Below are 115,343 nucleotides of genomic sequence, written 5' to 3'. Positions count from 1 at the left end.
GCCCGCCTCCTTCAACAATGCGGCGATCATGTCCCGGCCCACCGCGCGGCCCTGGGCGGCGAGCTCGGTGGTCAGATGCCGCAGCGACTTCGTGGTCCAGGTCAACGGCCCTATCGGGTCACTTTGCGTGCTGTCCTCGACCAACGCCAGCAGCGCAACTCGGAGTCCCGGGTCCTTCGCCGCCAGCGCGGGACGCCCCGCACCTCGCCGGCGTACCCGGCCATCGGGCTCGGCATCGTCCTCCAACTCGACAAGGCCCCGACTGACGCACCCCGTGGAGACCCCCGCGGCCCTGGCGACAGCCGCGATCCCACCATGTCCGAGCTGCCGCGCTTCCGCCGCATACAGCAGACGGCACTGCCGCTCGTTGAGATGCGGAGTCACCGCCTCAAACTTCGCACGCAACGGACTGATCAACTCATCGAAACGGCCCATACCAGATCAACGAACCCAAGTCCCGGAAGCAACCCGCAAATTCGCGACGCCTCCAGTGATGGAAGTGGTCGAAGTGATCAGCAGCGGACCGGAGTTGAGTCGATTAAGATCATGGTCATGTTCTCCAGTGATGTGCGCCCGCCCCTGTGCCGGCCCCAGGCCGGGACCGTTCGATGAGGGTCACCGTCGTCGGTGGCGGCATAGCCGGCCTGACCTGTGCCCTGAGCCTGCACGCCGCGGGCTTGCGGCCGCGGGTGTGCGAGGCGGCGCGTTCCATCGAGGCGGTCGGCGTGGGGATCAACCTGCTGCCGCACGCCGTGCGCGAACTCGCCGAGCTCGGCCTGGCCGACGACCTGGCCGCCATCGCACTACCCCCGCAGCGGCTGGGCTACCACGACCGGGCCGGCCGACCCGTGTGGGAGGAGCCGCTCGGCCTCGCGGCGGGCTACCACTGGCCGCAGTTCTCCGTGCACCGGGGCCGCCTGCACGTGCTGCTGCTGGCGGCAGTGCGTGAACGCCTGGGCCCGGACGCGGTCCGCACCGGCCTGCGGTTCCGGCGCTTCGAGCAGACGGCGCACGGCGTACGGGCCCACTTCCTGGACCGGTCCAGCGGTGCGCCGACGGCAGAGGACGCCGACGTACTGATCGGCTCCGACGGCATCGACTCCGCGGTCCGCGCCCAGCTCTACCCGAACGAGGGGCCATCCCACGGGAACGGCGTCCACATGTGGCGCGGGGTCGCACGGTATCCGCACATCCTCGACGGCCGCTCGATCGTGGTGGCCGGCGGCACGCCCGGCGCGAAGTTCGTCGCCTACCCGATCGAGGACCCGGCGACGCCGGACGGTAAAGCCCTGATGAACTGGGTGCTCGAGATACGTCACGGACGCTCCGCCGGTGCCACCCCGGACCGTTCCCACCGTCGCATCACCCCGGCGGAGGCCCGCGCCGGCGCGGCGGACTGGCGCCTCCCGTGGATCGATGTGCCGACCCTGGTCGAACACTCCTCCGCGGTCTTCGAGTACCCCATGCTCGACCGCGACCCCCTTCCCCGCTGGAGTTTCGGACGCGTCGCCCTGCTCGGCGACGCCGCCCACCCGATGTTCCCCATGGGTATGAACGGCGGATCGCAGTCCGTCGTCGACGCCCGGGTGCTGGCCTGGTGCCTGGCCGGGGAACCCGATCCGGTGGCCGCGCTGCGCCGGTACGACGAGACGCGCCGCCCGACGGTCAACGCGATCGTCATGGCCAACCGGGACCTGGGGCCGGAAGAGATCATCGCCCGAGCGGCGGAGCACGGCGGGCCGCTTCCCGGCGGCGAGGCCGAGAAGATCGCACGGCGCTACAGGCAGCTGACCCAGGCCACGGTGACACAGGTCAACACCCACGCGTCATGGACGGTCCCGCACGACAGGGCGGACGCTCCCCACTGAGCCCGGCGGGCCCGTCGATGAATTAGTGGTCCGTGTCGCGTCAACTTGTGGTTGATGCCGTGCTCATGACGTATCTGGCGAGTTCGCAGGGGTCGATGAGGTGGACGGGGAGCGGCTCGCTGTGGTGGCCATGTTGCTGGAGCAGGGGCCGGGTCTGCTGGATGAGGGCGCGCATCTGGTTCTCGCCGATGCGGAAGAGGCGGGCGGTCAACGAGGCGGGCAGGCCCCGCTGGTCCAGGACGGCGGCCCAGATGATGTTCTCGACGGCGAGCTTACGGTGGCGGGGGCGTTGTTCCGGCGGGAGTGTGTCGACCATCTCGCGGATCTCGGCGACGAGGTGGTCGAGGGCTTGGCGGGTGAGGCCAGTCAGCACCGGGTGAGTGGCCAGGGCTGCGTCGAAGGTGTGGGCCGTGCGGGGGTGGGAACGGCGTCCGGGCGGCTGCAGCGGCACCGGAGGGACGCCGGGCTGTGGCGGGATGGTGTAGTTCCACTCGCCGTGGAAGTCATCGGGGTTGATCTTCAGCGCGGCGGCGTGCTGCGCGTCGATCTCGATCCCGGTGGGGTAGCTGTTCTCGTCCAGTCGTGCGGTCACGTGCAGCCCGGTCGCGGTGGTGGTGGAGGCGATCAGGTTCAGGGCCACCTCGAAGCTGGTCAGCGGGCGGGCGCGCCAGTTCATGGAGATAAAGGAGAACAGGCGGTGTTCGACCTTGTTCCATTTCGATGTGCCGGGCGGTAGGTGGCATACGCTGATCTGAAGGCCGGTCTCGGTGGCGAGGACGGCGAGGTTGGCCTTCCACGCCTTGGTGCGGGAGCTGTTGGAGCCGCCACCGTCGGCGGTGATCAGCAGCCGACGGGCGTGCGGGTAGGCGGCGCTGCCTTCCTCCTTCCACCAGCGGCGTAGGGCGGTTACTGCGAATGCTGCGGTGTCGTGGTCGGTGCCCACCACGACGTAGCCGGCGTTGCGTCCGATGTCGTAGATGCCGTAGGGGATCGCGGTGCCGACCGCCTGGGTGGGGAAGTCGTGGTCGAGGACCTTCACCGGCGCGCGGGGAGGGGCCCACTCCCGTCCGGCCTGGGCGAACAGTCCGATCCGTTCTTTCTTCTTGGTGTCCACGCTGATCACGGGGTCGCCCGTGTCCAGGAACTCCCGCACTTTGTCGTTGAGGTGCCGGAACTGGGCGTCGCGGTCGGGATGGCCACTGCCTGCCAGGACCTTGGCGTTGCCGCGCAGGCTGAACCCAGCCTCCTTCAGCAGCGCGGCGACCGTGTCCCGGCCCACGACGCGGCCCTGGGCGGCGAGTTCGCGGGCCAAGTGCCGCAGCGACTTCGTCGTCCAGGTCAACGGCCCTATCGGATCGCAAAGTGTGCTGTCCTCGACCAGGGACAGCAGTGCTGGGCGTAGTCCTGGGTCCTTCTCGGTCAGTGCCGGGCGGCCCCCGCCCGGGCGGCGCACCCTGCCATCGGGCTCGGCTCCTTCCTCCAGCTCGGCAAGTCCCCGGCTGACGCACCCCTTGGAGACACCTGCGGCCTCGGTGACGGCGGCGATCCCGCCGTGTCCGAGCTGCCGCGCCTCCGCCGCGTACAGCAGTCGGCGCTGACGTTCCTCCAGATACGGCGCCACCGCCTCCAACTTCGCCCGCAATGGCCCGATCAACCCATCGAAGCGCCCTCTATCACATCAACGAGCTGAAATCCTGGAAGCAACCAGTAGTTCCTCGACGGGCCCCCCGGGTGATCTCGCAGTCCCGTATATGTCCCTTATTGTGGCCTTTTGTGTCGTGTCTCGGTGGATGGGATGGAGTTGGGGCCGTGACGTTCGCGGAGTCGGCCGGCGGTGGTGAGTCGATGCCCTCTCCCGAGCCGGCCCCGGAGTCCGAGCGACGGTCCTGGGCACCGCTGCTGGCGGTGTGTGCCGGGTATTTCATGGTGATCCTGGATGTGACGGCCATCAACGTCGCCGTGCCGGTGATCGGCCGCGAACTGTCGGCCTCGCTCACCGGCATCCAGTGGATCACCGATGGGTACACCCTGGTCTTCGCCGGGTTCCTGCTGACCGGTGGCGCACTCGGTGACCGGCTGGGCAACCGTCGGGTCTTCTGCACGGGCGTGGCGGTGTTCACTCTGTCCTCGGCCGCGTGCGCGCTCGCGCCGAGCGCCCCGTCCCTGGTTGCGGCCCGGCTGGTGGAGGGGCTCGGTGCGGCTCTGATCGTGCCCGGTTCCCTGGCCCTGCTTCAGCAGGCCTACCCGGCGCCGGCCGCACGCTCGCGGGCCTTCGGACTGTGGGGTTCGATGGCGGGCATCGCGGCCGCTGCTGGTCCGCTGCTGGGTGGGCTGCTCGTCTCCACGATGGGTTGGCGCTGGGTGTTCCTCATCAACCTGCCCGTCGGTGTGGCCTGCCTGGTGCTGACGCTGCGGCATGTGGCACGCTCGCCCCGGCGCGCTGCCCGGGCCCTGGACTGGCCGGCGCAGTGCGCGGTGGTGGCGGCGGTGGCGCTGCTGACCGCGGCGCTCAACGAGGCCGGGCGGCGGGGCTGGTCCGATCCGGCTGTTCTCGCCGGGGTGGGCCTGGCCGTGCTGGCCGCCGCGGCGTTCGCGGTGCGCGAGCGGCTGGCCCGCTCTCCTGTCCTTCCGCCGAGCCTGCTGTGCTCTCGTGCGATGAGCGGTGGAGCCGTCATCGGCCTGCTGTTCAACTTCGGCTTCTACGGCATGGTGTTCACCGCCAGTCTGGAATTCCAGCACCAGCGCGGCTTCAGCGCCCTCGGCACCGGGCTGGCGCTGTTCCCGGCGGTGGCGATGACCATGTTCGCCTCCGTCCTGTCCGGGCGGCTGGCCCGCCGCACCGGCGATCGTCCACTGGTGATCTCCGGCATGCTCCTGGCTGCCCTGGGGCTGGCCGGCTGGGCCGCGGCGGGAGCCGACCCCGCCTACCCGCTGCTGGTGGCCCCGATGATGGCCGCGGGATTCGGTACCTCCTTCGCCCTCACCGGTTCAACCGCCACCGTGATGGGTGCCGCGCCTTCGGCGGCGTACTCAGGCGCCGCCTCCGCCCTGTTCAACACCACCCGCCAGATCGGCAGCGCCACCGGCGTCGCGCTCGGCGGCAGCCTGCTCGCCACAGCCACCGACTACAACACCGGGCTGCGCACCAGCATGGCCATCGGCGCGCTCGCCTACCTGGCCGCCGCAGGCCTCGCGTGGCTGTGCGTGCCGGCGACACCGAAAATGACCTAGATGATCGATTCCAAGGGGTAGTTGCGGCTGCCGGTGACCGATGAGCCTCGCTGATTCCTGTGACCGGCGCCCATCGTGGCGACAGTCAGGTCCGGTTGACGGGCCTCGTATGGGGACAGCCGACAGGAGTAGATTCTGGCCCTGAATGCAGGCGCGGATGAGGAGCACGGCCAGTGACCAGCGACAATCGCATAGGACCGCCCAGTTTTGGAAGCGAACGCGACATGCTGCGGGCTTTTCTCGACTACCATCGCGCGACCCTCGCCATGAAGTGCGAAGGGCTTACCGACGAGGAATTGCGGCAGCAGTCGATGCCGCCGTCCACGCTTTCGCTGCTCGGTCTGGTGCGGCACATGGCGGAGGTGGAGCGTGCTTGGTTCCGTCGAGTGTTTGAGGACAACGACGCGCCCATGGTCTGGTCCGACAAGATCGACTTCCAGGCGGCCTACGACGCGAGCGCGTCGACCAGGGACGAGGCGTTCGTAGCCTGGGAGGCCGAGGTGGAGAACTCGCGCCGTATCGAGCGGGAGGCTGAGTCCCTGGACCAGGCCGGGTATCAGCCAAGATGGCGCGAGGAGGTATCGCTGCGGATGGTGATGGTGCACGTGCTCCTGGAGTACGGCCGCCACAACGGGCACGCGGACTTTCTGCGTGAGGGTGTCGACGGGACAGTGGGCGCCTGAGTCCGCAGGAGCCACCGGTCTCCCCTTGCTGATCCATTCCAGGGAATCGCTCGCGCGGCTGGAAGGAGCGGGTCCAACGTCAGTGTGTGAAGACCAGGCCCACGCTATCCTGGCCTGCGACTTCTTCACGCCACCACCCTCAACGGTGCGACGCTGTACGTCTTCGCCGTCATAGAGCACACAAACCGCCGCATTCGCATCCTCGGCGCGGCCGCCCACCCCACTGCAGACTGGGTTACCCGGAGCGCAGGGAACGTGGTCATGGACCTCCAGGATGCTGGCGCCACCGCCCGGTACCTGATCAGGGACCGCGACAGCAAGAGGCCGCCGAGTCCTGCTGAGGGCAGCCTGCGTACGCGTGATATTTCGAGCCTGGGAAGGTTGGCCCTCATCGCGGCGCGTGCCCCCTGACGGTGCGTCGGTGTGCCCGGATGTCATGGTTGGCGGGAGGGGTCGGCAGGAGTCAGGTACAGGGCCAGTTCTGGCTGTCTGTCACCTCGCGCGCGATGCGACGCCACTGCTTTTCCCCGCCGGGCAGGGGCCAGGCCCAGGTCGGCTGTTCCGCGGTGTTCAGGTCGTGAAGGAGGCGGACGAGTTGTGGGCCGGCGGTGGCAGTGCCGTCCGGGACGGCGGGGCCGTGGATGGCGCGGAGTTCGGCGAAGCGTGCCAGTTCGTCCTCGTAGAAGCCCACGGCTTCCTCGGTGCGCGTGGCCAGGTCATCGCGCGGGACCGTGCGGTGCAGTTGCAGTAGCGGAGGCTCGACGGATTCGGCGACCGCCGCGGCGAACCGCGCGTGACCGTCCAGGATCAGATGGCAGTCCAGCCCACTGACCCACCACAACAGGACGGGTGGGAGTGTCCCTTCACGGGCTTGCTTGCGGTACGCCTTGACCCGGCTGTCGTCGGCATCGGGCATCGGCCGCAGCGGCAGGACCTCCCACGAATGCGCATGGAGGAACCAGTCGATGTAGCCGTTTGGATGGCCGTCGACGAGCATCGAGCTCCAGTATTCGGCGTGCGAGGCGTCGGCGTGGCGCCAGCGCCGGAGCGGGCTCTCGCACGAGAGCAGCCACCGGCCCTCGTGCAACGGGCCGCCCGGCGAGTCGATGAGGTACTGCGCAAAGCGGTGGGCCCACCGTTCCGGGCTGCCCGCCAGGGCGCGGCCCGCATCGGCACGCAAGGGCGGGACGAAGGAGCGGTACCCGTCGGTGCGCCAGAAGTCCACGCCCTCGTGTTGCTCATCGACGACGGCGAGCAGCACAGGCTGCGACATCTGGGAGACCAGCAGTTGCGCACCGGCAGTGAACACGCTCAGCTCCGGCTGGTGGCGGTCCTGTACGTCCAGGGACAGGCCCACCCACGTACCGTCGTCCCGCGTGACATCGCTGCGCTGCATGCCGAGAGCGTAGACGGCCGCTGCGGGGACCCCGATGGCATTCTGTCCGTGCGATATGACCCGCGCACTCCACAAGCCGGTGATCCTGGCCGAAGACACGCGCGGTGCTCGTCGAAGCTCACTCCGTTGAGCACCGGACCGGCTGAGGCGGCGAGCGGCCCTGGCCGATTTCAGAGAGCCTCATCAGGGTCGGGAGCCCCGCACGTTGCGGCGTGCCGGATCAGCTCGGTGATGCGCCAGTCCGCGCGGAAGCTGTCGCCGTGCACCTGCTCGACCTCGGCGTACAGGTCGGCCAGCTGCGGCCGACGGCCAACCGAGAGCAGCACGTCGTGGCGGGAGGCGAAGACACACAGTGAGCAGGAGCACCGGGAGGTCCCGGACTATAGTCGCCGGCGCCGGGCACGGAGTCGTACGTCCAGATGTACGGCACCGGCGCGCACGCACCTAACGCGCCGGTGTGATGCGCCCTTACGTCAATGGCGCCCGCCTTCATGCGCAAAGAAGTCGATCAACGCCGAAGAGAGGCCGCGGCATCCCCATCTTCGGGAAATGCTCACAGATCAAGGAGCCATCACGGCAACCGTTCTCGGCCGCCTCACGCTCACTGGCGTCGTGGCAGGTCCGGGCGGTGTGCTGGATGCCGGCCCTGTGCCGACGTCGCCGTGAGCGCTGCGGACGTCATAACCGGGGCTTGTGCGCGAACACCCACCGGTTCCCCTCCAGCGCGTCGTTCGGCTCGGGGAGGGGGCCGCGTCCGTGCTGGTGGGTGAAGTCGAAGGGGGTGTGTACCGAGGTGGACCAGCCCTTGGCCGCCAGGTCGCCCGCGGAGTCGGGTCGTGGTCCCTTGTCGAAGAGGCGGAGCAGATCGATGCCGATCTGTTCTCGCGTCGCCGTGTAGATCGCGCTGTCGCGGTACTCCAGCAGGTTCTTCTCCAGCTTGACCTCGAAGGCCAGCGCGCTGCCTTCGGTGGTCAGCTGGTCCACCGTGTCGATGAGGTACGTCTCGGCGGGGCTCGGCAGGTAGAAGAGCAGTCCCTCTGCCAGCCAGACGCTCGGTGTGGCCGGGTCGAAGCCGGCGGTGGTCAGCGCGGTGACCCAGTCGGCGCGCAGGTCGACTGGTACGGGGACGCGCTTCACCTTCGGGGTGGCCGACAGGTCCGTGAGCACCTGGTGCTTGAACGCCAGCACGCCCGCCCTGTCGATCTCGAAGACCACGCAGTCGGACGGCCAGTCCAGCCGGAAGGCGCGGGTATCCAGCCCCGCGCCCAGCAGGATCACTTGACGGGCACTCGTACGGACCGACCGGAGGAGGAAGTTGTCGAGGACCCTGGTCCGCAGGCCGAAGTAGCGGGCGAACCGCCCCCACAGCGGGTTGCCGTCCCCGTCCGGGACCTGCTGGATGCGCACCGGCCAGTCCGCGCACGCCGGGGCGGCGCGCACGAAGTGCTCCGCGTAGACGTCCTTTGCCAGGCTGTCGTGGCGGTGGGTCTCGATCGCCCGTGCCGCGGCGACCAGGAGGGCGGTCAGGCCCACGCCTCCGTCCACGCCTTCCACGTCCGTGTGCTGCGGCGCCGTGCCGGCCATGTTTCCTCCGTTGGCGGGAGTGGGGACTGCGAGGTGCCTGATTGTCGGATGCGGTGGGTCTGCGGTGCCGCATGCCTCGCTCATCGGCTTCTTCCCTCCGGGAGCAGGACGGGTTTGACCACGCGGCCCGCGTCGCAGTCGCGTTCGGCCTCATTGATGTCGGCCAGCGGGTAGGTGCGGATCAGCTGGTCGAAGGGGAAGCGTCCGGCCTGCCACAGCCCGGTCAGCCGGGGTATCAGCAGTCCAGGTACGGCGTCCCCTTCGCAGATGTGGCGGATGCTGCGGCCTCGGTCCAGCGTGCCCGGTTCGAGCGGCAGCGCGGTGTGGAGCCGTGCCACCAGGCCGAGGCTGCCGGTGGGGCGCAGTGCCCGGAGCGCGTCGTTGATGAGCGGGGACGAGGCCGTGGTGTCCAGCGCGTACTGCGCGCCGCCGTCGGTCAGCCGCCGGATCTGCTCGGGCAGTCCGGCCGTTCCGGCGGACAGCGGGATCGCGCCGAACCGTTCGGCCAGGGCCAGCCGTTGGGGATGCCGGTCGACGGCCACAGCCAGCGCGCCGGCGGCGGTGGCCGCCATCACCGCGGCCAGGCCTACCGCTCCCGCGCCGAAGACCGCGAGGGTGTCGCCGGGGCCGGCGCCGAAGGAGTTGAAGACCGCTCCGGCGCCTGTGAGGAAGCCGCAGCCGAGCGGTCCGAGCAGTTCGACGGGCAGTGCGGGGTCTACCCGGACGGCGTTGCGGGCCGGGACGAGCGCGTACTCGGCGAACGAGGACTGGCCGAACCACCGGGGGGCCAGCGCTCCCCCGGTCGCGTCGGTGAGCCGCGGCGCGTCCTCCTTGCGTCCTCCGAAGAGGTTGAGGGAGGCGAAGGATTCGCAGTAGGCAGGGGCCGCGCCGCGGCAGTTCCGGCAGTGTCCGCAGGAGTCGAAGCTCAGCACGACGTGGTCGCCGACGCCGATCGCGGTGTCTGGGCCGCCGCCCGTCCACACCACGACCCCGGCCCCCTCGTGGCCGAGCACCGCCGGCAGCGGGCTGCAGCCGGCCGATCGCCGGACCGCGAGATCGGTCCGGCACATCCCGCAGCCCGCGATCTCGACCAGGATCTCGCCGACGGCGGGTTCCGTGCGCAGGGTCACCTCCTCGAGCGCGAACGGGTCCTCGTACGAGCGAAGTACGGCCGCCTGAAACCTCATCGTCATTCCTCCTGCGGGCGGTGGACGACGAACGGCCGGAGGTTGCCGTACAGCCCCCACGGTCCGCCCGCGACGCCGACACCGCTGTTCTTGACGCCTGCGAAGGGCTGGGCGAGGGACAGTTCGGCATGGTGGTTGATCCAGGCCGTGCCGCATTCGAGGCGGTCGGCCACCACCTCGGCCTGGTCGAGATCAGTGCCCCATACGGAGCCGCCCAGTCCGAAGCCGGTGCCGTTGGCAGCGTCGACGGCTTCGTCGAGGCTCCGGTACGGCAGCACCGGAAGGACCGGTCCGAACTGTTCCTCGGTCACCACCGGGCTGCCAGGCGGGACATCGGTGAGGATCGTGGGAGCGAAGAAGTAGCCCGGCCCGTCCAGCCGGTGGCCGCCGGCCGCCGCCCGGGCGCCGTCCGCCAGGGCCTGCTTCGCGACCTGTTCGATCCGGTCCAGCTGGGGGGCGTTGTTGACCGGGCCCAGCCGGGTGTCCGGGTCGAGGCCGGCCCCGACGGCGACGGTCTTCGCGCGCTGGGCGAGGGCTTCGACGACCTCGGCGTGGAGCCGGGCCGGGGCGTAGACGCGTTTGACCGCCATGCAGACCTGCCCGCAGTTGCGGAACGCGGCCCAGAACAGCCGGTCCGCGATCCGGTCCACCTCGACGTCGTGCAGCAGGACGGCGGCGTCGTTGCCGCCTAGTTCCAGGGTGATCTGGGCGAGCGAGGCCGCCGCAGCTTCGGCGACGGCCCGCCCGGTGGGCACCGAGCCGGTGAAGGTGACGTGGCGGATGCCCGGGTGGGAGGCGAGGCGGGCGCCGAGGGGTTCGCGGCCGGTGACGACGGTCAGTACGTCCTCGGGCAGGGCGGTGGCGAGGACGGAGCCGAGCAGTCGGGTGGCGAGGGGGGTGAACGGGGACGGTTTGAGGACCATGGTGTTGCCCGCCGCGAGCGCGGGCGCGAACTTCGCCGCCGCGAGCTGGAGAGGAAAGTTCCACGGCACGATCGCGGCGACGGGTCCGAGGGGCCGCCAGCGGATCTCGCTGTGCATGGGCCGGCCATCGGTGATCCGCCGGGTTCTGGGGGCCAGGTCTGCGAAGTAGCGCAGGCGGGCCGCCGTACGGGCGATCTCCGCGTACGACTCGGCCAGGGGCTTGCCCTGTTCCCGGGTGAGCAACCGGGCGAGGTCGTCGCCGGCCGTCTCCACGGCGTCGGCCGCCACGCGCAACGCGGTGGTGCGGGCGGCGGGGTCGGCGCGCCAGCCGTGCCAGGCCCGGTGGGCCCGGTCGACCACGGCGTCCAATTCGTCCGGCTGCTGGTCGGGGGCCTCGTCGAAGGTCTCCCCGGTGGCCGGGTCGACGACGGCGAAACGCGCGGTCCGGCGTCCGGGGACGCGGTCGGGCTCAGAGGTAGGCATGCCAGTGGTCAGTTCACGGCGGGGACGCCGGCCGCGTGCTCCCGGGCCTGCCAGTCCATCTCCGCCCGGAAGGCGGCCACCAGATGCGGCTGAATCCTTCCGGCATTGCGGTCGCCGCCCTCGCAGACCGCTCCGCGCACGCCCACGATGTCCGTGCCGATGCGGGTCAGCAGACCGACGTCGGTCTGTTTGACACTGCCCGCGAGGGCGGCGAGCAGACCGGACGCGTGGGCCAGCCGGACGAACTCGTCACAGACGTCCGGCGGAACGTGCTCGAACAGCCGCGTCCCGTCCTTGATGGCGGTGTCAAGCATGGCCGCGTCGGCGCCGGAGCGGGCGGCGATGTCGGGCACGGCGAGCGGGTTGACGCAGCCGATCCGGTGGGCGTCGGCGTAGCCCGAGGCGACGACGAGCGCTTCGGGGCGGTGGTCCTTCACCGCCCGGACGACCGCGCGCATGACCTCGATGCCCTGATCGGGCGTCGTGCATCCGTAGAGGCCGACCTTGATGTACGTGGCGCCGGAGACGACCGCGCCGAGCGCGGCCTGAGCCACCGTGCCGGGCTTGTACGGGACGTCTCCCACAGTGGCGGACACCGGTTTGTCCGCCGGGACCGCGTCGCGGATCTCCCTGATGACCCAGGGGAAGTTGGCGCCGAGCGAGCCCTCGTCGGGCTTCTTGACGTCGACGATGTCGAGGTGATCCGCCGCCTTCGCACAGTCGAGGGCCTCCTCGACGCTGTCCGGGGAGATGAGAAGCAACACCATGGGCTCCTTCCGCCGCATGTCCGCCTGGCCAAGGGACAGGGGTGCGGATCACCTGGTTCATGTGCGGTGTGGCTCATCATTTCCGCCGCCCGGGGGCACCGGTAGAGCGTGCGGAGTTCCCATGGACGCTCGTGGCCACGCATAGTGCGCCGCGCGCACCGGCGTGAACCGGGCCTTACTGATCATTCCGACATGAGTTCGGCTCAGGCCCTTGGCAGTTGGGGGCGGCACTCTTCTGTGAGTGTCGCCCCTTGCGCGCGAGCTGGACGAAGCGCACGCCGTGCTCGCGCAGCAGCGGCAGCATGAACTCCTCGGCCAGGAGCCGGGTTTCGGGCCACTCGCTGCCGGTGGCCGTGTAGAGGGCGGCGGTGCGCTCCAGGTCGATCCCGTGCGCGGCGGGTTCGGTGAGCGTGCGCGCGAGGTAGGCGGTGGAGTCGGCGCCGAGTCCCCAGTTGATGACGGTGTCCAGATCGTCGGTGGTGCTGAGGCCGGGCAGCGACGGCGTGTACGCGGTACGGGGCATGGCGGTCCGTCACTCCTTCTGGGGCTGGCCCGTGCCCGGCGGTGAACGGCCGGGCACGGGGCGGTTGGGGATGTCAGAGCAGGGCGAGGGCTCGCGCGGGGTCGAGGACCAGGACGGCGCGTTGCTCGGCGCGCAGCCGGGCGCTGCCTTCTGCGCGTAGGTCCTCGGTGGCGGGCGGGGCGAGCAGGGGCCGGTTGAGGTCGGCGGCGACCTCGGCGGTGTGCATCGCCGCCTCGGCGTGGTCCAGGGCCTCGATGAGGATCACCGCGCGCACGAGCGCGGCGAGCAGGATGGCGCTGGCCCTGAGCGTCGCGCCGCTGGCTTCGGTGCCGGGCCGGTAGAGGCTGACCACCGCGCCGCCGGTCGCGGGGACGGTGCTCAGCAGCTGGGCGTGGGTGTGCGGTGGGCGCGGTCCAGGCGGCGCGGCAGGACGGCGAGCGTCGCCCGTCCGGCCAGGGCGGCGGCCCGGTGGGCGGCCGAGTCGACGCCGTACGCGAGTGTCGCGGTGACCGTGTGACCGGCCTCCGCGACGGCCGTGGCGAAGCTGGGCGGTGCGGCCTTCGACCTGCCCGAGCAGGCCCTGCTTGCCGGACAGGTCGACGAAGCCGACGCCCGGATGCGCGGCGAGCGCGTCGACGCTCTCCTCGACGAGCTGTCCAACCTGCCCAGGGTGATCGGCGCGCCGATCACCGTTGCGTGGAACGCCAAGGACGACCTCCTGGACCTGCTTGCCACCGCCCGGACCCGCCCGGACCGGGAACAGGCCGCGATCTGCTGTACCGGTTCTTCCGCCGATGCGCCGACGCCGACCTTCCCGAACTGCGGCGCCCAGCCTCACCCGTCGAGACATGGTGGCCAGAGATCCTTGCGTTCCTGCACACTGGGACCACCAACGCTGGCTCCGATGGCACCAACCGGGTCATCAAGACCATCGCCGGCGACGCCTACGGCTTCCGCAACCCCGGCAACCAGCGCTTACGCACCCGCTGCGCGACCACCCGTCGAGCCCGTGGACACCTCGATGCCCGCTAATTTCGTTGAGCCCGCACCCTGCAATCGTGTTGGCTAGCGGCACCGAACTGTCAGTACCGCAGGTGTCCGCTTGGCTGTAGCAGGGAGTTAAACGTGCAGGACATTGTTGTCGACCCCGTTGCCCACAATCGGGCAGCCTGGGACAAGTGTGTCCAAGAGGGCAACGAGTGGACGAGGCCGGTGAGTGCTGAGGATGTCGAGCGCGCCCGCATGGGCGACTGGTCGATTGTTCTCATCGGGCGTGAGCCAGTCGACCGCTCCTGGCTGCCGACGGACCTGACCGGCAAGGACGTGTTGTGCCTGGCCTCCGGCGGTGGCCAGCAGGGTCCGATCCTCGCCGCCGCAGGGGCGCGGGTCACCGTATTCGACAACTCACCCCGCCAGCTCGGCCAGGACCAGATGGTGGCGGCGCGCGACGGACTCGAGCTGCGCACCGTCCTAGGCGACATGCGCGACCTCAGCGCCTTCGGCGACGCAACATTCGACGTCGTATTCCATCCGGTCTCCAACCTATTCGTACCAGATTTGGCACCGGTGTGGCGTGAGTGCTTCCGCATCCTGCGACCGGGCGGAACTCTGCTCGTGGGCTGCCTCAACCCTGATGTGTACTTGTTCGACCACGAGGCGCTCGACGAGCGCGGCGAGCTGATCGTCGTGCACAAGCTGCCCTACAGCGATGTCACGCAGTACTCCGCCGAGGAACGCGCCACGAAGTTCGGCGCGGATGCCCCTCTTGAATACAGCCACACCCTCACCGACCAGATCGGCGGGCAACTCGCCGCGGGGTTCGTCCTCACCGGCTTCGCGGAAGCGCCGCACCAATCCAACGCATCCGCTCAATACATGTCGCACTATTTTGCGACGCTGGCGGTCAAGCCGGGCTGATCCAGCCGTGGTGCCGGCCGAGACGGCCGTGTCTCCGAATGGCCAAGTGGAGCGCTGTGCCAGCCCGACCCCCACTAACTTCGCTGAGCCCGCATATCCTTCTTCCCGCCCGCCTTCGGAATCATCCGTTCGCGGACAGGGAGCGGGCGGAATCGCTGTGCCTTCACGTCCTCGCGAACCTCAGCGAGGAAAACTCCCACGCCTCGGCGCTGTTCAACGTAGACGGCACTCTCTCCGTCCACCCCGGGCGACCGGGCACCCTTGTTGGCCCGCACTCGCTCCCAGGCGATCAGGAGGAAGGCGGGATCACAGACGAGATTGAACAAATCATGAAACCGTCGACCTGGATCGTCGGTTGCCCGACGGTGCAGCTTGGCCTGGATCTCCCGTACCCTGCGCTCAGCGCCAAGCAACGTGAGCACCGGCTCGTCAGTATTCACCGGCGGCCTCCGGGCATTCCAGCATCCTTACTGCCGACTTGCTGGCCCCCTTCGCCATGCGCGGACCTCTCGTCCGCTCGGACTGCTACGAAGCCTCCGCCCCATCCCACGGTCATCAGCCGACGACGGACCTGCCCTTCGGTGTCCCGGATGGAGCCCCGCGAGGGCGATCGCGGATGGTTCCCACGTTCACCACCAACCGTTCGACGAGGGAGGTGCCCAGCTATACCCCGGCAGCCTCGCCACGAGTACGCCGCAGGCTTTCCTCGTCGCCTCCTCACCGGCCTATTCATTCCGGCTTCGGAGTCACCCGCCTCGTATCCACGACGGGTGCGCACTGCAAACCGGTCCATATCCACCAGATTTGACCCGGCTCGACGCTTACGGAGCTTCACGCACTGGTTCCTCTCGTACACCTTCTCGTCTCGCTTGCCGGACCCGCCCTGTCTGGCAGTTCCAGAACGTCCCGGCGTTGTCAGGACTGCTTTCCACCGTTCCCGGCATCTCCCGGGTCCGGCTGTCCTCAGCTTCACGGCCCTGCTGTGACAGGACCGTGGTGGCGGCCTTTCGCCGCCACTCGGTCAGAGGCGCCTCGTGGCGCACGTACAGGTCATCGAACCGACGGCCCGGATCCGCCAGCAGAATACGCAGCACCCACAACGACCACACCACGGCCATGAAGACCGCGAACGGGTAGACCTCCCCGTCGGTCCACCATCTCCGCAACTCCAGCAGGAGCACAAGCATGTGCGGGATTAAACAAGCCGAGACTGTAAGGGGAACCCGGCAATCAGGGATTCCGCATCGCGTAACGGGCACCGGTTACGGAACATGTGCATGGAAAGGCCGTGTGCGGGTCCTGAGTGTTTCTCGTATTCTCCGGAATCTGAGAAATACTCAACCGGAATTCATGCGGCGATGAGAACGTGCCGACAGCGGACGGTCCCGGCCGTGACGCGGGTCACAGGAACTGGCCGCGGGCGGCCGGACAGTTGAAGGTGTGGACATACATGAGCGCGCCCGGATCCGAGCCGGGGACCCCCTCGCGTTCGGGCGGCTGTTCGACCAGTACGCCCGGGCGGTCTACAATCACGCGTTCCGGCTGATGGGCGACTGGGCGACGGCCGAGGACGTGGTGGCCCTGACCTATCTGGACGCCTGGCGGCTGCGCGAGCGGGTCGACCTGGAGGGCGGCTCGCTGCGGCCCTGGCTGCTGGGCATCGCGACGAACGCCAGCCGCAACATCGCCCGTTCCGCCCGTCGGCACCAGGCGGCGCTGGCCCGGCTGCCGCGCGACGAGATCATGCCGGACTTCGCCGACGAACTGGTCGGCCGGATCGACGACACCGGGCGACTGGCCACCATCCGGGCCGCGTTGGCGACGCTGCGGCGTGCCGAGCGCGAGGTGTTCGCCCTCGTCGTGTGGTCCGGGCTGGACTATCACGGCGCCGCCGAGGCCCTCGGCGTTCCGGTGGGCACCGTGCGCTCCCGGCTCGCCCGGGCCCGCGGGAAGCTGCAGAAACTCACCGACGCCGCGCTTTCCGAGCGTTCCGAATCTTCTGAACATTCCGCAAGAAATCGGGAACCGTGGTCCGGCAGCGGACAGACAAAAGGCAGCCGCACTGCCGCGGTCCGGCCCGCCCAGGAGGAAACCCCATGAGCCGCCAGCCGTTTGAGCCCACCCCGGCCGAACGCGAGGAGATGGCCCGGCTGTTGCCGGTCCCGGCTGACCGGGACCTGCCGGGGAGCCGTCACCGACTCTTCAAGGACTACCTGATGACCCAGATCCAGCCGTCCCCGGCCGTCACCGCTGCCACCGCCCCTGCCGTTGTCCCGGCCCGCCCCCGGCGACGCAGCCTCGCGCTCGTCGGCGTCCCGCTGGCCGTCGCCGCAGCGGTCGGCGCCGTCGGCACCTTCCAGGGCACGGGACACAGCGGCACCGGGCAGCCGCTGAAGGTCACCGCCGCCGCGTACACCATCCAGAAGGGAACGGGCGGCGTGGTCAGGCTCGCGATCACCGACCCGGCGCGCAAGCTCGACCTGTCCGGACTCCAGCACGACCTCGCCCGCTTCGGCATCCGGGCCCGCGCCTATGGCGGAGAGCTGCTTTGCCCCTCGGGCGGGCCCTTCGAGAAGTCACCCGTGCCCCTCACCTCCGACACGGAGGACAAGATCTGGCAGGTCGTCCCGGAGAAGGGGGACAAGACCGCGCTCGACGTCCACCCCGACGGGATTCCCACCAGGGACACCCTGCTGATCAACTTTCCCCTCGCCCAGACCGACCCCGACCACGCCGGTGCCCTCATGCAGATCGGCCTCACCGACACCACCCCGCCCACCTGCGGCCCGGCCCTGCCGAAGGGCTTCGTCAAGTCCGGCTCCTGACCCAAGAGTTGAGGGGCCCGGCGCGTACGGCTGCGCCGGGCCCCAGGTCTGCCCCCGCGTCCCTTGTGGCTGCCCCCGCCCTGCCACACTTCTAAAGAGGTCTTGGGTCCTCTGCCGGAAGGTTCGCCGCTGTGTGGCTGTGTACGTGGGCGGCGGGTTCTGGCACAGATCCTGCGGAGTCGTCGCGGAGAGGGTCTTGTTCGATGGCAGGGACCGTCACGAGCCCGGGCCCGTCAACGTTCCCGCATTCTGGTCCACCACCAGCCGAAGATCGCCAACTCGATGTAGTTGGGCTCCGGCAAGGTACGGCGCTCGAGTGCGAAGCCGGTCAAGCCCGGCAGCTGGCTGGCATCGACGGCATCGATCCAGGCAGGGAGCGTGGCGCCGAGGCGACTGCTGAGTATCTCGCCGAAATCGCGGACGTGTCCGGCGGCCGTGTCCAGTTCGGGGCAGCGGGTCAGAACGTCTGCACGTCGTCCAGGCCGCGGTTCTTCAGCTCGGTGAACACGTGCAGCCAGTACTTGGCGCCCTCGCCGCCGTCGCCGGCCCAGATGCCGAGGGCCTACCCGAGGCCGTGGAGACCGTCTGGCCTCGCACCCAGCATCGCCTGCACCCTCATCTGCTGCCGCAGGCTCTGCGGGGCACGTTCAAGTGCCCCCCCACGGGCGTGGAACGCCTTCGCCGCCCCGCAGGTTGGCCGCCCACTTGTCGTCCTGTGTGCGCTTCACCGGCCGCTCCTCCTCGGTGGCAGGGGCTAGGGAGAACGGGGTACAGCCGGACGGGGGACGCAGGTGCCACGGTACGAGGGCGTGCGGGAGGTGGCCAATCATCGGCCCGGCCGTCGGGATGTGCCCGTCAGGCCCTTGACCGGGTGCCGCTTCGACGGAGGATGGGGGAAGAGAGCGGGTCTGCGTGGTGAAGTGTGGGCCTCTGATAACTCCGACAGCAGGGAGCGTTTCTTCCGATGACCGCACAGCCCGCACGCCCTGAGCGCAGCGGTCCCGAGACCGCCTCGGTCATGGATGTCTCGCCGTTCAAGCCTTCTCTCGTCAAAGCGGTGTTCAGGGACGTGACCCCGATGCACGTCTCTCGGTCGGCCGCGTGGGCCGCCGCGTCGGTGACGCGGACAGTGCTGACGGAGATCATCGACGGCGCGAGGAGAGCGGCGGCGGCGGAGGCCCGGAAGAAGCTGATTCCCGGGGACCTTCTCTCGGCGATCGATCGGAACCTCGAGCTCGAGGTGGGGGCCAAGTGGTACGACCACAGCCCGACGTTTCAAGGCCTGACCGGTGTCCTGTACGACGCCGAGGGTGTCATCGTGCCTTCTCGTAAGCGCAGCAGGTCGCGCAAACCGAGTGCTGTGGTCGGCGCCCACAGGTTCGAGGCCGGGGTCAAGAAGCTGCTGTGGAGCCAGGGGGCGACGGCCGTCCCGGCGATGGTCCGCGACCTGAACGGAATCGCGAGCGTGTTCCTGACGGACCTCGCCCGGGACGCGGCCATGGTCGTCCGCGAGGGCGAGGTCAAACGCTTCGGTACGGTCACCCTAGTGATGTCGGGCGAACCGGCCCCACCCCCGTTCCTCAAGGATTCCCTCCGGGCCCTGTCCGCCCGCAGGGGGGACGGGCGGACCATCGGCAGGGATGACATCCTGGCCGCCACCACGATTCAGTTGTTCGGCGGCAACCTCAGGCAGCGAGCCCTCACCGAGGCACGCGAGGCGACACAGAACACTTCGGCCGGCTGAGCGGGTGCGACCAACATCGCCGCCTGCACCCTCATCTGCTACCGCAGACTCGCCAAATGAGATGGCCTCTAATGCTGGATTCCTCAAAGGAAGTACAGATAGCGGCGGCGTAAGCGCCTGGTGGGTGGTGCGGGTCTGCCCCAGATCCGGGGTCGGGCGCGGGTGTTGAGCTGGGCTGTGGCCACTTCGGTGGCGTGGGTGTTGTGGTCGCGGTCGCCGAAGGAGCGTCCGGCCAGGGCGGTCTTGCGGAAGATGCGCCACCAGCCTTCTTGGAGGTTGAGCCGGCAGGCGCCGACCGGTATGAACACATGCTGGATGCGGGGATGTTCCTCGAGCCAGGTCCGGGTGGACACACTGTTGTGGGAGGACGGATTGTCGGTGATCACGTAGATGTCTCCGACGGGGTTGGCGTCCTCGACCAGCTGGAGGAACTGCTGGTGGAAGGCACTGTTACGGGAGGTGGCCGTCATCGTGACCTCGTGGCCGTCCCGGATGCGTAAGGCGCCGTAGACCCAGGTTTTCTCCGGTCCGCGGGAGTGGTCGAGCTCGTTTTTGATGCGGTGTCCGTCCGGCGACCAGCCCGGTGCCGGCGGGAAGGTGCGTTGGATCACCGGGCCGAGTTCGTCGGCGCAGACCACCGGCGCGCCGTCGGGCGGGCTGGTGCAGAGCTCGACGATCCGCGTCCTTTTCCCTCGAAGTCCACATCTCTCGAGCGGGTCCACGAGCGCGTGCGCCGCCGGCGCACCCCCTCGGCCAGCAGGATCCGACGTACCTGGGAGCGGCTGATCTCGATGCCCAGGTCCCGGGTCGCGGCGGCCAGCGCGTCCAAAGTCCACTCCGAGGGCCGTGGCTCGTCCGCGGGCCACATCTCGTTCGACGGCTGTACTTCCAGCCGACCCGGCGGCGTCAGTTTGACCAGGCCGTTGATCCTCGAGCGCTCGGCCTCGGTGATCCTTCGCTTGCGTCCCTGCCCGCCCAGATCCTCCGGTCCCTCCAGCCCCGAGCGGTTGAAGCGGTGCAGCCGGCGGCGCACCGTTTTCTGACCGCACCGCAGCTCGTCGGCTATCTGCGGGACCAGCCAGCCGCCCCAGCTCAGCTCCACCATCCGGCAGCGCTCCACCACAACCTTCGGCGCCTTTCTGGCCGACGCCAGGCGGTGGACCACCGCTTGCTCACCCTCGTCACGGCCCGGCCGTGCCCTCAGCACCACTACCCAGCACCCGCCCCCGAGCACCCGCAACTGCCCCGCTACCAGCAGCTATACCCACCGAAAGAGGAATCCAGCATTAGGCGTTGCTCCACCCGGTTGTGCTGGAATACGAGTCGAGCAGGTCCACCACGAAGACCAGGGTCGAGCCCGCCGGGATCAACGGCGAGTGCGACTGATTGCCGTAGCCGAGACGCGGGGGAACGATGATCTCGCGCCGACCGCCGACCTTCATCCCCCTCACCCCCCGGTCCCAGCCCTTGATGACCTTGCCACTGCCCAGGGCGAACTTGAACGGCTGGCCCCGGTCCCAGGAGGCATCGAACTCCTTCCCGGACTCGAAGGTCACCCCGACATAGTGGACCCTTACCACCATGCCCGGCTTCACCTCAGCCCCGTCCCCGACGACCAGGTCCCGGATGGTCAGCTCGGTAGGAGCGTCGCCCTCCGGAACGTCGACCTCGGGCTTCGTCAGTTCACTCATTGCAGCCTCATCACTCTCCGTCGGAAGCCGTCGCACGGACCAGCCGGACACATGGACACTCCATGCAGCAGATGGTCACGCTACCGAGAATGCCGGCCCCCGGAGCACACCAGATCCAGCGGCCACACGTGATGATCTTTCGCACAGCCGATGAACGCGACCGCCACGCACAGGTCACGCAGTAATCGCCAGAACGAGACGAGGTGCAGACGGCTGTCGGCACATTGCGAGACATGTCGACCGAACGTCGGACTTCGCAGGCACAACTCACGCCGGTTCCTTGGCCTGACTGGACGTGCGGTCGCCTCTCCTCCTCAGGATCACCGGGACTACGGCTTCCGTCCTGACAGCGACGATCGAGCAACGGGGCGGGAGCGCTCGGAACCCGCAGTGACCGTGAGCGGTGACCCGGACGACGAGGGTCGTTCCTCCCTGCGCGTTCCCAGGGGGCTCGGACACTCCCCGAATTCTCCCCACGGAGCGCCGTCGCCACTGACCGCAGCCCGGCGAGGCCCGAAGTGCTGCGGTCGGTTGTTCCGGCAGAAACAAACGCCAGTCCGTGCCAGGAACTGGTCATCACGGGCGAGGCCGACGTGCTGCACGAGGAGGGCGAGCAGCACGCAAACAAGCTGCGCGAGGCCGGTATCGACGTCACCTCGGTCCGCGTGGCCGGCACGGTTCACGGCTTCCGGCCTTGGGTCAGGGCCCCTCTACTGCCGGATTTAACGAACTACCGGTAACGAGACGGTCCGCCTTGGCGGGCGTGGGCGGACTTGCCGGTCGTGAGGGACGGGAGCCGTCCGCCCGGGCCCTGGCCAGGTGACGATACGACTCGAAGGCGGTACGGACGTCGATCTACGGCGCCGGGGGAATACGCGGGCCCGCCAGGCGGCCGGCCTCGGTGGCCGAGTCGGGGGCAAGCTCCGCCGTCGGGAGCGGGGGTTGGTTTTCCGCGACCACGACCACGACCACGATCACTCAGTCGCAGTCGCAGTCGCAGTCGCAGTCGCAGTCGCAGTCGCCGTCGCCGAGCTGGATCCGTTCGCGCTTGTCCGGGTTGATGTGGACGCCGTACGCCCGGCCCGTCGCCGCCCCGGAGGCCAGGCGGGACCCAATGGCGCAGTGGCGGCGACGGCGGGCCGATTCGACGACTGTGGCGAAGGTGGCCTCGCGCCCTGAACGGACGTAGTCGGTTGCGGGTTTGAGGTGGATCCCGTTGCCGTGGGCGGTGAAGAGGTCATCGAACAGCGTGGCCAGGTGCCGGTTTTCGGCGATCTGGGTCATGAGAAGGCTGGTCAGGCGGCCGCTGACGATGAAGTCGGCGCCGTCTCGCACCGGGGCGAGCAGACGGTTCCGGTCGTCGTGCATTTCGGTGACGAGGGACAGTTCACGTCCTGTGGCCTGTTCCAAGGCGCGCAGATGCAGGAGCGTGACCAGCGTCGGGTCGTCCGGGCCGGCGGCTTCCGTGGGGCCGGGGCCGGGGCCGTCGTAGCCGAGGACGATCACCGCGTCGTACGAGGGGATGTCGAGGTCGTGGAGGATCCGCGGCTCAGTGGTGTCGCTGTTGTGGAGGCTGATGTCGAGGTGGCGCGTCCGCGCACCGTAGTCCTGCACCGTCTGCACCATCTGCGCGGTCGACTCGGACTCTGGGGACACGATGTCGAGACGGGAGCCTTTTGACACGTGGGCGTCGAGCTGGGTGACGATCATGGAGGCCCGCCGGTTCCATCCCAGCATGAGCAGCCGGGCGGTGGACGGCTGCCGGGGGAGCGCGGTGGCGATGACGTTCTCGTCGACGGGCAGGGGGCCGTCGGCGCGGAACGCGGTGTCGTCGTCCTCGGTGATCAGGACGAGCCGGTCGTCGGCGGCGATCGGCGTCTCCATCGGAGGGTCGAGCTCGACGGTGTCGTCGGGGTGCAGGAGCCCGACGGCCGAACTCGTGGCGTACGCGAGCAGCGCCTCGCCGAAGGGGCGGTCGGCGAGGGCGGGTTCGGCATGTGGTCCCCGGTCGCGCTGTCCGACTGAGCTCGTGCTCGGCAGTGTCCACACTCACCGCGATGAAGCCGGGCGGGCGCGAGGAGATCAATCGAGGTTCAAAGATGGGTTCTCACACCCGCTCGGTGTATCGCAATCGAACACTGCGGCCACCCTCCGTGACTGCTCCCCAAGATCTGTGCCAGAACCCCGTTCTCGCGCACACAGCCACTTCCCGCGTGATCAGGCTGGGAGAGTAACCTGCCACGGGTACGCGTCGAGGTCGCCATTACACGGCTTGCGCGGCGTGAAGCCGCCCTCTCCGAGTAACACGGTGACGCCCCCCTCACACAGGACGTCGACGTGCCTGGCGACGCCCGAATGCGGCCCGGGCGTCGTTGAAGTGGGGAAGGACAACGATCGGCAGGCCCATACCGATGCCCTCGTTGATCAGGCCGAGCGCCAGGGTGTCGGAGACGGCGGCGGCCCACTTGGCGAGCGTGTCCCCATCCGCCCGACCTCTACAGGCCCGCGGCCGGTAAACTCTCCTCCCCACCCGTGACGGTATGGCCCGAACTTGCCGGTGGGTGACAGTGCGTGGTGAGGTCCGGTGGTGGGCGTGAGCGGTGAGGACCGCCCCGGATGGCGATGGAGCGGAAGAGCGTGGCACGGATCGTCGTACGAGAACCGGGCACGGGCACGATGAGCGCACCGCCGCCGGCCGCCCCCGAGGCTGCCACTTGGGCACGGGGGCTGCTCGACGGGGGCTGGGCGGCGGTGTTCCTGCCCGGAGAGCCGGCCCGTCTCGGGCGTGTGCTGCTCTGGCAGCCTGCCGGGGCGGTCGCCGAGGACAATGGCATGCGTCCGAGTGTGGAGACCGACTCGGTGGAACTGGTGCTGCCGCACGGCCGCTCGGTCAGACGGCGCAGGGTGGAGGGCTACGCGCTGCCCGTCACTGTCGCCGTGTCTGCCCTGGAGGGGGCGCGGCCGCCGCATCCGTCCGCCACCGCCTGGCAGGCCGCCGCCCGGTTCGCGCTGCGGCTGCTCGCGGACGGCCGCCTCCACCCGGCCCTCACCCCCGCCGGTTACGACACCTGGCAGGCGGGCCCCTTCACCGCCGCCCAGCGGCAGACGCTGGACTCCCTGGCCGCCGCGTTCCCGCCGCATGCCCACTGCCTGCCGGAACCGGGTCCGCCACCGCTGCGGATCGCCGAACCGGCGGCCCTGGTACGCCAGTTCTGCGACGCGGTCGCCGACGGCCTGGTCCGAACCCCGGCCGCGCCACTCGCCGTGGGAGCACGGCCGTACGCCTGGCGTGAGGTGCGTGCCGTGCCCGCCCTGCGCGAGTGGTCCGAAGAGACCACCGCTGCGCTCACCGCCGAGGTCGGTGTCTCGCTGCGCGTCGACCTGCCCGAGGGGCGGCGCCGGCAGTTCAGGGCCGTCCTGCAGTTGCACACCGCGGCGGATCCGGCGCTCCTCGTCCAGGCGGCACGGCTGTGGAGCGAGCCGGCCGAGGTCGAGCGGCTGCTCGGCCCGCGCGCCGAGACCGAAACGCTGCTCGCGCTGCGCCGCGCTGCCCGCGTCTGGCCCCCGCTGCAGCGGCTGCTGAAAGACGCCGCCCCCGACGAACTCCGGCTGACCGACGACGAAGCCTTCGACCTGCTGGGCGACGCCACCGACGCGCTGCGCGCGACCGGTATCGACGTGCACTGGCCGCGCGAGCTGGTCAAGGCACTCACCGCGACCGGGGAGATCGGGCAGCGCACCGCCCCCGGCTCCAGCGCCGGCGGTCTTCTCGACGCCGCCGCCCTCCTCGACTTCCGTTGGCAGATCTCGCTCGGCTGCGAGCCGCTCACCGACGCCGAGATGGACGCCCTCGCCGAGGCGCGCCGTCCCCTCGTCCGGCTGCGTGACCAGTGGGTGGTCGCCGACCCGAAGCTGGTGGCCCGCGCCAGGCGCCGCCGGATGCAACCGCTCACCCCCATGGAAGCGCTGAGCGCCGCGCTGACCGGCGAGGTGGAAAGGGAGGGCGAGCCGATCCCCTGCGCGGCGGTCGGCCAGTTCGGCGACCTCGTCGCTCGTATCCGCGATCCCGAATCCCGTACCTCCGCCGAGCAGCCGACCGCGCTCAAGGCCACGTTGCGCGACTACCAGAAGCGGGGCCTTGCCTGGCTGGCCGAGATGTGCGAGCTCGGCCTCGGCGGCTGCCTCGCCGACGACATGGGCCTGGGCAAGACCATCACCCTCCTCGCCCTGCATCTGCACCGCCAGACCGACCCCGCCACCGCGGGCCCCACCCTTGTCGTGTGCCCGGCCTCCCTGCTCGGCAACTGGCAGCGCGAGGCGGCCAGGTTCGCGCCGTCCACGCCCGTGCGCCGCTACCACGGCGGCAGCCGCCACCTCGACGACCTGGCCGGCGATGAAATCGTCCTGGTCACCTACGGGGTGCTGCGCCGCGACCGCGAAGCCCTCGCCGAGACGGCTTGGTCGCTTCTCGCCGCCGACGAGGCCCAGCACGTCAAGAACCCCTACGCCGTCACCGCCCGCGAGCTGCGCGCCCTGCCCGCCCTCGCCCGCGTCGCCCTCACCGGCACCCCGGTGGAGAACAACCTCTCCGAACTGTGGGCGCTGCTCGACTGGACCACCCCCGGACTCCTCGGCCCGCTCTCCACCTTCCGCGACCGGTACGCCCGCCCGGTCGAGACGGGCGAGGACCCCGAGGCCGCCGAGCGCCTGTCCCGTCTCGTCCGTCCCTTCCTGCTGCGCCGCAGGAAGTCCGACCCGGGGATTGCGCCCGAACTGCCGGCCAAGACCGAGACCGACCGCGTCGTGTCGCTGACGGCCGAGCAGACCAGCCTGTACGAGGCGGTGGTCCGCGAGACCATGGCGAAGATCGAGGAGTCCGAGGGCATCGCCCGGCGCGGCCTGGTGCTGAAGCTGCTCACCGCTCTGAAGCAGATCTGCAACCACCCGGCCCAGTACCTGCGCCAGTCCACGCCGCTGCGTGGCCGCAGCGGCAAACTGGACCTGCTCGACGAGCTGATCGACACGATCACCGCCGAGGGCGAGTCGGTCCTGGTCTTCACCCAGTACACGAAGATGGCGGCCCTCCTGGAGAAACACCTCGCCGAACGCGGCATCCCCACCCTCCTCCTGCACGGCGGCACCCCCGTCGCGCAACGCGAGGACATGGTGGACCGCTTCCAGCACGGTGAAGTACCGGTATTCCTGCTGTCGCTGAAAGCGGCAGGTACCGGCCTCAACCTCACCCGCGCCGCCCACGTCGTGCACTACGACCGCTGGTGGAACCCTGCCGTCGAGGACCAGGCCACCGACCGCGCCTACCGCATCGGCCAGGACAAACCCGTCCAGGTCCACAAGCTCCTCGCAGAGGGCACCGTGGAGGACAAGGTGGCCAAGCTGCTGGAATCCAAGCGCGCGCTCGCCGACGCCGTCGTCGGCTCCGGCGAGGCCGCCCTGACCGAACTGTCCGACGCCGACCTCGCCGAACTCGTCGCCCTGGGGAGGCAGTCATGAGCCCCTCACTGCCCGGCCAGCGCCGTGCGCCCACCCGCGGCAGGCACGCCTTCGCCGCAACCTGGTGGGGCCAGGCGTGGGTAACCGCCCTGGAGGACTCCACCCTCGACGCCGGGCGTCTGTCCCGCGGACGCACCTACGCCCGCAAGGGCATGGTCGGCCCGACCACCGTCACCCCCGGCCATATCAAGGCCTCTGTCCAAGGCAGCCAGCCGCGCCCCTACCGATCCTCGGTCCACCTGCCCGTCCTCACCGACGCCCAGTGGGACACACTGCTGGATGCCGTCGCGGCCCGTGCCGGGCATCTCGCCGCGCTCCTCGACGGCGAGATGCCCGCCCAACTCGTCGACGACGCCAGCCAGGCAGGTGTCCCCCTGCTGCCGCAGCCCACCGAACTCGACCCGGACTGCTCCTGCCCCGACTGGGGATATCCCTGCAAGCACGCCGCCGCGCTCTGCTACGCCATCGCCGCCACCATCGACACCGACCCGTTCGTGCTCTTCGCGTTGCGCGGTCGCAGCCGCGAGGAGGTCCTCGCCCAACTGCGCGCACGCCGCACCGCGAGCCCGGCGGCGGACACCCCGCCGGCTCCGGCCGGGATCCCCGCCGCCAGCGCCTACGCCGCCTGGGCCGAACACACCCCCGGGCTGCCCGACCTCCCCGCACCATCCCCCCACGCCGCCGCACTGCCGGTCCCCCCACCGTCCGACAGCGGCCTGTCCCTCACGGACCTGGAACGGCTCATGGCCGACGCGGCGGCGCGCGCAACGCAGTTGTTGTCCGGCGACACCACTTGCCTGCATCTGACCCAGCACCAGGACGCCGTACGGATCGCCGCGAGCAGCCCCGGGCCCGAGTGGTTCCATAACCTGATCCAGAACACCGGCACCAAACCGACCGCGTTCGCCCGCCTCGTCCGCGCCTGGCGCCACGGCGGTCCCACCGGCCTCACCGTCGCCGAACAGCCCCACACCCCCGACCCAGCGGTGATGGCAGCCGCCCGCACCGCCCTGACCATGACCCTCGCCGAGATGGCCACCGGCCCCGCCCCCCTCAGGGCCTGGCGCAACCGCCTCACCCTCCCCGGCCAGGGCATCCAGCTGCGTCTGGGCCCCGACGCCCGCTGGTACCCCTACGTCCAGGACGACGACGGCGAATGGTGGCCCGCGGCACCAGCCGACACCGACCCCGCCACAGCGCTCACCTCCGTCTGGCAACAGCGCTCACCCACCTGAACAACACCTGGCCAACGCCGCGGACCCCCGGGCGAAGCATCCGGACCAGGAAGCCGGGAGGCACAAGGTCACGGCAGTCAAGCCTTGTCGGGTCTTCGAGCTTGAGCGGGGTCTGGCGTCGATCGACCTGCCCTGCCGCCACTGGTGGTGAGTGTGGGGCGAATTGGGCCCTGGATGCAGGGAGCCCGTGATCGCGGGTGATCATGGCTATTCTCCACGCAGCTTGATCACTTGGACGCACGGGCTTGGACCACAATACGACGTTGCTGCTCGACCTGGACGGCCTGGCCGTCACGAAGGTCGAGCAGCTCGCGAACGGCACCCGGCGGGTCTACCTGATGACCAATGACCATGGACGTGACCGCGCAGACCTGCCCCAGTTGCGAGGTATCCGCCTTACGCACCAAGGGAGTTGTGCCCTCAGGCGCTCTGGGCGGCCTTGTGCCGGCTGGGACGTACGGCCAGCACGGTGACGATGAACGCCAACAGTGCGAATGCGGCGGTGGTCAGGAATGCCGCGTGTGCGCCGGGTACGAACGCGCCAGGTACGGCGCCTGCGGCGTAGACCGAGACGACCACGGCGAGTCCGATGGCGCCGCCGAGCTGCTGGGTGGTCTGGAGCAGACCGGAGGCGGATCCGGCGTGCTCGGGCTTGACGCCGCCGACGACCAGGGAGGCCGCGGGCATGAAGGTCAGTCCGGCGGCGATGCCGTTGAGCAGCAGGGAGCCGAAGACGGCCGGGAAGTAGCTGCTGGATGTGCCGACGTTGCTGAGCCAGGCGAAGCTGCCGGTCAGGCCCAGGGTGCCGAGCATGAGGAGCGGTGTCTGTCCGAAGCGTCCTACCAGGCGGGGGGTGACACGGGAGAGGGCGAAGATGCCGACGGTCATCGGCAGGAACGCGAGGCCGGCTTCCAGGGGGCTGAAGTGGAGTACCTGCTGGACGTACTGGACGACAAGGAAGAACGTCGAGATCTGTGAGCCGAAGACCAGGGTGACGATGGTCAGTCCGCCGAGCCTGCGCCGGCAGCGGAGCAGGTTCGGCCGGAGGAGTGGGTGGGTGACGCGGCGTTCGGTCACGGCCAGCACGGCGCCGAGCACGGCACCTACCCCGAGACCGCCGATGGTCTGCAGGGATGTCCAGCCCTTGTCGGGAGCTCCGATCAGTGACCAGACCACCGCTACCGCCGCTCCGGTCGCGGCGATGGCCCCGACGAAGTCGAAGCGGCCGGGATTGCGCGGGGTTTCGGTGACGAACCGCCGGGCCAGGGCGAGGACGCCGATACCGATCGGCACGTTGATGAACATGGTCCAGCGCCAGGATCCGAACTCGGTGACCAGGCCGCCGAGTACGAGACCGAGGGTGCCGCCGCCGACACCGACGGCCGAGAAGAGAGCCAGGGCCCGGTTTTTCCCCGCATCGTCGCGGGCGCTGGTGGTGACCAGGGCAAGCACGCCTGGCGCTGCCAGGGCTGCGCCGATTCCCTGGGCCGCCCGCGCCATGACCAGCGTCGCCGGGGACTGGGCGAGACCACCGAAGAGGGAGGAGACGGTGAAGACGGCGAGACCGATTTCGAAGACCCGCAGGCGGCCGAAGGTATCTCCGAGCCGTCCGCCGAGGAGAAGCAGTCCGCCGAAGGCCAGGGTGTAGGCGTTGAGTACCCACGACAGTGATGACGGACTGAATCCGAGGTCGGCGCCGATCCTGGGGAGGGCGACGTTCACGATGGTGCTGTCGAGGGTGAGCATCAGCTGCGCGACGAGCACGATGGCGATGCCGATGGCCGCCCGGCTGGCGTTGACGGGCCGCAGGGCTGGGCTCTTGTGGCGCGCGGCCGGCGGCCCGGTGCGTGTAGGAGAAGGGGAAAATGGCATGAGGGTGGTCCTGTTCCGGCCCGGGGGCCGATGAAGGGATACCGGAGTCTGGTGAGGGTGGCGGCGCCGGTGCACTGCTGGCGGGGCCGCCGGTGGGTGATGGCTTCGCCGGCATCGGTGGGAACCGTGCCTCTTGTCGTTTTGAGAGGGGGCCGGCGAAGCTCGCCTCGACACGGGCCTGTGCTGGTGTCGGACCAGGGGACTTGGGCGGTGCCGGCAGGGAACAGGCACGGCGCCGGGCCGGTGTTGTGGTTACCAGGTATCCGGTTCAGACGCGGGATTTCGTGTCGCCGTACGTTTGTGGGTTCTTCTGCGTGCTGCGAGCGGAGATTCTGGTGGCCCGCGTGGTGGGGCTCACCTGGCTGAACCACCGGGTGAGGCCCCCGGCCGGCCGAGATCCGTGGTCCCGGCCGGCCGGGGGCGGGCGGCTCAGACCTGGGCCATACCGCCGTCGGCGAAGAGCTCGACGCCGGTGACGAAGCTGGAGGCGTCGCTGGACAGGAACGCCGCAGCCTTGCCCATCTCACGGGGTTCCGCGATACGGCCGGTCGGGTTGCCCTCACCCATGGCCTTGACCGCGGCGTCGACCTTGTCTGCGCCCTGCGCCATCGCGAGCGCGCGCCGCAGGGACTCGGTGTCGACGGCTCCGGGGCTCAGGACGTTGATCCTTATGCCGGAGCCCTTGACGTCCTGGATCCAGACGCGGACGCAGTTGCGCACAGCGGCCTTGGCGCCGGCGTAAAGACTCATCCCGCGCGGGGGCTGAATCGAGGCAGTCGATCCGATGACGACAATGGTGCCGCCGCTGGGCAGCAGCGGGATGGCCGGCTGCACGGTGAACAGGACGCCCTTGACGTTGATATTGAAGGTGCGGTCGAACTCATCTTCCGTGATCGCTTCGAGGGGGGCGTGGGCGCCAATGCCGGCGTTGGCCACGACCGCGTCGAGCCGTCCGTGCAGCGCGATGACCTCGGAGTACACGGCCTTCATGTCCGCAAGCTTCGAGACATCGGCGACGACCCCCGATGCCTTCGGCCCGATCACGGCGACCGCCGCGTCGATCTGGTCCTGCTGGAGGTCCGTGATGACGACGGTGGCGCCCTGGTCCACGAACTCCTGAGCGATGCCCAGGCCGACCCCGGACGCGCCACCGGTGACGACGGCGACCTTACCTTCGAGTGCGAGAGTCATTCTCTTCTTCTCCTGCCGAAATTCATGTCTTAGGCCGCGGTCCTTCGCGGCAGACTGCTGAATGGATACAGAGGGTCGACATATCGAAACCCTGAGTCTGTGACGGACCCCTGGGGCTGGATGCCTCGCGGTAAATGTCTGCTCGCCTGAGGTGAAGGGGTCGCTTCCTCTCCGGGAAGCGGGTGGAGCGGCCTATGCCCTACAGTAGGAACCGGGGGCGCCTCCACTTAGTGGACTGTAACTGGGTGCGCCTCCACTTAGCAAGTCGGAACGACAGGAGATCTATCCATGAGTACGGGTACAGGGCGCCCGCTGAGGGCTGACGCCCAGCGGAACCGGGACAAGATCCTGTCCACCGCGACGCGCGTCTTCGCAGAACAGGGACTTGATGCGCACCTTGAGCACATTGCCAAGGAGGCAGGCGTGGGTACCGCCACCCTTTACCGGAACTTCCCGACCAGGGAGATCCTGATCGAGGCCGCCTACCGCAACGAGCTGGCCCGACTGTGCGATGCGGCCCCGGGACTGCTGGCGGCCCTGCCCCCACGTGAAGCCCTACGCGACTGGATGGGGCGCTTCATCGACTACGCGACCGCCAAGCTGGGCATGGCCGAGGCACTGCGGGCCGTCGTCGAGTCCGGAGTCAACCCGTACGCGCACAGCCGGGAAATGATGCTGGAAGCACTCACCTCGCTCATGGACGCCAGCGTCACCGCCGGAACGATCCGCTCCGACATCAGCGCGACCGACATGTTCGCAGCCCTGACCGGCATCGCCCTCGCCTCCGGAAAACCCGACCAACGCGCCCAGGCCGAACGCCTCCTCGACCTCACGCTGGACGGCCTGAGTACCAACCGAAAGTGACACCACTACGCGACGCGTCATATCCCAGCACTGCGGGTGTCGATAATTCATCCGCCCAGGTGAAGCGCTTGATCCCGGATCTCCGGCCGCGCCTCCCTTCACCCTGTTGTCTCCATCTGCGCAGGGCATCGACGGCATCATGATCTTCGTGCTGCTGCGTCTTGGGTGTCTCGCCGTGACCCACGCCTTCGCGTTCCTGTGCCTGTTGCCGATGAGCGTTAGAGAGAAGGACAGCTGCGGCACCTCCTGTTGCTGGTCCGCCCGGACACGCTCCTGCGCCGGCATCGCGGCCTGCTCAAGCGGCGCCACGCTGCGGCCTGCGTGCCGAAGCGCCGCGGGCGCCCGCCGACCATCCGGTCGGTCCGGGCCCTGGTCGTGCGTCGGGGGGCGAGAATGACTCGTGGGGCTACCGGCGGATCCACGGCGAGCTCGTGGCGCTCGGCATCAAGGTCGCCGCCTCCACCGTCTGGGAGATCCTCCGCGAGCACGGCATCCCACCCGCGCCCGAACGGCAGAGCACCACCTGGGCCGACTTCCTGCGCAGCCAGGCAGAAGCGCTGCTCGCCTGCGATCTGTTCGAGGTCCGCACCCTGACCGGGGCGCGCCTGTACGTCTTCGCGGTGATCGAGCACGCCACGCGGCGGGTGCGGATCCTGGGCGCCGGCGCACACCCGACGGCGGAGTGGATCGTGCAGCTCGGGCGCAATCTCCTCATGGACCTCGAGGACGCAAGCAGCAGGGCCAGGTTCTTGATCCGCGACCGCGAGTCGAAGTTCACGGCCGCTTTTGACGACCTGCTGACCGACGCCGGGCTGAACGTTGTCACCACCGGCATTCGGATACCGCGGATGAACTCCCCCATGGAGCGCTGGATACAGACGTGCCGACGTGAGTTGCCGGACCGCACCTTGACTGGGAACCAGAGCCACCTTCTGCACTCGCTCCGCGAGTTCGAGACCTTCTACAACTGCCATCGACCGCACCGAGCCCTGGGACAAGCCGCGCCGCTGCGCCCACTGCCTGCACCGATCAACGTGCCAGAGCAGATCGGGCATCTTGAGGTCCGCCGACGAGACCGGCTCGGCGGAACCCTGCACGAGTACCAACATGCCGCCTGAGCAGGCCGGATGACGTATCGGCACCCGCAGAGCTCGCCAGGGCGGCCCTCGCCCTGGTCTGCTTTGGCCTGGCGGTACCAGCCGCGCAGGGACTCGGAGCTGATGCCGAGCTCCCGGGCGATGGCGGTGACCGTCTTGCCCGAGGAGTCGACGAGCGCGATGGCGTCCCGCTTGAATTCCTCTGTGTACCGCTTCGTGTACTTGCTTCCCACCTGGTGCTACTTCCTCTGGAACCTTAGGTCCCAGTCTCCAGGTGTCCGCGATCAAGGGGAAGCTTCAACTCGGCCCATGACCGGGACCATGTACACCTACTCCAGCGTCTTCCCCTTCGTTTCGGGCGACACGAGAGTAACGACGGCCGCCAACAGCATCAGAGCGATCGTGTAGCCGAGGAAGAGGTGCTCGCGGCCGCTGCTGGCCAGCCACGTTTGAAGGTACGGTGCGGTGCCTCCGCAGAGTGCCACGGCGATGGAGTACGGTACGCCGATCCCTGAGGCTCGCACGTGCGTGGGGAAGAGCTCCGCGAGGTAGGCCGGCAGAATCGACGTCCCAAGCGCGATCAGAATGCCCGCGATTGACATGGACAGCGTGAGCTGCCAGACCTTGTCATGAATCAAGCGGTTCAGGGGGTAGGTCACTGCTGCGCCTCCGAGCGTGAACATCAGGAGGGACGGCCGTCGCCCTATGCGGTCCGACAGCGCTCCGGCGAGCGGCAGCGTCGCGACCAGGACTGTGAGGGCGATAACGGCAGACCACAGCACGGCGGAGGACGGGAGGTGTTTCACCCCGATCGCGTAGGCCGGAGCGGCGGTCACCCAGGTGTAGAAGAAGACGGTGCCACCTGAGGCGAGCCCGATGACACACAGTGCCGCGGCACGGTTCTTCCAGAGGCCCCGTAGGAGGGAAGTACTGGACCTGTCCTGTTCCTCCGCGGCCTGCGCGTGTTCGTACGAGGGCGTCTCGCTCATCGTGCGACGCAGGAAGAGGGTGACGATGCCGAGCACCCCGCCGACGAGGAAGGGCACCCGCCAGCCCCAGCTGCCCATCTGCTGGTCGGTGAGCACGGTGGTCAGGGTGGCGCCGAGGAGGGTGGCAATGATGACGGCCGAGACACCTGAGACGTAGATGGTGCTGGACCACAGACCTCGGCGGCGTGGGGGAGCCATCTCTGAGATGTAGGTGTGCGAGGCGGCGATCTCACCACCGTAGGCAAAGCCCTGAAGCAAGCGGGCGAGCAGGAGCAGCACCGATGCGCTCACGCCAACGCTTGAGTACGAAGGGGCAACACCGATCAGAAGGCTTCCGGCGGAGGCCAGGGCGACCGACAGCAACAGGGATGCCCGTCGGCCATGGCGGTCGGCGAACCAGCCGAAGAGGATGCCACCGATCGGTCGCATCCCGAACCCGACAGCGAAGACCACAAGTGTGGAGAGCAGCGCGGAGAACGAGTCCGTCGGTTTGAAGAACTCTGCAGCGAGGAACGGCGCGAAGACCGCGTAGACGTTCCAGTCGTACCACTCGAGCGCATTGCCCACACCTGTGCCGACGATTGTGCGCAGCCTCTGTCTGCGACTGGGTGGCCGTCCTTCGTCGACGTGATCCGCGACTGCCTCATCGGTGCGGTCCGTCTGCATCGGCTCCTCCGGTGTGATTGCTCCGGCCGGCAGACAACCTCTGACGTGGCGCCCGGGATGGCTGTGCTCTGTTGGGGGAACCACGGTGGACGAGATCGCTCCTACTCAGGTCAGCACGCGGGATCGGGTCATACCCAGTACTACAGCCGGTGATTTTACGGTGTGTGAGTGCGGGCGGTCGGGGTGCGGTAGGGGCTGGCGCGGGCTCGGGTCTGGTGGCGGGAGCGCCAGCGGTGCCCGTGCATGGCGAGCCAGGTCCGGGCGGTGCGGGCGGGGCGAGGACGATCCGGTCGTACAGGCGGCGGATCTCGTTCAGGCTCGGGGGACGGATGACGTCGACTGGGCGGATATGTGACGGCTCCCGACGGGGGCGAGGCTCAGGGCACCGGAGTTGGGCCGCCGACTCGGCCGCGACCCGGCGACCAACTCGCGGGAGCTGTGACGCAACGCGGCCACTCGAGGCGGGAAGCTCGAGTACCGGGCCTCGGTAGCGCAGAGGAAGGCTGAGCTTACGACGCGACGCCCCAAGGCCGCGAAGCTTGCCGTCAACGAACGGCTCCGCGAGTACGTCCAAGAGCGGCTCTCCGGCAAGGTCCGCCGACCCAACGGGACACCGGTACCGGGACCTGAGACCGCACCCTGGAAGGGCCGCGACAAGCCGCCCCTTCATGAGCACCAACATGCCGCTTGACCAGGCCGGATGTTCTGCCGGCACCCGCAGAGTCGTTGACCACCCCGGCGTATGGCCGTGTCCTGCTCGCCAGCGACGAGTTGACGGAGGCAGGCGGCGAGGCGAAGGTGCCCCGCGGACACGACGGTGTGGTGGACGACCGCGTGATCATCGCTCCTTGAATTCTTCGCTTCGTCGAACCGGTGACGACGAGGAACGGGACCTCTGGTGGATTACTTGTGCCGAGCAAGGTGATCGAGAACCAGGGGTCCCGGCGCGGGAGAATCCGTCATCACGCGGACGATCACGGTGTGTACGCGCCCGGGCTGTCGGTCATCTGGCAGGCGACGGCGAGCCAAGTGCGGCGGTCGAGGCGGAGGATCTTCCATGCGTCGCAGGCAGGAGGCCTCGAGCGGTTCGCTTGTACCCCAAGCCGAGGAATCGTCGGCTGACAGGTAACATCCGAGTCGCAAATACTGTGACCGGAGGAAAGTTTTCATGCTGACCCCGATGCCTGCTGCACCGACGCGTGAACCTTCGGCCACGCTCGAGCGTTCTGTGACCGCGCCGGTCAACGGTGGCGGGAGCGGCGCCGGCGGCCACCGTCGCACGGCAGCGGGGACTGTCTTCTCGCCGCGGGCTTTGGCCCGCACGTCCACGGCCGCGGTGTCGGGCATTCGCGTGGGGACGGGGGGGCCGGAAGCCCCGCTGAGGCCGGCATCCGCAGGCGTGCGATGATCGGTCGGGACGAGGAGTTGCGGACTCTGCACGGGCTGCTGACGGACGCGGCGGCCGGGCACGGCGGCGCGCTGCTGCTCCACGGCACCGCTGGCGTCGGTAAGTCGGCCCTGCTGCGCAAGCTCGGTGCCGATGCCGCCGAAAGCGGTTTCAGAGTGCTGCGGACCTCCGGGGTGGAGACCGAGCAGTGGCTGCCGTTCGCCGCACTGCAACTGCTGCTGCAACCGGTCGCCCGTGACATCCAGAACCTGCCCGCCGCACACCGGTCGGCGCTGAACGGCGCGTTCGGCGCCACGGAGACCGAGCCCCAGATATACCGGGTCGGACTGGCCGCGCTCGAACTTCTCGCCGACGCGGCCGACCGGCAGCCGCTCCTGCTGCTCGTCGATGACCTGCAGTGGATCGATTCGTCCAGCCGGGATGTGCTCAGATTCGTCGCCCGGCGCACCGGCGACCTCGCCATAGCGCAAATCGCCGGCGCCCGTACCCAGTCGGCCGACGCGTACATGTACCCGGACCTCCATCTGGAGCCGCTCGGCCGGACGGCCGCCGCCGAGCTGCTCGACGCCGGCGCTCCCGAGCTGCCGGAGCCGGTACGGGCGCTCATTCTGGAGCGCGCCGCGGGTAACGCGCTGGCCCTGGTCGAGCTGCCCAAGGCGGCTCAGGGCATGTCCGGGCAGATGGACGACCTGCCGCTGACCCAGCGGCTGGAGAACGTCTTCGCCGCACGCACCGACTCGGTGAGCCGGCAATGCAGCGCGTTCCTGCTGGCCCTGGCCGCCGAGCCGGCCGCCCCGCTGAACCGGCTGCTGCAGGTAGCCAGTCGCCTCTGCGGTTCGGAGGTCTCCGTGGACACGCTGCAGGAGGCGGTCGACGCGGGCCTGGTCACCCTGGTCGGCCGTACCCCCGAGTTCGGGCATCCGCTGATGCGCTCGGCCATCTACACCCGCGCCGCGCTGACCGATCGGCTGGCCACCCACCGCGCCCTCGCGGTGGTGATGGACGACATTCCCGGGTGTCAGCTCGTCCACCAGGCCGCGGCCGCGATCGGCCCGGACGAGGAACTAGCCGACCGTCTGGAACGTTTCGCCGACGCCTCGCACGCCCGGGGCAAGGTGGCGGCGGCCGTCCCCGCCCTGCGTCAGGCGGCCGACCTCGTCCTCGACCCGCAGCGCCGGACCGGCATCCTGGTCCGGGCGGCCGAGCTGGCCAGCGAGGTCAACGACCGTGTCAACACGCAGATGCTGCTGGACCGCGCCGACATGAGCGCGCTCGGCCCGGTGGAGCGGGCCCGCCTCATGATCGTGTCCGACAAGTCCGCTTTCGAACCGGACAAGCCGCACCGGCGCATCCAGGACATGGTCACCGCGGCGGCCGAAGCGTTCGACGCGGGAGCCGGCGACGTCGCCGAGGACCTGTTGTGGCGTGCCGGGATACGCTGCTTCTTCCAGGACGGCGACGCGCAGGTGCGCGCTCAGATCGCGGCGGAACTGGACCGGTGGAACCCCGATCCGGACGCCCCCCATGTGCTTGCGGTGCGGGGGTATGCCCAGCCGTACCGGTACGGGGCCGACGTGATCGCGCGGCTCGACAGTCTCGAGCCGGACAGCGAGGACGCCCGGATCCTGCACTTCTTCGGCACCAGCGCCATGTCTATCGGCGACTTCGACCGCGCCAGCCGCTACCTGGCGCTGGCGGCCACGGCGTGGCGGTCGCAGGGCAGGCTCGGGCTGCTCGCCCGCTCTCTGTCCGGCAATTATCCGCGGGTGTTCCTCGGTCAGCTCAACCGGGCTCGCGAGGAGTCCGCCGAGGGGCTCGCCCTGGCCGAGGAGACCGGGGAGTGGATGCAATGGCTGGGGCTGAAGGCGACGGCCGGCCTGGTGGCAGCGCTGCGCGGTGAGGTCGAAGAAGCAGCGCGGTCGGTTCGCGAGCTGCGCGCGCACAGCCTGTTCGCCGGTATGCGGTACGTCACGGTAGTAGCGCAACAGGTCGACGGTCTGCTTGCTCTCTTCGATGGCCGCGCAACGGAGGCCTACGACATTCTCGCGTGTGCGTTCGATCCGACTGACCTCCATTACCACTCGATGCGTCGCTGGCTGCTGGCGCTGGACCTGGCGGACGCCGCGGTGGCCGCCGGTACCGTGGAGCAGGCCCGGGAACTGCTGGCCGACCTGCCCGAGCTGGCCGACCGACTGCCCTCGGAAGCGATGGTGGTCGCGCACGCCTACACCGACGCGGTACTGGCTGCGGACGACACAGCCGAGGAGCGCTACGCCGCGGCCCTCACCACGCTCCCGGCCAGCTGGACACTGGCGCGTGCCCGGCTGCACCTGCACCACGGCCGCTGGCTACGACGGCAACGCCGCAACGTGGACGCCCGCACCCCGCTGCGACTGGCCCGCGACGAGTTCGACCGGATCGGCGCGCAGCCCTGGGCCGAGATGGTCCGCGAACAGCTGCGCGCCACCGGCGAGTCGAGCGGCCGACGGCACGCCAACACCAGCGAGCAACTGTCGCCCCAGGAAACGCAGATAGCCGTACTGGCATCACAGGGGCTGACCAACCGGGAGATCGGCCAGCGCCTGTTCATCTCCCATCGCACTGTCGGAGCCCACCTGTACCGGATCTACCCACGCCTGGGCATCACCAGCCGGGGCAAGCTCCCCGCCGCACTTGCGGCCCTCCACGAAGAACAGCCCGAGGCCACCTTGTCCGGCGGCCCGAAGTGATCTGTCGGTGTCCGACCCCGGGCGGACGGCCCGTCGCACCGGGGGCGCCGACTCCCGTGCCAGGTTTCCGCCGACCGGCTCGGGCAGCTTCACGGCTCCGGCCACGGCGGGGCCGGTGTTCACCGGGGCGGCGAACTTTAGCCCGGAGACTGCGGGCCCTGCTGCTCAGAGACCCGGGCGGGGCAACCCCCGGGTCTCTGAGCCCTCGATCGAGCCGGACAATGAGCGCACGTTCGCTGAGTACATCCCGCTACCCAAGGGCCTTCGCGTGCAGGCGGCGGACAGTGGCTGCGAGGAGGCGTCGAAGCTTGTCCCTGTTGGCACCGTAGGTCTTGAGCGCGTGGCAGTTCGGGCGCAGGGCAATCATGTTCGAAGGGAGCTCCGCCCCGCCCTTGGCTAGGTCCTGTACGGGGTCGACCTGCAAGATCGGCTCTCCCGGCAGTGGTGCGTTCCTTGGGGTAGTCGGCGTATTGGGGGCTTTCGCAGTTACCGCTGCTACGGTGAATGACTGCTGCTCTCGCGCTCTGGGGAGGGTGCTGGGGCCAGAATCCAGAGGAACTCACGACGCCACTCGCCGTCGGCTCCTACGCCCCAGCGCATCCGACGCTGAACGATGACTGCCCAGGTTTCGAAGCTGAACTGCATCTGGAATGGCTTGTGCCAGTAGCGCAAGGGACGACCAGCGGACTGATACTCCGCCATGAGTTCGTTGCCATTCGTGATCCGCTGATCCGCTGATCCCCGAGAGACCGTCACCGACGTAGGCAATCCAGCCCGCGTCCGGCAACCGACCGTCGGCATAGGGGCCCTTGCCGTCCGAAAAGCCGCTCAGAATGCTGTCAGCTAGGCACCCAATGCCTGCCATCGCGGCGTGACCGAGCCTTCGACGGAGCCATTGGTCGTGTGGAACAGGAGCCCGCGCTGGCGTGCGGGGTCGGTAAGCAGCCCGTGCAGACACCGTCGCCCATAGTGCAACCGGGATTTTGCGGTGCTGGGTGGGATGCTCAGGATCTCCGCGATCTCCATGCGGGAGAAGTCTTCAACGTCGGCCAGGTATACAACGATGGCGAGCTTCCGCGGGAGTCGCTGCAGCGCGTTCTTCACCGCATGCTCCGACAGCCGGCCCACAGCCTGCGCCTCGGCGGTCTGGGGAACATGCAACGTCGGGCGTTCTGTGTCCGGCAACCGGCCGATGGAGCGTCGCATCGGAGAGCTCGAGCGCACCGTGCGCTGTCGCTCGCCACGGGCATCGAGCGCGGTCTCGGCCAGGAACCGGAACATCCACATCCTGGCATCTGTCTGCCAGGTCAATGACCCGAAGGAGTCGAAAGCCCTGAGGTAGGTCTCCTCAATCAGGGCCTCGGCGTCGCGGCGATCGTGGGTCATCTGTACCGCGGCCGCGTACAACCGGTCGATGAACGGCATGGTCACATGGTGGAAGAGCGCGAAGAGTTCGGCTGGATCCGCCGCGGCGGCGGCAGGGCCGTCCAAGGTGTCGGTGTTCGGCGGAGCGGCCATCTCGTAGTCCGTGCTATCAGCGACAGGGAAGCGTTGTTCCTGATGCGGCAAGACGTCTCGTGGTGTGCGACGACTGCTCGCGCGGGTCTCTTTCTCGTGCGGTGTCGGGAGGGAAGTCAGGCCCGGGACGGTGCTCGGTCGTTTCCGGTCAGGACGCGGCGTGCTGCGGCGCGCCGCGTCTTGGGCGCTGGACGGGTCGCAGGTGATGCTGCCGGCGCCATCGCGAGCCCTCACGACAGGGCCGCGCTCCGCCAGAGTGCGGACGATGGCTCCACCGATGGCCCCGGTTCCGCCTGTGACGACGGCGACCCTGGGTCCGGTGGATTGAGGTGAGGTGTCGGGCATGGGGAGCTCCAGTATCAGTGAGGAGGGTATGTGAGTCGGGCTTGTCGGTGCGCTCGTTCGCCACAGCCCTGCCACGGCTGACTACTTAGGGGTAGGTGCCGCGGCCGGGCAGGCCGCCATCCTCGAAACCTGCGGCCGCGGACCAGTGGACCGGCTGCACAGGAGCATCTTTGGCCTGCAAGCCGGAACGTGTTGCAAGTCTGGCCGGAAGGCCATCACCGGTGCCTCAGTCACACGACTAGACAATCGGAGCTGAGGCATAAGTCATGGCGTCCATTGCCGTAGGTATGTGCCCTTCCGCGGCGGCGTCACCTCGCAGCAGTCCGACCGTGGCCGGGGCCGTGCCAGCGCGTCGCGGAGCAGTAGAGCCGGTGGCCACGGTCCGCGGCCTGGCGAGCAAGGCCGGCCAGCGCCCCGAGATGACCGATGGCTTCGTCCTCACTGATGTCGTCGCCGTTCGTCAGGCGCAGCCGCGCCACTTCCGGGCCACCTCGTCCAGCTTCGTTCTGTCCGCCGTCACCAGCGAGCTGAACGGTCAGCGCCAGCCCTCGGCCGTCCGGGCTCGGCATCCATTACACACCCCCGCTTGTCGTTGTTGTACGCGCCCGAGCCCGCCGCTTTAACTGGTGAGTTACTTGTCACCTGGTTCGCCGCTCGTTACCGGCACCCCGCGTTCGCGCCGACGCCTTCCCGAACACACGCTCGCGCGCTGCCTGGCATACACCTCGCGGTGTCCCCGGGGGCATCCTTACGCTGTCGGGAACGGTGAGCCGGAGCACTGCAACGGCACCTCGCGGAAGGCAAGACCAAACGCGAGATCAACCGCTGCCTCAGACGGTACGTCGCACGAGAGATCTACCGTGAGATGACGAAGCCCCGCCGGTTTGCTCCGTCGGGGCTTCTGCGCGCTGGGGGTGCAGCGTCAGGTGGGCACGTCGTTGTATTGGTCTGGGGTGATAGGGGGCGTGAAGTTTGCCCGTGATCTCGGACACTCGATGGTTATGCCGCGAGGGTGTGTTGATGCCGTTGCCTGGTCTCGGCTGGGGTGAGGTAGCCGAAGGTCTTGTGCTTGCGCAGGCGGCGGCGGTTGTAGAAGGTCTCGATGAAGTTGAAGACCTCGGCGCGGGCGGTGGCCCGGTCGGGCCAGATTCGGGTGCCGATTTCCTCTTTGAGTAGGGCCCAGAAACTCTCCGCGGCGGCGTTGTCGAAGCATGATCCGGTGCGTCCGCTGCTCTGCTGCAGCCCCAACTCAGCGACCGGCGCCGGCGACGGTGGGCGCCCTGGATGCCGTGCTCACGCATCAGGCGGGCGACGCGCTTGTGGTTCACAGACTGTCCCAGACGCCGCAGTTCGGCATGGACGCGCGGGACGCCGTAGGTTCCACGGGAGGCTAGTGCCGCGGCAGGCAACGTTTGCCCGTCAAGGAGCGGCGTCCGGTGCGTGCTCTCGGCGTGCCGGCCGGAAGTCCTCGTACTGGACGTACTTGGGCTTTCGGCCGGTGCGGCGAGAGGGCGTGCCGGGCGTCGCGACGGGGCGAACGTTGCCTGTCGCGGCACTAGGTGGATGACGGTGATCTCGTGGGTCAAGGCCGCGTCGGCGGCCTGGCGGGCGGCGCGGGTCTTCTGCGCGGCGAGCCAGGCGTAGAAAGAGGAGCGGGCCACCTTCAGCAGCCTGCAGAGGAAAGCGACGCCGTGGGTGGTCTTCTCCGCCTCGATGAACGCGTACGTATCGTTCACCGATCGCTCTTTTTCGCGAAGAAGACCGCGGCTTTTCGCAGGACCTCGATCGTCTTTGCCTGCTCGGCGTTCTGCCTGCGCAGCCGCCTGAGCTCCTCGCGCTCCTGCGTGGTGAGCTCGCCAGGGCGGCCCTCGCCCTGGTCTGCCTTGGCTTGGCGGTACCAGCCGCGCAGGGACTCGGAGCTGATGCCGAGCTCCCGGGCGATGGCGGTGACCGTCTTGCCCGAGGAGTCGACGAGCGCGATGGCGTCCCGCTTGAACTCCTCTGTGTACCGCTTCGTGTACTTGCTTCCCACCTGGTGCTACTTCCTCTGGAACCTTAGGTCCCAGTCTCCAGGTGTCCACGATCAAGGGGAAGCTTCAGTGTGTTCCTTGGTCGGAGCACATGTTCAGCCGAAGGCCGCTTCCGCGTATGCCGGTTACCGAACCGAGTGATCAAGTTCGACGCACCATTCGACGCCGGATGTTAAAGACCAAGCGTACGTCCAGCAGTCCGGACGTCTTCCCAGTTCAGAAGGGATGTGAACGATGTAACCGGACGACAAGCTCAGGATAGCCAGCCGGTGGAAGTCCGGTCCGGGGAGACGCCAGGGTCCCCGGTAGCTGACTCCCGGCGTCGCCCGAAATGGTGACGTCGAAGTGGAGTGACAAGCGCCCCTCGGGGGCGTGCGACCGACCAGTCCGCAACATGAAGTGAAGCCTGCAGCGTCGTCATTTAACCCCCGCCCGCGGGCGGGCCAAGGAGGAGCCGAGCCTGTGCTTGTTTGGCGAAGGCCACGGAAGACGATCTCGGACCTGGAGCGGTCGTCGAAGAACCTCCCGGCGTAAGGGGCGTGGAATGGTCGGAAGGTTGTCCTGGGAACTGGAGAGAGCCTCCTCGGCCCCGGGTATTGCGGCCCGGGAAGCGTGGCCTTCCTATAACCGGCAGAACCGGGAAATGGCGGGTTGTCGAGAGGCAGTCGGAGGGGGTCGTAGTAGTGACGATCGGCGGGACAACACAACCCGCTGGGAGCGAAGGGCCCCTGCTTCATCGACGCGATTCGAAATCAGGGAGGGACCCGGATGAGTGCCGTTTCGGCTAGTTCCATCCGCCGGGAGGAAGACGCCGCAGGGCCGGGTGGCCGTCCTCTGGACAAGGTCCGAGCTCTGCAACGGACGCTTTACCGCTGTGCCAAGCAAGAACCCGAACGCCGGTTTCACGCCCTGTATGGCCATGTCCACCGCATGGACGTTCTGAGGCGGGCGTGGGCCGGTGTGTGCGCAAACCGAGGTGCCCCCGGCGTGGACGGCATGACCGTCGACGCGGTGGAGACCTCGGGAGTGGATGCATTCCTCCAGGACCTTTCGCAGAGACTGCGGACGCATACGTATCGTCCGGCAGTGTTGCGGCGGGTCCAGATTCCCAAACCGGGGCGGCCGGGGGAGTTCCGGCCGCTTTCGATCCCCACGGTGGCGGACCGAGTGGTGATGACGGCTGCGAAACTGGTCCTCGAACCAGTACTCGAGGCCCAGTTCACCGAGGCGAGCTATGGATTCCGGCCGAAGCGGTCCGCGATCGACGCATGCGAAGCAGTGCGTGTCGCCGCGAACCAGCGGCGGGAGTGGGTGCTCGAGGCCGATATCCGCGACTGCTTCGGCACGATCGACCATGAGGCGCTGATGGCCCAAGTGGCACGGCGTGTGGTGGACCGGCCGATGCTGAAGCTGATCCGGGCCTGGCTGCGGATGGGAGTCTTGGAGGGCGGGGCGACCTTGCCTACCGGGGCAGGAACCCCGCAGGGCTCACCGATTTCCCCATTGCTGGCAAATGTCGCGCTGCACGTTCTCGACGAGGAGTGGCAGAACGAAGGTCGCCGGCTGGGGACGCTGGTGAGGTACTGCGATGATTTCGTAGTCCTGTCGCCGACGGAGCAACGGGCCGAACAGGCCCGTGAATTGGCGGCACGAGTGCTGGAGCGGCTCGGGATGCGATTGCATCCCGAGAAGACCGGCATCGTCCGCCTCACCCGAGGTGGGCAGGGCTTCGACTTTCTCGGTTTCCACCACCGGAAGATGGAATCGTGGAAATGGCGGGGCAGGTACTACTTGCAGCGCTGGCCCTCGGCCAGGGCGATGCGGGTACTGCGGGACAAAGTCCGTGCGGCGACCGCTCGTTCGAAGACTGAGCGGCCGGTATCCGCCGTGGTCGCCGATCTCAACCCGGTCCTGCGGGGCTGGGCGGCGTACTTCCGTAACGGGAACTCCGGACGGAAGTTCAACGTGGTCGACGGCTATGTCCACGAACGGCTGGCGATCTTCGCCAGCGCGAAACACAGACTTGCGGGCAGGAACTGGACTACCCGATTTACTTATGGGTGGATCACCCGGCTCGGTGTCTACCGTCTTACCGGAAACGTGCACAGGGCAATGGCGCATGCCAGCTGGTGAACGATGTCGGAAAGCCGTGTGCGGGAGAACTGCATGCACGGTTTGAAGCGGCGGGGACTGGAAACGGGGCGTCAGCCACCGCGCCAGTCCCCGACCCTACTAGTAGGACTCCGTTAGGTTGCTCCATACGACAGCGTCGGCCTTCAAGACCACAGCCGGGTCTTGAAGGCCGACGTCACGCAAGGCCCCGAATTAGCCATCAGCATCGGAGCGAAGGAGAGGGGAGCGGGCCCGACCGCCTGCGTCAGGTGTTGGCGCAGGTGTTGCCGAACGCAGGATTGAGCACGCCGACGATGTCGATCGTGTTCCCGCACAGGTTGACGGGGGCGTGGATCGGGGTCCGGACGGCGTTGCCTGTGAGGATGCCCGGGGAGCCGGTCGCGCCGCCCGGGACGCCGACGGCGGTGTGGACCGAGGAGGTGTTGTTGCCTGGGTTGGGATCGGGGTCGTTGCCGAAGACGGTGGCGGTGTTGGTCATCGTGGTGTCGCCGGAGCCGGCGGTGCCGGTGACGGTGATGGTGTGGCTGGCGCCGACGGCCAGCCTTCCGCCGGTGCAGGAGAGCTTGTCACCGCTGATGGTGCAGCCCGGGGTGGGGCTGCTGGGGTTGAGCAGGCCCGCGGGGAGGTCGTCGTTGACGGTCCAGCCCGAGGAGTCGGAGGGGCCGTGGTTGGTGACCGTGATCTGGTAAGTGACCCGGTCGCCGGCCTTGACCGAGGCGGGCCCGGTCTTGGTCACCGACAGGTCCGCGCGTGCCATGAAGCACGAGGTCGCGTCGACGTTGCCGCCGGGTCGCGTGCTCTGCCTGGACAGGAGATGGAAGTCGGGCTTGGCGCTGTCCGGTTGCGCGACGTTGACGCGGGCCAGGAATCCGCTGTTGTTGAAGAAGCCCAGGTCACCGTTGCCGTAGGTGAAGGCGCCGCCGTAGCCGGGCTTGACGGCCGGCAGGGGCGAGGTGAACTTGTCGACGGCTCCCGTTCCAAGGTCGATGCGCTGGATGCCTCCGTCGTTCGTCGCCATCCAGAAGTACCCCGCCGAGTACGTGATGTCGGCTCCCTGCAGGCGGGACTTCAGGTGGACGACGCCGGTCACGCTCCGCGTGCTCACGTCGATCTTGTACAGGACGGAAGGGTCAGGGCCGGACACGTAGTAGTTTCCCGCGGCGTCGAATCCTCCGATGAAGTATCCCGCGCCCGGGAGGCCGGCGATCGCCCCGGCATCGGTGGTCTGGCCCGCCTTGTCGATCCGCAGGAGGTGAGCGTCGCGGACGCGCAGGGCGAAAACGTAGTGGGTGGCCGGATCCACGCCCATCGCGTTGTAGGCCGGCACGGCCGGGCCGAGGGGGGAGAAGGAGACGGTACCCGGTCCGGCGACACCGAGCTGGAGTTCGTTTGTAGCGGTGCTCGTGGCCACGTAGAAGATCTGGCCATCGCACGAGAAGCCGTCCGGAGCGGCTGCCACTGCGCTTTGGGGGGCGCCGAGCACCCCGAGCGCGGCGGCTGCCGCGCCACCGACCATGAGCATGGTTGCGGGTGAACGATGAGAGAGACGATGCTTCGTGGTCGGGGTGACGGCGAGTAATGCGGCACCGGCCCAACGTCCGCGTACGGTCATATCAGCTCCTTGAACAAGGGGACAGAGCGGTACATTCCGCTCCCCATACGGGCCGGTTAACGATGCAGAGGGTCAGCGGTTACAGCTGCGACCCGCCGCGTCTGGATCGGCACCGAGACCGCCCGCGGCACCCAGTGGTTCACCCCCGAGCAGTGCTCCCTGGGCCCCGCCGGCCTGGTGACCCCCGCGCTGGATGACCTTCCGAACCGGCCCATCGCCCGGCCGCCGGCGCACCCCCAGGCCGAAACGCACGATCAGTCGGCCCGGATATCGCCGGAGGTCCGCCGCCTTCTGCTGCGCCTGGCCACCGCGCGCCTGGGCCGCGACATCGCCAACACCCGAAAGCTGATAAAGGAGTGCGACGGCCTGCTGAGCCGCAGGACCCGTGTGCCGGCCCTGCTGAAGGAGGCGCCCGCGACTCGGCCGAGCAGTGGCTGTTGGAGCGCACCAAGGAGATCGTCACATGGCGGCACAAGGGCGAGCGGGTGGTCTTGACCGGCGACGCGGCGAAGCAGGAGACGGAGAAGCGTGCACGTCAGGCGCAGCAGGCGACAGACAAGCGGAAGGCGTACCTGGCGGAACTGAAGCTCGCACTGGAGCATGAGCGGTTCGATGATGTCCGGGGTCTGCTGAGGGCGATCTCCCAGCTGCCGGATAGTGACGTTCCGCTGACCCGGGCGCAGATTGATCTGCTGCAGGGTGCCAGGGCCCGCGTGTACGGCGGGGGCTCGGCAAACTGCAGGACCAGGTCGCGCGCAAGAAGTGGGTGCAGCGGAAGTGCCCGACGTGCAACGCCCGTCCGGGGCAGGAGTGTTTCGATGCCGTCCCGGATGGTCAGCCGCTGCGACGCATGGGCGGTCACGACGAACGGCTCCAGCTGGTCATCGCCTCCCGGGAAAAGGCCGCCGCGGACAAACGGGTGCAACGCGGCGGGACCAACGCGTCGCGCAGCAGCGGGACCACGACCGAGGACCTGGCCTGGAGCGTGTCACACGTATCGTGTCCCACTTGCAAGGCTCCGGCGGGGAAGCCCTGCAGCGTGCCGGGCATGTTCGAAGTCTACTGGCGAGAGGTAGTCGAGAGCGCTGTGGCGCGTGCGGGCGTTGTAGTAGGTGAGCCATTGGAAGATCTCCAGCCTCGCCCGATGCATCCCTGATGCATCGTGGAGAACAGCCTCTGGTGCATCGTCTTCCTCTTGAGCCCCTGCCAGAACGACTCGGCGAGGGCGCTGTCGTAGCTCGAGCCGATGCGGCCCATGCTCCTGCGGATCCCGAAACCATTGCAGACCTGCGCGAACGCGGCCGATGTGTACTGAGCCCCTGTCCGCATGGAAGATCACCCCGTCCACGTGGCCGTCGCGGGTCGCCACGGCCATCTCCAGGGCGTCGATGACCAGTTCCGTGCGCATGTGGGAGGCCATCGACCAGCCGTGCACCCGGCGTGAACAGATGTCGATGACGCAGGCGAGATACAGCCACGTCCCACCGACCTGCACGTATGTGATGTCACCGCACCACTTCTCGTTCAACTGCCTGGCGGAGAAGTTGCGTTGGACCAGATCTGGAGCCAGCGGCGCAAGCCGGTCAGAGACCGTGGTGCGCTTGCGGCGCCGTACGTGCCGGCCCTCGATACCGTGCCGGCGCATCAGGCGCTCAACGCGCTTGCGGTTGATGGTGTGCCCGAAGCCCCGCAGCTCGGCGTGGACGCTGCGGACCCCGTACGTTCCCTTGTGCGCGGTGTGGACCTCGCGGATCTCCGCGACAAGCGCGTCCTCTGCGGCCTGCCGGGCGGCGCGGGCCTTCGCGCCGGCCAGCCACCGGTAGTAGCCGGAGCGCGAGACCTGCAGGACCCGGCATATCCGCTGAACACCAAAGGCCTTGGCGCGGGCGGAGACGAAGTCCCAGCGGCGGGTCTTCACTTCATCTCCTTCGCGAAACAGGCCGCCGCCCGGCGCAAGATCTCCCGCTCGAGCTCCCACTCCTTCTCGGCCATGCGCAGCCGGCTGTTCTCCGCTCGGAGCCGGGCCAATTCCTCGTCCCCGCTCTCCACGTCCTGCTCGCCGCAGCTGTGATCGCGGCCAGCATGTTCGTCGGCCTGCACCCAGCTGCGCAGCGTCTCGCCGGTCACCCCGACGTCCGCCGCGACCGCCGCATACGTGCGCTTCCCACCCGCCGCGCGATACAACGCCACCGCGTCGTTCCTGAACTCCGCCGGATACGGAGACCTACGTCCCACCAGGACACCCTTCCTCGGATCCACAAGATCCATTGTCAGAGTGTCCACACCGCCAGGGGCCCTCAGCGGAAAGAGAGTTCCGGAGTAGTGGTCATCATGACCGGTTAACCCGCTGGTGTCGTCGTTCGGCCAGCTCCTCCGCGCTGACCACGGTCAGAACCGGGGTACCCGGCTGCGCGAACATGGTCATCACCAGCTGCGACTGCGCGTCCGGAAGGTTGTTGGCGCCCTGGTAGCGGATTACGTCGCCTCCGGGTTCGAATACGGCGTCACCGGCCTTGAGCACCCGGGGCAGTTGCCCCTCCAGCTCGAAGAGGATCTCGCCCTGGGTCACGTAGCCGAACAGCGGACCGGGGTGCCGGTGCGGCGGTGCGCCGAGGTCACCGGGCGGCAGGGTGATCCGGATGGTCCTGGCCTCGGCGCCGGCCGGGATCCGGGACGCCGCCGCCGGCAGGGTCGTGATCACGTCAAGGCCTGGGGGCAGGTGTGCGTGCTCAGCGCTCATGTATTCCTCCAAGCAGGGACTGTTCATGGTGAGGACAAGACGGCCTCCCCGTTTGTGACAGCCCTGCGCGGCGCACCTGCCCCAGGGCCGCGCCGGAGATCCGGTTGCCCGAGCGGATTTGGGCGCTCAGCTCACCCGTCCGGTCTCAGGACGAACCTCCAGCCTGCCCGGGCGGTAGCCACGGAAGCACTGTTGAACCCATGGTCGATAAAAACGCCACACAAGCACTGCAAGCTTCACAACAACCTCTATACCCTCAGTGTATGGTCCGGAGCATGCCAGGCGGCGCTCTGGGTCGTCGGCTGCTCCATGCCTCGATGCGCACAAGGTGAGCTGCTGTACAGCCTGACCTGTGGGCCAGAAGCCTCAGGTATCGGTCTTTCACACTGTCCTGGCGGGCACACCTTGGGTGGCTTGTCACCCCATGGCCCAGGGGCTTGGCCGTCGGCGCTCCGCGCCCAGCACGAGAGGATGCCAGTGAACCCACGTCGGCAGAATGCACGACAGACCGCCCCCCCGTCAGCCCCAAGTCGCCGACGGCGATTCGGAAGTCTTCGTGCTCTCAGTTTCGGAGCACGGCTCGCCGTGACCGGCGGCCGGGACGGATTGGTGCGCACCGTCCTGATGGCCGCAGGCATCGGACTGGGGGTCGCCCTGCTGCTGGTGGCCTCGTGCGTGCCCACCGTCAGGTACCACCGTGACGAACGGATTCACCACCGGATCGACACCAATCTCGACGACCGGGTCGTCACGCCCTCGCGCAGGACAGTGTTGGTCAGTGATATCGACACTGTGTTCCGAGGCAGGGAAATCCGGGGAAGGATGCTGGAACCCGAGGGGCCTGCGGCGCTGCTGCCTCCCGGAGTCACCCGTTTTCCGCGTGCTGGGGAGATGGTCGTGTCGCCGGCGCTCCGGAAGCTGTTGGCCGCGCCCGGGAGTGACTTGCTGCGCGAGCGCCTCGACCATCCCATCACGGGCGAAGTCGCAGATGGGGGCCTGCTCGGACCCGGCGAGTACGTCTTCTACTTGGGCGGCGAGCACATGGCGGACGGTGTCGCAGGAGCTCGTCGGCTGGACCACTTCGGCAAGGTCTACTCGGAGAAGCCACTCGCCCCCGAGCTCGTGCTGCTGAGCGTGGTCGGCATAGTCGTACTGCTCGCACCGGTCGCGGTGTTCATCGCCGCAGCCGTCCGGTTCGGCGGCGAACACCGCGACCGGCGGCTGGCCGCGCTACGGTTGGTAGGCGCGGACCGTCGGATGACAGCCCGTATCGCCGCAGGTGAGACGCTGGCCAGCGCGCTGATCGGCGTCGTTCTGGGCGCAGTCCTGTTCATGATCGGCCGCCAGTTCATCGAGCTGGTGGACCTGCAGGGGCTCAGTGTGTTCACTGTGGATCTCACCCCGGAACCTGTCCTGGCGGCGCTCACGGTGGCCGGCGTAGTTGGGTTGTCTCTCGCCGTCACGAGGCTGGCGATGAACGGGGTGGCTGTCGAACCCCTCGGGGTGGTTCGTCATTCCGGTGGTGCCACGAGACGGCTGTGGTGGCGCATCGCCGTGCCCGTACTCGGCCTGCTTCTGCTCCGAACATCCGTGGGGGACGGATCTGACATACCCGACGCCACCAGCATCGTCCTGGTCGTTGTCGGAATGCTGGCGTTGCTCATCGGCGTGACCGCCGTTCTCCCCTGGATCCTGGATCAGCTCACCAGGGTGTCCGGCGGATTCGGTCCCCTCTCCTGGCAACTGGCCGTCCGTCGGCTGCAGCTGAGTGGCGAAGCCTCCACCCGCTCCGTCAACGGGATCGTGGTCGCTGTGGCCGGTGCCATAGCACTGCAGACCCTCTTCACCGGCATCGCACACGGCCAGAACGGCGGCAGCCGGGCAGCTGGCAACAGTCCTACGTCGAGCACGCACATCGGCGTCGCCCGTCTTGACGACGGCAAGGGGCACGCAGAGCGGTATGCCTCGGTGTTCTCCTCAACGCCTGGCGTTCAACAAGCCATCGGCTACGCTGAGTTGTCGGTGAGCGAACCCGACGACGGTTTCCCGGAGACGGTCCGCGTCGCCGGATGCGCCCAACTGAGGCTGCTTGCCTCGCTCCCCACATGCACGGATGGGGACGCCTTCGCCGTCACCCCCCACGGCACGGACGGTGCTGCCGACACGACCGTATGGACGTCGGGCAGGACGATGCGCATAGACCTGAACGGCCCCCTGTGGAAGGTGCCGCACATCACCACCTCCGCCGAGGCGAAGAGCAGCAGTCTGCACGGCGAGTTCCCCGAGAAGATGCTGCTCGCCACTCCCCAGGCGGCCGGCTCCACGGCGATGACACACGCTGTCAGCACCATCAGCATCAGGTACTCGGCGTTCAGCGAAGACATCCAAGACCGGCTTCGCACGACAGCCGCCCGGCTGGACCCTTCCTTCACCATCGATTTCCCCACACAGGCGAAGAGCGACACGGCCCTCGACGGGATCAGGCGGGCCCTGTTGGCCGGCGTGACCGCCGTTCTGCTGCTGATCGCGGCAAGCATGCTGCTCGGGGCCCTCGAACAGCTCCGGGACCGCAAGCGCGTCCTGGCTGTACTCGTCGCCTTCGGCACCCCGCGGCGCACCCTCAGCTGCTCGATCCTCTGGCAGACCGCATTGCCAGTCGCGATGGGACTACTCGTCGCAGGGCTGGTGGGAACCACCCTCGGTAGCGCACTGCTCAGTCTCATCGGCAAGACAGCGGTGTACGACTGGAGCAGTATGCTGGTGATAGCTGGCATCGGCGCTGTCGCCAGCGTGGCGGTGACCATGCTGACACTCCCCACACTCTGGCGGTCCTCGTACCCACAGAACCTCCGCTACGAGTGAGCGATCTCCATCCCCGGCAGGGGGATCCATGGCGGCCCGGCACAGCGAATCGTCCGGCAGGCTCGGTAAGCCGCGCCACCAGTACCAAAGCTCTGCCACCTCTCGAATGATCAGCAGCAGGCCGGGTAGACGGCAGGTCTCCTCGCTTCGGAAGGCAGGCCATCCGATCCCCCGCAGATCCGTCACTTCACCGACTTGTCTGCCACGAAGACCATGCCGGGCCCGCATACAGGGAGTTGAACTTGCCTCAACTCAAGAAAGACGGTCCCCGCTGCCGGTGGTCGCAACTGTGATGACCAACGGTGGGTTCGAGAGCGGAACCACACTGTTCACACTGTCGACAACGACCTCCGGCGTCCGCTCCGACAATGGCGGGGGTGAGATCGCTTGCTCCGGCCCGCACTTCAGCGGCTGGACGGGTACGGCTTCTCGCACATCGGCAATGCCACCAAGTCGGGCACCGTCCTTGCGGCTTGCAAGGCGTCGCTCAGCCCTGTGGCTGCATATCGGCGTCGCCTAGAGTCGTAGTCGTAGCACCGCCTTCGCCACGATGGCCACCAAGGCAGTTGATCGGACCACCACGGCCACAACCTACAACGGCATTCCCTAGTAGGACTCCGTTACGTCTTCCTCTCGGTCCTGTTTGGGGGTATGGACGCATATGAAGTGAACCGTGCCCGGGCGAAGTTGGCGCTACTGACTTCGGCTCGTTAGGGTGATCTTTCCTGAAGTCTCTGATGGGCCTGGGATGTTGGTTGTATTCCGTGGTGTGTGAGGTATGCGGATGGGGGCGGGCTGACCGCTGTGGGGCGTCGGCGCCGTGAGTCGGTACGGGTGCAGGCAGCCGGGCTGTTCGAGCAGAAAGTCAAGCCGCCGGAAGTCGCACGGCGGCTGCGGGTGAGCTTGAAGTCGGCCTACCAGTGGCAGCAGATGTGGCGGGATGGCGGTGTACAGGCTCTGGCCTTGCGCGGCCCGAGTGGATCGCGATGCCGTCTGTCTCCGCGCTGTCTGGAGAAACTGGCCGGGTATCTGGAGCAGGGGCCGGCAGCGCACGGCTGGGTGGAGGACCAGGTGTGGACCGCCGCCCGGGTGGCCACGCTGATCGGCAGGAAGTTCCACGTCTCCTAATCCGGGTGCCACGAGGCTCATGCACCGGCTCGGCTTCAGTCCGCAGGTGCCCCTGCGGCGGGTGGCCGAGCGTGACGAGCAGGCCGTGACCGCCCGGAAGGAGGCGACCTGGGCCGAGGTAAAAGAGCCCGGGCGGCCTGCGGGGGCTACATCTGCTTCGAGGACGAGGCAGGCTTCACCCGACGGCCGCCCAAAGTGCGTACCTGGGGCCGGCGCGGCCACACACCGCAGGTGACGGTGAGCGGGCGGCGTTCGGGACGGCTGTCGGTGGCCGGGCTGATCGCGATGCGGCCAGGATCCCGCACCAGCCTGTGCCACCGCCTGCGCGCCCACCCCGCAGGCAAGGGCACACGACGCGGCATGAGCGAGCGCGACTACATCGCCCTCCTGGACGGCGTCCACCAGCTGGTCAAGGCACCCATCGTGCTGGTGTGGGACCGGCTCAACGCCCACGTCTCCAAGACGATGCAGCAGCTGATCGCCGCACGCGAGTGGCTGACGGTTTTCCTGCTGCCCGCCTGCTCGCCGCAGCTCAATCCGGTCGAGGGGGCTTGGGCACACATCAGACGCAGCCTCGCCAACCTCGCTGTCGTCGCCCTCGACCGCCTCGAGACGCTCGTGCGCAATCGGCTCAAACGCCTCCAGTACCGACCCGGCGTCCTCGACGGGTTCATAGCCGGAACCGGCCTGCCCCTGGACACCCCAACATCACCCTAACGAGCCGAGATCAATACGCTCATGACTTGTCCCGACGCTTGAGCCGCCCCAAGACACCCCGCCAGATGATCTACTCCGCAGACTCCCGCCCACGACCAGCGCGAGCACCACGACAGACGAGCACACCAGCCCTTTGACCTGCGACGTCAAGGAACTTCGCGGCCTCCAGATGGAAGGGCCGGATCCCCTCGGCGTACCCGAACGACGACGACGCGACCCTCTACCTCTACAGCCTGTACGTGAAGAGGTTCGGCTGGATCCGGCAGGCCAAGACGGCACGCGACACCGAGTTCCTGCACGGCTCGGACTTGGCCGGAAACCGGATGGCTGCCGGGCAGAAGGCCATCGGTCTCGGCGGCTGGGTCACGCCCGATGCCTGGAACGACCCCGCCGCCAAGACCGTCGGCATGCTCCCTGACTCCGACGACCCGTTCGTGGCCTGGGGCCGGCGCGAGGCGATCCTCAAGGACGCCGAACACCCTGCTGCCGCCAAGCTCTTCCTGAACTGGCAGCCGTCCAAGGAGTGCCAGACCGGTGACGCATGGTCAGTCCGCACCGACATCGCCCCGCCCGCCGGACTGAAGAAGGTCTGGCAGTACAAGAACACCGGCATCGACGGCTTCCCCACGTTCATGAAGAACCGGGCCGCGGCCGAGCGGCTCCGCCAGCAGATGACCGTGTACATCAGCGAGGTCCACGGCGAACCGACCCCCGGCCGCCTGGGTACTCATCCCGGCGCCTTCGTCCCGGCGGGCTAAGTACGAACCGTCGAGCGCCATACCCAGCTGAACCGGTCCGAGGCTGTCCTCGGGCCGGTTCAGTGCTTCAACCAGGGTTGTGACGCGGTGACTTGAGTCCCCGCGTCACCCCTTTACGTCTCTGTCATGGCCCTGTAATTTCCACGGGTGCAAGGAATTGCAGCAACTTGCAGATGCGGCTTGCAAGTTGATCCGGCACCCGCGCTGGGAGAGACATGAGACGACACTCTTCGACGACGACCGCGCGCCATGAACCACCCCATCTGCTACGACGCGCGCTGCTGACAGGTATGACCTCGGTCGGACTGGTCGCCGCAGTCGCGGGTTTCCCGCAAACCCAGGTTCCCCTGAAGACGTCCGCCGAGTCGTCGAACACGGCGACCGTTTTTTACTACACCAAGACCAAGAACTGGCCCTCCACCTACCTGCACTACGCCCCGGAAGGCGGCTCATGGACCACCGTCCCCGGCGTGCAGATGGAGACCGCCTGCGCGGACTGGGTGAAGAAGACCGTCGACCTCGGCTCGGCCACCGGACTGCAGGCCACGTTCAACAACGGCAGCGGCACCTGGGACAACAACGGCGGCAACAACTACGCGCTGGGCACCGGCACCATCACCGTCAAGGACGGGGTGATCGCTCACAGCGACCCGTGCACCGACACAGGAGGCGGGACCGGCAACCAGGCCACCGTCTACTACTCGACCGCCATCTCCGGCTGGACCACCGCCAACATCCACTACGCGCCCGCCGGCGGTTCCTGGACGACGGTCCCCGGCGTCGGCATGGAAGCGGCGTGCACGGGCTGGTGGAAGAAGACCCTCGACATCGGCACGGCAACCTCGCTGAAGGCCGCCTTCAACAACGGCAACGGTGTCTGGGACAACAACAACAGCGCCGACTACACCCTCCCCACCGGCACCACGACCGTGAAGGACAGGACGGTCACCGCCGTCGCCAAGGACCCCTGCGCGGCCGAGCAGCCCGACACCGAGGCCCCGACCGCGCCCGTCAGGGTCACCGCGACTGCCACCAACACCTCGATCGTGGTGAGCTGGGAAGCTGCCACCGACAACAAGGGGGTGACGAAGTACCAGGTCACCCGCACCGGCGGCACCAAGGGCACGGTCGTTACGGACGTCGGCTCAACGGTCTACTCCGACACGGGACTTGAGGAGAAGTCGGCATACACATATACCGTGAAGGCCGTCGACGCGGCAGGCAACACCTCACCCGCCTCCGCCGAGGCCACCGCCACGACCGGCGAGAAAGCCCCGGAACCGCCCGCCGGCACCCCGCTCGGCACCGATCCGCGCAAGGACCCCATCTACTTCGTCCTCACCGCCCGTTTCTACGACGGCGACACCTCCAACGACCGCGGCGGCAGCCAGCACGTGAAGTCCGGCAACGCGGCGAACAACGACCCCATGTTCCGCGGTGACTTCAAGGGCCTGGTCGAGAAGCTCGACTACATCAAGGCCCTCGGCTTCTCGGCGGTCTGGATCACCCCGGTCGTCATCAACCGCTCGGACTACGACTACCACGGCTACCACGGCTACGACTTCTACAAGGTCGACCCTCGCCTGGAGTCGGCCGGCGCCTCCTACCAGGACCTGATCAACGCGGCGCACGCCAAGGGCATGAAAATTTACCAGGACGTCGTCTACAACCACAGCTCCCGCTGGGGTGCCAAAGGGCTGTTCACGCCGACCGTGTACGGCGTCCGCGACTCCCAGTGGAGCTGGTACTACGACGAGAAGAACGAGGGCTTCGAGTACGACGGCCTGACCGTCGAGCCCAAGTCCGGGAAGTCGTACTACAACGGCGACCTGTGGTCGACCGCCGAGCCGTCCGGTAACACCTGCCTCAACTGGGGCAAGCCCACCGACGGCAAGAGCGCCGAGGGCTACACCCTCTACAACTGCCAGTGGCCCAGCCCCACTTCGGGCATGTTGCCGAAGCAGTACTACCACCAGTGCTGGATCGGCAACTGGGAAGGCGAGGACTCGCGCTCCTGCTGGCTGCACGAGGACCTCGCCGACTTCAACACCGAGTCGACGCCCGTGCAGAACTACCTGATCGGCGCCTACGACAAGTACATCGACATGGGCGTCGACGGCTTCCGCATCGACACGGCCGTCCACATTCCGCGCGTCACCTGGAACCGCCGCTTCCTGCCCGCGATCTACGACCGGGTCACCCAGAAGTTCGGCACGGACGCCTCGAAGAACTTCCTCGTCTTCGGTGAGGTCGGCGCCTTCGTCAACGACAAGTGGAACCGCGGGTCGGTCAACCACTCGGCGCAGTTCTACACCTGGAAGGAACGCAAGGAGTACAGCGCCGACGACGCGACGGCGGCGATCGAACAGTACAACTACGAGGAGCAACTCGGCACCGGCAACCAGCCGACCTCGACCAACGCCTTCCTGAACGGCAACATCTACCACACGCCAGACCGCAGCCAGTTCTCCGGCATGAACATCATCGACATGCGCATGCACATGAACTTCGGTGACGCGCAGAACGCCTACAACAACGGCAAGGACTCCGACGACAGCGTCAACGACGCCACCTACAACGTCGTCTACGTCGACAGCCACGACTACGGCCCCAACAAGTCGAGCACCCGCTACAGCGGCGGCACCGACGCCTGGGCCGAGAACATGTCCCTGATGTGGACCTTCCGCGGCATCCCGACGCTGTACTACGGCTCGGAGATCGAGTTCCAGAAGGGCAAGCAGATCGACTGCGGCCCGACCTGCCCGCTGGCGTCCACCGGACGCGCGTACTACGGCGACCATCTCGCCGGATCCGTCACCGCAACGGACTTCGGCAAGGCCGACTCCGCGAGCGGCGAAGTGGCCACGACCCTCGCCCAGCCCCTGGTCAAGCACCTCCAGCGGCTCAACCAGATCCGCCGGGCCATCCCGGCCCTGCAGATGGGCCAGTACTCGACCGCTGGCATCACCGGCCAGATGGCCTTCAAACGTCGCTACACCAGCGGCAGCACGGACAGCTTCGCGCTCGTCACCGTCACCGGCGACGCCACCTTCACCGGCATCCCCAACGGCGCCTACACGGACGCCGTCACCGGAACCGTGAGGACGGTCTCCAACGGCTCGCTGTCCGTCTCCGCACCCGGCAAGGGCAATCTGCGGATCTACGTGCTCAACGGTCCCGGCAAGATCGGCAACGACGGCCCCTACCTGAAGTAGCGTGCCACAGGCCACAACGGTATGGGCTGCGCACCCCCGCCGCTTGAGGGGGTGCGCGGTCGCGTCGGGGTCGTGCTCGGCCCAGTGCGCCCCCGCTTTCGACCTGGTGGCCGAGACAATTCAAGCCTGTTCCGACGTGCGGACGTTGACCCATCGCCGGTGGACGAACCGAGTTCTCCCGCGAGTCTTTCGCCCGTACCTGACAGGTGATGACCAATGGCATTCGCGGCTGGATCGTTATGTCCCCGGCGATTGACGGTGCGAGAACACCTCACAGCGACAGGCAGTGCCCGTCAGGGCGCTGTCACCTTGGCTGACCGGGTGGGATGATCTTCGGATTGATCTGCCAGAGGGGGTTATCGGTGGGGAGTGTGTCGCCGTCTACAGGGGGCACCTCATGTACCCGCGTCATCCCCAGCGCGGTCATCTCGGCGCGGGCCTGCTCGGAACTATGCCCGTCACGCATGTGGATGATGCCGACCTTCACGGAGATGCCGCGTCGTACGGCCTCGACGATGTTGGCGCGGGTGGAGTCGTGTGAGCCGTTCCGGCTGGTGATCTGGTCGTGTTCCTCGGCGTCGTCGGAGTAGTACGAGGTGCCCAGCGATACGGACGGGTGAGTGAACAGTTTCCAGTGCTCCGCGCGCACCCGGAAGAGATTGCTGAACACCTGGACCCGCAGGCCGGCGTCCAGAGAGTGCCCGACCAGCTCGGTGAACTCAGGATGCAGGGTGGGCTCGCCACCGATGAACTGCACGGTTTCCACGCCCAGGACGGCGGCCTCATCGATGACACGGCGCCAGTCGTCGCCGGTCATGCTGCCGTGGCCCTTCGTCGGGCCCGCCTCCGCGTAGCAGTGCGACGAGCACGTGAGCTGACACCGACCGGTGATCTCCGGCTCAAGGAACGTCAGTGGTCCCGGGGTTGCGGGCGCCTCGGGGGCGATCGTCATGGTGTGTCTCCTTCGTGATGGGTGTTCCAGGGACGGTGGGGCGATGGCTACCTGGTGCTGGCCGGTCCCTCCTTTGCGTTCGGAAAGGGTCTGTGCGGGCTGTTTGCGTGGATGGAGCTGTGGAGTCCCGGCGCGGAGGGCTGCCATGCCGCCCGAGGTGAATCGGGGGTCGCCTGGCCCTCCGCGCCGAGGGGCCCGCCCGGTGCCGACGGCCCCTCACGCAGCGGGCACCGGGCGGGAGTCATGCGGTGAGGGGAGCGAAGTCGATGTCGTCGTACACAGCGAGTTGCCCCCACGGGTTCACGCTGGAGTTGAAGCGCGCGGCTTGCTGGGTCAGGTCGAACAGCAGGGACAACAGGGTGGCCGTGATGCGGTTCATACCTGCTGAGTGTTGTCTCGCACTGAAACGTCCGAGATCTCGCTCATCTGAATGTCGTTCAGAAAGATCTGTGAGCTGGTGTGTTGGTTCCGCAGCGTGTCATTGTGCGAAAGATGATCGTGACCCGCCTCTGCCCTGCAGCCAGGCCGGCACCGGCAACAACGGCCGCACCGCCGCCCACTCCGCGTCCGTCATGTCCGACGGATACCGGCGCACCCGATCGGGATGATCGGCCGCGTTGCCGTACACGTGCGCGAGGCAATCACACGATCGGGCGGGCGAGTTGAAGCGGGCGGGCTCGGGCGCGTACAACAACGACAACAGGGCCTCCGGGAACCGCTCGGAATGGGGTCGCACCCCCGAGCTACCAGGAGGCCCTGCCTTCATGCGCGTACCGCCGGAAGATCACCCGACCAGGAACTCCGTTCGACTTGCACATTCAAGATCGGTTGAGATACGGCTTCTCAGTCGATCTGGTCCCCGTCTCAGGTGATCTGGTCTGATTCGCTCGTCGTCTCAGATGATCTGGTCCCGACAGGTCTACTCGTAGATGCGCGCGACCGAGAGTTGCAGGGCTACGGATCTCCACGTGACCGGGTCGAGTTGCGCGTGGAGAGGCGAGTTGGCGCCTACCCAAGCCGCCCAGGAGGCGAGCCAGTCATAGAGGGTGCTGTGTGCCCAGCTGCCTCCGTCGCCGGCCCATTCGCCGCGGGTGGTTTTCGCCTGGCGTTCGCGTTGGTCTCGGGCGAAGTCGGTGGCAAGCGTCGCGGCATACCAGCGCAGGTCGCGGGCGGTGTCGACTTCCTCGGGCTTGGTCCCGGAGTCGGAGAGCACGCAGTTGAACCCGGGCGGGGTCGTGCGGACGGTGTCGAGTTGGTAGGCCAATCCCCGCCAGCCGGGCTGGTCGGGGGCTTCTTCGTGCAGCAGGTCGGTGCTGCCGATGCGGCTGCCCAGCAGACGGACCCAGCCCCACAAGAAGCCGTTGATGCTCTGGTGGGTCCAGTGCAGGGCCGCGGGTGCCTCCGTGTCCTGATCGCCACAGGCGCGCTCGCAGTCGAAGGCCAGGAAGCGGAGGTAGGCGGCGAAGTCCGCTCGGGAGTCCACCTGCTGCCAGGAGTCGATGTTTCGGGATGCGGGCACATCGAGAGGCTACGAGCCCCGCTGGCCTGCGTCGACCACATTGTTTGAGACGGGTTGTCACTCTTTCGGGTGGCGTCTCCGGGTGAGGTGCCCCCCGGAGTGTGGACACAGGGGTTCATGCCGCGAGTGTGAGTCTACGTTCTGTTTGGTGCTGCTGTTCGAACTCGACGGGTGAGAGGTAGCCGAGCGAGCTGTGGCGCCTTCGCCCGTTGTAGTACGTCAGCCACTGGAAGAGTTCCAGCCTGGCCTGGCTGATCGTCGTGAAGAGCCTCTGGTGCATCGTCTCTCTCTTCAGCCCCTGCCAGAAGCTCTCGGCGAGGGCGTTGGTGTGTCCAGAAGGTGATTGTGAGGTTCTGACGTAGAAGACGGGAGCGAACAGTCGCCATGCTGTTGTGAAGATGAAGGTAGGTCCTTCGGCATCGGTATGTAGGTGCAGGTGTCAAACCACCATGAGCTGCTGCGGTGAATGAGTCGTGGTGGTGAGCGTCATGGAAAAGCCGTACTGAATGCGGCAGGTGGGGGCTGAGAAGGCGAACGCAAGTGAACCGCTGACGACGTGTCGTAAAGCTGAGACGACACCAAAACCAGGGCCTCAATGCTGTCCTGGGATAAGCCAGACGGGTGCCTGCTTACTGGTCTGGTGGTGTCCGGCATGAAGGTGGCGCGAGCTCAGTCCGGGCTTCACAACGGAACTGGAGAACTCCTTGACGCGAAACAGCGATCCACGGGTTTGACGTGGCTCGCAAGAGGGAGCGGCACAAGTGGCGAAGAGCCATGAGAGCCGGAGTACCGGTCGCGCGTCGGGAGGGCGGAACGTCCCGTAGTAGTGATGAACCCTCCGTAATAGAGGCGGAGCGAAGGGGACGTGTTGTTGGGTGTCGATCGGCGATCACCCAGAGATGGGAGGAATCGGATGGTCGAGACAAGATCAGCAGGCAAGCCGTTTGATATTCCGAAACGGCTGATCTGGAACGCATACCTGAAGGTCAAGGCCAACAGGGGAGCGGCTGGGGTGGACGGGCAGTCGTTAGCGGAGTTTGAGCAGGATGAGAAGAACAACCTGTACAAACTGTGGAACCGGCTGTCCTCGGGAAACTACTTCCCCCCACCCGTGAGAGCGGTTGACATTCCCAAAGCCGGCGGTGGGGCTCGGAGCCTTGGGGTTCCGACCGTGGCCGACAGGATCGCCCAGACGGTAGTGGCCATGACATTGGAGCCAGATGTGGAGCAGATCTTCCATCAGGACTCGTATGGCTATCGCCCGAGGCGCTCCGCGCTGGATGCGGTGGAGACGTGCAAGCAGCGGTGCTGGAGGCACCCTTGGGTGATCGACCTTTCCAGGGATTCTTCGACAACGTGCCGCACGCCCCCATCATCGCGGCAGTGGAAAGGCATACCAATCTCCCGTGGGTTCTGCTGTATGTGAAGCGATGGCTTGTCGCCCCTGTGCAGCAGCCCGACGGAACGCTTGTCAGGCGGGAAAAGGGGACTCCTCAAGGATCTTCTATTTCACCGTTGTTGTCGAATCTGTTCATGCACTACGCGTTCGACGCGTGGTTGGCTCGGGAGTACCCGGCGATCAGGTTCGAGCGGTACGGCGACGACGCTGTGGTGCACTGCGCCAGTGAGAAGCAGGCGAACTTCGTCCGCACCATCATCGAGCGCAGGCTGCTGCAGTTCGGATTACGTCTCCATCCGGAGAAAACCAGGGTGGTGTACTGCAAACAGGAAGGTCGTGAACGGGATTTCCCGGTCACGGAGTTCACGTTCCTGGGGTATACCTTCCGTCCTCGGGCGGCCCGCTTGCGGGATGGGAGGCTGAAGACCGGCTTCCTTCCCGCAGTGAGCAAAACAGCCATGAAGTCCATGACGAGGACTATCCAGAGTTGGCGACTGGGGCGCTGTACCGAGCTGAGCTTTCAGGAGATCGCCGCGGTGATCAACCCCATCGTGGCGGGATGGGTCAACTACTATGGGCGCTTCTACAAGTCCAGATTGATCAGGTTTCTGGAACAGCAGATCAACCCGTTCCTTGTGAAATGGGCCCAGAGGAAGTACAAACGGTATCGCCGTGCCTCAAGGAAGGCCCGGAGGAGGTTGGCTGAGATCGCCTCAGCATTCCCGGGCATGTTTGCTCACTGGAAGCACGGCGCGTTGCCTACTGGTTCAACAATGGGAGCCGTGTGAGTCGCGAGGTTCACGCACGGTTCTGAGAGCGGCGGTGGGTGAGATTCCCGCCGCCGACTCACCTCGTAACTCGACCCGACGCGGCCCATGCTCCTGCGGATCCCGAAACGGTCGCAGACCTGGGCGAACGCGCCCGAGGTGTACTGACCAGGCCTGGGCTCGGGCCGCGATCGACTGCTGATCCTGCCCGCGCGCGGCTTCCTCGGCTTTGACCTCCTCAAGACACCGCCGGATGCGCTCGTTCCGATCCTGTCGACACCGGAGTTGCCGCGGCGTTTCGGCGCTTCGGTTCGCCGTTCCGAGGGCGGCGTCCTCCGTCTCATCCACGGCAGCTGCCTCCGCGGTGATGGCGTCGACCTGCTCCTGCAGCCATGCGCGCCGGCAGGAAGCGGCCCGGGACGCGTTCGCCCCTACCTTCGTGCCGTCGATCGCAATCGTGCCCAGCCTGCCGAGCCCGGCCTTCGCGCAGATCAACAAGACCTGAGTGAACAGCTCTCGCACCGAGCCCTGATGCATCTGTCGGAATCGCGCGATCGCCGTGTGGTCCGGTACCTGCAGCGCACAGATCACACGTATCGCCACATCGGTCCGGCACAGCCGCTCGATCTGCCGCGAGGAACGTATCCCGTCTGCGTATGCGTAGATCAACAGCGCCAGCATCATCCGCGGGTCATAGGCCCGACGTCCCACCCCACCCCGCCCAGCGAATACCGTTTCTCCAGGCCGCTCAGGTCCAGGTGATCGACGACCTCGAGCAGTACCCACACCACGTGATCGTCGGGCAGCCACTCTCGCATGTCCACCGGGAGCAGGAACTGCTGGTCACGGTCCACCGGCCGGAAACCCTTTGCCATACCGCCATCCAACATGGCCGCAACCAGCCCACAGCAACCGGGTCAGCCCGTCAAAACGCAACAGCCTCGGTGGGCGGAGATGAAGTCCCAGCGGCCGGTCATGCCCTCATCTCCTTGGCGAAATACTGGGCCGCCCGGCGCAGGATCTCCCGCTCGAGTTCCCACTCCTTCTCGGCCTTGCGCAACCGGCCGAGTTCGGCCCGGAGCCTCGCCAGTTCCTCGTCCCGATCCTCTGCCGCCTCGTCACCACGGACCTGCCCACGGCCGGCAACCTCGTCGGCCTGCCGGACCCAACTGCGCAGCGTCTCGCCGGTCACCCCGACGTCCGCGGCGACCGCGGCATACGTCCGCTTCCCGCCCCCCGCGCGGTACAACGCCACCGCGTCGTTCCTGAACTCCACCGGATATGGAGACTTCCGTCCCACCAGACACCCTTCCTCGGACCTACAAGATCCATTGTCAGAGTGTCCACACCACGGGAGTCACCTCACACGCCGCCGACCCCGCCAGCGTGGACCTTGCCGACAGCCTCGACCTCGCCACCGCGGTCGCCTCACTGCGCCAGCAAGCCGAAGACGACGCGGTCAAAACACAAACCCTGCCCACCAGCCGTTCCATGGACTGAGCCGAAAAATATGGCGCGCACCGTACGGGGCCGACCGCCACCACGGGCCCATGCATGACGCACCAGCAGGCGACTCGGACTCATTCCGCGGCGGATGACGCGGAAGCCTTCGGGTATGACCCCCGACGACCCGACGGGCCTGCCTCCACGGAAAGCTCGCTGGCACATTGCCGTCGTCACGCCACCACTCTCCTGCGGGCCCTGCTTGTCCTGGCCAACAGCGATGTGCAGAGGTGACGGACGATCACCCACTGGTAATCAGGACCTGACCAGCACGAGCTCCCTGCCACACGCGCACCATCCATGCGACCTGCGGTTTCAGGATGAAAATCCTCAGTGCGGTACGTCCTTCTGCTTCGGCAGCTTCCGCAGCAGTAACCGGTAATGGTGGTCGTTGTGGTCGAAGGGCATGGGGGGAACCCTGGCACAGGGCCGTCCTGGCGGCGCCGGAAGCATGCGCCTGTGACCGCGTACAACCAATGTGCGCGCCCGGCGGTCTCGTGCGGTGACCATGTCACCGTAATGGGAAGGTGTCCTGATGTTTTCCGCACGTTCGTACGTCCGTTGGGCAGGACCGCTCGCAGTGGGCCTGATCGCTCTGGGAGTCGGACCGCTAGGCGCGACGGGCGTCGCGGCGGCCGCGCCCGCTGCGCCTGTAGGCGACGACTTCAATGGCGACGGCTACCAGGACCTTGCCGTCGCCGCGAGCCACGCCACTGTCGACGGGAAGAGCGGGGCCGGCTATGTGGCGGTGATGTACGGCGGTTCGCACGGCCTGTCCGCGAGCGGACGGACCGTCATCAGCCGTGCCACCAAGGGCATCCCGGGCAGCCCGGCCAAGAACGAGAACTTCGGAACGCCGTCGGCCAAGGGTGACCTCGACGGCGACGGCTACGCGGATCTGGTCGTCGGCCCGGTCATCGTCTGGGGCGGGCCCCATGGCCTGTCCGGGGGCACGTCGCTGCCCGGCGGGAGCGGCCGGACTGTCGCGTCCGGCGACTTCGACGGCGACGGCAGGCTCGACCTGGCGCTTTTCAGGATCACCGGAGCCGGCGGCGGTGACGACCCGGGCGACTCCACCGGCGCCGTCTGGCACGGCCCGTTCAGCCGCTCGGGCACCCCGGTCCGCACGACCACGCTCGACCCCGAGAAGCTGCGCGGCATCGAGGTGTCGAGCGGCGCGAGCGGGGACGTCAACGGCGACGGCCGCGACGACCTCGTCGTCGACGGATACGGCGGCGACGGCAACTTCGGATCGAAGTTCTTCCTCGGCTCGCCCGAGGGCCTGGTGTACAGCGGCACCGCCGCTCCGGGCGGCGGGCGCGCCGTCGCGCTGGGCGACGTCAACGGCGACGGGTACGACGACATCGTCGCCGGACGCGAGGCGATGGACGAGATCGAGGTCGCCTACGGCTCGGCCTCCGGAATCGGCCACTCGGAGACCTGGAAGACGTTCACGCAGGACACGCCCGGCGTTCCCGGCGCCTACGAGGAGAACGACGCCTTCGGGGCCTCGGTGGCCGTCGGGGACATCACCGGCGACGGCATCGACGACGTCGCCATCGGCGCGCCCGGCGAGAGCCTCGGCGAGACCGGTCGGCAGGAGGCCGGTGTCGTCACCGTCCTGCGCGGCAGCCGCTCCGGCCTGACGGGCACCGGCGCCCAGGCCATCACCGAGGACAGCCCCGGCATCCCCGGCGCCGCCGAGGCCGGAGACCGCTTCGGCAGCTCCGTCCGGCTGCTCGACATCAACGGCAATGGCTACGCCGACCTGTCCTCCGCCGCGTGGAACGAGGACAAGAGCAACGGCGCGGTCTGGGAACTCCGCGGCCGCCCGACCGGGATCGTCCCGGACGCGGCGTTCGTCTTCGGCGGGAAGAAGCTCGGCGCGCCCTACGCGAAGGCGGAGTTCGGAGCCCGTATCAAGTAGCCGATGCTCGGTGGGGGCGCGGTCGGGGCGGAGCGCGTTCGGCGTGCCGGGACTTGAGCTTCGGGGGTCGGGGTGTCGGCGGTACTCCCGAACACGAGGCCTACCGGGACGCCCCGGCAGACCACCGCTGGGACGCCGCATGGCTCGCTCCGGCCATGCGCACCTGCTCACCCTTGAAGGCAGACTGCGTTGAAGCCAAGGCCACCCTGAGGGCGGACAGTCAGCCCGTCAGCATCTTGTCGCGCACCGGGATCCAGTCCAGGGCGGACCGGATGCCGTCCTCCAGGGACAGCCTCGGCGTCCACCCCAGCAGCTCGGCCGCCCGGTCGCTCTTGGTGTAGCCGCCGGCCACGTCACCGGGCCGTGGATCGGTGTCAATGGTCGCCAGGGGAGTGCTCACAACGTTGTTGAACGCGTCGCACAGCTCCCGGACGGTGGTGCCGGAGCCGGTGCCCAAGTTGATCGCGATCGAGCGCTTCGACTCCATGAGGATGGAGTCGAAGCGCTCGAGCGCCGCGATGTGGGCCGCGGCAAGGTCCCAGACGTGCACGTAGTCCCGGATGCCCGTGCCGTCGCGGGTCGGGTAGTTCGTGCCGGTGATGGGGAACGGGCGGCCGTCCTGGTGCGCCTGGATGAGCATGCCCAGGGCGTGGCTGGGCCGCTTGATCTGGAGACCGGTACGCAGCTCGGGGTCGGCTCCGACCGGGTTGAAGTACCGCAGCGACAGCACGCGCGGCCCGGCCACGGCGATGTCGGCGAACATCTCCTCGCACACGGCCTTGGTCCGGGCGTAGGGGCCCTGCGGCGCCAGGGGCGAGTCCTCGTTGACGGAAGGCCCCGCCCTCACCAAACGCAGTCACTGCAGTCAGCGATGAACTTCAACAGGCCGCTGCGGACAATGCGGTGCACGGTGCACACTACCGATCAGTGGTCACGTGACGGACGCACACGGGGATAGGCCGTCGCCGCGGAAGCCGCGGCGACGGGGCGTCATCCGTACAGCGCGGTGCGCACGATGCGCTGGGCGGCCATGGCGTCGTGGTTCGCCTGAGCGGCGCGCAGTTCGTCCAGCAGGATGCCGGCGGCACGGTCATCGAGGGCACGGATCGCGGCGACCGACTCGCGGACGGCCTCGCGCGGATCCTCACGATAGGGGAACAGGTCCAGCTTGAGCGGGTGCTCCCAGCCGATCTGGCGGGTAACGTGCAGGAATTCGAGCGTCTCGACAACGTGCAGGGCGCCCGCGGTCAAGTCGTCGTCCCACTCACGGTAGTTGTCGCAGAGTTCGATGTCGACGAGGCGGCCCATGGAGTAGGCGAGGGACAGGGCCTCGGCGGGGTTCTCCTTGGCGAACAGGGAGTGGCCGAAGTCGATGACGAGGCCGATGTTGTCGGCGCCCATCTGCTCCAGGGCCAGCAGGGTCACGGCGGCGGTGGACCAGAACAGCCGGGTGCGCGGCTCCTTCAGCTTGTACTCGATGCCGAAGGTCATGTCCGGGTGGGCCCTGACCACTTCGCCGATTCCCTCGATCGCATGCTTGCGCAAGGTCGCGTAGTCGACCTGGAAAGGGTAGTCGTAGCCGTCCTGGCCCGGCCAGAACTTCACGTACCGGGCGCCGAGTTCCCGGGCGACCGCCACGGATTCGTGGCCGAGATCGACGGCCGCCCGGCGCAGCTCGGGGTCGGCGCTGGTGAAGGAGCCGGAGCGGTAGCCGCGGTCGTAGATGACGGGGGTGATGTTGGTGACCGCGAGGTCGTGCTTGGCCAGCGTGGCCTTCACGTCGGCGATGCTCACGCCGTCGCCGAAGGGGTAGTTGAGGTCGAGCGCGGTCAGCTCGCCGGACTGGGCGGCGAGGTCGATGGCTTCCAGGGCGCCGACCTCGGGCCCGTAGCCGTTGGTGGCGTAGCGGTCAATGATGCGGCCGAAGCTCCACATGCCGCCTGCGAAACGGAGCGAGGACATGGGGCTCTCCTTTGGGAATCGGGTGGGTGCGGGTGCGGGTGCTGCATGTTTCGTCGTTGCCCGAGGCGGTGGTCTTCAGGGTGCGGTGGCACGGGCCCTGGTGATAGCCCGGCGCCAGTCGGCCATCCGTGCTGAGCGCCAGGCCAGGTCCTTTGTGGGCGCGAAGCGCGTTCCAGGCGGGGTGGCGGTCTCCAGGTCGGCCTCGCTCCAGATGCCTAGCGCCACGCCCGCGAGCTGGGCCACGCCGAGCGCGGACAGCTCCGGCAGGCCGGCGCGCAGCACGGGGCGGCCTGCGAGGTCGGCCTGGAAGGACATCAGCCGTTCGTTGGCGGTGGGGCCGCCGTCGGCGCACAGTTGTGACACTGGGCCGAGCGCGTCCTCGAAGCGGGTGAGGGTGTCGGCGACCTGGTAGGCAAGGGACTCCACGGCGGCCCGTGCCAGTTCGGCGGGCCCGGTGTCCTGCTGGATGCCGCAGAGCACCGCCCGCGCGTCGCGGTCCCAGTACGGTGCGCCGAGGCCGTCGAAGGCGGGCACGAGGTGCAGCTCGCTGTCCCGCCCGGTGGCGGCCAGTTCGGCAAGTCCTGCCGCGTCCATCCCCAGCAGCCGGGCGGCCCAGCGCACGGCCGTACCGGCCGAGGCGATGTTGGCCTCCAGCGCGCAGGCGGGGTCCTCGCCCGCGATCCGCCAGGCAATGGTCCGCGCGATGCCGTCCGGCGGCTTCACGTCCTTTGGGCAGAGCGCCATCAGTGAGGAGCCGCTGCCGTACGTTGCCTTCACCACGCCCTGCCGTCCGTGGCTCTGTGCGAACAGCGCCGCGTGCGAGTCGCCGAGGACGGCCGCTACCGGCAGCCCGTCCGGTACACCGGGCACCCCGCGCAACCTGCCGAAGTCCCCGGTGGAAGCGGTGACCTCGGGCAGGGTTTCCAGCGGAACGTCGAAGACCTCGGCGAGCTCCGGGTCCCACTCCGCTGTCGCCAGGTTCAGGAGCTGGGTGCGCGAGGCGGAGCCTGTCTCGATGGCGTCGGTGGCCCCGCCGGTCAGCCGGTGCAGCAGCCAGGCGTCGACCGTGCCCACTCGAAGGAGCCCCGCACATGCCGGGCCGCGGCCTGGGTCGATGTCGTCGAGCAGCCACGCCGCCTTGGTCGCGGAGAACATCGGGTCGACCGGCAGCCCCGTGCGCCCTGTGATCAGGCCCGCGTGAGGTCCTTCGGCCAGTTCGGCGCACCGCTCGGTGGTGCGCCGGTCCTGCCAGCTCACGAGTCGGGACAGCGGCCGGCCGGTGGCTCTCTCCCAGGCGAGGACCGCCTCGCGCTGCACGCTCAGCCCGAGCCCTACGGGACGGACGCCCTCGTGGGCGGCCAGTTCGCGCAGGACCTCCACGACCGTCGTCCATACCGCCTCGGGCTCCTGCTCGACGCGGCCGGGCTGCGGGTACTGCTGCCCGAGCGCGCGGTGGGCGGTGGCGAGCACCATGCCGTCCTCGGCGACGAGCATGCCTTTGGTCCCGCTCGTTCCCTGGTCGAGGGCGAGAACGGCGTCGCGCGCCGGGGAGGCCGGGCTCACGACGCGTCCGCCCCGGCGCGCAGTAGTTCGCCGGCGGCGCGCACGACGGCGTCGGCAGTGATTCCGAAGTAGTCGGCGAGGAAGGCCGCGCTGCCGGTCGGCGTGAACTCGTCTCCCACGCCCAAGAGGCGCATGGGCACGGGGGCGTGAGTGACCACGGTCTCGGCGATCGCGCTGCCGAGGCCGCCGTGCACGTTGGCTTCCTCGACGGTGACGATGCGGCCGGTGTCGCGGGCCGCCGCGAGCACGGCTTCCTCGTCGAGCGGCTTGACGGTCGAGAAGTTCAGCACGCGGGCGTGTACACCGTCGGCGGCCAGCCGGGCGGCGGCCTCCAGGGCTGCGGGCACGGTGGTACCGGCGCAGATCAGCGTGATGTCGTCACCGTCACGCAGGCGCGCGGCTCGTCCGGCCCGGAACGGAACGTGCGGGGTCACGTCCGGCACCTTCGTACGCCCGATGCGCAGGTAGACGGGGCCGTCGTAGGAATGCGCCCAGCGCAGTGCCTCACGCGTCTCCTCGGGGTCGGCGGGTGTCAGGATCGTCAGCTCCGGCAGCGTACGCAGCCAGGCGAAGTCCTCCACCCCGTGATGGGTCGGACCGAGCTGGCCGTACGCGAATCCGGGACTCATGGCGCACAGCTTCACATTCGCTCGTGAATACGCCACATCGGCCTTGATCTGCTCAAGTGCCCGACCTGTGAGAAAGGGGGCGGCTGCGCACACGTAGGGAACACGGCCCCCACCGGCGAGCCCGGCTCCGACGCCGACCATGTTCTGCTCGGCGATGCCGACATTGATCAGTCGGTCCGGGAAGCGCCGCTGGAAGTTCTTGAGGTTGCTGGAGCCGATTGAGTCGTTGCAGACGGCGACCGTGCGCGGATCGGACTCGGCCAGCTCGGCAAGGGTCTCGGCAAAGGCCTGGCGGCAGTCGTGCAGCTCGTGGGCGGCGATGGCGAGGGTCATCGGGAGAGTTCCTCCAGGGCGGCGGCGGTCTGTTCGGCGGAGGGAACCTTGTGGTGCCATTCCACCCGGTCCTCGATGAAGGACACGCCCTTGCCCTTCACCGTGTCCGCGATCAGGCAGACGGGGCGGTCGTCACCCGGCTCGGCACTCAGCGCCTGGAACAGGGCCTCGTGGTCGTGTCCGTCGATGTGCCGGGTACGGAAGCCGAACGCGGTCCATTTGTCCGCGAGGGGCTCCAGCGCGTTGGTGCCCTCCGTGGGCGCGCCCTGCTGGAAGCGGTTGCGGTCGACGATCACGGTGAGCCGGTTCAGCTTGTAGTGGGCGGCGGACATCGCGGCCTCCCAGTTGCTGCCCTCCTGGAGTTCGCCGTCGCCGGTCAGGACATAGGTACGGCGCGTGGCCCCGTCGAGGCGGGCGGCGAGCGCCGCTCCGACGGCGACCGGCAGGCCGTGGCCGAGCGGACCGGTGTTGGTCTCCACACCCGGGATCTTGCGGCGGTTGGGGTGCCCGTTGAGGGCCGACAGCGGCTCCATGTACGTGTCCAACGCGGCATCGGGGAAGAATCCGGCGTACGCGAGGGTCGAGTACAGCGCTCCCGACGCGTGTCCCTTGCTCTGGATGTAGCGGTCGCGCTCGGGCCAGTCGGGGTGCTCCGGGTCGAGGTCCAGGACGGCCAGGTAGAGCACCGCCAGGATGTCGGCCGCCGAGAAGTCGCCGCCGATGTGTCCCTGACCCGCGCGCTCGATCATCCGCAGGTCACGGCGGCGGATCTCGCGCGCGGCGTCGCGCAGACGGCCGGCCCGTTCGGCGGGAGCAGTCGCGCGCAGCCCACTGCGGAGGTCACGGAGCCGGGAGGTGGCCCCCGGTACAGCTGAGAGCATCTGAATATCCATTCAGCATCGAATTGCTATGCGGCGACAGTTAAGACCGCACCACCGACCGCCGTCAAGAGTCACGGGGCTGGGAGAACGCTGGCCGCACGGCACGGCCGCGGTGGATGCCGGGGCGGCACGCCCGAGCACCTCGTCCCGTACGGTGACGGAGAACGAGGTGCGTCCACACCGGTGGACGGAGGGGAAAGGAAGACCGATGTCGGCGCGCGAAGAGCTGCGAATCATGACGCACGTGGCCCGGATGTACTACTCCGAGGGCGTCCGGCAGCCCGAGATCGCGGCACAGCTCGACCTCTCGCAGGCCAAGGTCTCCCGGCTGCTGAAGAAGGCCCAGCAGCAGGGCATCGTACGCATCACCGTGCACGCCGCGCCCGGCACCTACCCGGAACTGGAGCAGCGCCTCCAGGAGGTGTACGGCCTCAAGCTCGCCCTGGTCGTGGAGACAGACCCCGACGATGAGAGGAGCCTCATGGCCGATCTCGGCGCCGCCGCCGCGTACTACCTGCAGACGACACTGCGCTCGGGCGATGTCATCGGCATCTCTCCATGGAGTGCCTCGCTCCTGGCCACGGTCGAGGCCATGGAACCAGTCTCGAGCCTCAAGGACGTAACGATCGTGCAGGCCGTCGGCGGAGTCGGTGACCCCGCCGCGGCCGCGCACGCCTCACGGCTGGCCGGACAACTCGCCCAGCTCGTTGGCGGACAGGCGGTCTACCTGCCCGCTCCGGGGCTCGCCGGCTCGGCCGAAAGCGCCCGTGTCCTGCGCGAAGACCCCTTCGTGGCGGCTGCGTTGACCCACATGGACCAGATCACTGTGGGCCTCGTCGGCATCGGCGAGGTCAACCCGTCCAGCACCCTTGCTCGAAGCGGAAACGCATACTCCGCCGAGGAGTTGGCCTCGCTGGAGAAGCTCGGCGCGGTCGGCGACGTATGTCTGCATTTCTTCGACGCCGAGGGCCGGGCCGTGCCGTCCGAGCTGGACGGGCGGGTGGTCGGCATCAGCGCGCGGCAACTGCGTTCGGTGCGCCGGACCGTGGCCGTCGCCGGGGGGCTGCGCAAGCACGAGGCGATCCGCGGGGCCGTGCGCGGCGGGCTGGTGCACACGCTGGTGACCGACCGGGCGACGGCCGAGGCCCTACTCAGCCAGAGCCCGGCTGCCGCGGGCCGGCTCAGCCCTTGATCACGGCTGCGGTCAGCCCGCCCACGGTCCACCGCCGCAAAGCACGCGTGGATCAACAGCATCGGTGCGATCGTGATGAGCGCTCCCGCCGACGGTCCCGTGAGGTCAATGCTGAACTCCCCCTGGGAGTTGAGGAGTCCGAGCGGCACGGTCCGGCGTCTGCTCGGCGAAGACTGAGCTCGGCGCGGCCTCGTTGCCGCGCTGCCCTTCCTCGAACCACGTGGCTGTCGCCGTGGCTGTGGCTATGGACGAAGATCTCAAAGCCAGTCTTCGCCGGCCTGACTTCGACGTGTCGGATGCCGGATCGCTCGAGTGAACCGATCGGACCAGCTCGTCCAGCCGCTCGGCGATGGACCGCCGCCACTTGTGGACAGTGTCCGCGGCCACCCTGTTCGCTTGCCCTCGTATGTCGTCACGTCGTCCGGTCGGACGTACTCGCCGAACAGAGCACCTTTTTCCGACCGAGTCCGACGACAGGACCGTCCTCGTGATCCCGAGGCCCGCTCCCCGCTGACCCGACACTCTTCTGAGAAGAACAAGCGGTTCGCTCGAACTTCCGGATGCCCTGCCTGCCATCCCCTGCGGTGGAGCACCAGCACCAGCACCGCCCGCCGGACGGCGGCGACGGTACGCACTGCCGCGAGACGGTAGGACGCACGGCCCGGCTTTCCTGGAGCGGGGGTCCGGAGTCCTCCGACACTCCTCACCCCCACTGTTACGATTCAGTGACGGCTCGCCGTTCAGTTGGGCACGCTGTACCGGCTTGTCCACGATCTTCCACGGGAGGCTCCGATGGCACGCAGGACCGGCCGCGTGACAGCGAACGACGTCGCCAAGGAGGCGGGAGTCTCACAGACCACGGTCAGTTATGTGCTCAATGACGTGTCGCACCAGAAGATCTCCGAGCAGACCCGGCGCAAAGTGCTGGATGCGGTGGCGAAACTGGGCTACGAACCGTCGGCCGCCGCACGCGCGCTGCGCCTGGGCCGCAGTGATCTGGTGCTGATGTTCCTTCCGGATGTTCCTGTCGGCGGCACTCTGACAGCCCTGGTCGAGTTGCTCGGCGACGAACTGGAGCGCCACGGCCTGAACCTCGTCACACGGCGCGAGCGGCACTCCCCGCTCAAGTCGCTGTGGCGGGAACTCATGCCGGCGGCCGTGATGACGGTCTTCGATGTCTCCGCCGAGGACATGGCCAGCATGCGGGCGGCCGGGATCCACGTGGTCAGCACCGGGATGGGCCCTGCGGGCGCGCCGGGCGCGCTGGTCATTCCCCAGACCCTTATCGGCACGATGCAGGTCGAGCGGCTGGTGGCGACGGGGCACGTGCGCATCGGCTACGCCGCTCCCGGGGATCCCCGGCTCCGGGATTTCCTGGCCCTGCGGCTCGAAGGCGCCCGCGCCGCCTGCGCGGAACACGGTCTCGAGCCGCCCGTCGTGCTGGAGGTGCCCCTTGACATCTCGGCGGCCGCCGCGGCGGCCGAGCAGTGGCACTCGTCCGTCCCCGCCGTCACGGGAGTGTGCGCCTACAACGACGAGACCGCTTTCGCCCTTCTCGCTGGTATGCGCAGGGTGGGTCTCGCCGCCCCCGACGACCTGGCCGTGATCGGCGTCGACAACGACAAACTGGCGCCTTTCGCCGTACCGCCGTTGACGACGATCGACAACAACCTCGATGTCGCCGTGGGCCGCGCGGCCCGGATGATCATCAATGGCGTGACCGGCCAATCTCCGCCGCCACCGCCCCAGATGACTCCGCTGACACTGGTCGTGCGCGAGTCGGCCTGACGCGAGTCGGCCTGACCAGGACGTTTCCTCCGGGCGGATTCCGGGGAAGGCCATTTCCCGGCGTGCCATGACGCCGCTCCTCCGGGTTCCGGATCTCCGGAAAATGCTGATGCAAGGGTCTTGTGGCCCGCCAAGCGCGGGGCTACGTTACGCATACGTTTCACTTGTACGTATCAGTGGCTGGTTCTAGCCCATCGAAAACGGTGGAGACCAACCTCCTTCCGCCAGGAACGGCTGACCGCCAAGAACGGTCCAGGCCGCGTCAGGACCTGGTTTCCCACTACCTCCGAGGCCCTTGAGGGCGGCTCGATGCCCGACGCCGCCCGGTCATCCACTCACCAGCGGAGTACCCATGCGAAGAATCGCGCTGACAGCCATATCGGCTGCCCTGATGTTGTCCGTGGCCGCGTGCGGCTCGGGCTCGGGTTCCGGTTCGGGCAAGGCGGCCACCGGCGGCACCCTCACCCTGGCTCCCGTGGTCGCGGCACAGCCGTGGGACCTGGCCGACGCCGGACTCGGCAACAACGCGCAGTACTACCAGCCCGTATACGATTCGTTGCTCCGGTTGTCCCCGACGGCCGAGGTCAAGCCCAACCTGGCGACCAAGTGGTCGTACGACGCGGCCCGCACGGTACTCACGCTGACCTTGCGCACCGGCGTCAAGTTCACCGACGGCGCCCCCCTGGACGCGGCGGCGGTCAAGGCCAATCTGCTGCACACCAAGGAAGGCAGCAACGAGGCGGCGGGCCAGCTCAAGGGCATCAGCGGCGTCGACGTGGTCAACGCCACCACGGTCGCGATCAAACTCTCGGCCCCCGACCCCTCGCTGGTGCCGAACCTCGGCAATGTGGCCGGCATGATGGCCAGTCCCAAGGCCATCACTGCCGGGACGCTCAAGACCGCCCCGGTGGGTTCCGGTCCCTACACCCTGGACAAGTCCGCCACCACGGCGGGCAGTACGTACACCTTCGTACGCAATCAGGGCTACTGGAACAAGGCTGCCTTCCCCTTCGACAAGATCGTCCTCAAGCCGCTGACCGACCCGACCGCCGTGCTCAACGCGCTGCGCTCGGGACAGATCAACGGTGCGCTGCTGGCCAGTGCCAAGAACGTCGCACCGGCCAGGAGCAGCGGGCTCGACGTCACCAAGTACACCTCCGGCGACGTCGAGGGTGTGTACATCTGGGACCGCGAAGGAAAGATCGTCAAGGCGCTCGGCGACGTCCGGGTCCGCCAGGCCCTGAACTATGCCTTCGACCGTTCCACGATCGTCAAGACGGCGAAGCAGGGACTGGGTCAGGCGACGACCCAGATCTTCAACCCGGCGGGCTCGGCCTTCGACAGTTCGCTGAACTCCACGTACTCCTACGACCCGGCGAAGGCCAAGCAACTGCTGGCCCAGGCGGGATATCCGCACGGCTTCTCGGTCACCGTCCCGGATGTCTCGGCGGTCTTCCCGGACCAGCAGGCGGCCATGGTCCAGCAGTTGGAGGACATCGGGATCAAGGTCAAGGTCGACAAGATCCCGGTCGCCCAGCTCATCAACGCCCTCATCGCGGGCAAGTACCCGCTGTCCTACATGACCCTCGCCTCCTTCCGCCCCTGGGACACCATCCAGATCGAGGTGGGCAAGAGCGCTTTGTGGAATCCGCTGCACACCGAGGACCCCAAGGTCACCGACCTCATCGCCAAGGCCCGGTCGGCAACCGGCGCCGCTCAGGACGCACTGTTCAAGGAGCTCAACACCTACCTCGTCGACCAGGCGTGGAACGCGCCCTGGGACTCCGTGGAGAACACCTACGCGACGACCAAGGGCGTCACTTTCACACCGCAGGCGTTCGCCGTCGTTCCGCCGATCTACAACTTCAAGCCCGTCGGCTGACCTGGGCGGCGAGCCGGACGGGAGTGGCGGCAGCGCTCCCGCCCGGCCGCCGATGAACATCGGTCGGTAAGAGGCAAGGTGGGGAGACTAATGATCGTTTTCTTGGTCCGGCGCATCGCCGCCGGGCTGGTCCTGGTCCTGGTGATCGCGACCACGACCTTCGCGCTGATGGGCCTCACCGGCTCCGATCCGGTGCGCCAGATCGTGGGGGAGACGGCCACCCGGCAGCAGGCGGCCGCCAAGTCCGCCGAACTCGGACTCGACCAGCCCCTGGTGGTCCGCTACGGGCACTGGCTCGCGCACGCGGTGCACGGCGACCTCGGCAGCTCGTGGTTCAGCAGTGAGTCCGTGACGAGCTCACTCGCCAACAGGCTGCCGGTCACCCTGTCGATCGTGCTGGGAGCGCTGCTGGTGTCAGCGGTACTGAGCACGGTGCTGGGGGTGGCCGCCGCGGTCCGCCGGGGTCCCCTGGACCAACTGGTGCAGCTGCTCGCGGTCCTCGGCTTCGCCGTGCCCAGCTTTCTGGTTGCCCTGGTGTTCGCCGTGGTGATCGGCGTCGACCTGGGCTGGCTGCCCGCGACCGGCTACGTTCCACTGGCGGACTCGGCGGGTGGCTGGCTCCGGTCGATCACCCTCCCGGCGTTGTCGCTCTCCGTCGGAGCGATCGCCGCCACTGCCCAGCAGGTGCGTGGCTCCATGGTCGACGTACTGCGCGCGGATTACATACGGACCCTCCGCAGCCGTGGCATCAGCGAGCGGAGCCTGCTGTTCCGGCATGCCCTGCGCAATGCGGCCCCGGCCGCTCTGACCGTGCTGGCCCTGCAGTTCATCGGTCTGGTCGGCGGTGCGGTGGTCGTCGAGAAGGTCTTCGGCCTCAACGGGATCGGAAGCCAGGCGACAACCGCCGGATCCCAGGGCGACACCCCGGTGGTCATGGGCGTCGTCGTGGTCATGGTCGCCATCGTCGTCGTGGTCAACATCCTGATGGACATCGCGTACGGATGGCTCAACCCGAAGGTGCGTGTCGGATGACGCTCCCCCAGTCCGAAGAAGTGGCGCACACGGTTGCCCCCAAGGTCGCCCCGCCGGGGCGCGCGGGACTCCCGCGCCGACTGCTGCGCAACCCGGTGGCCGTGACCTGTCTGGTGCTCCTCGCACTCATCTCACTGGCCAGCCTGTTCGCACCGCTGCTGACCAGCCAGGACCCGGCCCACTCCTCACTGACCGACAGCCTGGCTCCGACGAGCGCGAAGCATCCCCTGGGCGGTGACGGCGTCGGCCGTGACGTCCTGGCCCGGCTGCTCTACGGCGGGCGGACCAGTCTGCTGGGCGCCCTGCTCGCGGTGGCCGTCGCCCTGCTGATCGGTGTTCCCGCCGGTCTGGTGGCCGGCTACTACCGCAAGTGGTTCGACGCCGTCAGCAGTTGGCTGGCCAACCTGCTGATGGCCGTACCTGCGATCATCGTGCTGCTGGTCGTGATGTCCGCGGTGGGGCAGAACACGTACGTCGCCATGGCGGTCTTCGGCGTACTGATGTCACCAGGCGTCTTCCGGCTGATCCGCGCCTCGGTGATCTCCGTACGCGAAGAGCTGTACGTGGACGCGGCGCGGGTGTCCGGCCTGGCAGATCCCCGGATCATCCGCCGGCACATCCTGCCCGTCGTACAGGCGCCGACCATCATCCAGGCCGCGCAGATGCTCGGTCTCGGCATCGTCATCCAGTCCGGCCTTGAGTTCCTCGGCCTGGGCTCGGCGACCCAGGCGAGCTGGGGCGCCATGCTCAACGACGCCTTCGGCAACATCTACACCAGGCCGGTCCTGATGGTCTGGCCCGGAGTGGCGCTCGCGGTGACCGTCGCCGCATTCGGTCTGCTGGGCAACGCCCTGCGGGACGCGCTGGACGGGAGTGCGGCCGGCGGGCGGAGGCCGCGCGACACCGCGGCCCGCAAACAGGTCGCGGAGAAGAAGACGCAGCCCGTCACCTCCGCACCCTCCGACATGAGCGGCACGTCCGAGGCGGCACAGGCGGATGACGCCCTGCTCGTCCTCGAAGACCTGACGGTCTCCTATCCGACGGTCGAGGGAGAGAAGACCGTCGTCGACGGCGTCTGTCTGACGGTGCGGCGGGGTGAAGTCCTCGGGCTCGTGGGAGAGTCGGGCTCGGGCAAGAGCCAGACCGCCTTCGCCGTCCTCGGTCTGCTGCCCAGGGAGGCCCGGGTCTCCACCGGCCGGCTGGTGTTCGACGGCAGGGAACTGGGACGGCTCGGCCGCGCGGAGATGAACCGGTACCGCGGCCGCCGGATCGCCTACGTGCCGCAGGAACCCATGTCCAACCTCGATCCCTCTTTCCGTATCGGCGCCCAGCTGGTCGAGCCGGTGCGCCGGCACCTCGGACTGTCGGCGGCCGAGGCGAGGGCGAAGACGCTCGGCCTGCTGGAGCGGGTCGGTATCGCCGACCCGGAACGGGTCTTCGACTGCTATCCGCACCAGATCTCCGGCGGTATGGCGCAGCGCGTCCTCATCGCCGGCGCGGTGTCCTGCGAACCGGACCTGCTGATCGCCGACGAACCGACCACGGCCCTAGACGTGACCGTGCAGGCCGAGGTGCTCGACCTGATGCGGTCCCTTCAGCGTGAACGGAACATGGGTGTGATCCTGGTGACCCACGACTTCGGTGTGGTGGCCGACATCTGCGACCGCGTGACGGTGATGCAGACCGGCGCCGTGGTGGAGTCCGCACCCGTACGGCAGTTGTTCGCCGATCCGCGGCACCCGTACACCCGCATGCTCCTGTCGTCCACGTTGGAGGACGCCGAGCCGCGGTCCGCGCTCAGCCGCACCGCGTCGGCGAGCGTCGCGGGGACCACGGACGGCGCGGGAACCACGGACATCGCAGGGATCATGAGCACCGCACGTCAGGAGGGTCCGGCATGACCGGAACACTGGACAAGGATCTCCCGGCGGAACCCCTGCTGGTCGCCGACGACGTGGTCGTGGAGTACCCGTCGAAAGGCTGGCGCAAGCCGCCCTTCCGGGTACTGAAGGGGGTGTCCATCACCATCGGCGCGGGCGAGACGCTCGGGCTGGTCGGCGAGTCGGGATCGGGCAAGACCACCCTGGGCCGGGCCGTCCTTGGACTGGCCCCGGTCACCTCCGGCGCTGTCCGCTACGGTGGCAAGATCATCTCGGGCCTGGGCCGAAAGGAACGCCGGGCGCTCAGCAACGACATCCAGGTGGTGTTCCAGGACCCGTACACCTCGCTCAATCCGGCGATGACGGTGACCGACATCCTCAGCGAGCCGCTGAGAGTCGCGGGAACCTCTCGGACGGAGGCCGAGAAGCGGGTGAAGGACCTGCTCGACCAGGTCCGGCTGCCCGCCGACGCCGGGGAGCGGCTGCCACGGGAGTTCTCCGGCGGCCAACGCCAGCGCATCGCCATCGCCCGGGCGCTGTCCCGGGACCCGCGGGTCATCGTCTGCGACGAGCCGGTCAGCGCACTGGACCTGTCGACCCAGGCCCGGGTACTGGACCTGTTCGTCGAGATCCAGGAGCGCACCGGCGTCGCCTATCTCTTCGTCACGCACGATCTGTCCGTGGTCCGGCACATCAGCCACCGGGTGGCGGTCATGCGCCAGGGAGAAATCGTCGAGACCGGAGACGTGGCGACCGTCACCACAACACCCGAACACCCCTACACCCGGCGACTGCTGCTCGCCGCACCCGTGCCGGACCCGGGGCGGCAGGCGGAGCGCCGGGCCGAGCGGCGGCGGCTGGCAGCGGCCACGGCAGCCGACGCCTCCACAGATGTTTCCGCGACCACCTCAGCGACTGCTTCCGCGCATGCCTCCACGACCGCTTCCACGACCGCCTCCACGTCGGGAGACCGAGCATGACCCTGCCCAACCCCACCGTCCCCGGCTTCCACCCGGATCCCAGCGTCACCCGCGTCGGCGACGACTACTACCTCGCCTGTTCGAGCTTCGAGTACTTCCCCGGCCTGCCGCTGTTCCACAGCCGCGACCTGGTGCACTGGGAGCAGATCGGCAACGTGGTGACCCGCCCGGGGCAGCTCGCTCTGGAGAAGGTCCCCACGCTCGGCGGTGCCTGGGCGCCCACCATCCGGTTCCACGACGGCCGCTTCTGGCTGGTCGTCACCGACGCGATGGGGCGCGGCAGTCTGATCTTCACTGCCGACCGGGCCGAGGGCCCCTGGTCCGACGGCATCGTCATGCAGGGGGTGTCCGGTATCGACCCGGACATTGCCTGGGACGCCGACGGCACCTGTTTCGTCACCTACTCGGGTCTGCAGCTCGACGGAGACCGCGCCGGCGAGCATCTGGGCATCCAGCAGGTCCGTATGGACCTCGAGACCGGCCGGGCCCTCGAAGAACCCCGGTCGCTGTGGTCGGGTACCGGACTGATGTTCCCCGAGGCCCCGCACCTGTACGAGATCGACGGCACCTGGTACCTCCTGATCGCCGAAGGCGGCACCGAGCGCGGGCATGCTGTGAGCATCGCCCGTGCCGCCCGTCCGGACGGCCCCTTCGAGGGCTGCCCGGCCAATCCGGTGCTCAGCGCCCGCAGCACCGACCGACCGGTCCAGAACACCGGTCACGCCGACCTGGTGCGCACCCCCGACGGCGGCTGGGCGCTGTTCCTGCTGGGTATGCGGCCCCGCGGTCTGACCAGGGCTTTCTCCCCCATGGGCCGGGAGACGTTCAGCACCGTGCTGGACTGGGTCGACGGCTGGCCGGTGGTACGGCCGGTCGAGCTGACACCGCCCACCGGGCCGGTTGAGCACCACGACGACTTCACCGACGCCGAACTCGGCCTGGAATGGCTCTCGGTACGGACACCGGCCACCGAGTGGTCCTCGCTCACCGAGCGCCCGGGCCACCTCGTGGTGCATGCCGACGGCTCCACCATGGACGACCCGCGTCCACGCTTCGTCGGCCGCCGTCAGCAGCACCAGTCAGCCGTCTTCTCGGTCCAGGTGCACAGCACCGGTGGAGTCGGCGGGCTGAGCCTGCGGATCGACGAACGCCACCACTACGACATCGAGGTGGGCGCCGGCATCGCCCGTGCCCGCGCCCGGGTGGGCGGGCTCTGCCAGACCTGGGAGCAGCCTCTTCCCCCGGGGCCGGTGACCGTGCGGATCGAGACCGAGCCGGTCGGCGGCCCGGGCCTCGACGCCCTCGGCCCGGACCTGGTCCGGCTGTCCGCCGACTTCGGCACCGGGCCGGTCGAGCTCGCGGTGCTCGACGGCCGCTATGTCTGCGCCGAGACCGCGGCGTCCTTCACGGGCCGTGTCATCGGCATGTACGCCGCTGAAGGAACCGTCGCCTTCGACCGGTTCAGCTACCGGGGCGAGGACTAGGGCGTGTTCTGAGTTGGCCCGTCCGAGACATACGACCGGTGCCGCCGCATTCCGGCGCGCCGAACTGACAGGAAGTCACCAGTACCGCATGGGCACATTCTTCCCACGCATGCTCTTCGGAGCGGCTTACTACACCGAGTACCAGCCCTATGAGCGGCTCGCGCAGGACCTCGATCTGATGGCCGCGGCCGGGTTCGGCGTCATCCGGGTCGGCGAGTCGGTCTGGTCGACCTGGGAACCCCGCGAGGGCCGGTTCGACCTCGACTGGCTGCAACCGGTGCTCGACGCCGCCCACGACCGCGGCATCAAGGCGATCGTGGGCACCCCGACCTACGCCGTCCCGCCGTGGCTGCGCCGCAAGTACCCAGAGACGGCGGCCCGTTCCCGTACCGGGGAGCCCGTCCCGTACGGCATGCGGCAGGACGCGGACTACTCGCACCCCGCCTTCCGGCATCTCGCCGAGCGGCTGGTCCGCAGGATCGTGGGGCGCTACGCCGGCCACCCGGCGGTCATCGGCTGGCAGGTCGACAACGAGCCTGGCCTGCGGCTCTTCCACAACGACTCGGTGTTCCAGGGCTTCCTCGACCACCTGCGCGAACGCTACGGCGACGTCGAGACGCTCAACCGCCGCTGGGGGCTCACCTACTGGTCCCACCGTCTGCAGGACTGGGCGGACCTGTGGACCCCCGACGGCAACTCCACCCCGTCGTACGACCTCGCCTGGCGCCGCTACCAGTCCCGGCTGACCCAGGAGTACATCACCTGGCACGCCGAGCTGGTCCGCGGCCTCGTACCGGAGCACCACTTCGTCACCACCTGCGTGGCCCTCGGCCAGCAGGGCCTGGACATCTCGGCCATCGGCCGGCCCCTCGACATCGCCGGGGCGAACATCTACTACGCCACCCAGGAAGGGCTGGCCCTGCCGGGTCCCGACGAGCCGGTCGGCGGACTGCATCCGTTCTTCGTCCCCTGGTCCGGCCCCGCCTGGCTCTACCTCCAGAATGACATGGCGCGCGGCATCCGCCAGGAACCCTTCCTCGTCATGGAGACCAACGCCACCTCGATCGGCGGATCCGCGGACAACTTCCCCCTCTACCGGGGCCAGGCCCGCCAGGCCGTGTGGAGCATGGTCGCGCGCGGCGCCAGGATGATCGAGTACTGGCACTGGCACTCCCTGCACTACGGCGCCGAGACCTACTGGGGCGGCATCCTCGGCCACAGCCTGGAGCCCGGCCGGACGTACCAGGAGCTCTCAGTGATCGCCGAGGAGCTCCAGCAGGCCGGTACGTTGATCGACGGTCTGCGCCCCCGCAGCGACGTCGCGATGCTGCTGTCCGCCGACAGCCGCTGGGCCATGGAGTTCATGGCGCCACTCAGAGGCGTCACCCCTGCCTGGTTCGGCGATCCACAGTCCTACGAGCGCATCGTCGCCGCGTTCTACCGGGGGCTGTTCGACGCCGGGCTGTCCGTCGACGTCGTCTCCCCGGAGCAACTTCTCTCCAGCCCGAAGGAATTGGCCGACCGCTGGCCGGTGCTGATCGTCCCGGCGCTGTACATCGCGGACGACGCGACACTCGATCTGCTGCGCCGGTACGCCGAAGCCGGCGGCCATCTCGTCCTCACCCCCCGCACCGGCTACGCCGACGAGGAGGCCGTCGCCCGGCACACGGTCATGCCCGGAGTGCTGCGCCCCGCCGCGGGCGCGTACTACCAGGAGTTCACCAATGTGCTGACCCCGGTCACGATCGCCCCGACGGACCCGACGTCAGACAGTGCGGTGCCCGGCCCCGCCCTGCACGGGCACGCGACGGCATGGGCCGACGGGCTGATCCCGGAAGGCGCCACCGTCCTGGCCGGATACGAGCATCCGCACCTGAGCCAGTTCGCCGCCGTCACCACCCGTGAGTACGGCGACGGCCGGGTGACGTACGTCGGCACCGTGCCGGACCGTGAACTCTCGCACAGCCTCGCGGACTGGGTCGCCGCGGTCTCGCTCCCGTCCGACGCCTGGCGCGAGGACCGGCCGGCGTCCGTCACCTGCACGTCGGCCGCCACCGCCGACGGCGCCGTCCTGCGCTTCGTCCACAACTGGGCCTGGGATCCGGTCGACCACCGCCTGCCGGGGGACGTCCGTGACCTGTTCACCGGTGAGCCCCTCGCCGCCGGAAGCACGCTCGGCCTCGGGCCCTGGGACGTCCGGGTGCTCATCGAGCACACAGGCGACGCCCCCCTGGGCGCGACGACCCCGGCTCCCACCGACCCCACTTCACCGAGGAGGACGCCGTGACCCGGCAGCCCACCACCGACACCCCGCCCACGGCTGAAGAAGCCGAGTTCGCCAGGCGCCTCGGCGCGCTCACCCTGGAGCAGAAAGTGAGGCTGCTGACCGGCGCGGACTTCTGGTCCGTCCATCCCGAGCCCGCCGTCGGCCTGCGCCGGCTGGTCGTCTCGGACGGACCCGCCGGAGTCCGCGGCGAGCTGTGGGACGAACGCAGCCCCTCCGCCAACGTGCCCTCGCCCACGGCGCTGGCCGCCACCTGGGACGAGCCGCTGATCGAGCGGCTGGGCGGGCTGCTCGCCCACGAGGCGCGCGACAAGGGCGTGGACGTCCTCCTCGCCCCCACCGTGAACCTGCACCGCACCCCCTACGGCGGACGGCACTTCGAGTGCTTCAGCGAGGACCCGCTGCTCACCGCGCGGATCGGGGTCGCCTATGTCCGAGGTGTCCAGGGCGGCGGCGTGGCGGCCACCGTGAAACACTTCGTCGGCAACGACTCGGAGACCCAGCGGATGACGCTCGACGCGCGGATCGGCGAGCGCGCCCTGCGGGAGCTGTACCTGGCGCCCTTCGAGCGCATCGTCGGCGAAGGCCGCGCCTGGGCTGTCATGGCCGCCTACAACGGGGTCAACGGGCACTCGATGACCGAGAGCCCACTGCTGCGCGAGGTCCTGCACGACGACTGGGGTTTCGACGGGCTGGTGATGTCGGACTGGTTCGCCGTTCGCACCACGGAGCCGTCCGCACGCGCCGCGCTCGACCTGGTGATGCCCGGCCCGATCGGCCCGTGGGGCGATGCGCTGGTCGCCGCCGTACGCGAGGGCAAGGTCGACGAGGCGCTCGTGGACGACAAGGTGCTGCGGCTGCTGCGCCTCGCCGCCCGGGTCGGCGCGCTGAGCGATGTGCCCACCACCGCCCGGCCGCCGAAGTACGACGCCGCGTCGGTGGCGGCCCGGCTGCGCGAGACCGCCGCCGCCGGGTTCGTGCTGGCCCGCAACGAGGGCGCCGTGCTGCCGCTGAGCCGCGCGGCCCTGAGCCGGGTCGCCGTCCTGGGCCCCAACGCCGCCGTGGCCCGGACCCTCGGCGGAGGCAGCGCCACCGTCTTCCCGCCGTACACCGTCTCACCGCTCGACGGCATCCGCGCCGCCCTGGGGGACGACGTCGAGGTCACCCACGGAGTCGGCGTCACCCCGCAGACCCGCACACCCGCGGCAGACCTGTCCTACCTCCGCCACCCCGACGGCTCCGGCGAGGGCGTGGAGGTGCGCTTCCTCTCCGCGGACGCAACCCTGCTCGGCTCCGAGCGCCGCACCGGGGGCGCCTACACCTGGATGGGGTCCTACGGCCCCGGTGTGCCCACCGGTCAGGTCGCCCGGGTGGAGGTGCACACCGTGGTCCGCGCGACCGGCCCCGGCCCGTACGCGATCGGCGGCTCGGGTATCGGCCGCTTCCGGATGTCCGTCGCGGGGACCGAGGCGTTCGACGTACACCTTCAACTCCCGCCGGGCGCGGACCTGGTGGAGGCTCTGATGACTCCGCCGCAACGGCTGCACACCATCGATCTGGCGGAAAACGAAGAGACCGAGGTCGTTCTCACCCACGACATCGTCTCCGCCGACGACTCCCTCGGTGAGGCGGTCACCATGTTCCAGCTCAACCTCCAGCCGCCGCACGGCAGCGACGACGAGGAGATCGAGCAGGCCGTGGCCCTCGCCCGCGCGGCCGATGTCGCCGTGGTCGTGGTCGGCACCACCGAGGAGGTCGAGAGCGAGGGCTTCGACCGTGACAGCCTGGCCCTGCCCGGCCGGCAGGACGAACTCGTCCGCCGGGTCGCCGAGGCCAATCCCCGTACCGTCGTGGTGGTCAACTCCGGTTCCCCGGTACTGCTCCCCTGGGCCGAGGAGGTGGCGGCGGTACTGCTCACCTGGTTCCCCGGGCAGGAGTTCGGCAACGCGCTCGCCGATGTCCTGCTGGGCGTGACAGAGCCGGGCGGGCGGCTGCCGACCCTCTGGCCCGCCTCCGAGCAGGGGCTGCCCGCCACCGAGCCCGTCGACGGCGTCCTCACCTACGACGAGGGGCTGTTCATCGGCTACCGGGGCGACGGCCGCGGCGGACAGCAGCCGTCCCGGTACGGCTTCGGCCACGGACTCGGGTACACCACGTGGGACTACGTCTCGATCGACGTCCCCGGTGAGACGCAACCCGGCGCCGGCCTCACGGCGGAGGTACGGATACGCAACAGCGGCACACGGCACGGCAAGGAGGTCGTGCAGGTGTATGCCAGTCGTCCGGGCGGTGCCGTTGAGCGCCCGGTCCGCTGGCTCGCCGGGTTCGCCGTGATCGAGGCGGCGGCCGGCGAGGAGGCAGTCGCGACGGTCACCGTGGACGCGCGGACGTTTGAGCACTGGGACACCGAGGCGGGCGGCTGGGCGGTCGAACCGGGGACCTACACCCTGGAAGCGGGCCCGTCGTCGACGAACCTGCCGCTCGCCGCCGACATCGCCGTCGGCCAGGAGTCGAACCGGTCATGAGCGATACGCGGACACACGCGGAAGCGGAGCCGGTGGCCGCCCCTTGGCGGCAGACCGAGATCACCCTGACCGGGGCACGTGACTACGCCAACCCCTATACCGACGTCGACGTATGGGCCGAGTTCACCCATGAGTCCGGGACCGTACTGCGCCGCCCGGCGTTCTGGGACGGCGGCCGGATCTGGAAGGTCCGTTTCGCCTCCCCGCAGGCGGACGGCCGCTGGACCTGGCGCAGCGGCGGTTCCGTCGCGGACGAAGGGCTGTCCGGGCAGAGCGGAGCGCTCACGGTGCGCCCCGCCGCAGACGACGGAAACGCCTTCCACCGGCACGGCTTCTGGCGGATGTCGCCCGGCGGACGCAGCCTGGTGCACGCCGACGGGACGCCCGCGCTGCTGGTCGGCGACACCGTCTGGAGCCTGCCCTGGCGGGCCACCGAGGAGCAGGTGACGCAGTACGCCGCCGACCGGCGGGCCAAGGGGTTCAACGCGGCCCTGCTGATGAGCGTCCAGCCCGACATGGATGCGTGCGGGCCGCGCGACCGCACCGCGGACGAGGGGTTCGATGTCGGCTTCGAGGACCTTCCGGCCGGACACATCACCAGCCTGAACCCTGCGTACTTCCAGTACCTCGACCGGCTGATCGGCATCCTGCGCGACCACGGGATCGTCCCCGTACTCCAGCCGCTCTTCCACGGGTTCGGCTGGAAGGGCCTACGCGTGGCAGGGCCGGTGGTCCCACCACAGGAGTACGCGCGCTACTGCCGCTATCTGGTCGCCCGTTACGGCGCCGCCCCCGCCGTCTACCTGGTCGGCGCCGACGGCGAGGGCCGCGAACCGCAGATCGCGGCGGGCGGTGCGGAGGTCGGCCGCTGGGACGGCTACGGCCAGCCCTGCGGTATCCACTACCGGCCGCACTCCGACAACCGCGCCCACCAGAGCGAGGCCTGGCTGCACTTCCAGTGGTGCCAGACCGGCCACATGGGCGGGCACGTCCAGGAACGGGTCGCGGACATGTGGCGCAACACCCCGGCCAAGGCGGTCGCCAACGGCGAGCCGACCTATGAGAACACCGGCCGCCCCGGCCGGGCCGCGGGCTGGTGGCAGGGACACGAGGCCTGGAGCAACCTCTGTGCCGGCGGCACGATGGGCGTGGTGTACGGCGCGGCGAGCCTGTGGCAGTGGCGGCTGCACGCCGCCGAACCCGGCCACGAGGAGTTCTTCCTGGCCGAGGGCGCCGGCTGGCGGGAGGCGCTGGACTTCGAGGGCTCACGCCATGTCGGGCTGGTCTCCCGGATCCTCGACGGCCTTCCGCTGACGGACATGCGGCCCGACTGGCAATCCACCCTGGCGCCCCGGGGGCTGTCCGTGCCCGGAGTGCTGTACCTCTGCTACGCGGAGGAGGGCGGCCCGCTGTTCATCACCGATCCGGCGAACGTCCCGCTGCCCTACCGGGTGGTCGACCCCCGGACCGGCGAGACCGTCCGCGAGGGCGTGCGCGCCACCGCCCAGGAGCCCGTGCCCGACGAGGGCGGTGCCCCGCGGGTGTACATCTGCCACGACCCAGGACGGAGTTGATCCCGTGCACATCACGCCGCCCGTCTTCGAGCACCACCGCGAGCCCCTGGGCATCGGCGAGTCCGCTCCTCGTCTGAGCTGGCGCACGGTCACCGACGCCGCGGACTGGCGGCAGGCCGCCCACCAGGTGGAGATCACCGCCGCCGACGGCACGGTCGTCGCCGACACCGGACGCGTGGAGTCCGCCGAGTCCGTCCTCGTCCCCTGGCCGGGGCCGCGGCTCGGCTCCCGGGAACGCGTCGGCGTACGCGTACGCGTCTGGGGCGAGGGGGAGAACGAGCCGTCACCCTGGTCGGGGACCGCGTACACCGAGACCGGACTCCTGGAGCCGACCGATTGGACGGCCCGGCCCGTCACCCCGGACAGCGCCCCCGCCGGAGAGCCGCTGCCCGTCGCACTACTCCGCCGCGACTTCGCGCTCACCGGCTCCGTCGCCTCGGCGCGGCTCCACATCACCGCCTACGGCGTCTACGCGGCCGAGATCAACGGCGAGCCCGTCGGCGATCACGTCCTGGCCCCCGGCTGGACCTCCTACCCGCACCGGCTGCGCTACCAGACCTTCGACGTCACCGCACTGCTGCGGACCGGCGAGAACACCATCGGAGCACTGCTCGGCGAGGGCTGGTACACCGGGCGTCTCGGCTTCCACGGCGGCAGACGCAACATCTACGGTGACCACCGCGCGCTCCTCGCCCAGTTGGAGGTCGTGTACGCCGACGGCACGGCTCAGACCGTCGGCACCGACGCACAGTGGCGCACGGCGGTCGGCCCCGTGCTGCGTTCGGAGATCTACGACGGCGAGGCCTACGACGCGCGGCACGAGCGGCCGGGCTGGTCCGCGTCGGGACACGACCCGTCCGACTGGGCACCCGTCCGCGAACTCCCGCTGCCACGAGCGAAGTTGGTGGCACCGACCGGTCCTCCTGTCCGACGCACCCAGACCGTCGCCCCGGTCGCGGTCATCACGACGCCGTCCGGGAAGACCGTCCTGGACTTCGGACAGAACCTGGTCGGCCGGCTGCGCATCCGCGTCTCGGGCGCCGCCGGCCACGAGGTCACCCTGCGCCACGCGGAGGTACTGGAGGACGGAGAACTGAGCACCCGCCCGCTGCGGATCGCCGCCGCCACGGACAGCTACGTCCTGCGCGGCGAAGGCGTGGAGACATACGAACCGCACTTCACCTTCCACGGCTTCCGATACGCCGAGATCGGGAACTGGCCCGGACCGCTCGACCCCGCCGACATCGAGGCGGTCGTGCTCCACACGGACATGGCCCGCATCGGGTGGTTCGAGAGCTCCGACCCCCTGGTGAACCGGCTGCACGAGAACGTCGTGCAGGGCATGCGTGGCAACTTCCTCGATGTCCCCACGGACTGCCCCCAGCGCGACGAACGCATGGGCTGGACCGGCGACATCCAGGTCTTCGCGCCCACCGCGTCCTTCCTCTACGACTGCTCCGGCATGCTGGCCGGCTGGCTGCGCGACCTGTCCGCGGAGCAGCTGGCACGGCCGGACGGTGTGCCGCCCCTCGTCGTCCCCGATGTGTTGCCGGCCGCCTTCCAGGGCGTGGGGGCCCAGGCGGTGTGGGGCGATGTCGCCGTGCTCCTGCCGTGGACCCTGTACCAGCGATTCGGGGACCTGGAGGTGCTGCGCACCCAGTACCCGAGCATGCGGGCCTGGGGCGAGGCCACGATCCGGCTCACCGCCGAGGGCGAGGGGCTGTGGCGGCAGGACCTCCAACTCGGAGACTGGCTGGACCCGCAGGCCCCGCCGGACCGTCCCGGCGAGGCGCGGACCGACGGCGACCTCGTCGCCAACGCGTATGTCATCCGCTCCGCCGAGGTTCTCGCCGAGGCTGCCGAACTCCTGGCCGGCGCCGGACTCCCGGACGGCAAGGACGACGCCGCCCGCTTCCGCGCACACGCACAGGCCGTACGCCGGCGATTCGCCGACCACTTCGTCACACCGGACGGCCGACTGGCCTCAGACGCCCAGACCGCGTACGCACTGGCACTCGCCTTCTCGCTCCTGCCGACGGAACGTCAACGGCGGGGCGCCGCAGAACGGTTGGCGTACATCGTGCGCCGCGCGTCCTTCCATATCGCCACCGGTTTCACGGGCACGCCGCTGATCTGCGACGCCCTGTGCGCGGCCGGCGAACCGCAGCTCGCCTACCGCATGCTCCTGGAGAAGGGCTGCCCGTCGTGGCTGTACCCGGTGACCATGGGCGCCACCACCATCTGGGAGCGCTGGGACTCGATGCTGCCCGACGGCACTGTCAACCCCGGCGAGATGACCTCGTTCAACCACTACGCGCTTGGCGCCGTCGCTGACTGGCTGCACCGTACGGTCGCCGGTCTCGCCGCCGCCGAACCCGGCTGGCGACGGCTGCGCATCGCCCCGGTCCCGGGTGGCGACCTGACATGGGCGAAGACGGCCCACGACACCCCGTACGGCAGGGCCGAGGCGCGCTGGCGCATCGAGGGGGACACCCTCGTCGTCGAGGCGGTGGTACCCCCGAACACCCGCGCAGAGGTCCAGCTGCCGGACGGCACCGCCCCGTTCGAGATTGGCCCGGGACACCACACGTTCCACCGCCCCTACACCTCCCCCGCCTGGCCACCGACCGCGATCCAGCACCCCTGAAGCAGCGACCACTCCGGCGCAGTGTTTTCACGGGGCCTCCGAAACAGCGCGGAATGGTGGGACACTCAGCGCGGGCGCCAGGTCCGTACTTCCAGATGGATGATGTGGGCGTCAGGGCGGATGCGTCCGGTCTCCACAAGCCATTGATGTACGGCGGCGGTGACGTCTGCGCCTGCTGCATCGACGAGCGGGCGAAGTCGGCGGCGTCGTGGCCGCCGGTCTGGGCGGAGCCGTAGGAGCGTTCTTCGGTGTGGTCGGCACGCTGGTTGCCCCGCGCGACCATGTCGCATCCTGCCCTTTGCGGCCTCTCGCGTCAGCGCCTCCGCCGCGAGGAGGTCCACGGCAGCATTGACCCGCCGGGCGTACTCGATACCGTCGACACGATCCCCGCGTGTCATGAACGTGCTACGCGTCATGACGCGGCCTACCCTCCGCGCGAGGCGGCTTCTCCAACCTCCGGTAGCGCAGCATCACTTCGAACGTGAAGTTGCCCATTGCGTTGGAGGCGTGCTCAGCCCGCTGCGCGGTCTACTTCTGCGACCCCGGCAGCCCGTGGCAGCGCGGATCGAACGAAAACACCAACGGCCTGCTGCGGCAGTACTTTCCCAAGGGCACCGACCTTTCGGTCCACCCTCGTGAGCACCTTGATGCGGTAGCAGCCGAGTTGAACAGGCGCCCTCGCAAAACGCTCGGCTGGGCAACGCCAGCTGATCGACTGCACGAGCTGACCGCTTCTCCGTCGAACTACTTGGGGTCCTCACTCTCCCAGGGATAGACGAAGAGGCCAGGCCGGACGCCCCATGCGTTCAACACAGCGATCAACTCGGACTCGTCCGTGGCGCCAGCGGACCTGACGAGGAATGCTCCGATGTCGTAGTCGAAGCCGTCGATGCGTTCGCAGTCGTACTCCCAGTGCTCAAGATGAAAGCCGCGCTCAGCGTCGCTGCGAACCCATCCCTCGCCCTGCGCTTGGGCATCGGGATCGCTCTTCTCGGGGCGGACGTCCACAAATGCCCGATGGCCTGGCCTGGATGCTGGGACTTCCGCAACCAGCCTCCTGCCGAGACGGAGCGCAGTGAGTTTGTCCACGGGCCAAATCGATCCGTCGTTCATGAGGCTTCATTCTGGCTTGGTCACGCAGGGACAAGTAGTGCGGCCAGATGGTGACTTCTGATGATTGCTCAACCGGTCGTTGCCACACGACTACCCCGAAGCCCTGGTCGTCGCCAGGACGCATCACCACCACGGCGCCGAAACTGCAAGAGCGGCTCGACTGGAACTCCCCGCCGAGCCCCTGCCTACACTGCTCGCGCTTGATCAACACACCGCGTGTTGCAACGATCCCTCGAATCCACCTCCGCTGGGGAGGACGGCCCCTGGCAATAGCGGCCTGATCGTCACGGCGCCCGGTCATAGCGGCAGACAGCCGCGCTGTCGATCACCTGACATGTGCGGTGATGGCCCGTGCGCACTCCATCGACTCGGCATGCGTGGTGTCCACCTCGAGGTCATAGACCACGCCCTGGTGGACCACATCCGCCTGGGACGCGGCCATCCCGATGACCCGATCGCCTCGTGCGACCTCACGGCCTGCGGCAACCGCACTGTCACACCGGACGCCGACCCACAGCACCCGCACGTCGCGCAAAGCCTTCTGCCACCGCTGCTGCGAGTCCGCTCCGCCGAGGAAGACCTCATCGACGATGACCCGGGCGCCCGCACGGGCCATCGCGGCGACCCCCTCGATCCATGCCGCTTCCAGCGTCCGGAACTCCGGCCCGACGATCACCTCTCCGTCCGGAGCGAACTCGATCCCCGCATCCGACGCCTGCATGGACGCGGGCATCGCGTCAACCAGCGTGTCGGTCCCGAGAGCCAGCCACGGATCCGGCAGGACCGCCTGCAGACACCGGACGATCCCGGACTTCCCCGAGCTGGAACCACCGTTGAGAACGATCACCTCAGTCATCACCGCGCCACAGTAGAGGCACCCCAGCAACCCGCGAAACGGATTTGGGTGCGGTTCCTTTGAAGGGAAGCGCACGACATCGGCTTGCTTGCGGATGATCGCGGAGCCTGTCAGGGTCCCGACGTGAGCGTACTTCTGGGAGACGAGAACCGGTTCGCCGCTGAGGTGGGTGAGTGGGAGCACTCACTGCGCCGGGTAGACCTGTGGGCCGCGGGGCAATGGCTGACGTGTGACGACAACATGGCGTTCGTCGGGCAGTTCCGCTCCTACGTGGTGGACACGGTGGTGTGGCTGCGCTCCGGAGCCTGCTCTGCGTTGCCGTTCGACGGTCTGTCCCCGGAAGCCACCCACCGGCGTCTCATGCACCGTGCCGGCGCTGACAACGAGACCGAGGAGGAGTACCGGTTCCGCAGCCAGTTCCGGGTCTTGAGCTGGGGACCCACCACCGACAACGTGACCGTTCATCTTTTCCGCGACGCGGCCCGCTTGGTGCTCACTCTTCAGTTCTGGCGCGAGGAACACCTAGTCAGGCATCCAGACCATGCGGGCAAGGTCTTCGTGGCGGAGGTTCCAGCCGAGGAGTTCGTCGGGATCCTTGAGGATCTTGCGGCTGTGCTCGACGACAGCCAGGATCCGTCGCCCTTGAGCGGCTGAACTGCCCCCGACCCCGCTGTACTACGTCTTCGGTGACCTGAAAGTTCTCACACCAGCCGAAGTTGTCCACTACACCGCACACGCTCTGCGCCACCGCAGCGGGTCCTTCCATCTCGTATGCACGGAGCGAGCGCACCGCTTCGACGACGTTTTCGGATCGGAAGGCATGCCGGCTGCGGCATAGCGGCCGCGGTTCACAAGGGAGGCGTACGTGGCGGACCCGGCGATCAGCCCGGGCCCGGCCGCAGCGCGAGCTGGATCGCGTTGGTGGTGGTCCGCACACCCAACTGCTCGAGGACGGCGTCCTTCCCCAGTGGACACAGGGCGACCATGGGCGTGTGGTGGCCGACCCGCCGCCATGCCTGGGCGGTCTGCACGAGCGGATCGAGGGCAGGGACCATGACAAGGAACGATCAGCCCCGCAAGCACTCCGCGGCCGCAGCGGTGGTGATCGTCTTCCCGGAGTCCGTGGCGGACACGACCGTGTCGCGCGCCCCTTCAGCGGGCACCACGGTACCCCGGGCCCCCGACGCGGTGCTGGCTGCGCTGACCGCACTGCGCAGCGAGCTGGACGTTGGACACAGGTACTCAGCCGCGCTGGGCGGTGTCGTAGACGGCCCGCGCGGTCTTGTCGAGCGTCGGCCCGTACATCGGGGTGCCGCCATCGCCCGCGCCGTGGCTGTTGACCGACACCACGGTGCCCTTGCCGGTGGCGGAGTTGAAGCCGGCGAGCCAGGGACCGCCGCTCGCGCCGCCGCCGAGGTCGCACGGGACGCGCTGCTCGCCCTCGGGGGCGCGCTGGGAGGTACCGGCGCAGTACAGCAGCTCCTCACCCCGCTGGGGATCGGTCGCCGGATAGCCGAAGGCGGCGACCCGCTCACCGGCCGCACGGCCGAACGCGATCTTCTGTGCCCCCACCGCGTCGGTGAGTTGCTTCCCGTACGCGGGGGTGGCGACGACCATCGCCGCTACGTCGTTGACGGTGTCCTCGGCCCAGGAGCGCGGTGTCACGGTCGCCTTGACGGCGTAGCGGCCGTACGGCGTCTTGCCCTTGGCGTAACCGGGGACGAAGACGATGTCGCTGTAGGTGTTGACGGGCGAGGAGCCGAGGCGCGCACAGTGAGCGGCGGTCATGATCACTGAGTGGTTGCCGCTGGTGACGGCGCTGGCCGTGCACCAGGTGTCCTGCCCCCGCGAGTCGGCGAAGAAGAGCCGGCCGATGCTGGGGATGCCCTTGCCGGTCCAGGGCTTGCTGAGCGGTCCGGTCGGCCCCAGGTCGACGGCGCGGCTGACCTGCTTCATACGCGCGGGTGTCCAGTACGAGAGGGCGGCGGTCCGCTCCGCCGCCGTATAGGTGACCGTACTGACCTGCCCGGTTCCCGCGGCGGCCGCCCCGGCCTCACCCGCGGCGGCCGCGGGTGAGGCCGGGGCCGCCAGGGGACCGGCGACGGCCAGCAGTGCGGTGGCGAGACCGGGAACAGTTCGGCGCGCGCCTCGGGACGGGCTGGGCGACATGGATGTCCTCTCGGATGGTTGGGATCGGGCCATCACCGGGAAGGATGCGATTCCGGCGAGTGGGGTGCATCCGTCGTCTGATCTTTCGTGGCCACGCGGGCTGTTCCAGCGCGGACTCGGACTCGACCGCGTGGCGCTGGTACAGGCTGCCGCGGCCTGGGCGGCGGAGACCGGATCGGCAGGCGACCTGGTGCTGTCCGCAGCACTCCACCGCTTCGACGACAGCGACAAGCTGGTGCACCTGATCGTGGCGGAGCACGCCTTCCACCACGGCCCCGCGATGCCGTTCCCAGCAGTTCCTGGGCAGACCACCGGCGATCTCGCAGCGAGAGGCCGTCGTCGTGGCCTGCGCACTCGTCTCCGACCTGCTGGCCGACATGGGAGCGCACGAGCCTCACGTCCTGAGCTCCGAAGGGGAGATCCTGATTGATCGGCTCGAAGGCTTCCGGCATTCACTGCGGTAGCCACCCCGCTGCGCCGGACCCCGGGCCTTTCGAGGCCCGGGGTCTCATGCTGTCGGTCGGGAGCGGTCGGGGACCGTCTCAGTAGTCGTCCCGTGTGGAGGGCGGTCCGTACTGCTCGATGAGGTCGCAGGTGCAGGTGCAGGTGCCGCCCTCGTACAGCATCTTGTCGCACTCGTCATGGTGGTCCCGCTCCGGCAGCTGGCTGAACTGCGGTGCACTCTGGGCTGACCAATCGTTGTGCGGAGTATGGAGCTCAGTGAGGAGCAGGTGACCACCTTGCGGGACCTTCTCCACGAGGGTCGTGAGCTGCACATGGACAGTGATCTGTGTGATCAGATCCGCTGGCGTTCTGCTGCGCTCGTCTACCTTCGCGGCACGGTGCTACCCGAGCACCACATGTGGCGGCTGAGGCACGACTGGGACCGATTCATGGTGCCGCTTGAATTCCAAGGCTTTGAGCGGCTGATTACGGGATTCGATTTGGGCACGTGGCGTGTGCCGGCTGGTCCGGCGGGTACGTCGAGCGTTCCTGCGGGGTGAGGTCGCGGTGGACGGCCCGGCAGACTGTGTTGATTGCCGCGGTCGGTGTGGGCAGGGCCGCGTTCCACACCCGGATGGTGCTGTCCTCGCCGGCGGTGGTGAGAGTGCGGCCGTCCGGGCTGAAGGCCATCGCGAGTACGGGGGCGGTGTGTCCGGGCAGGCTGCCGCGGTTGCGGCCGGTGGCCGGGTCCCACAGTCGTGTCGTGCGGTCCTCGCCGGCGGTGGCGAGCGTGCGGCCGTCCGGGCTGAAGGCCATCGCGAGCACCGCTCCAGTGTGCCCGGGCAGGCTACGGCCGGGATACGCGGTCTGTGCGTCCCACAGCTGTACGGAACCATCGGCTGCACGTGGCGGCAGCTTCCACCAGTGTTCGGGGCGTCCTGGCAGACCGTCCATCGCCGATTCGCTCACTGGACCGAAGCCCGCGTCTGGGCCAAGCTCCATCGCGTGATCCTTGATGAGCTCGGTTCCAACGGCATGCTCGACTGGTCCCGGTGCGCCATCGACTCAGTCAGTCTCCGGGCTCTAAAAGGGGGGCTCTGACAGGACCGAATCCGACCGATCGAGGCAAGAAGGGATCCAAAATTCACCTGCTCACCGACCGCAGTGGCCTGCCTGTCTCCGTCGGCATCTCCGGTGCGAATACCCATTACAGTCAAGGACTTGAGCCGCTCGTCCGGGGCATCCCACCGATTCGCTCGCGTCGCGGGCCACGCCGACGCCGCCCTGCGAAGCTCCACGGAGACAAGGGATACGACTACCCCCACCTGCGGCGATGGCTACGAGAACGGAGCATCACGCCTCGTATCGCGCGCAAAGGTATCGAGTCCTCGGAGCGACTCGGCCGGCACCGCTGGGTGGTCGAACGGACCGTGGCTTGGCTGAATGGCTTCCGCCGTCTGCATCGCCGTTACGAGCGTCTGGCAGACCACTCCCTTGGGTTCGTCGGCATCGCCGTAGCCCTCATCTGCTACCGCCGAATCACCAACTAAGACGGCGTCTTAGGTGCCGCGGAGGCAAGAGCGCATCGTTTACGGGCAATTCGGACGGAGCAGGGCCTTGTAAAGGATCCGGCGCCGCCCCACCGCCGATGGATCTTGAACGCTCATCGCTGCCGGGGGCGTGCCAAACGATCAGGTGCTTCGTACCTTTGTAGGGTCACAGAGGCTGTGGCCTGTGTTTCTTCAAGCTGTCCACGCCGTGCCGCGCGGCTTCAGTCTTACCAACCGTGTCGTCTCCTGACCGTCTCAGCCGACGTACGGAGCTTAGGCATAGTCTTCGCCCGACTCGTTGTCGGTGGCGTGTGCGACAGTCAGGCGGTGAACAACAGTGAGCGCGGCCTCCTGGAAGGCCTGAACGAGGTGGACTGGGTGGAACTGGGCCACGCGTGCGGCAGGGCCCACGACGTGCCCGGACAGATCACCGCATTGTGCAGTCCCGACGAGGCTGCCCGTGAGGATGCCTTGATGTCCTTGTTCGGCAACATCTTTCACCAGGGCACCCGATACTCCGCGTCACCGTTCGCGGTACCCTTCCTGGCCCGCATCGCCCTGGGCGGCCCCCGCTCAGTCCGCGAGGGGGTGCTGTCGCTGCTGACCGTGCTCGCGATCGACTGGCACGACGAATACGACCTCCCCCAAGGCATCGACATCAAGGCCTGGCGCGCGGCGGCCGCCAAACTGAGCATGGATGAGGCACTGGCCTGGTACGACGAGCGAATAGCCGCCGAGCCGGACGAGGAGGAACGCAACGAGATCAAGGAGACCCGAGCGGAGTGGGCCGCCGGGCGACTGATGGACTCCCGGGCAAGCGCCCTGCTCTCCTACGACGCGGTCCGCGCCGAACTGCCCAGCCTGCTCGCACTCCTCGACGATCCCGACCCCGCCATCCGGACCAAGACCGCCTACCTGTCGGCCTGGTTCCCCGAAGAGGCGGCCGCCATCCTGCCCCTTCTCCTCGACCGCGTGCAGGTCAAGGACTCGGTGACGGTGACGGCCACCGCCCTCGTGGCCGTCGGCCTGCTCGGCGACATCACTCTCACGTCACAGCTCGGCCCTCACCTGGACGCCACGGAGCCCTTGATCCGCTGGGCGGCAGCGACCGCGCTCGCCCGGATCGGCAGCGCCGAGGACGCCACCGGGCTCGGCACCGACCTGACCGAACACGTGATCACCGAACTCGCCGCGGCGGCGGCCGACACCCCGAAGCCGGACATCGGCTACAACGAAGGCGACATCCCCGGCTACATCAGTCGCTCTCTTCTGTCGCTCGCCAACCACGACCGGGAATCCGTGCTCCACGGCGTGGCGGACTGCCTGCCAGCGATGCCCAGCCACCACACGGGGTGGACAGCGAAGAGGGCACTGGCTGTGTCCTTTGCCGAGCCCTTCCACGACGACCTTCCCCCGTTCTCCGAACTCACCGAGGGGCAACAACGCCTCCTCCAGGCATTGGTGACGGCCGGCCCCTGGGGCGGGTATGAGAAGACGTTCGAAGAAAGCCTCCGAAACCGGCAATTGCCCGACACACGGGCGGCTCTGCGTGTCTACGTGGGCCTTCCGGACGATGGTCGCGACGAGAGGAACGAAGGCGCCTGGGGCTGAACGCCTGACGCTGGTTCCGCTGGAAGAGGTGTTGGTTGGTGTACAGGGTGGCGGCTGACTCGCTGCCCGTCGCAGCGCCGCGGTCCCTACCTCCTCAGCGCTTCAACAAGCCTCGGCGTAGCCGTAGCGGCCTCCGTACTCGTAGTAGGCCCGTGTCTCGATGGCAAGGTCGGGGTTGGTCATCCAGACACACGGGACATGACGGGGGAGTGGGATGAGGAACTGGGAGAGAGCACTGTTCGTCCCGGAGGCGCTGTATGAGCGCGGCCGGGCACGGCTGGACGCTGGACACGGAGCTCCTTCCGCCGCATCAGCAGCAGGTGAACGTGCTGGAGAATCAGGGTCTGGTGGAGCTTGCCGGGCGGGAGGACCGCGCGGAGCTGTCGGTTGTGGAGGGTCGGCCCGTGCGGTGGGCGGCCCGTTTGACGCCGTACGGCCACGACACCCTCGTCTACGGCCAGTCCCGGCCCCGGGTCGAGCCTTCTCCCGGTGAGGCGGCCTCGGACCGGCAGGTGGTGGAGCTGATCCCGTCGCAGATGGCGGCGCTGCGGGTGTTTGTTGGCCTCACCGGCCAGCTCCGGGTGCCGCCGGCCGATGGGCTGGGGGAGCAGGTCCGTATGGCTTCGTGTGATCACGGGATCAAGCGGTGGCGGCTGTATCTGACACAGGAGCAGATGGTTTCGGTGGCGTACGGGTTGTGGCTGCACCGGATGACGGGCTCCGCGGCGGAAGCGAACCGTTTCGGCCGTGAGTACGGCGTTGTGTACAGCTCGGCACGGGCCTCGAACAATCCGTCGGCGGCCGGAGGGGCCGCGCGGGGTGGTACGGGGGTCAGCGGGTGAGGGTGACGTGGATGGGCGCGGCCTCCTGCAGACCCTGGCCGTTCGCGCCGCGCTTGTGGGACTGAGCTGCGGGGCTCCCGCGCCGCATGGGCGCGGCCGGTTCCCTCTGGATCCCATGACGCGGCGTGGCCTACGGTCTCGCTGGGGGTCAGCCGATGCCGGTGACCTGGAGTGCGGTGGTCCAGTTGTTTTTGATGGCGCTGCGGGCGACGGACAGGGTGATGGTGCCGTTGCAGACGGCGTTCCTCAGTTTCGTTTCGGTGCCGTCTTTGGTGTAGGCGGTCTTTGTGCCGTAGTGCGGATGTGGAACTGTCCGGGGATTCCTGAGTCGGGAATGCATCATTCCGATGTGCCCGCCGACCGAGCGCCCCGAGAGCGGCAGCCTGGTCGTCCTGTGGCAGATGATCTCGACCGCCGGAGTGTCAGCGGCAGATCCAGTAGCTGTTGCGGGCTGGGTGCGTGCGTCGCTCACCGGTCGTGCGAATCACCACGACGTCGCCGTCCTCGTACGAGATACGGTCGCCCGCCGCAACGAAGACCGGCCCGTCCAGTTCGACCTGGAAGTCGGGGCAGAGCAGGAACCCGCTGAGCAGCAGCATTCGTGGCACTGGGGTGTTCCCGTCGAAGTTCACGCGCATGTGCTGAGCATCCCGGACGACCCACTGCGGCCGCGACGGGTTTCCTTTCTGTCGCGGGACACCGGTGGAGCGGTCGGAGGTGGCAGCATGAAGGACATGTTCTCAGCCCTGGAAGCCCTGACCAGCTGCGATGCAGACCAGCGGGTGAAGCTTCCCCTTGATCGTGGACACCTGGAGACTGGGACCTAAGGTTCCAGAGGAAGTAGCACCAGGTGGGAAGCAAGTACACGAAGCGGTACACAGAGGAGTTCAAGCGGTACGCGATCGCGCTCGTCGACTCCTCGGGCAAGACGGTCACCGCCATCGCCCGGGAGCTCGGCATCAGCTCCGAGTCCCTGCGCGGCTGGTACCGCCAGGCCAAGGCAGACCTGGGCGAGGGCCGCCCTGGCGAGCTCACCACGCAGGAGCGCGAGGAGCTCAGGCGGCTGCGCAGGCAGAACGCCGAGCAGGCAAAGACGATCGAGGTCCTGCGAAAAGCCGCGGTCTTCTTCGCGAAAGAGAGCGATCGGTGAACGATACGTACGCGTTCATCGAGGCGGAGAAGACCAGCCCACAGCGACGCTTCGTCATCTTCCTTTCAGAGGACCTCACGCGCTGCATCGCCTGCATGGGCTGACAGACGACTTCATTGTGTTAGCCGTTGTAAACCTGTCTTGCGTCCGCTGCGCCGCGCGTGCGGCAGACCGTCACCCGTACGTTTCCCCGCCGAAGGTTGGCCGCTTCACACAAAAGCGTGGTCACAACAACTGTGGCGAAGGATGTCTCAGTTGGTGGACTTCGCCTGAACCTGATCAGACGAGCCGACCGCAAGCCACCCGCCGGTAAGCAGGACGTGTCCGGAGCAGGGGCGACCTCTTACCAGCCTTTGACAGTGGCGTGCATTTCCCAGACGAGGATTTCGGCGGGTTCGTCGGCGGTGATCCGCTGGCCTCCGGTCGCGGTGAAGCGCACGGAATCCCCGGCTTCGAGTTTTCCGGATGCTTCCAGCATGACAGTGCCACGGGGCACGAAGAGGTGCAGGAACGGGGCATCTGGAAGGATCACCGAGTCGCCCGTGTTCATTCGTGCCGCGTGCAGTCCGGCGTACTTGTTCTTGATGCGGATCGCCGCGGCGTCGGCATGCCGGTCCATGCCCGAGGCCACGGTGACCAGGCCGCCGCCGTGCAACAGAGCATCGTCGATCTCCAACTGTTCGTAGCCGGGAGTGATGCCCTCCTCGTCGGGAACGACCCACATCTGCACGAAGTGCACAGGGTCGGTGTGGGTGCTGGCGCCCTCAAGTCGCCAGGAGTCGTTCTTCTCCGAGTGCAGGATGCCGGTCCCAGCGCTCATGCGCTGGGCGAGTCCGGGGTAGATCAGCCCGGTGTGGCCGGTGGAGTCCTGGTGGACCAGTGATCCCTGCAGCACCCACGTGACGATCTCCATGTCCTGGTGTGGATGCGTTTCGAAGCCGGTGCCGGCGGTGACGATGTCGTCGTTGTTGACCAGCAGCAGTCCATGGTGGGTGTTCTGAGGGTCGTAGTGGTGCGAGAAGGAGAAGGAGTGCTTGGAATCAAGCCAGGACAGCTCCGTCTTGTACCGTTCCTGGCTGCGGCGGATGTCCACCGTCGGCTGCAGAGCGGCGGTCATCGCATGAGTCCTTTCCACTCCCGGTGTACCGCCGCGCTCACAGCCGCCCCCGTGCGCCGGGCGGAACCGTCACCGCGGGCACAGCGTCGGGCGACACCCGGTCGGCGACGTGCAGTTGTGCACAGTGCTGGTCGGCGATCTCGGCGCAGATGTCGGCCGCCTGCTCGCAGAGGGGGTTGCCGAAGTCCGCGGCGGTCAATGCCATGATCATTTTATAGCGGAGATCATCCATATCCGCCTCCGGAAGTTCGGGGTGTGTCGGCAGCCCTCAGGCTAGGCGCACCCGCGTGCCGTCGCCATCCGTGCGTGGGCCCGTCGCGGGAACAGGCATCGAAGCGGACTGTTCACAGGACAGATCCATAGGCGCCGATTGCCGGGTTGCCCGCCGCCCAGGCGGCGAAGGTCGTCCAGGCGATGTCCGGATACGAGCGGTGCAGTGCGCCGATGTCCACGTTGTAGCCCTCACGGTTGATGAAGTCCCACATGGCGCCCATGTCGGCGCTGCTCTCGTGGACCATGGCAAGAGGGACCTGGACAGGCTCGACGGGGCGGTGCAACACCTTCTGCAGAGCGGCAGCCATCTGCGCAGGGGTAGGAGCGTCGGACGCGGCCTCGATACGGCGGCCGACGTGCCTCTCGCGGTCGGCCACCACGGCCGTCACCAACGCCCCGAGGTCCTGGCGCGCCAACTGCTGCAGTGGCCGGTCCGGCGGAAGCGGAAGCTGCAGCCACCCTTCGCGAATGCTCTGGAGATCGCCGAGGAGGTTGTCGAAGAAGTACGTGGGTGCGATCACCGTCCAAGCAAGGTCCTCCTGGGCGAGGATCTCCTCGATCCGCTGCTTGCTTTCGAAGTGGGGGACACCCGTGGAGCGGTTGGCCGAGGCAACCGATGCGAGGACGAGGTGCGGCAACTCTGCCTGCGCTGCGGCGGCCACGATGGCTCGTCCCTGCTCCACTTCCGCCTGCGGCCCCTCCTCGAAGGGCGTGGTGACCGCGAACGCTGCGTCCACTTCGGCGAACGCGGCCCGCAGGGACGAGGCATCGCCGAGGTCACCAGCCACCACCTCCACGCCGTGCGCGCCCAAGGCGCGCGCCCGCGCACCGTAGGGATCGCGGACCACCGCGCGTACCTCGTGCCCTCCGTCCCTCAGCGCCCGCACCACTGCACCACCCTGACCGCCGGTAGCTCCCAGGACCGCCACGCGTACAGGCATGGACCTCGACTCCTCTGCGATCGGTTCCGACGGAACCAATAGTCTCTCCCCGCGTATCCGGATGCCACCGCCGAGTTCCCTCAGAAGCCGATGCGGCGGCGCTGTCACGTCGCGGGTTCCGGGTGGGGATACGCATGATGGTAGTGAATTCGGGGTTTACCCATTCATCACAGGGAGGCCCTTATGGAACTGTTCCCGCCCTTGGCGTACGAGTCCTGGCGCCCGACCAAGGAGACGCTGCACCGGTTCGCGCAGATCGTCGGCAAAGTGCGCCTGGCATCCTCGCCACGGCGCAATCACTGGTGGAACGTGCCCTCGCATCTGACCGGGCGGGGCGTGACCACTCGGCCGATGGGCCTCACCGATCAGGGCGACTACTTCTGCATCGACTTCGACTTCGTCGACCACCGCCTCGTCGTCACCACCGGCCAGGGCGGCGAGGTCTGGTTCGTACTGCCGGGGCTGTCGGTCGCCGACTTTTATCAGAAGCTGCACTCGGCTCTGGCGGAACTCGGAGTCAGCGCGCAGGTCGCCCGGCCTCGACCCTACGACCTGCCGGACACGGCGCGCCCCTTTTCCGAGGACCACGAACACCGCACCTATGACCCGGCGCAGGTGACCCGCTACTGGCAGATCCTTTCCCAGGTCAACCTCGTGCTGGAGGACTATGCGGCACAGTGGTCCGGCAAGACCAGTCCGGTGCACCACTTCTGGCACACCTTTGACATCGCGGTGACCCGTTTCTCCGAACGCGTCATCGAGCAGCCCGCCTCGGTCGATCCCGTGACGCGAGAGGCGTACTCCCGGGAGGTGATCAGCGCCGGCTTCTGGTTCGGCAGTCCGGACTTTCCCACGCCCGCGTTCTACTCCTACACCGCCCCTGAACCCCCTGATCTGGCCGAACAACCACTCGTGCCCGCGTCCGCGCATTGGCTGCCGAGCAGGGGCAGCCACCTGGCGGTCCTGGACTACGAGGTCGCACGCACGAGTTCTTCACCTCGCGATACCGTCCGCTCCTTCCTGGACAGCGCCTATCACGCGGGTGCCCGACTCGCGGGCTGGGACACCACACGCGGCAACTGCCCCGGCGGCATCACCGACCCGGTCATCACACCAGTCTCCAGGCCGGCAGCGGGCGCATTTCGCGAAGGAGGAAGCCCACCCTGATCCACCGCCCGTGGCGCCACCGCCGAGTCCGTGGAGACCGACCTTCGAGATAGCTGTCCACCACCAATTGGCAGGCGGAACCTGCTGGCCCGCCATACCGTCGAGGAATGAGCGTTTACGTCATTCTGTTGCCGGAGGCGATCGCGGACGTCGATCGCCGTGAAGACCGGGAAGCCCTGGCTATGCCGTATGAAGACGAGCCTGGCGCCGCGGTGTACAAGTATGAGGTTCTGCCCAGTGGTGCCTTGATGGTCTGGCGGACCTTTCCGGACTCTTCGGCAGTACCCGAGGCCACGTTCGGTCCTTCGGCATGGAGCCATGTGCGGGGGTCATTCTTCGGAAGCAACGATTAGCCGTCGGCGGGCACCGCGTACCTCGGTGGCCGAAGCGTCTCCGATCAGCTGAGCGATCCCATGGCAGACGTGGTATCTGACGGGGGATCTGCCCACCGTGGAGGGCTGGCGTGAGCGTGCAGGTGGAACCCCGCGCCCAATGCTGCTCCTCGTGGTCGGTGACCCCCGCCAGGCGGGACACCAGGTCGGCAGCCCAGCCGACACGCTTGGCTAGCTCAGTCCTTTTTCCGGCGGTGGCGAGGAGCCATTCAACGGCGCGGGCCATGACTGATGCCGAGTCTCGCCTGCCTCCTTGGCCCTGCTCTGACCAGCCCGCTCAACTTCGTTGAGGAGGAAGCTCACCGACTAGCTTTCGGTGAGAATGCTCAACTTTCGCCGCGACGGAACAACGGGTCTGGTGCACGATCGGGTGACGTCTGAACGGGCTAGTAGCGTGTCGCTGCTTAGGTATGGGCTGTTTGATTGAGAGGCTTGCGTCTGGCAGATTCCTCTCCCGCTCTGCCGGACAGGACTGGTGCGATGGGTTCGCAGAAGAAGAGGCCGGTGGTGCTGACCGCGCAGGACCGCGAGGAGTTGGTCCGGGTGACCACGACGGGGGTTCATCCGGCCTCGGTAATCAGGCGGGCGAGGGTGCTGCTCGCACTCGACACCTCTGCAGGCGGGATCGGCTCGCAGGAGGTGATCGCGGCCCGGCTCGGCGTCTCCGGTGAGACGTTGCGGCTGGTCGCCAAGCGTTTCACCGAAACCGGTGGCGATGTTCACGCCACCATCGCGCGGAAGAAGCGCGACCTCCCGCCGGTGCCCTCACCGGTGACCGGTGAGGTCGAAGCCCGGCTGATCGCGATGGCGTGCTCACAGCCACCCCAGGGCTATACCCGGTGGTCGCTGCGGCTGCTGGAGAAGCACGTCGCACTGGTCGAGGACATCCCCGATCTGGACCATTCCACCATCGGCCGGGTCTTAAAAACGGAACTGCGTCCTCACCTGAAGAAGTGCTGGACCATCCCACCACGGGCGAACGCGGAGTTCGCGGCCCGGATGGAAGACGTACTGGCCGTCTATGCCCGGCCCTATGACCCGGCACGTCCGGTCGTGTGCATGGACGAGAAGCCCTACCAGCTCCTCGGCCATGTCCGCGACCCGCTCCCGGCCCGCCCAGGTCACGACGCCTGCCAGGACAGCGAGTACATCCGCTGCGGCACGTGCTCGATCTTCGTATGGGTCGAACCCCTGCGCGGGTGGCGTCGAGTTCAGGCACTGTCCCAGAGGACCCGGATCGACTGGGCCGGCCAGGTCAGGCAGCTGCTGAGCGTGGACTACCCCGATGCCGAGACGGTTGTGCTGGTGATGGACAACCTCAACACCCACGGCATCGCCTCACTGTACGAGGCATTCGAACCAGAAGAGGCCTTCGCCCTGGCTCAGCGCCTCGAGATCCACCACACGCCCAAGCACGGGTCATGGCTCAACATCGCCGAGATCGAACTCTCCGCGCTGACCAGGCAATGTCTCGACCGCCGGATCGGCGACCTCGACACCCTCAACACCGAACTCTCAGCCTGGCAGAACGCCACCAACACCGACCAACGTCAGGTGGACTGGCAGTTCACCACCCACGACGCACGCATCAAACTGCGCCACCTCTATCCCAGGAATTAGCTGCGACAGTCTACTAGTGCCGCGGCAGGCAACGTTTGCCCGTCAAGGAGCGGCGTCCGGTGCGTGCTCTCGGCGTGCCGGCCGGAAGTCCTCGTACTGGACGTACTTGGGCTTTCGGCCGGTGCGGCGAGAGGGCGTGCCGGGCGTCGCGACGGGGCGAACGTTGCCTGCCGCGGCACTAGCCCTGTGGGGCGGGTGGGAAGGATGTCGCCGTGCCCAAGCCTTATCCGGAAGAGTTTCGCGAGGACGTCGTACGGGTCGCGAGGAACCGCGGCCCGGGCGTGACGTTCGAGCAGGTGGCCGCTGACTTCGGAGTGCACGCGATGACGCTGTGGAAATGGATGCGTCGCGCGGACATCGACGACGGGACAAAGCCCGGAACGACCAGCCAGGACAACGCGGAGCTACGGGGAGCGCGTCGGCGGATCAAGCTGCTGGAGCAGGAGAACGGGGTCCCGCGCCGGGCCGCGGCCTACCTGTCGCAGGCGCATCTGCCGGGAAAAGGATCTACCCGCTCGTGAGAGAGCTGGCCAGGGGCGGAATTTCCGTCACGGTCACGTGCAGGGTCCTGAAGCTTGCCCGCCAGCCCTACTACCGCTGGCTCGAACGGCCCGTGACCGATGCCGAGTTCGAGCAGGCCACACGCGCGAACGCGTTGTTCGACGCTCACCGCGAGGATCCGGAGTTCGGTACCGATTCCTGGTCGACGAAGCCCGCAGCGCGGGATCCGGCATGGCTGACCGGACCGCGTGGCGGATCTGCCGGGACAACAACTGGTGGAGCGTGTTCGGCAAGAAGCGCGGCTGTATCAAGAAGGTCGGCCCGCCGGTGCACGACGACCTCGTCCGCCGTGACTTCACCGCGACCGGACCGAACCGGCTGTGGCTCACCGATGTCACCGAACACGCCACCAGCGAAGGCACGTTGTATCTCTGCGCGATCAAGGACGTCTTCAGCAAGAGGATCGTCGGCTACTCGATCGACACGCGGATGAAGTCCCGCCTGGCCGTCACAGCCCTGAACGACGCTGTTGCCCGGCGTGGACGCGTCACCGGGTGCATTCTGCACAGTGATCGCGGATCGGTCAGTTTCGGTCACGGAAGTTCGTCCGGGCGCTCGATCGGCACCGGATCGTCGGCTCGATAGGGAGGGTCGGGGCGGCAGGCGACAACGCGGCCATGGAGTCCTTCTTCAGCCTGCTGCAGAAGAACGTCCTCGACCGTCGGGCGTGGGCCACCCGCGAGGAACTGCGGATCGCGATCGTGACCTGGATCGAGAGGACCACCACCGGCGCCGCAGACAAGCCTCGCTCGGCCGGCTGACCCCCATCGAATTCGAGACCGTCATGACCACCCCGGCCCTCCAGGTCGCGTGACCGAACCCGTCACCCAAACCTGCAGCGGACCCTCCAGACGCTCTCGTAACTCACTGACAAAGCCACCGACGGGACGGTTCGAGCCTCATCGAAGTGATGGGTGCCGTCGGCCTGGACGGTGAGACTGGACTGGCACTCAGAGCCGGATGCAGAAGGCTGAACCGCCCAGATCATTCGAGGAGTTCCGTTGCGGACGCCCCGCGTGTTCTTGCTGCCGCGCTCATGGCCCTCGCGGCCTTCGCGCCGTCGGGACGCCGGCCGCCCGCTACCGGCAGCTCCTGGCCCGCAAGTACGGCATCCTCTGCCGGCTCACGCTCTTCGGCAGCAGGCTGCGTCGGGGACTGGATGGGACGGTCGGGATCCGCTTGTGAAGCGCGGGGCCCGGACACACCGGACCCCGCACAAGAGGGTGCCCTCGTACATCGTGCTTACGGCTTGTCTAGCACCGTCCCCGTCAGCACCGGCCTGTCGGGCAGCGGAACGGCGTTTCTGTCGGTCAGTGCGAGGCGCATCGACTCGGTCGGCTCGGCCACCTGGTCCCGCACGGTCGGCACGACGAAGTCCACGCTGGTGCTCCCGGCCGGGATGCTCAGCCACACCCACAGGTGCGCGTCGGACAGCGGCCGCTCGGGGTCGGGCACGTCGCCGGACGAGTCCTTGAGCCACTGCGGGTCCACGTCCTTGGTGGACAGCTCGGTGCCCTCGGTGACCGGAAGCACCCGCACCGCTTGCCCGATGTCCACCGCCGCGGGCGCGTCCATGGACAGCCGCCAGGTCAGCGCCTCTCCCTCGGTCACCCGGTCCGCGACCGGTGACAGGGTGACCACCGGCTCGGGGTCGTCATTCTGGACGGTGAGCCCGCCCCGGGGCTTGCCGACGACGGCGTTGTGGACGGCCTTGACGGCGATGTCGTGCTCTACGTCGTCGCCGTAGGCCGTGTCGCCCTTCACCTCGACTGGCACGTCGATCGGGTCGCTGCCGGGCCGTACGGTCACGAGGCGGTTCTCGGCCCGGCCGCTGTCGGGGTCGAGGACGTACACGCGGACCTGCCCGCTGCCGTGCCCGGAGATCTTGACCGGGATCCGGTAGGTGCGGGTGCCCGAGTCGCCTTCCTTGACGATCGTGCGGCCCACGTCGACACGCGGCAGCGCGGCCGCGTTCACTGCCGGAGTGCCGGGCGCCCAGCCCCAGGCGTCAATCAGCCAGGCCCGCCCGGACGGCGAACGGGGCGTCAGCTCAAGGGACTTGACATGGCTGAGATCGAGGCCGGCCCGGGTCGCGGCCGACAGCGGGACGCGCAGTTCCTGAGCCCAGTAGGAGGCGGTGAGCCCGGAGCCCGGGAGCCCGTCCATCTGGACCGAGCCCAGCGTCCCCCGACGGTTGGAGGAGTCGGTGACGGACACGTCGAATTTCGTGCCGGTCGTGTTCGGCGGTACGAAGACCCGGAGCGCGAGCTTCTGGGAGTCGCGGAGGGAGAGCGGCTTGGCCGGAGTGATGCGCGCGGCCGTGCCCGGCGCGGACCACTTCAGGTCCACCGCGCTGCGGCCGGTCTCCTGTTGCGTCACCCACTGCGCGAAGTGCGGTGACGATCCGAGGGTCTCCGGGTCCAGACAGGCCACGGCCGGGTCGGGGTCGACCGCCGAACACAGCCGGGCGCCGGTCACCTTCGCCCCGCCGTCCGGCAGGAAACCACCGCTGCGGCGGCCGCCGACCGCGTGGGTCAGCACCCGGGCCGGGTCCGCGGACGGGGCCCGCGTGCCGGAACCGTCGAGCAGCGGACGCACCCGGTCGTCCCCGGCGAGGAAGAGCCGGGCCGCGGCGGCGATGTACGTCGCGCCCGCCTTGTGCTGCTGGGCGGCGGTCAGCCGGGTCGCGGCACCCGGCGTGCACACCGGGTCCGGTTCCTCCTCCGGGTCGGTCCGGAAGTCGTCCCTGGCCGGTGCGACGGCCTCGCCCGGGGTCCACTCGCTGTTGAAGTAGTTGTGGTTGGTGCCGACCATGTAGACCGCGCTGTGCAGTGCCGTGCCCCGGCTGATCCCGCGCGTCCCGTCGACGAAGGTCTCGCCCTGCAGGTCCGACACGTCGCCGTCGCAGCCCGGCAGCAGCGTCACGGACGGCACGTCGGCGACTGGATTCTGGCCGAAGATCGTCGGTCCGATGAGCACAGTCCCGCGCACCTTCCAGCGCACCGGGCCCCGGTAGCCGTCCTCGGCGGTCGGCGGCGGGTAGAGGCTGTCCATGGCGGCCCGGTTGACGCCCTCGCCACCCCGCGAGTGGCCGACGAGCAGGACATGGGAGAGGTCCGCCTTCGCCGCCTCGCGTACGACGGTCGGGGCGGAGGAGCGATGGGCGGTCCAGTCGGCCCAGCGGGCGAGGTGCTGCCGTACCAGCGAGGAACGCGCCTGCGCGCCGGCGTCCTCGGCCTCCCAGTCCTGGGCGTTGATGCCGTTCGCCGAGATCGACACCGTCACATAGCCCTGGGAAGCCAGCAGTTGCTGGTCGCGCAGATAGCCCAGGTAGCTCGGGATCGGCTTGTAGCCGTCGGCACAGGGCCAGTCGCCGGTCGCGTCGTCCTCGGAGCCCGGCTTGTAGCAGGTGTCGTGGCGGCCGTGCAGGAACAGCGCGAGCGGCCGGCTGCCGGTGGCACCCTTCGGCGCCACCACCTCGGCGGTCATCTCCACCGGGGTGTCGAACCCGGGCAGGCGCACCAGGTCGAGGTCGTACTCCCCGGCGACCGTGCGGTACGCGCCGGGTTTGCCCGGATCAACGCCGTTCGCCGGCGCCTGCGCGGGCATCCGTGCCACGCGCGAGCCGGACCTGTGCGTGTCGTAGGCCGCCGCGTCCAGCCGGCGTCCCGCAGCCGTCACTTGAAGGTCCGTCAGCTGCTCGGGCCGCGTCTCGCCGAGGGCGAACCGGAAGGTCCGCCCGTCCCTCGCCGGCTTCGGAACCCCGAGCAGCCGGTCCCCGGTACGGAACTCGACCCGCGCATCCCCCATGGGCACGGCCTTCGGCGCACGCCAGACCAGCTCACGCGCCCCACCCTCCCCGTCGATCCGCCACCCCGGCGGAAGTGGTTTGTCGTCCGTCGCGCTCAACAGCCTCGATTCGTGCGGCTGTTCAGCCTGTGCCAGTCCGGGCGAGTCCGCTAGGACCGCCAGCACCGCCACGGCGGTCACACATATTCGCCGGGCTCGGATCAATGATCCTCTCCTCAAAACCCCGTGCGCAGACGTCCCGTCGGTCCCGGGCGCCTCTCGCGTCACCTAGGACGGGGGAGGGCGCTGTCACGTTGGCTGACCGGGTGGGATGATCTTCGGGTTGATCTGCTGGAGGGGGTTATCGGTGGGGAGTGCGTCGCCGTCGTACAGGGGGCACCGGTACCCGGTCGAGGTGATCTCGCACTGTGTGTGGCTGTACTTCCGGTTTCCGCTCAGCTTGCGCGAGGTCGAGGAGCTGATGCTCCAGCGAGGCGTCATCGTCTCCCACGAGACAGTGCGCCGCTGGTGCGCCGAGTTCGGCCAGGCCTACGCGAACGGACTGCGCCGCCGCCGTCCCCGGCCCGGGGACAAATCGCATCTGGACGAGGTGTTCATCAAGGTCAACGGGGAGCTGAAGTACCCGTGGCGGGCTGTCGACCAGGACGGCAACGTGCTCGACATCCTCGTGCAGAACCGGCGGGACAAGGCCGCGGCCCGGCGCTTCTTCCGCCGTCTGATGAAGAGGACGCGTGCGGTGGCGCGGGTGGTCGGCACGGACAAGCTGCGTTCCTACGGCGCGGCCCTCCGTGAGGTCATGTCCTCCGTCGAGCACCGCTCGCACAAGGGGCTGAACAACCGGGCCGAGAACAGCCACCAGCCCACCAGGCAGCGTGAACGCGCGATGAAGGGCTTCCGCAGTGTGGGCGCGGCCCAGCGGTTCCTGTCCGCGTTCAGCGGCATCTCGCCCCACTTCCGGCCCCACCGCCACCTGATGACAGCCTTCGACCACCGAGCCGAGATGACCATCCGCTTCGCCATCTGGGACCAGATCACCGGCACTGCCAGCCGACCCGCCACGGGCTGCACACGGGCCCGGACCGCAGACCCACCACACCCCGACGCACCATCAGACAGTCACGCACCCAACAACGTGACAACGCCCGCCGCTCTTCTCCGTGAGAGCAACGGCATCGAGGGCGAGTACGGAGCCGGTCTGATCTGGCCGGCGGAGCGGATCGTCTCCGAGAACCTCACCATGCGCGAGGACGCCGAACTCGCCACGCTCTACATGCCCTTCGATCCCCTGCTCTTCTTCGCAGATGCAGGAAACGGCGACCTCTTCGCACTCCTTCCGACAATCCGCCGACCCGACGTCTTCGTGTGGAACCACGAAGACGACAGCCGTACCTGGGTCGCGCCAAATCTCGCCAAGTACCTCGAATGGTGGCTGACCGGGCATATCGCGCTGTAGCCATGCGACAAGGCTGAACCGCCCAGGCCATTCGAGGAGTTCCGATGCGGACGCCCCAGCGCGTTCTCGCCGCCGCACTCATGGCCTCGCGGCCGCCGCCGTCACGGGCCAGGTCGGGCAGCTTGCGGGCCTCCCGTTTCAGTGCCGCCCGTACCTGTGCCTGGAGTCGCCACGATCCGGCACGCCAAGATCTGCGGAACGGCGCGGCGCTGGCCCAGCTCGTCGGCGAGGCCCTTGCCCACGCCCAGGGTCACGACGGCACCGAGGACGCCTCAGAGAGCGGTCGGCCGCCCCTGCCGGGAGGGCGAGTGACAGCAGGTGCTTGAAGAAGATGTTGTTGAACGCCTTTACGAGCAGGGCGTCGGGGACGTACCGCAGCAGCAGCTCGCTTGAGGTGAGGGACTTGTTGTCGAGCTCGGGGATGTGCCCGTCACGCTCGGGGCCGTAGTTGCAGGTGTCGATGACCGTCTTCCCGGCCAGTGGCGCGGCGGGCACGTGGGGGAAGGCGCTGACCGGCACCGTGACCACGACAATGTCACCGGCCGTCGCGGCTTCTTCGCTCGTCGCCGCGGACGCCCGCGGCCCCAGTTCCTCGGCCGTGTCCACGAGCGTTTCGGGACCGCGCGAGTTGCTGAGCACCACCTGGTGCCCGGCCCCGACAGCGAGTCGTGCGAGGGTCCTGCCGATGCTTCCGCTTCCGATGAATCCCACAGTCGTCATTATCTCAACGTCCTTCATAAGAGCCGAACTTGCCGGTTGCCGGGTTCGTTTCGATCCCGGTTCCCGCTGTCAGCCGGCGGGGAAATAGTGGCCGTTGTCCATATCGGCGAGCAGGCCGGGCTGGGCGGGTTCCCAGCCGAGGGTCCGGCGGGTGATGAGGTTGGACGCTGGGTAGCTCTGCGTGACGATATTCGTGAGGAACCCGAAGTACCCCGGCGTCATCAGGGCATCGTTGGGAACGCTCACGGCGGGCAGGCCCAGGCGGCTGGCGATGGCCTCGGCGATCTCGCGGAACGGGATGGCCCCGTCCCCAACCGCGTGCCAGTATCTGCCAGCTGACCCCTTCTCCAGCGCCAGGCGGAACAAGGTGGCGGCATCGCGGATGTGCACGGCGTTCCACAGGTTCGCGCCGTCGCCGTGGTAGCCGACGAACCCCTTTTCCTTCGCGAGCGCGATCAGCGTGGGGAGGAAGCCGGCACGATCGGTCGTGCTGTGCGCGATGTTGGCGATCCGCACGACCGAAGACCGCACCCCCTGCTCGGCGAGGTCGACTACGGCCCTTTCCACGGCGTTGCGGATCCGCAGGGTGCCTTTGTGCTCCTCGCCGGCGGGGAGGGCCGGGTCCTCCTCGGTGGCCGGCCGGCCCAGGTGCTGCCCGGGTGAGCCAATGCTCCCCGCCGTGACCAGCGGCTTTCCGGTTCCCGCCAGCGCCTCGCCGTACGCGAGCATGATCGGGAGCTCCGCGGCGGCCACGGCGTCGAGCCCGCCGGAGGGAAGCAGATCCTGCCTGTGCGCGACGTGGATGACGCCGTCGGAGTCCGCGGCTGCCTCCTTGAGCCCGTCGAGATCCTGGAGGTCGCCGCGACGCACCTTCGCGCCGAGCGCGGACACGGCCGCCGCGGCCGCGTCCGACCGGGCCAGGCCGGTGACCTCGTGCCCGGCGGCGATGAGCTCGGGGATGATGTACGAACCGGAATGGCCGGTCGCCCCAGCGACGAAAACGCGCATCTAACTGTCCTTGTGAGGGTAGGTGCAGGGTCTTTTCGTGCCGTAAGTGAACTGGCGTAATGCGGCACGAGAGGTAGTGGTAGGGGTGCGCTCACCCGAGAAGGGTGATGCCGAGGGAGAAATTGGTGTGCTTGACGGAGTGGTTCATGAGGCCCAACTCCAGCAGGCCGACGTTCTCCAGTGCCCGCGCCATGGACAGCTCCCCGGTGTCCCAGGGGCGCAGCCCCAAGCTCTCGACGAACGCCGACACGCGTGCCTTCGCCTGCGCGTCGTCGCCGGCGATGAACACGTCCAGAGGGCGGCCCTCGGCCGGGCCGGCCGCCAGAACGTGGGAGAACACAGTGTTGAACGCCTTGACGACATGGGCGTCGTCGGGAGCCGCCTTGGCGATCTCCTGTGCGCCGGAACTGCCGTCGGGGACGACGAAGCCCTGCAGGTCGGGGGCTACGGGGTTGGCGATGTCGATGATGACCTTGCCGCGCAGTGCGTCCCCGTACTCCTTCACCACCGCCGCCGCGCCAGCGTACGGTGCGGCGAGGATAACGATGTCCCCGGTCGGGGCGGCCCCGGCCGTCCCGACCGTGGCGCCGCCGAGCGTGGCGGCCAACTCCTTGGCCTTGGCCGGGTCGCGGCCGATGATCTCGACGGCGTTGCCGCCGGCGAGCGCCCGGCCAGCCAAAGCACGGGCCATGTTTCCCAGTCCGATAATGCTGATGCTGCTCATCGGTGTTCCTGCTTTCCGGGCTTGGACCCTGCTGTCAACTTCCAGTGTCGAATTCTTGGGTCGAATTCACTTCGGCGCCCTTAAGCGCCTGTTTTCAGGCTGCCATCGGGTCTGAGTGGGTGTCCAAGACCTCTTGAAGCTGTGGTGATACCTTGAAGGCATCACCGGGCCGGGAGGTGCCATGGATCTGGATCTGCGCAAACTGCGTTACTTCGTCGCCGTGGCCGACCGGCTGCATTTCGGCCGCGCCGCCGATGAGCTCCATATCGCGCAGCCGGTGCTCAGCCGGCAGATCCGCGTGCTTGAGCAGGATCTCGGCGTCTCGCTGTTCACCAGGGATCGCCACGGCGTAGAGCTGACAGATGCGGGCCGGCAACTGCTGGCCGACGCCGGTCCGCTGCTCGCCTCAACCCACGCGGTCCGCCGCCGGGTGTCCGCGGCCGCCCGCGGCAAGCGGCGGCTGATGGTCGGTTTCCGGGCCGGCATCCCGGTCATCCCGGCGGCGCGGGCGTTCGAGGACCGGCACCCGGACGTGGTCGTGGACGTGCAGCGGATCGAAGGGGACGACCAGGCTGCGATGCTGCTCGACGGCCGCATCGACGTCGGCTATGTGCGGCTGCCCATCGACGAGGCCGGCCTGCGCGTCACCCCGCTGTACACCGAGCCGCGGGTAGCGGTGCTGCCCGCCGGACACCGGTTTGCCGGCAAGGAGGAGGTCACCGAGGCCCACCTGGCCGGCGAACCGCTGGTCTGGCACGGTGACCCGAGCACGCAGCCCACCAAGCGCCCGTTCCCCAATGCCGGGTACGCGGTGCGCGGGGTGGACGAGACGCTCGAGCATGTCGCGGCCGGACGGGGCATCTCCTTCCTGGCCCGTTCGGCGTCCGTGTTCTACTCGCATCCGGACGTCGTCTATGTGCCCATCCCGGATCTGGCGCCCGACCAGGTGTGCCTCGCGGTGGCGGCATCGCACACCTCGCTGGTAGTGGATGACTTCGTCACTGCGGCTCAGTCGACGGCCGAGATCACGGCAGAATGTGGGAACTATGAGATGTGGCAGCTTGGAGGCGATGCCGTCACAAGGCACGCTTGAGCAGTTCGACTGACTCCGTTCATCATGCGCTGAAGAGTGAAATGGCCTGACGGAGTGGTGCTGTTGCGGCTGACCTCTGAGACGGTTCCGTTCTTCGGCCAGCAGTTGTCTGAGGGGGCCCGGAAGCACCTGAGACCGACTGGAAGTAGGTGCTGCGGACGCGGCTCAAGTCGGCTGATCGCTCTGTCGTCGGAGCGGAGCCGTTCGCCGACGGTCTGCCGTTCGTAGCGTCGGGAGTCGGTCCCGGGGATCCAGAACCCGACGGCGGGTTCCAGCCGGACGTGTTGGCTGCCCGCCTGTTGGCCTTCGTTTCGGGCTGGCGTGGCCGAGATGGGCCGCTCACTGATGATCAGCGTGAATGGTTCAGCTGGCTCGGTCCAGAAGTCAACGCCGTGCTGCCCCGCGGGAGAGCGCCGCGGTGGAGTGGATGAGGGCGATGGCAAGTCTCCAACCTCTGCCAGCTGCGTACGAGTTCTTCATGCGCCACCGCGTACGGACGTATGTGATCAGCCGTCTGTTCGAACCGGCGGCGCGTCAGCGCCCTGGGCCGAGACGACGGCCTCGAACTCCTGCAACCTTCGAGG

The 115,343-nt window shown here is 68.4% G+C and carries 86 protein-coding genes and 21 pseudogenes (1 of these 107 only partly in view); 51 read left to right on the top strand and 56 right to left on the bottom strand.

Annotation, left to right across the window (positions count from 1 at the left end; genetic code table 11):
- A protein-coding gene (locus OG568_RS55945; protein WP_329537681.1) for an ISAzo13 family transposase crosses the window boundary here: on the bottom strand, positions 1–435 show its 5' portion. It extends 282 nt beyond the left edge of the window; only the first 435 of its 717 coding nucleotides appear in the window; it begins with the start codon at positions 433–435; its stop codon lies off the left edge, out of view.
- 173 nt (positions 436–608) lie between these two features.
- Here OG568_RS55945 and OG568_RS55940 point away from each other — a divergent pair, with 173 nt between their 5' ends.
- On the top strand, positions 609–1,868 hold the full coding sequence (locus OG568_RS55940; RefSeq protein ID WP_329537680.1) for a flavin-dependent oxidoreductase: 1,260 nt from the start codon (positions 609–611) through the stop codon (positions 1,866–1,868).
- A 40-nt stretch (positions 1,869–1,908) separates the two neighbouring features.
- Here the strand turns inward: OG568_RS55940 and OG568_RS55935 are convergent, their stop codons facing one another.
- Complete coding sequence (locus OG568_RS55935) at positions 1,909–3,519, bottom strand: ISAzo13 family transposase (protein WP_443077983.1); 1,611 nt, start codon at positions 3,517–3,519, stop codon at positions 1,909–1,911.
- A 158-nt stretch (positions 3,520–3,677) separates the two neighbouring features.
- Here OG568_RS55935 and OG568_RS55930 point away from each other — a divergent pair, with 158 nt between their 5' ends.
- The 3 genes and pseudogenes from OG568_RS55930 to OG568_RS55920 form a co-directional block, all read left to right on the top strand.
- Positions 3,678–5,099: an MFS transporter gene (locus OG568_RS55930; RefSeq protein ID WP_443077955.1), complete on the top strand. Its 1,422-nt coding sequence runs from the start codon at positions 3,678–3,680 to the stop codon at positions 5,097–5,099.
- 173 nt (positions 5,100–5,272) lie between these two features.
- Positions 5,273–5,782: a DinB family protein gene (locus tag OG568_RS55925; protein WP_329537679.1), complete on the top strand. Its 510-nt coding sequence runs from the start codon at positions 5,273–5,275 to the stop codon at positions 5,780–5,782.
- Between the two features lie 94 nt (positions 5,783–5,876).
- Positions 5,877–6,103: pseudogene (locus OG568_RS55920) on the top strand (integrase); the annotation flags it as partial.
- A gap of 142 nt (positions 6,104–6,245) precedes the next feature.
- Here OG568_RS55920 and OG568_RS55915 read toward each other — a convergent pair.
- From OG568_RS55915 to OG568_RS55875, 9 genes are all read right to left on the bottom strand, one after another.
- Positions 6,246–7,178, bottom strand: coding sequence for a hypothetical protein (locus OG568_RS55915; protein WP_329537678.1), 933 nt, complete (start codon positions 7,176–7,178; stop codon positions 6,246–6,248).
- A 170-nt stretch (positions 7,179–7,348) separates the two neighbouring features.
- The gene (locus OG568_RS55910; RefSeq protein ID WP_329537677.1) at positions 7,349–7,504 is read right to left on the bottom strand and encodes a hypothetical protein; all 156 of its coding nucleotides are present in this window, start codon (positions 7,502–7,504) and stop codon (positions 7,349–7,351) included.
- A gap of 352 nt (positions 7,505–7,856) precedes the next feature.
- Positions 7,857–8,762: a class I SAM-dependent methyltransferase gene (locus OG568_RS55905; protein WP_329537676.1), complete on the bottom strand. Its 906-nt coding sequence runs from the start codon at positions 8,760–8,762 to the stop codon at positions 7,857–7,859.
- A gap of 80 nt (positions 8,763–8,842) precedes the next feature.
- Positions 8,843–9,949, bottom strand: a complete 1,107-nt coding sequence (locus OG568_RS55900) for an NAD(P)-dependent alcohol dehydrogenase (protein WP_329537675.1) — start codon at positions 9,947–9,949, stop codon at positions 8,843–8,845.
- Positions 9,950–9,951: 2 nt separating this feature from the next.
- Positions 9,952–11,355, bottom strand: a complete 1,404-nt coding sequence (locus OG568_RS55895; RefSeq protein ID WP_329537674.1) for an aldehyde dehydrogenase family protein — start codon at positions 11,353–11,355, stop codon at positions 9,952–9,954.
- 8 nt (positions 11,356–11,363) lie between these two features.
- Complete coding sequence (locus OG568_RS55890; RefSeq protein WP_329538300.1) at positions 11,364–12,119, bottom strand: (5-formylfuran-3-yl)methyl phosphate synthase; 756 nt, start codon at positions 12,117–12,119, stop codon at positions 11,364–11,366.
- Between the two features lie 178 nt (positions 12,120–12,297).
- Positions 12,298–12,645 carry a hypothetical protein gene (locus OG568_RS55885; protein WP_329537673.1) on the bottom strand — a complete coding sequence of 116 codons (348 nt, stop codon included), beginning with the start codon at positions 12,643–12,645 and terminating at the stop codon, positions 12,298–12,300.
- A 73-nt stretch (positions 12,646–12,718) separates the two neighbouring features.
- A complete protein-coding gene (locus tag OG568_RS55880; RefSeq protein ID WP_329537672.1) occupies positions 12,719–12,997 on the bottom strand; it encodes a hypothetical protein in 279 nt (92 codons plus the stop codon).
- Between the two features lie 26 nt (positions 12,998–13,023).
- Positions 13,024–13,335: a DNA-processing protein DprA gene (locus tag OG568_RS55875; RefSeq protein ID WP_443077954.1), complete on the bottom strand. Its 312-nt coding sequence runs from the start codon at positions 13,333–13,335 to the stop codon at positions 13,024–13,026.
- Between OG568_RS55875 and OG568_RS55870 the strand changes: the two are divergent.
- Both OG568_RS55870 and OG568_RS55865 read left to right on the top strand, forming a co-directional pair.
- Positions 13,253–13,677, top strand: a pseudogene (locus OG568_RS55870) (transposase); the annotation flags it as partial. The gene OG568_RS55875 and the pseudogene OG568_RS55870 overlap by 83 nt on opposite strands.
- A 93-nt stretch (positions 13,678–13,770) precedes the next feature.
- Entirely contained in the window at positions 13,771–14,562 is a 792-nt protein-coding gene (locus OG568_RS55865) for a class I SAM-dependent methyltransferase (protein ID WP_329537669.1), read from the top strand.
- A gap of 74 nt (positions 14,563–14,636) precedes the next feature.
- Here the strand turns inward: OG568_RS55865 and OG568_RS55860 are convergent, their stop codons facing one another.
- Entirely contained in the window at positions 14,637–15,002 is a 366-nt protein-coding gene (locus OG568_RS55860) for a hypothetical protein (protein ID WP_329537668.1), read from the bottom strand.
- A 1,000-nt stretch (positions 15,003–16,002) separates the two neighbouring features.
- Between OG568_RS55860 and OG568_RS55855 the strand changes: the two genes are divergently transcribed.
- A complete protein-coding gene (locus tag OG568_RS55855; protein ID WP_329537667.1) occupies positions 16,003–16,662 on the top strand; it encodes an RNA polymerase sigma factor in 660 nt (219 codons plus the stop codon).
- The gene (locus OG568_RS55850) at positions 16,659–17,387 is read left to right on the top strand and encodes a hypothetical protein (RefSeq protein ID WP_329537666.1); all 729 of its coding nucleotides are present in this window, start codon (positions 16,659–16,661) and stop codon (positions 17,385–17,387) included. The genes OG568_RS55855 and OG568_RS55850 overlap by 4 nt, the downstream gene beginning before the upstream one ends.
- Before the next feature lie 469 nt (positions 17,388–17,856).
- Here the strand turns inward: OG568_RS55850 and OG568_RS55845 are convergent.
- A pseudogene (locus OG568_RS55845) lies at positions 17,857–17,946 on the bottom strand (transposase); the annotation flags it as partial.
- A 405-nt stretch (positions 17,947–18,351) separates the two neighbouring features.
- Between OG568_RS55845 and OG568_RS55840 the strand changes: the two are divergent.
- Positions 18,352–19,131 (top strand): hypothetical protein, encoded by a 780-nt coding sequence (locus OG568_RS55840; RefSeq protein WP_329537664.1) that lies wholly within the window; start codon positions 18,352–18,354, stop codon positions 19,129–19,131.
- An 83-nt stretch (positions 19,132–19,214) separates the two neighbouring features.
- Here the strand turns inward: OG568_RS55840 and OG568_RS55835 are convergent, their stop codons facing one another.
- From OG568_RS55835 to OG568_RS55825, 3 genes are all read right to left on the bottom strand, one after another.
- On the bottom strand, positions 19,215–19,742 hold the full coding sequence (locus OG568_RS55835) for a transposase (RefSeq protein WP_329537663.1): 528 nt from the start codon (positions 19,740–19,742) through the stop codon (positions 19,215–19,217).
- A complete protein-coding gene (locus OG568_RS55830) occupies positions 19,739–20,236 on the bottom strand; it encodes a helix-turn-helix domain-containing protein (protein WP_329537662.1) in 498 nt (165 codons plus the stop codon). Before OG568_RS55830 ends, OG568_RS55835 begins: the two co-directional genes overlap by 4 nt.
- 181 nt (positions 20,237–20,417) lie before the next feature.
- Entirely contained in the window at positions 20,418–20,822 is a 405-nt protein-coding gene (locus OG568_RS55825) for an FKBP-type peptidyl-prolyl cis-trans isomerase (protein WP_054229571.1), read from the bottom strand.
- Positions 20,823–21,391: 569 nt separating this feature from the next.
- Between OG568_RS55825 and OG568_RS55820 the strand changes: the two are divergent.
- Positions 21,392–21,511: pseudogene (locus OG568_RS55820) on the top strand (alpha/beta hydrolase fold domain-containing protein); the annotation flags it as partial.
- A gap of 289 nt (positions 21,512–21,800) precedes the next feature.
- Here OG568_RS55820 and OG568_RS55815 read toward each other — a convergent pair.
- On the bottom strand, positions 21,801–22,871 hold the full coding sequence (locus OG568_RS55815) for a hypothetical protein (protein WP_329537661.1): 1,071 nt from the start codon (positions 22,869–22,871) through the stop codon (positions 21,801–21,803).
- A gap of 627 nt (positions 22,872–23,498) precedes the next feature.
- Here OG568_RS55815 and OG568_RS55810 point away from each other — a divergent pair.
- Complete coding sequence (locus OG568_RS55810; protein ID WP_329538299.1) at positions 23,499–26,333, top strand: DEAD/DEAH box helicase; 2,835 nt, start codon at positions 23,499–23,501, stop codon at positions 26,331–26,333.
- Positions 26,330–27,568, top strand: coding sequence for an SWIM zinc finger family protein (locus OG568_RS55805; RefSeq protein WP_329537660.1), 1,239 nt, complete (start codon positions 26,330–26,332; stop codon positions 27,566–27,568). The genes OG568_RS55810 and OG568_RS55805 overlap by 4 nt, the downstream gene beginning before the upstream one ends.
- Before the next feature lie 420 nt (positions 27,569–27,988).
- On the opposite strand, the gene OG568_RS55800 is transcribed toward OG568_RS55805, so the two are convergent.
- Both OG568_RS55800 and OG568_RS55795 read right to left on the bottom strand, forming a co-directional pair.
- On the bottom strand, positions 27,989–29,440 hold the full coding sequence (locus OG568_RS55800; RefSeq protein WP_329537659.1) for an MFS transporter: 1,452 nt from the start codon (positions 29,438–29,440) through the stop codon (positions 27,989–27,991).
- A gap of 429 nt (positions 29,441–29,869) precedes the next feature.
- The gene (locus OG568_RS55795; protein ID WP_329537658.1) at positions 29,870–30,631 is read right to left on the bottom strand and encodes an SDR family NAD(P)-dependent oxidoreductase; all 762 of its coding nucleotides are present in this window, start codon (positions 30,629–30,631) and stop codon (positions 29,870–29,872) included.
- A gap of 288 nt (positions 30,632–30,919) precedes the next feature.
- Between OG568_RS55795 and OG568_RS55790 the strand changes: the two genes are divergently transcribed.
- Entirely contained in the window at positions 30,920–31,495 is a 576-nt protein-coding gene (locus OG568_RS55790) for a TetR/AcrR family transcriptional regulator (protein ID WP_329537657.1), read from the top strand.
- A gap of 148 nt (positions 31,496–31,643) precedes the next feature.
- Positions 31,644–32,613: pseudogene (locus tag OG568_RS55785) on the top strand (integrase core domain-containing protein).
- A 56-nt stretch (positions 32,614–32,669) separates the two neighbouring features.
- Here OG568_RS55785 and OG568_RS61975 read toward each other — a convergent pair.
- A pseudogene (locus tag OG568_RS61975) lies at positions 32,670–32,825 on the bottom strand (transposase); the annotation flags it as partial.
- Positions 32,826–32,921: 96 nt separating this feature from the next.
- Positions 32,922–34,148, bottom strand: coding sequence for an MFS transporter (locus OG568_RS55780; RefSeq protein WP_329537656.1), 1,227 nt, complete (start codon positions 34,146–34,148; stop codon positions 32,922–32,924).
- Positions 34,149–34,635: 487 nt separating this feature from the next.
- Between OG568_RS55780 and OG568_RS55775 the strand changes: the two are divergent.
- From OG568_RS55775 to OG568_RS55765, 3 genes and pseudogenes are all read left to right on the top strand, one after another.
- A pseudogene (locus OG568_RS55775) lies at positions 34,636–34,908 on the top strand (IS30 family transposase); the annotation flags it as partial.
- A 65-nt stretch (positions 34,909–34,973) separates the two neighbouring features.
- On the top strand, positions 34,974–35,099 hold the full coding sequence (locus OG568_RS55770) for a hypothetical protein (protein ID WP_329538339.1): 126 nt from the start codon (positions 34,974–34,976) through the stop codon (positions 35,097–35,099).
- 552 nt (positions 35,100–35,651) lie between these two features.
- Positions 35,652–38,384: an AAA family ATPase gene (locus OG568_RS55765; protein ID WP_329537655.1), complete on the top strand. Its 2,733-nt coding sequence runs from the start codon at positions 35,652–35,654 to the stop codon at positions 38,382–38,384.
- Between the two features lie 843 nt (positions 38,385–39,227).
- On the opposite strand, the gene OG568_RS55760 is transcribed toward OG568_RS55765, so the two are convergent.
- The gene (locus tag OG568_RS55760; protein WP_329537654.1) at positions 39,228–40,247 is read right to left on the bottom strand and encodes an RNA polymerase sigma factor; all 1,020 of its coding nucleotides are present in this window, start codon (positions 40,245–40,247) and stop codon (positions 39,228–39,230) included.
- 793 nt (positions 40,248–41,040) lie between these two features.
- On the opposite strand from OG568_RS55760, the pseudogene OG568_RS61970 reads away from it, so the two are divergent.
- Positions 41,041–41,229 (top strand): annotated as a pseudogene (locus tag OG568_RS61970) (hypothetical protein); the annotation flags it as partial.
- A gap of 17 nt (positions 41,230–41,246) precedes the next feature.
- On the opposite strand, the gene OG568_RS55755 reads toward OG568_RS61970, so the two are convergent.
- The 3 genes and pseudogenes from OG568_RS55755 to OG568_RS55750 form a co-directional block, all read right to left on the bottom strand.
- The gene (locus OG568_RS55755) at positions 41,247–41,495 is read right to left on the bottom strand and encodes an integrase core domain-containing protein (protein ID WP_329537653.1); all 249 of its coding nucleotides are present in this window, start codon (positions 41,493–41,495) and stop codon (positions 41,247–41,249) included.
- Between the two features lie 23 nt (positions 41,496–41,518).
- A pseudogene (locus OG568_RS61965) lies at positions 41,519–41,803 on the bottom strand (IS3 family transposase); the annotation flags it as partial.
- A 176-nt stretch (positions 41,804–41,979) separates the two neighbouring features.
- A complete protein-coding gene (locus OG568_RS55750) occupies positions 41,980–42,279 on the bottom strand; it encodes a transposase (protein WP_329537652.1) in 300 nt (99 codons plus the stop codon).
- A gap of 766 nt (positions 42,280–43,045) precedes the next feature.
- On the opposite strand from OG568_RS55750, the gene ltrA (OG568_RS55745) reads away from it, so the two are divergent.
- Entirely contained in the window at positions 43,046–44,410 is a 1,365-nt protein-coding gene (gene ltrA, locus OG568_RS55745; RefSeq protein WP_329537650.1) for a group II intron reverse transcriptase/maturase, read from the top strand.
- 244 nt (positions 44,411–44,654) lie between these two features.
- On the opposite strand, the gene OG568_RS55740 is transcribed toward ltrA (OG568_RS55745), so the two are convergent.
- Positions 44,655–45,932 (bottom strand): DUF6923 family protein, encoded by a 1,278-nt coding sequence (locus OG568_RS55740; RefSeq protein ID WP_329537649.1) that lies wholly within the window; start codon positions 45,930–45,932, stop codon positions 44,655–44,657.
- 856 nt (positions 45,933–46,788) lie between these two features.
- Between OG568_RS55740 and OG568_RS61960 the strand changes: the two genes are divergently transcribed.
- Entirely contained in the window at positions 46,789–47,178 is a 390-nt protein-coding gene (locus OG568_RS61960) for a zinc finger domain-containing protein (RefSeq protein WP_443077953.1), read from the top strand.
- On the opposite strand, the pseudogene OG568_RS55735 reads toward OG568_RS61960, so the two are convergent.
- Positions 47,074–48,257 (bottom strand): annotated as a pseudogene (locus tag OG568_RS55735) (IS3 family transposase); the annotation flags it as partial. The gene OG568_RS61960 and the pseudogene OG568_RS55735 sit on opposite strands and share 105 nt — an antisense overlap.
- A gap of 94 nt (positions 48,258–48,351) precedes the next feature.
- Positions 48,352–48,762, bottom strand: coding sequence for a cupin domain-containing protein (locus OG568_RS55730; RefSeq protein ID WP_329537648.1), 411 nt, complete (start codon positions 48,760–48,762; stop codon positions 48,352–48,354).
- Positions 48,763–49,347: 585 nt separating this feature from the next.
- Between OG568_RS55730 and OG568_RS55725 the strand changes: the two genes are divergently transcribed.
- The 4 genes and pseudogenes from OG568_RS55725 (at position 49,348) to OG568_RS55705 (ending at position 57,442) form a co-directional block, all read left to right on the top strand.
- Positions 49,348–51,624, top strand: coding sequence for an FtsX-like permease family protein (locus OG568_RS55725; protein WP_329537647.1), 2,277 nt, complete (start codon positions 49,348–49,350; stop codon positions 51,622–51,624).
- Between the two features lie 771 nt (positions 51,625–52,395).
- Positions 52,396–53,469 (top strand): annotated as a pseudogene (locus tag OG568_RS61955) (IS630 family transposase).
- Positions 53,470–53,708: 239 nt separating this feature from the next.
- Complete coding sequence (locus OG568_RS55710) at positions 53,709–54,227, top strand: hypothetical protein (protein ID WP_329537645.1); 519 nt, start codon at positions 53,709–53,711, stop codon at positions 54,225–54,227.
- A 215-nt stretch (positions 54,228–54,442) separates the two neighbouring features.
- Positions 54,443–57,442 carry a carbohydrate binding domain-containing protein gene (locus OG568_RS55705; RefSeq protein WP_443077952.1) on the top strand — a complete coding sequence of 1,000 codons (3,000 nt, stop codon included), beginning with the start codon at positions 54,443–54,445 and terminating at the stop codon, positions 57,440–57,442.
- Between the two features lie 304 nt (positions 57,443–57,746).
- Here the strand turns inward: OG568_RS55705 and OG568_RS55700 are convergent, their stop codons facing one another.
- From OG568_RS55700 to OG568_RS55680, 5 genes and pseudogenes are all read right to left on the bottom strand, one after another.
- A complete protein-coding gene (locus tag OG568_RS55700) occupies positions 57,747–58,394 on the bottom strand; it encodes a radical SAM protein (RefSeq protein ID WP_329537644.1) in 648 nt (215 codons plus the stop codon).
- Positions 58,395–58,635: 241 nt separating this feature from the next.
- Positions 58,636–58,773, bottom strand: coding sequence for a hypothetical protein (locus OG568_RS55695; protein ID WP_329537643.1), 138 nt, complete (start codon positions 58,771–58,773; stop codon positions 58,636–58,638).
- A 123-nt stretch (positions 58,774–58,896) separates the two neighbouring features.
- Positions 58,897–59,022: pseudogene (locus OG568_RS61950) on the bottom strand (transposase); the annotation flags it as partial.
- Between the two features lie 291 nt (positions 59,023–59,313).
- Entirely contained in the window at positions 59,314–59,913 is a 600-nt protein-coding gene (locus OG568_RS55685; protein ID WP_329537642.1) for a hypothetical protein, read from the bottom strand.
- A 115-nt stretch (positions 59,914–60,028) separates the two neighbouring features.
- Positions 60,029–60,250, bottom strand: a pseudogene (locus OG568_RS55680) (integrase core domain-containing protein); the annotation flags it as partial.
- Between the two features lie 576 nt (positions 60,251–60,826).
- Here OG568_RS55680 and ltrA (OG568_RS55675) point away from each other — a divergent pair.
- Positions 60,827–62,100 (top strand): annotated as a pseudogene (gene ltrA, locus OG568_RS55675) (group II intron reverse transcriptase/maturase).
- On the opposite strand, the gene OG568_RS55670 reads toward ltrA (OG568_RS55675), so the two are convergent.
- From OG568_RS55670 to OG568_RS55660, 3 genes and pseudogenes are all read right to left on the bottom strand, one after another.
- Entirely contained in the window at positions 62,080–62,763 is a 684-nt protein-coding gene (locus OG568_RS55670) for a transposase (protein WP_329537641.1), read from the bottom strand. The pseudogene ltrA (OG568_RS55675) and the gene OG568_RS55670 sit on opposite strands and share 21 nt — an antisense overlap.
- Positions 62,760–62,954 carry a hypothetical protein gene (locus OG568_RS55665; protein WP_329537640.1) on the bottom strand — a complete coding sequence of 65 codons (195 nt, stop codon included), beginning with the start codon at positions 62,952–62,954 and terminating at the stop codon, positions 62,760–62,762. Before OG568_RS55665 ends, OG568_RS55670 begins: the two co-directional genes overlap by 4 nt.
- 66 nt (positions 62,955–63,020) lie before the next feature.
- Positions 63,021–63,379 (bottom strand): annotated as a pseudogene (locus tag OG568_RS55660) (transposase); the annotation flags it as partial.
- Between the two features lie 738 nt (positions 63,380–64,117).
- Between OG568_RS55660 and OG568_RS55655 the strand changes: the two are divergent.
- Positions 64,118–65,509, top strand: a complete 1,392-nt coding sequence (locus OG568_RS55655; protein ID WP_329537639.1) for an FG-GAP and VCBS repeat-containing protein — start codon at positions 64,118–64,120, stop codon at positions 65,507–65,509.
- A gap of 220 nt (positions 65,510–65,729) precedes the next feature.
- On the opposite strand, the gene OG568_RS55650 is transcribed toward OG568_RS55655, so the two are convergent.
- The 5 genes from OG568_RS55650 to OG568_RS55630 form a co-directional block, all read right to left on the bottom strand.
- Positions 65,730–66,356 carry an NAD-dependent epimerase/dehydratase family protein gene (locus OG568_RS55650; RefSeq protein ID WP_329537638.1) on the bottom strand — a complete coding sequence of 209 codons (627 nt, stop codon included), beginning with the start codon at positions 66,354–66,356 and terminating at the stop codon, positions 65,730–65,732.
- Between the two features lie 143 nt (positions 66,357–66,499).
- Complete coding sequence (locus tag OG568_RS55645) at positions 66,500–67,471, bottom strand: sugar phosphate isomerase/epimerase family protein (protein ID WP_329537637.1); 972 nt, start codon at positions 67,469–67,471, stop codon at positions 66,500–66,502.
- Between the two features lie 75 nt (positions 67,472–67,546).
- On the bottom strand, positions 67,547–69,034 hold the full coding sequence (locus OG568_RS55640) for an FGGY family carbohydrate kinase (protein WP_329537636.1): 1,488 nt from the start codon (positions 69,032–69,034) through the stop codon (positions 67,547–67,549).
- Positions 69,031–69,996 carry a transketolase family protein gene (locus OG568_RS55635; protein WP_329537635.1) on the bottom strand — a complete coding sequence of 322 codons (966 nt, stop codon included), beginning with the start codon at positions 69,994–69,996 and terminating at the stop codon, positions 69,031–69,033. Before OG568_RS55635 ends, OG568_RS55640 begins: the two co-directional genes overlap by 4 nt.
- Positions 69,993–70,877, bottom strand: a complete 885-nt coding sequence (locus tag OG568_RS55630; RefSeq protein ID WP_329537634.1) for a transketolase — start codon at positions 70,875–70,877, stop codon at positions 69,993–69,995. The genes OG568_RS55635 and OG568_RS55630 overlap by 4 nt, the downstream gene beginning before the upstream one ends.
- Positions 70,878–71,085: 208 nt before the next feature.
- Between OG568_RS55630 and OG568_RS55625 the strand changes: the two genes are divergently transcribed.
- The 12 genes and pseudogenes from OG568_RS55625 to OG568_RS55570 all read left to right on the top strand — a co-directional run.
- Positions 71,086–72,069: a sugar-binding transcriptional regulator gene (locus OG568_RS55625; protein WP_329537632.1), complete on the top strand. Its 984-nt coding sequence runs from the start codon at positions 71,086–71,088 to the stop codon at positions 72,067–72,069.
- A gap of 813 nt (positions 72,070–72,882) precedes the next feature.
- Positions 72,883–73,857, top strand: a complete 975-nt coding sequence (locus OG568_RS55620; protein WP_329537630.1) for a LacI family DNA-binding transcriptional regulator — start codon at positions 72,883–72,885, stop codon at positions 73,855–73,857.
- Between the two features lie 352 nt (positions 73,858–74,209).
- Positions 74,210–75,739: an ABC transporter substrate-binding protein gene (locus OG568_RS55615; RefSeq protein WP_329537629.1), complete on the top strand. Its 1,530-nt coding sequence runs from the start codon at positions 74,210–74,212 to the stop codon at positions 75,737–75,739.
- Between the two features lie 90 nt (positions 75,740–75,829).
- Entirely contained in the window at positions 75,830–76,771 is a 942-nt protein-coding gene (locus OG568_RS55610) for an ABC transporter permease (RefSeq protein WP_329537628.1), read from the top strand.
- Positions 76,768–78,672: a dipeptide/oligopeptide/nickel ABC transporter permease/ATP-binding protein gene (locus OG568_RS55605; RefSeq protein ID WP_329537627.1), complete on the top strand. Its 1,905-nt coding sequence runs from the start codon at positions 76,768–76,770 to the stop codon at positions 78,670–78,672. The genes OG568_RS55610 and OG568_RS55605 overlap by 4 nt, the downstream gene beginning before the upstream one ends.
- Complete coding sequence (locus tag OG568_RS55600) at positions 78,669–79,631, top strand: ABC transporter ATP-binding protein (protein ID WP_329537626.1); 963 nt, start codon at positions 78,669–78,671, stop codon at positions 79,629–79,631. Before OG568_RS55605 ends, OG568_RS55600 begins: the two co-directional genes overlap by 4 nt.
- On the top strand, positions 79,628–81,115 hold the full coding sequence (locus tag OG568_RS55595) for a glycoside hydrolase family 43 protein (RefSeq protein ID WP_329537625.1): 1,488 nt from the start codon (positions 79,628–79,630) through the stop codon (positions 81,113–81,115). The genes OG568_RS55600 and OG568_RS55595 overlap by 4 nt, the downstream gene beginning before the upstream one ends.
- An 88-nt stretch (positions 81,116–81,203) precedes the next feature.
- The gene (locus OG568_RS55590) at positions 81,204–83,402 is read left to right on the top strand and encodes a beta-galactosidase (RefSeq protein WP_329537624.1); all 2,199 of its coding nucleotides are present in this window, start codon (positions 81,204–81,206) and stop codon (positions 83,400–83,402) included.
- Positions 83,399–85,924, top strand: coding sequence for a beta-glucosidase family protein (locus OG568_RS55585; protein ID WP_329537623.1), 2,526 nt, complete (start codon positions 83,399–83,401; stop codon positions 85,922–85,924). Before OG568_RS55590 ends, OG568_RS55585 begins: the two co-directional genes overlap by 4 nt.
- The gene (locus OG568_RS55580; protein ID WP_329537622.1) at positions 85,921–87,498 is read left to right on the top strand and encodes an apiosidase-like domain-containing protein; all 1,578 of its coding nucleotides are present in this window, start codon (positions 85,921–85,923) and stop codon (positions 87,496–87,498) included. Before OG568_RS55585 ends, OG568_RS55580 begins: the two co-directional genes overlap by 4 nt.
- A gap of 4 nt (positions 87,499–87,502) precedes the next feature.
- Complete coding sequence (locus tag OG568_RS55575) at positions 87,503–90,145, top strand: glycoside hydrolase family 78 protein (RefSeq protein WP_329537621.1); 2,643 nt, start codon at positions 87,503–87,505, stop codon at positions 90,143–90,145.
- A gap of 526 nt (positions 90,146–90,671) precedes the next feature.
- Positions 90,672–90,920 (top strand): annotated as a pseudogene (locus tag OG568_RS55570) (IS30 family transposase); the annotation flags it as partial.
- Here OG568_RS55570 and OG568_RS55565 read toward each other — a convergent pair.
- Both OG568_RS55565 and cpt read right to left on the bottom strand, forming a co-directional pair.
- Positions 90,890–91,258, bottom strand: coding sequence for a hypothetical protein (locus OG568_RS55565; RefSeq protein WP_329537620.1), 369 nt, complete (start codon positions 91,256–91,258; stop codon positions 90,890–90,892). The pseudogene OG568_RS55570 and the gene OG568_RS55565 overlap by 31 nt on opposite strands.
- Before the next feature lie 325 nt (positions 91,259–91,583).
- A complete protein-coding gene (gene cpt / locus OG568_RS55560; RefSeq protein ID WP_329537619.1) occupies positions 91,584–92,114 on the bottom strand; it encodes a chloramphenicol phosphotransferase CPT in 531 nt (176 codons plus the stop codon).
- An 84-nt stretch (positions 92,115–92,198) separates the two neighbouring features.
- Here cpt and OG568_RS55555 point away from each other — a divergent pair, with 84 nt between their 5' ends.
- Entirely contained in the window at positions 92,199–92,768 is a 570-nt protein-coding gene (locus OG568_RS55555; RefSeq protein WP_329537618.1) for a hypothetical protein, read from the top strand.
- 189 nt (positions 92,769–92,957) lie between these two features.
- Here OG568_RS55555 and OG568_RS55550 read toward each other — a convergent pair.
- The 4 genes and pseudogenes from OG568_RS55550 to OG568_RS55535 form a co-directional block, all read right to left on the bottom strand.
- Positions 92,958–93,331: pseudogene (locus tag OG568_RS55550) on the bottom strand (hypothetical protein); the annotation flags it as partial.
- A gap of 25 nt (positions 93,332–93,356) precedes the next feature.
- Positions 93,357–94,283, bottom strand: a complete 927-nt coding sequence (locus OG568_RS55545; protein ID WP_329537617.1) for a trypsin-like serine peptidase — start codon at positions 94,281–94,283, stop codon at positions 93,357–93,359.
- A gap of 542 nt (positions 94,284–94,825) precedes the next feature.
- Entirely contained in the window at positions 94,826–95,059 is a 234-nt protein-coding gene (locus OG568_RS55540; RefSeq protein ID WP_329537616.1) for a hypothetical protein, read from the bottom strand.
- 154 nt (positions 95,060–95,213) lie between these two features.
- Entirely contained in the window at positions 95,214–95,681 is a 468-nt protein-coding gene (locus OG568_RS55535; RefSeq protein WP_443077951.1) for a WD40 repeat domain-containing protein, read from the bottom strand.
- Here OG568_RS55535 and OG568_RS55530 point away from each other — a divergent pair.
- The 3 genes and pseudogenes from OG568_RS55530 to OG568_RS55520 all read left to right on the top strand — a co-directional run.
- Positions 95,619–96,277: pseudogene (locus tag OG568_RS55530) on the top strand (IS5 family transposase); the annotation flags it as partial. The gene OG568_RS55535 and the pseudogene OG568_RS55530 overlap by 63 nt on opposite strands.
- Positions 96,278–96,604: 327 nt before the next feature.
- Positions 96,605–97,888, top strand: a complete 1,284-nt coding sequence (locus OG568_RS55525; protein WP_329537615.1) for a HEAT repeat domain-containing protein — start codon at positions 96,605–96,607, stop codon at positions 97,886–97,888.
- A 257-nt stretch (positions 97,889–98,145) separates the two neighbouring features.
- On the top strand, positions 98,146–98,730 hold the full coding sequence (locus OG568_RS55520) for a DUF6417 family protein (RefSeq protein ID WP_329537613.1): 585 nt from the start codon (positions 98,146–98,148) through the stop codon (positions 98,728–98,730).
- Positions 98,731–98,878: 148 nt separating this feature from the next.
- Here OG568_RS55520 and OG568_RS55515 read toward each other — a convergent pair whose 3' ends face one another.
- Both OG568_RS55515 and OG568_RS55510 read right to left on the bottom strand, forming a co-directional pair.
- Positions 98,879–99,070 (bottom strand): hypothetical protein, encoded by a 192-nt coding sequence (locus OG568_RS55515; RefSeq protein WP_329537612.1) that lies wholly within the window; start codon positions 99,068–99,070, stop codon positions 98,879–98,881.
- 82 nt (positions 99,071–99,152) lie between these two features.
- Positions 99,153–99,368: a hypothetical protein gene (locus OG568_RS55510; protein ID WP_329537611.1), complete on the bottom strand. Its 216-nt coding sequence runs from the start codon at positions 99,366–99,368 to the stop codon at positions 99,153–99,155.
- 212 nt (positions 99,369–99,580) lie between these two features.
- Between OG568_RS55510 and OG568_RS55505 the strand changes: the two genes are divergently transcribed.
- On the top strand, positions 99,581–99,880 hold the full coding sequence (locus OG568_RS55505) for a transposase (RefSeq protein WP_329537610.1): 300 nt from the start codon (positions 99,581–99,583) through the stop codon (positions 99,878–99,880).
- A gap of 343 nt (positions 99,881–100,223) precedes the next feature.
- Here the strand turns inward: OG568_RS55505 and OG568_RS55500 are convergent, their stop codons facing one another.
- The 3 genes from OG568_RS55500 to OG568_RS55490 all read right to left on the bottom strand — a co-directional run bounded on the left by OG568_RS55500 (position 100,224) and on the right by OG568_RS55490 (position 102,211).
- Positions 100,224–100,997, bottom strand: a complete 774-nt coding sequence (locus OG568_RS55500) for a pirin family protein (RefSeq protein WP_329537609.1) — start codon at positions 100,995–100,997, stop codon at positions 100,224–100,226.
- Between the two features lie 37 nt (positions 100,998–101,034).
- Positions 101,035–101,202 (bottom strand): hypothetical protein, encoded by a 168-nt coding sequence (locus OG568_RS55495; protein ID WP_177324152.1) that lies wholly within the window; start codon positions 101,200–101,202, stop codon positions 101,035–101,037.
- 139 nt (positions 101,203–101,341) lie between these two features.
- On the bottom strand, positions 101,342–102,211 hold the full coding sequence (locus OG568_RS55490) for an NmrA/HSCARG family protein (RefSeq protein ID WP_329537608.1): 870 nt from the start codon (positions 102,209–102,211) through the stop codon (positions 101,342–101,344).
- A 183-nt stretch (positions 102,212–102,394) separates the two neighbouring features.
- On the opposite strand from OG568_RS55490, the gene OG568_RS55485 reads away from it, so the two are divergent.
- The 5 genes and pseudogenes from OG568_RS55485 to OG568_RS55465 form a co-directional block, all read left to right on the top strand.
- Positions 102,395–103,378, top strand: coding sequence for a DUF5996 family protein (locus OG568_RS55485; RefSeq protein WP_266590595.1), 984 nt, complete (start codon positions 102,395–102,397; stop codon positions 103,376–103,378).
- 107 nt (positions 103,379–103,485) lie between these two features.
- Complete coding sequence (locus OG568_RS55480) at positions 103,486–103,731, top strand: hypothetical protein (protein ID WP_266435830.1); 246 nt, start codon at positions 103,486–103,488, stop codon at positions 103,729–103,731.
- Positions 103,732–104,250: 519 nt separating this feature from the next.
- The gene (locus OG568_RS55475; protein ID WP_329531258.1) at positions 104,251–105,390 is read left to right on the top strand and encodes an IS630 family transposase; all 1,140 of its coding nucleotides are present in this window, start codon (positions 104,251–104,253) and stop codon (positions 105,388–105,390) included.
- A 212-nt stretch (positions 105,391–105,602) separates the two neighbouring features.
- A pseudogene (locus OG568_RS55470) lies at positions 105,603–106,765 on the top strand (IS3 family transposase).
- Between the two features lie 260 nt (positions 106,766–107,025).
- Positions 107,026–107,136: pseudogene (locus tag OG568_RS55465) on the top strand (PPOX class F420-dependent oxidoreductase); the annotation flags it as partial.
- Positions 107,137–107,193: 57 nt separating this feature from the next.
- Here the strand turns inward: OG568_RS55465 and OG568_RS55460 are convergent.
- The gene (locus tag OG568_RS55460) at positions 107,194–109,965 is read right to left on the bottom strand and encodes an alpha/beta hydrolase family protein (RefSeq protein ID WP_329537607.1); all 2,772 of its coding nucleotides are present in this window, start codon (positions 109,963–109,965) and stop codon (positions 107,194–107,196) included.
- Between the two features lie 106 nt (positions 109,966–110,071).
- Here OG568_RS55460 and OG568_RS55455 point away from each other — a divergent pair.
- A pseudogene (locus OG568_RS55455) lies at positions 110,072–110,794 on the top strand (IS6 family transposase); the annotation flags it as partial.
- Between the two features lie 99 nt (positions 110,795–110,893).
- The gene (locus tag OG568_RS55450; RefSeq protein ID WP_443077982.1) at positions 110,894–111,214 is read left to right on the top strand and encodes an SMI1/KNR4 family protein; all 321 of its coding nucleotides are present in this window, start codon (positions 110,894–110,896) and stop codon (positions 111,212–111,214) included.
- 138 nt (positions 111,215–111,352) lie between these two features.
- On the opposite strand, the gene OG568_RS55445 is transcribed toward OG568_RS55450, so the two are convergent.
- From OG568_RS55445 to OG568_RS55435, 3 genes are all read right to left on the bottom strand, one after another.
- Positions 111,353–111,925: an NADPH-dependent F420 reductase gene (locus tag OG568_RS55445; RefSeq protein WP_329538295.1), complete on the bottom strand. Its 573-nt coding sequence runs from the start codon at positions 111,923–111,925 to the stop codon at positions 111,353–111,355.
- Between the two features lie 78 nt (positions 111,926–112,003).
- Positions 112,004–112,942: an SDR family oxidoreductase gene (locus OG568_RS55440; RefSeq protein WP_329537606.1), complete on the bottom strand. Its 939-nt coding sequence runs from the start codon at positions 112,940–112,942 to the stop codon at positions 112,004–112,006.
- 91 nt (positions 112,943–113,033) lie between these two features.
- Positions 113,034–113,666 (bottom strand): NADPH-dependent F420 reductase, encoded by a 633-nt coding sequence (locus OG568_RS55435; RefSeq protein ID WP_329537605.1) that lies wholly within the window; start codon positions 113,664–113,666, stop codon positions 113,034–113,036.
- Between the two features lie 181 nt (positions 113,667–113,847).
- Between OG568_RS55435 and OG568_RS55430 the strand changes: the two genes are divergently transcribed.
- Positions 113,848–114,759, top strand: coding sequence for a LysR family transcriptional regulator (locus OG568_RS55430; protein WP_329537604.1), 912 nt, complete (start codon positions 113,848–113,850; stop codon positions 114,757–114,759).
- The last annotated feature ends 584 nt before the right edge of the window (positions 114,760–115,343 follow it).

The sequence above is a fragment of the Streptomyces sp. NBC_01450 genome (assembly GCF_036227505.1).
GTDB lineage: Bacteria > Actinomycetota > Actinomycetes > Streptomycetales > Streptomycetaceae > Streptomyces.
The sequence above is the reverse complement of the archived record's forward strand: the minus strand, read 5'-3'. Positions and strand labels throughout refer to the sequence as shown.

What these genes read in the sequence shown, in the direction of transcription:
- OG568_RS55830 (WP_329537662.1), bottom strand. Translation starts at nt 20,236, where the DNA reads ATGGTGGAGCTGAGCTGGGGCGGCTGGCTGGTCCCGCAGATAGCCGAC.
- OG568_RS55510 (WP_329537611.1), bottom strand. Translation starts at nt 99,368, where the DNA reads ATGCGCGTGAACTTCGACGGGAACACCCCAGTGCCACGAATGCTGCTG.
- OG568_RS55605 (WP_329537627.1), top strand. Translation starts at nt 76,768, where the DNA reads ATGACGCTCCCCCAGTCCGAAGAAGTGGCGCACACGGTTGCCCCCAAG.
- OG568_RS55645 (WP_329537637.1), bottom strand. Translation starts at nt 67,471, where the DNA reads ATGTCCTCGCTCCGTTTCGCAGGCGGCATGTGGAGCTTCGGCCGCATC.
- OG568_RS55840 (WP_329537664.1), top strand. Translation starts at nt 18,352, where the DNA reads ATGACCGCACAGCCCGCACGCCCTGAGCGCAGCGGTCCCGAGACCGCC.
- OG568_RS55535 (WP_443077951.1), bottom strand. Translation starts at nt 95,681, where the DNA reads ATGGACGGTCTGCCAGGACGCCCCGAACACTGGTGGAAGCTGCCGCCA.
- OG568_RS55490 (WP_329537608.1), bottom strand. Translation starts at nt 102,211, where the DNA reads ATGCCTGTACGCGTGGCGGTCCTGGGAGCTACCGGCGGTCAGGGTGGT.
- OG568_RS55905 (WP_329537676.1), bottom strand. Translation starts at nt 8,762, where the DNA reads ATGGCCGGCACGGCGCCGCAGCACACGGACGTGGAAGGCGTGGACGGA.
- OG568_RS55595 (WP_329537625.1), top strand. Translation starts at nt 79,628, where the DNA reads ATGACCCTGCCCAACCCCACCGTCCCCGGCTTCCACCCGGATCCCAGC.
- OG568_RS55435 (WP_329537605.1), bottom strand. Translation starts at nt 113,666, where the DNA reads ATGAGCAGCATCAGCATTATCGGACTGGGAAACATGGCCCGTGCTTTG.
- OG568_RS55590 (WP_329537624.1), top strand. Translation starts at nt 81,204, where the DNA reads ATGGGCACATTCTTCCCACGCATGCTCTTCGGAGCGGCTTACTACACC.
- OG568_RS55740 (WP_329537649.1), bottom strand. Translation starts at nt 45,932, where the DNA reads ATGCTCATGGTCGGTGGCGCGGCAGCCGCCGCGCTCGGGGTGCTCGGC.
- OG568_RS55625 (WP_329537632.1), top strand. Translation starts at nt 71,086, where the DNA reads ATGTCGGCGCGCGAAGAGCTGCGAATCATGACGCACGTGGCCCGGATG.
- OG568_RS55545 (WP_329537617.1), bottom strand. Translation starts at nt 94,283, where the DNA reads ATGTCGCCCAGCCCGTCCCGAGGCGCGCGCCGAACTGTTCCCGGTCTC.
- OG568_RS55795 (WP_329537658.1), bottom strand. Translation starts at nt 30,631, where the DNA reads ATGACTCTCGCACTCGAAGGTAAGGTCGCCGTCGTCACCGGTGGCGCG.
- OG568_RS55885 (WP_329537673.1), bottom strand. Translation starts at nt 12,645, where the DNA reads ATGCCCCGTACCGCGTACACGCCGTCGCTGCCCGGCCTCAGCACCACC.
- OG568_RS55495 (WP_177324152.1), bottom strand. Translation starts at nt 101,202, where the DNA reads ATGGCATTGACCGCCGCGGACTTCGGCAACCCCCTCTGCGAGCAGGCG.
- OG568_RS55915 (WP_329537678.1), bottom strand. Translation starts at nt 7,178, where the DNA reads ATGCAGCGCAGCGATGTCACGCGGGACGACGGTACGTGGGTGGGCCTG.
- OG568_RS55635 (WP_329537635.1), bottom strand. Translation starts at nt 69,996, where the DNA reads ATGACCCTCGCCATCGCCGCCCACGAGCTGCACGACTGCCGCCAGGCC.
- OG568_RS55730 (WP_329537648.1), bottom strand. Translation starts at nt 48,762, where the DNA reads ATGAGCGCTGAGCACGCACACCTGCCCCCAGGCCTTGACGTGATCACG.
- OG568_RS55500 (WP_329537609.1), bottom strand. Translation starts at nt 100,997, where the DNA reads ATGACCGCCGCTCTGCAGCCGACGGTGGACATCCGCCGCAGCCAGGAA.
- OG568_RS55900 (WP_329537675.1), bottom strand. Translation starts at nt 9,949, where the DNA reads ATGAGGTTTCAGGCGGCCGTACTTCGCTCGTACGAGGACCCGTTCGCG.
- OG568_RS55615 (WP_329537629.1), top strand. Translation starts at nt 74,210, where the DNA reads ATGCGAAGAATCGCGCTGACAGCCATATCGGCTGCCCTGATGTTGTCC.
- OG568_RS55630 (WP_329537634.1), bottom strand. Translation starts at nt 70,877, where the DNA reads ATGCTCTCAGCTGTACCGGGGGCCACCTCCCGGCTCCGTGACCTCCGC.
- OG568_RS55790 (WP_329537657.1), top strand. Translation starts at nt 30,920, where the DNA reads ATGAGTACGGGTACAGGGCGCCCGCTGAGGGCTGACGCCCAGCGGAAC.
- ltrA (WP_329537650.1), top strand. Translation starts at nt 43,046, where the DNA reads ATGAGTGCCGTTTCGGCTAGTTCCATCCGCCGGGAGGAAGACGCCGCA.
- OG568_RS55695 (WP_329537643.1), bottom strand. Translation starts at nt 58,773, where the DNA reads ATGAACCGCATCACGGCCACCCTGTTGTCCCTGCTGTTCGACCTGACC.
- OG568_RS55825 (WP_054229571.1), bottom strand. Translation starts at nt 20,822, where the DNA reads ATGAGTGAACTGACGAAGCCCGAGGTCGACGTTCCGGAGGGCGACGCT.
- OG568_RS55665 (WP_329537640.1), bottom strand. Translation starts at nt 62,954, where the DNA reads ATGGCAAAGGGTTTCCGGCCGGTGGACCGTGACCAGCAGTTCCTGCTC.
- OG568_RS55940 (WP_329537680.1), top strand. Translation starts at nt 609, where the DNA reads ATGAGGGTCACCGTCGTCGGTGGCGGCATAGCCGGCCTGACCTGTGCC.
- OG568_RS55430 (WP_329537604.1), top strand. Translation starts at nt 113,848, where the DNA reads ATGGATCTGGATCTGCGCAAACTGCGTTACTTCGTCGCCGTGGCCGAC.
- OG568_RS55670 (WP_329537641.1), bottom strand. Translation starts at nt 62,763, where the DNA reads ATGATGCTGGCGCTGTTGATCTACGCATACGCAGACGGGATACGTTCC.
- OG568_RS55580 (WP_329537622.1), top strand. Translation starts at nt 85,921, where the DNA reads ATGAGCGATACGCGGACACACGCGGAAGCGGAGCCGGTGGCCGCCCCT.
- OG568_RS55600 (WP_329537626.1), top strand. Translation starts at nt 78,669, where the DNA reads ATGACCGGAACACTGGACAAGGATCTCCCGGCGGAACCCCTGCTGGTC.
- cpt (WP_329537619.1), bottom strand. Translation starts at nt 92,114, where the DNA reads ATGACTGAGGTGATCGTTCTCAACGGTGGTTCCAGCTCGGGGAAGTCC.
- OG568_RS55440 (WP_329537606.1), bottom strand. Translation starts at nt 112,942, where the DNA reads ATGCGCGTTTTCGTCGCTGGGGCGACCGGCCATTCCGGTTCGTACATC.
- OG568_RS55565 (WP_329537620.1), bottom strand. Translation starts at nt 91,258, where the DNA reads ATGAACGACGGATCGATTTGGCCCGTGGACAAACTCACTGCGCTCCGT.
- OG568_RS55805 (WP_329537660.1), top strand. Translation starts at nt 26,330, where the DNA reads ATGAGCCCCTCACTGCCCGGCCAGCGCCGTGCGCCCACCCGCGGCAGG.
- OG568_RS55810 (WP_329538299.1), top strand. Translation starts at nt 23,499, where the DNA reads ATGAGCGCACCGCCGCCGGCCGCCCCCGAGGCTGCCACTTGGGCACGG.
- OG568_RS55480 (WP_266435830.1), top strand. Translation starts at nt 103,486, where the DNA reads ATGAGCGTTTACGTCATTCTGTTGCCGGAGGCGATCGCGGACGTCGAT.
- OG568_RS55700 (WP_329537644.1), bottom strand. Translation starts at nt 58,394, where the DNA reads ATGACGATCGCCCCCGAGGCGCCCGCAACCCCGGGACCACTGACGTTC.
- OG568_RS55610 (WP_329537628.1), top strand. Translation starts at nt 75,830, where the DNA reads ATGATCGTTTTCTTGGTCCGGCGCATCGCCGCCGGGCTGGTCCTGGTC.
- OG568_RS55705 (WP_443077952.1), top strand. Translation starts at nt 54,443, where the DNA reads ATGAGACGACACTCTTCGACGACGACCGCGCGCCATGAACCACCCCAT.
- OG568_RS55520 (WP_329537613.1), top strand. Translation starts at nt 98,146, where the DNA reads ATGAGCGCGGCCGGGCACGGCTGGACGCTGGACACGGAGCTCCTTCCG.
- OG568_RS55515 (WP_329537612.1), bottom strand. Translation starts at nt 99,070, where the DNA reads ATGCATTCCCGACTCAGGAATCCCCGGACAGTTCCACATCCGCACTAC.
- OG568_RS55850 (WP_329537666.1), top strand. Translation starts at nt 16,659, where the DNA reads ATGAGCCGCCAGCCGTTTGAGCCCACCCCGGCCGAACGCGAGGAGATG.
- OG568_RS55655 (WP_329537639.1), top strand. Translation starts at nt 64,118, where the DNA reads ATGTTTTCCGCACGTTCGTACGTCCGTTGGGCAGGACCGCTCGCAGTG.
- OG568_RS55475 (WP_329531258.1), top strand. Translation starts at nt 104,251, where the DNA reads ATGGGTTCGCAGAAGAAGAGGCCGGTGGTGCTGACCGCGCAGGACCGC.
- OG568_RS55800 (WP_329537659.1), bottom strand. Translation starts at nt 29,440, where the DNA reads ATGCCATTTTCCCCTTCTCCTACACGCACCGGGCCGCCGGCCGCGCGC.
- OG568_RS55765 (WP_329537655.1), top strand. Translation starts at nt 35,652, where the DNA reads ATGATCGGTCGGGACGAGGAGTTGCGGACTCTGCACGGGCTGCTGACG.
- OG568_RS55895 (WP_329537674.1), bottom strand. Translation starts at nt 11,355, where the DNA reads ATGCCTACCTCTGAGCCCGACCGCGTCCCCGGACGCCGGACCGCGCGT.
- OG568_RS55485 (WP_266590595.1), top strand. Translation starts at nt 102,395, where the DNA reads ATGGAACTGTTCCCGCCCTTGGCGTACGAGTCCTGGCGCCCGACCAAG.
- OG568_RS55760 (WP_329537654.1), bottom strand. Translation starts at nt 40,247, where the DNA reads ATGCCCGACACCTCACCTCAATCCACCGGACCCAGGGTCGCCGTCGTC.